Consider the following 110,064-nt stretch of genomic DNA (forward strand, 5'->3'; position numbering starts at 1 on the left):
CGCGACCTGCTCGACGCCGGTGCCGAGATCGACGCGGTGAACGCGGTGCGCAAGCACTGCTCGGCGCTGAAAGGCGGGCGGCTCGCCGCCCAGGCCGCGCCGGCGACCGTCGTCGGCCTGCTGTTCAGCGACGTGGTCGGCGACGACCCCGCCGTCGTCGGCAGCGGCCCGACGGCGCCGGACGACACGACGTTCGCGGACGCCGTCGCCGTCCTCGACCGGTACGACCTCGACTCGCCGGTCCGCGACCACCTCGAGCGGGGCGTCGACGGGGACCTCTCGGAGACGCCCGGTTCCGGCGCGGCCGTCTTCGACCGCGTAGAGAACCACGTGCTGGCGAACGCCTGGACGGCGCTCGATGCCGCGCGCGAACGGGCCGAAGAGCGCGGCTACGAGGCGCTCGTCCTCTCCTCGCGCGTCCGTGGCGAGGCGCGCGAGTCGGCGACGACGCACGTCGCCGTCGCCGAGGAGGTGGCGACGACCGGGACGCCCGTCGAACCGCCAGCCGTCCTGCTCTCCGGCGGCGAGACGACGGTCACGGTGCGAGGGGACGGCGAGGGCGGCCCGAACCAGGAGTTCGCCCTGAGCGCGGCGCTCGACCTCGACGCGGACGTCGCCGTCGCCAGCGTCGACACCGACGGTCGCGACGGGAGCACCGACGCGGCGGGCGGCCTGGTCGACGCCTCGACGGTGAGCGACGACGCCGCTGCCCGGGACGCGCTCGCTGACAACGACGCCTACTCGTTCCTCGACGCGGCGGGCGCGCTGGTCAGGACGGGCCGGACGGGGACGAACGTGAACGACCTGCGGGTGTTCGTGGTCGAGTAACGAGGGGGAGAAGCGGGTCAGTTCGTCGCGCGGTACTCGCCGTGTTTCACGCCGATCGCGAGCACGACGACGCCGAAGACGGTCAGCCCGACGCTCACCATCATGGATATCTGCTGGGGCATGCCGCTGGTCAGCGTCCCGCCGAGGATGACCGCCAGCAGGACGGCGAAGGCGATTCCAGTGGTCGTCTGGTCGAACTTCATACCGGACGGTTGGACGGGGACGGATTAAGGATTATCCCGACGACGGCCGGACGACGTTCGCCAGCGTGACGAAGACGCCGACGACCCACCCGACCGGCACCGCGATGCCGAACCACATGCCGACGTACGCCAGCCCTTCCAGGTCGTAGCGCGTCCGCAGGTAGGCGTCGAGGTCGCGGTACGTGAGGACGTTGTCGAGCAGCCACACCGCGATGGACTCGCTGTTCGGGAAGACGACCGCCGAGACAGTGGGCGAGTACAGCGCCGCCACGACCGGGGGGAGGAAGAGGGCGGTCATGCCGAACGGGTAGGCGAAGAGCACGGTCGTGAACCGTCCGCCGACCCGGCGCGCGAGGTACGCGAGCACCGACGCGAGGGTGGCGACGCCGCCGGCGGCGCCGACCGCGTAGAACCCGGCGGTCGAGAACCGTCTCCACGCCACCACCGTCAGCCCGCCCCAGACCAGCAGCGAGAGGACGAGGACGCCGAGGACGCCCAGGCTCGCCGCGGTGCGGTCGATGCGCTTCGTCTGGTAGCGCGCCGCGAAACCGAACAGGACGAACGGGTAGAGGAGTCCGACGAGCGGGACGCCGACGCCACCGAGGATGCGATAGAAGACGCGACCGGCGGTGCTCTGGGGCCGCCACTTGCCCAGCACCGAGTGCTCCTTGCGTCGCTGCCGGGGGAAGAACAGCGCCATCCAGCCGTCGTGGAGCTCCCGGAGGTCGTACCGGACCGCGCTCACGAGGCCACCCTGTCTCGTTCCGCGTGCCATACTGTATCTCGATTCGAGGCCAGGTCAAGAAGGTTCCCCTTGTGCGCCGCGGCGGCGCGCCAGAACCGTCGGACGAGACGGTGACGGGGCGGGGTCGCCGTCAGTCCGCCCCGTCGCCGGCGAGCACCTCGCTGGCGTCGTCACGCGGCCGGTATCCGAGCGCCTGTTCGGTCCACGACAGCGAGAGGAAGCGGTCGTGGTTGCGCGAGATGGCGTGGGCGGTGACGCTCGTCGCCGGCAGGTCGACGGTCGCGGCGGCCCGGAGGACGTTCCGGCAGTCGCGCGGACTGAGCCACATCGCCCGGGCGAACCGGGCGTGCTCGGGGTTGCCGTCCTGGGTGTCGGCGAGGTCGTCGCGGGAGAGCAGCCAGCCGATGCGGAGGTTGACCACCTCGATGCCGTGTCGGTCGGCGTACAGGTTGCCGACGGCCTCGCCCGTCACCTTGCTCACGCCGTAGAAGGAGTCGGGGCGCGGCGGGTCGTCGTGGTCGACCGGCGCAGCCACCTCCGTCGTCATGGTCTCGGTCTCCATCGGGTCGGCGGCGTTGTACATCCCCATGGCGTGATTCGAGGAGGCGTAGACGACGCGGTCGACGTCGCGCTCGCGGGCCGCCTCGTAGACGTTGTGGGTGCCCTCGACGTTCACGTCGACGATGCTTCGCCAGTCGGCGTCCGGCGACGGGTTCGCCGCCAGGTGGACGACGACGTCGTGGCCGGCGAGGAGGTCTGCGAGCGCGTCGGCCTCGGTCACGTCGCCGACCTCGCCGTCGATGTCGTCGTGTTCGTGGTGCGTGACGGGCGTCACGTCGTGGCCGTCCAGCGCGTCGAGGGCCTGCCTGCCGACGTTCCCCGCGGCACCGGTGACCGCGATCCGGGTCATGGCCGTGGAGTCGACACCTGTGCCCGTATAGCTCGTGGCCGCAGCATCGCCGGGGACGACCGCGGACGGCGGGGCCGGGACCACGTCTGGCGGGAGTTTGATGGTCGTCGGACACCAAAGCGGGCACATGGCTGACTGGTTGGTCCTCGGCCTCCTGCTGTCGGTCGTGATGGCGTTCGTCATCGTCGGCATCTTCGTCGTCGGCGCGCGCCTGTTCCCGACCCAGGAGGCGACCAACGCGAACTACGTCCTCGGCGAGAACAGGCGCCGCGTCGAGATACGCGACTACCTGGGGAGCATCGGCGAGGAGTTCGCCGAGGACCACTTCGTCGAGGGCCAGCACGTCGCCTTCTACCTCCCCGAGCGCGACGTGGCCATCACGTTCGACGCGCGGGCGTACTTCCGCATCGACAAGTCGCCGACGTACGCCGTCCTCGTCGAACACGAGATGCCCGGCATCCACCTCGGCGACCGCCTCCCGTTCGAGACGCCGGACCTGGCCGACGACGAGGAGGCCGTCGACACCACGAAGGCGGCGTTCGCCGTCCTCGGCCTGTCGCCCGGCGCGACGCTGGCAGACGTGAAGTCGGCGTACCGCACCCGGGTCAAGGACGTCCACCCCGACCACGGCGGCAGCCAGGAGGAGTTCCAGCGCGTTCGCGAGGCGTACACGACCGCGAAGCAACACGCCAGCTAGGTCAGCGGGCGTCGGCGACCTCGTAGGCGACGCCCTCGTTCCGGAGCGCGTCCGTCACCCGGCCCACGCTGTCGGCGGTGGCGACGACGACGACGTCGAGGCCGCGCGCCGCGGCGGCGGCCGCGACCTCGCCCGCCGCGAAGGTGGTGTCCGGTTCGACGTCGGCCGTCCTGAGCGCGACGACCGCCTCGACGCCCGCGGCCGCGAGCACGCCGGCGTCGTCGCAGGCCGCGGCGAGTTCGTCGGCGTCGACGGTGCGACTACCGCCGGAGCGGACCGGCGGGACCTGGTAGACGGCCACCGACCCGGGGTCGAGGTCGATGATTCCCTCGAACCCGGTGACGCCGACGTCCTCGCCCTCGTCGGCGTCGGTGGTCGCGACGCCAGTGGCCGGCCCTTCGCCGCCCGGGGTGGCGTGCAGTAGTCCCTCGCGGATGGAGAGGGTGACCCGCTCGCCCTCCGCGACGACCGTCGTCGCGATGGCGGCGTCCTCGCCGACGCTGCCGAGGATGTCCTCCGTGACGCGGTCGGCGAACCGCCGGACGTCGGTGGCCTCCCGGAGTAGCCAGTCGACGCCCTCCTTGGTGACGCTGTACCGGGAGCGACCCTCCTTGTCGACGAGGCCGTCGTCGACGAGGCCGCGGATGTACTCGCTGACGGCCTGGCTCGTGACGCCGACGGCCTCCGCGATCTCGCCCTGGCTCACCGCCGGCTGTCGGTCGGCTATCTCGGCGAGGATGCGGAAGCGGGTCGCGACGCGTTTGTCCTCCAGCACGTCGGTCATGGGCGAATCCTCGGGCGGTGAGTTGAAAGTTCCAGCGGTGCGCGGCGGCCGGGCCTTTTTCAGCGCGTGAAAGAGAGCGTCAGGTCTATATTTCACGCCGGAACAGTATCGGACGTGACTGCAGTCGTTCCCCTCGCCCTCCCGGCCGCCCCCGCGGAGGTCCTCGACGTCCTTCCGGACGTGCTCGCCTGGGTCGTCGTCGCGGCGTTCCTCGCCACGGCCGTCCTGGAGCGGTACGACCGCCGGCGCGCGCGGAGCGTCGGCGCGGTATCGTGGGTGCTGTTCGGCGCGTTCTGGGCCGTCCTCTTCCCGAAGTTCGCCTTCGGCATGAAGAGCTTCGTCGAAGGGGCGCTCAGCCTGCTCGCCGTGCCGCTGTCCGTCTACGCCGGCTACCTGCTGTACTCCGGCCGGGACTCGCTGTTCCTCCTCTCGCGGGCCGTCGGCGCGATGGGGCTCATCTACCTCCCATTCACGACGATCGACCCGGCCCGGCAGTTCCTCGTCGAGGCGGTCAGCTACCAGACCCACCTCGTCATCGAGGCGCTCGGCTACGACCCCGAGTTCACCGTCGCCGACGAGAACGGCTACAAGAGCGCGTTCATCTTCACGAACGAGGCGGGCCACTCCTTCTACACCTACCTCGTGCTCGCCTGCACCGGCATCGGCAGCATGAGCATCTTCGGCGGCCTCATCGCGGCCGTCGACGCGCCGCTCCGGCGGAAGCTGCGGGCGTTCGGCGTGGCCGTCGCCGTCATCTGGGTGCTCAACGTCGTCCGGAACGTGTTCATCGCCGTCGCCTTCGGCCACCAGTGGTTCCAGTTCTACGTCGACCCCATCATGTCCGTCGTGGGCTACACCCAGCCCGGGATGGTCTCGTTCTTCATCGCCGACCGCGTGCTGAGCCAGGTGCTCGCCGTCGTCGCGCTCGTAGGCATCCTCTGGCTGGTCGTCCGCGACGTGCCGGAGGTGCTGACCGTCGTCGAGGACGTCGCCTACATCGTCACCGGCAACGAGTACGACCTCCGCCGGACGGTGAGAGCCGATGGCGGCCGCTGACGACGCGTTCGCCGACGCCGCCTTCCGCGACCGCGCGGTCTATCTCCCCGACGCCGACGCGCTCGTCCTCTCGGACCTCCACGTCGGCCGAGACGCCGTCGCGAACGTCGAACTCCCGCTCGGCGAGCGCGCCGACCTGACCGGACGCCTCGGCGCGCTCCTCGACGCCTTCTCGCCCGGCGAGGTCGTGTTCGCCGGCGACGTCCTGCAGGCGTTCGACCACGTGCCGGACGGCGTCGAGGAGACGCTGGCCGCGCTCCACCGGCAGGTGACCGACGCCGGCGCCGACCTGGTCGTCGTCCGGGGGAACCACGACTCGCAACTCGGGACGCTCGTCGACCACCGCGACGAGCACCGCCTCGCCGACGACACGCTCGTCTGTCACGGCCACGAGCGACCCGCCGGGACCGCCCCGCGCTACGTCGTCGGCCACGACCACCCGGCCATCGAGATCGAGGGGAAGAGACGCCCCTGCTACCTCTGGGGCCGGGACGCCTACGGCGGCGGCGACGTTCTCGTCCTGCCGGCGTTCACCCGCTTCGCTCGCGGCGTGGTGGTGAACCGCATGTCGGGGCGCGACTTCGCCACCCCGCTCGTCACCCGCTCGGACGACCTCCGGCCGGTGGTCCGCGACGAGGACGGAGACGAGACGTTCCGGTTCCCGCCGCTTGGCGAGTTCCGCGAGCTACTGTAGGGCCGACCGCTCCTCCGGGTCGGGTTCGTACGCCTCGCCGACGTGGAACGCCATCGCGCCGGGGAGACAGTCCACCTGGAGGCGAGCCCGCCGGACCATCTCTCCGTCGAGGCTGAACTGGACCGGGTCGCCGTCGTGGGTGACCGACAGCGACGGCACGCGCAGGCGCGTCAGGTAATCGACGTCGCGACGCAGGAGGCGGTCGGCCGCGCCCCGGGTCAGGTAGTCGATCGAGGGAACCCGCTCGATGACGACCACGTCCAGCAGTCCGTCCTCGACGTTCGACTGGGCCAGGCCGCCGCCGGGGAGGGTCCGTCCGTTGGCGATGACCAGCATCACTGCTTCGCCGGTCCAGACGGGGTCGTCCTCCTCGGGTCCGGCCCGGATGTCGAGGCGGAGCGCGTCGAACGTCCTGACGTGCTGGAGCGTGCTCAGCACGTAGGCCAGCGACCCGATGCGGCGTTTCATCGTCGACGACGTCTGCGCGCTCGCCTCCGCGAGCAGGCCGCCGAGACAGGAGTTGACGAACGGACGCCCGTCGGCCCTGCCCAGGTCGAGCCGTCGGACCTCGCCGTCGTCGAGCACGTCGAAGGCGTGTTCGACGCCCTGGATGCCGACGTTCCCCGCGAAGTCGTTGCCGGTGCCGGTGGGGACGACGCCCAGGCGGACGTCGTCGAGGGCGTCGCGCTCCGCGACGCCGCGGACCACCTCGTTCAGCGTCCCGTCGCCACCGCAGGCGGCGACGAGGTCCGCGCCCTCCGTTGCCGCCGCTGCAGCGAGTGCCACCGTCTCGCCGGGTTCGTCGCTGTCGCGGACGTCGTACCCCCGTTCGACCGCCAGTTCGCGAGCCCGTTCGCTCGTCTGCCCGTCACCGCTGGTGGGATTCCGGACGAGGATCCGTGTGCTCCGAGTCACCGACGCCTCGTAGGCGAGCCAGCGGCAAAGCGGTGCTGGTCACAGGTCCTCGTACGCCGCACGGGCCGCCTTGCGTCCGCTCTCCATCGCCGCGTTGAGCGACGACGCTTCCGTGTAGTCGCCGGCGAGGTAGACGCCCCGGTCGTGGGGGTCGCGCGTGTCCGGCAGTTCGTCGAAGACGCCCGGCGGCTGTGCGAACTGTGCGAACGGGACCCAGGCGGTGTGTCGCAGTTCCAGGTCGGGGAAGGTGCGCTCGGGGTACCAGTCGGCGAGCGTCCGGCGGACGTCCCCGGCGAGGTCGGCGTCCGAGCGGTCGGGAACGCCGAGGAAGGTCGCGCTGAGCAGTTCGCGGTCGTCGGGCGCGTACTCCGGCGCGACGGTCGAGAGCGGTACCACCTCGTTCGGCGCGTCGTCGGCCGCGTTCAGCAGGATGCGCTTGCCCGCGGAGAGGGGTTCGCCCAGCGAGAAGTACTGGGTGACACAGCCCCGGGCCTCCGTCGGTATCGACCGTACGCCCGTCAGCTCGCGGGCCGACTTCGGGTCGGTGGCGACGACGACCGCATCCGCCGTCACCGTCTCCTCGCCGAGCGACAGCGTCGGCTCCGCGTCGTCGGACGCCGACCCGGCGTCGCCGGTCGTCGCAGCCGGCTCCGCGCCGCCGTCGACCGCCGTCACAGTCGCGTCGGTGTGGATTTCCGCGCCTGCCTCGCGCGCACTGGCGGCGAGTTGCTCTGAGATCGCCCCCATCCCCTCCGCGGGGACGGCGATTCGCCCCTCGGTCAGCATCTTGAACGTGAACTCGAACACCTTCTTCGACGTCCCGAGGTCGCGGTCGAGCGTGATGCCGCCGTAGAACGGCCCGGCGAAGTTGTCGAGGAACTTCCGCGAGAAGCCGCGGTCGCGGAGGTACGCGGCGATGGAGCGGTCGCCGCCGGCGAAGATGTCGCGCGCCGGCTTGCGGGCGAGTTCGCGCCGCAGGCGTAGCGTCCGCACCTTGTCCCCCAGCGTCACGTCGCGGTTGGCCGCCGACTCCAGCAGCGCGGCAGGGTCCCGAAGCGGGTCGGCGAGCACCGCGCGGTGGTTCGGCCGGGCGACGATCGCGCCGGGCGAGAGGTACCGCAGGTCGAGGGCGTCGTAGTCGAGTTCGCGCCTGGCCGCCGGGTAGGCGGTGAACAGCACCTGGAACCCGCGGTCGAAGACGAAGCCCTCCTCGCGGGTCGAGCGCACCCGGCCGCCGACCTCGGACTCGCGCTCGAACACCTGCACGTCGACGCCCAGGTCGGCCAGTCGGCGGGCGGCGACGAGGCCGGCGAGTCCGCCCCCGACGACGGCGACGCCGGTCATCGGCGGGCCTCCGGCGAACCGTCGCCGTCCGGTTCCGCGCGGTGCCGGAGGTCGGCGAGGTCGCCCCGGAACTGGGCGCTGTCCGGCAGGTCGTCGAGCGGGAACCAGTCGGCCGCCTCGATGCGGTCCTCGTTCCCCCGCGCTCGGCCGCCGGTCCGGCGCGCGACGAAGCCAGCCTGGAGGACGGGCGCGGTCACGGACGCGCCGTAGTCGAACGGCAGGGTCTCGGTGAACAGCAGGTCGGTCACGGTGGCGTCGACGCCCGCTTCCTCGCGCGCCTCGCGCTCGGCCGTCTCCGCGGGCGACTCGCCGGCCTCGCCCTTCCCGCCCGGTGGCTCCCACTCGTGGTCGTGGCCCGCGTCGCGGACGAGCAGCACGTCGTCGTCCTCGACGACGAAGGCGACCGCGACCCAGGGGAAGATGCCGTCGGGGCCGTCGGGGAACTCGTGGTCTGTGACGACCAGCGGGTCGCGCCGCCGGTGGCGGACCTCGCCCCAGCGGTCGACGAGGTCCGCCCGCACCGCGTCCGCGCGGTCGACGAGCGTCGACCTGACTTCCTGTGGGTCCATGTCGAGTAGTTGGGAGGCCTTGCCCATGAAAGGAGGGTAGGCGGGCGTCCCGTCCGTGGCGAGCGCGACTCCCCGGTCAGGGTCGCTCGTCGGCGACCGCCAGCACGGACTCCGAGAGCACGTCGACGGCGATGGGGAGCGTCTCCTCGTCGACGTCGAACGTCGCGGTGTGGTGGCCGCCGGGGTGGTCGGTGCCGACGCCGACGTACGCCGCCAGGCCGCCGTTGCGCTGGACCTCGCGCATCAGGAAGGTCGCGTCCTCGCTCCCGCCGAGTTCGTCGCGGCGGATCGGGTTTTCGACGCCCGGCGTCTCGGTGGCGACGCCCTGGACGACGTCGACGAGCGCCTCGTCGCTCTCGGCGCTCGGAGCCTCGCCCACGGCCGTGCGATCGACCTCGCAGCCGTGCGTCGCCGCCGCGCCCTCGACGACCTCGCCGGCGCGCTCTTTCATGTAGTCTTTGAGCTCGGTCGTCTCGCCGCGCACCTCGCCCTCGATGAACGCCTGCTCGGGGATGATGTTGGTCGCCGTGCCGCCGCCGACCTTGCCGGCGTTGACGCGCGTCGCGCCGTCCTCGTGGCGGGGGATGCCGTAGAGTTCGTTCACCGCGGTCGCCATCGCCTGGACCGCGTTGCGGCCGTCGTTGGGCTTGCCGCCCGCGTGGGCGGGTTCGCCGGCGAACTCGGCGCGGAAGTGGCTCACCGCGAGGAACCCGTCGACGCCGGCGACCACCTCGCCCGTGGGGTGGTCGAGGCCGACGTGGGTGGCGAACAGGTAGTCGACGTCGTCGAGGTGGCCGCTCTTCGCCATCGGCTTCCCGCCAGCGATCATCTCCTCCCCGGGCTGGAAGAACACCTTCAGCGTCCCCCGGAAGTCGCTCGCCTTCACGGCTTCGAGGACGCCCAGGCCGATGGTCGCGTGGGCGTCGTGGCCGCAGGCGTGCATCGCGCCCGTCTCCGAGCGGAACCCCTCGGCCGCGGGGACGTGGTCGTCGTCGGTCGACTCCTCGCGCTGGAGGCCGTCGATGTCCACGCGCAGGGCGACCGTCGGGCCCTCACCGCGCTCGACGACGGCTACCGCGCCGGTGTAGCCGCCCTCCAGTCGCTCGAGGACGTCCTCGCGGGCACCCGCCTCCCGCGCGCGGTCGAACCAGCGTGCGAGTTCCTCGTCGTCGGGAACCGCCATGCGCTCGCCCTCGGCGAGTGCCTCGGGGCCGACGTACAGTTCGTCGACGCCGATGGCTTCGAGTTCGTCCACGATGCGGGCGGTGGTCCAGAACTCGCGCCACGCCGGTTCCGGGTGGCGGTGGAGTTCGCGTCGGAGTTCGACGAGTCGGTCGCGGTCGGGCCTGTTTCCCATGGCAGGAGCCGACGGAGGGGACCGTCTTAAGTGCTGGAGAACCGGCTAGCTCGACGGTGACCGCTCCCGTCGACCGGATTCTGGCGAGGTGGAGCCACGCGTGACGGCTTCGAGCCGGATATGTCTGTAATCGCTGCCGGATATGTCTGTAACCTCTGGTAAAGTGTAGTATATTTGTTAGTCAGTATCCATCACGAAGGAAGGTGATTTATACCTTGTCTGTCCATCACTGACCATGCCAGAGGTGAACGATGAGTTCGTCAGGAAGTGACGATACCGAACCGGGCGACGAAGTAGCGGATGAACTCGCGGAGGCGCAGCAGGCCCGCAGCGAGGACCGCATCGAGTTCTACGGGGGCAAGTGGATGAGCACGCTCCCGATACTGTTCTTCATCGTCTGGGCCATCGTCCAGAGCGCGCTGCTGCGGATCAGCGACACGACCGGCCTCGCCATCGGAATGTTGCTGGCGCTCATCGTCGGGATGTTCTTCGCGAAGGGCGACTGGAAGACGTACGCCAACACCATCTTCGAGGGGATGACCCAGCGCGTGGCGGCGACGGCCATCGTCGCGTGGCTGTGGGCCGGCATGTTCGCGCAGGTGCTGCAGGACGGCGGGTTCGTCAGCGGCCTCGTCTGGGCCGCCGACGCCCTGAGCGTCGGGGCGGCGCTGTTCCCGGCCGCGACGTTCATCCTCGCCGCGCTGCTGGCGACCGGCATCGGCACCGGATACGGCACGACCGTCGCGTTCGCCGGCCTGTTCTTCCCGGCGGGCGTCCTCGTCGGCGCGAGTCCCGTGCTGATGTTCGGTGCCATCCTCTCGGGGGCAGTCTTCGGCGACAACCTCGCGCCGGTGAGCGACACGACCATCGTGAGTGCGGTGACCCAGGATTCGGACATCGGCGGCGTCGTCTCCTCGCGGTTCAAGTACGCCATCACCGCGGCCATCCCCGCGTTCGCCGTCTACGTTATCGCGGGCGGGATGATGGGCGGCGACCCCATCCAGGCCGAAAGCGTCCTGGAGGGCGACGCGCTCGGACTGGTCCACCTCGTCTCGATGGGCATCGTCATCGTGACGGCGGTGCAGGGCCGCCACATCATCGAGGCCATCTCGTGGGGGCTGGTCGCGGCCGTCGCGTTCAACCTAGTCTTCGGCCTGGCGTCCGCGAGCACGATGCTGGTGTTCTACGCGCCCCAGGACGCGCCGCTCGGCGAGGCCCTCTCCGGCCTCCCCATCGTCGAGGTCACGTCCGACCCCGAACTGGTCGGGAGCGTCAGCGGGAGCTTCTACAGCGGCGCGCTGGGCTTCTTCCCGCTCATCGTGCTGACGCTGCTCATCGTCTCGGGCGCACGCATCATGATCCGCGGCGGCGGCTTCGAGGCGCTCCAGGAGTTCCTCCTGAACAGCGTCGCCACGTCCGTCCGGCGCGCCGAGACGACGATGGTGCTCGGGACGGCGATGGTCAACGCGATGATCACGATCAACACGGCGGCGGAGATCGCCATCGCACCGTACATCGCCCGCATCGGCCAGCGGTTCAACGTCAACGGCTACCGGCGCGCGAACATCCTCGACGCCAACACCTCCGCCATGGGGTACATCTTCCCGTGGGGTGGCGGCGTCCTCGTCGGGTTCGCACAGATCTCCCAGATGCCACAGGACTTCGAGTGGTTCACCCAGTCGATGATCGTCGACCCCATCCAGGTGTGGCCGTTCGTCTTCCACGGCTGGTTCCTGTTCGGCGTGTTCGTCATCTCGGCGCTGACCGGGTTCGGTCTGGAGTACACCTCCGACCGTAGCTCTGGGGAGGTGGCGCGCGTATGATCGACCACTTCTTCGAAGGGTTCGGCTTCCGGACGAACCGCCCCGAGTTCGATGTGGGCGACGAGATCGAGGTGTACGTCACCGGCGTGAACGGCACGACCCCGGTCGCCCGTATCGGCGACACCGTACTTCGCATTCCCGACGCACCGAGCGACGCAGTCGACAAGCGAGTGCGTCTGCGCGTCGAGGAGTTCGACGACAACGACCACGAAGGGGAGGCGGCGTTCCTCGACGTGGTCGGTGCCGGAACGTTCTGAGGTCGGGCGTCTGCGCGTCCAGGTGCGACCGGACGTCTCGACACGACCCGATGCCCTCCGATGGGGTCACGTTTCGCGTGAGGGTGGGCGACGGGAAAGGAAGGTAACCGGCGATTTCTCCACACAGCGTCGTTAATGGCCTGGTTTCCAGGTCACCGCTGGGTAACCTGGTAACTTATTGAATAGGTTACACTTATGCCCGGTCCGCTCCTCCCTGTAGCTGTATCCCATGGGTGGGGATCCACCTTGGGGGGTATAAACATGGACGAGAAACTGACACACGCAGTATCAGACGAGACGACCGACGACTCCCGCCGCGACTTCCTTCGGAAGGCGGCGCTCGCGTCGGGTGCCGTGGCGCTCGGCGTCGGGAGTGTCGGGACGGCCGCCGCCCAGGACGACGAGACCGTGCTCGTGTTCGCGGACGACTACAGTCCGCGGTCGAGCTTCCGTGTCATCTCCCAGTTGCCGGCCAGCATCACGGTGCGGATGCTCCGGCGACCGGGCGGGAACACGGTGCCGGAGATCAGCCAGCCCGACGACTACATCGGGTACGCCATCCGGTACGGCACCGGCGGCCAGGTCGTGACAGGCGGCGCGTTCATCTTCACGCGAAGGGTACTCCAGGAGCGCACGAACTACCGGTTCACCGACGAAGCGAACGTGTTCGCCAGCGACCTCAGCCTGCTCAGCACCCGGATCGTCCGGACGAACGACTGACCGCCGCTTTTTCACGGCGCGAGTACCGCACGAAGAAGAGACGTTACGCCAGACCCATTCCCTCGATCTGCTCGAGTTCGACCTCGACGCGGATGCCCGGCGGGAACTCCAGGTCGGCGACGCGTCGTGCGACCTCGTTGTGACCGACGATTTCCAGTTTGCGCGTGTAGACGGTGTACTCCCAGCTCTTGAACTGGCGGCTCTCGTCGCCCGAGACGGTCTTGTACTGGGGGACTCGCTTGCGGTCCGGCGGCTCCGAGTGTGGTCCCTTGAGTTCGGCTCCCTTTCGCTCGGCGATCGACCGGATGTCGGAGACGACGCCGTCGAGCGCGGGACGGTCGCCGCTCTGAAGCAGTATCTTCGTGACGAAGGTCATGGCTGGCTCTGGTGATGGTATTCCGTCCTGGTACGTAAAATTCCTGTTTCGCCGGAGCGCCGTGTGCGATTCTTCCGCGGTTCTGCCGTTTCATCCTACCATCTCTCGCAGGGGTAAAATTCTGCGGCCGGAACGCGCCGAATAGAACCTATACGCCTCCGACACCCCTTTAATGGCCGACCGCATACCTGAACGCAATGGCAGTTCAAGCTACGAGCGCGGGTGCGATCCTCTACAGGGATACCCGCGGTCGCAAGGAATATCTCCTCCTCAAGAGCCGCCCGGGCGACTGGGAGTTCCCGAAAGGCGGCGTGGAGGGGAGCGAAGAGCTACAGCAGACCGCTATCAGAGAGGTGAAAGAGGAGGCGGGGATCGACGACTTCCGCCTCCTCGACGGCTTCCGCGACGACTACAGCTACGTCTTCGAGGCGAACGGCAAGACCATCCACAAGACGGTCCACCTGTTCATCGCGAAGTCGTTCGAGGCGAACGCGGAACTGTCCCACGAGCACCGCGACCTCCAGTGGCGCGACTACGAGCAGGCCATCAACACGATAACCCAGGACGGCCCCCGCGACATCCTCAAGGACGCCCACGAGTTCCTGGAGGAACGCGAGGAGGAGTGACCGACCGCCGACGTCGCCCGGTCGCTGCTGACGCGGGGTCCGGCTGACTGCGGTGCTCACGGTCTCGTCAGCCACAGCGCCGACCGGCCGTCAGCTGGCGACCACCGTGTCGACGTGCCCCCTCGTCCAGTTGTCCGTCGAAACGCTCCTGTCCGGGTTCACGACGCCGGAGGCGGACCCGTCGCTGTCGGCTCTGCGAACTGCCTCGGCAAAAAAGTCCCGTGGACGTCAGCGTCGGTTCGCGAGCATCGCGGCAGCCGCGAGCGCGACCAGCGCGACGCCGAGCCCGAAGCCGGGCATGCCGTCGTCGTTCGTCGTCGTGTCGGTCGTGGTCGACGTCGAGGACGTCATCGGGGTGGTCGTCGAGGACGTGGTCGACGTCGAGGACGTCGATTCGCCCCTGACGTTCAGACCGCCCACGTCGTACTCGTTCCACGCCGACCCGTTGTGAGCGTAGAGGGTGACGCCGTACATGCCGGGCGCGAGTGCCTCGTCGAGGGATGTCTCGTTCTGCACGGTCAGGTTGTCGGCGTCGGCGGCCGTGGCGACGGCCGCGCCGTCACTGCCTCCGGCCTTCGACGTGTCGAACTGGAACGAGACGGTGCCGTCACCGTTGCCGTCCGTGGCGGTCGCGTTCAGCATGTAACTCTTCGAGTCGCCACCGATGCGGAGGGCCACCTCGTCGGTCGTCTGGAGGCTGACGTTGATGGTCGCCGTCTCACCGCGGTCCACGTTCACGATGGAGTCCTGGAGGGAGGCGCCGGTCTCTGCGTCCTGTGCCAGTGCGGGGGACTGTACGTCGTTCGTCGAGTCGACGGCTGCGACGCTACCGGACACCGCGAGTGCGGTGCCGACGAGCAGCGTCACGAGCAGCGCCGACGTGCGGGAGAGTCGTCCGTTCATTGGTATCAGAGTATCAGGCGGTAGAACCGCTCTCGCTCGCCGGACGGCGAGCTGGCCGAGATTTCATCACTGTTCTGTAAATATTTTCTGTTGACAGACCGCCGTTCGAATAGTTTACACACCCCGAGCGAGAGCTACCACCATGGACCCCGAGTTCGTCTTCGAGCTACGGACGTGCCGGTGGGCCGAGCGGTCCTGGCCCCCGGAGGGGACGCAGGACGTCGTGGTGGCCCGGCAACTCGGGACGAAGCGCCGTCGCTGGGACACCGTCGTCGTCGAGGTGGACGCGGACGCGCTCGCGCGACGCGGCCGGTTCGGTCGGCGACGGCTCGACTCCGACCTGCTCCACGTCGTGCGGAACGCACCCGCCGAGTGGGCGTGGTACCGGGACGCGCTGCCGGACCCCGGCTACCCGTGGCGGTACGTCCGCGAGACGATCCACCGCGCGGACGACCGCGGCGTCCTCGACGTGCGAAAGCAGGGCAACCGCCTCCAGATCCGCCGCCGCTACCGCTATCCCGACTGGGTCGAACGGATCGTCGCCATCGAGAACAAGCCCGACCTGGACGCGAGCGCCGCCCGGGCCCTGCGGGGCCAACTCGAACGCGACGTGGCGCTGTCGCTCGCCGACGAGGTGTGGGTCGCGACGCGCTCGACCGGCGACCGGATCGAGCCCGCGCTGCTGGAGGAGATGCCGGTGGAGGCCGGCATCCTCACGATCGACGGCGGCGACGCCGAGGTGGCGTGGTACCCCCGGTCGCTCGACGTGGACGCGCCTGGGACGGACATTCTGGAACGCCCCGACGGCGGCAAGTACGACCAGTCGGCGGCGCGCTTCGAGTACGTCCCCGGCGAGGAGAAACGGGCGAAGCGGCTCGAAATCGCCGAGCGCGCCTACGAGCGCGGCTGGCGGTCGTACACGAAGACGATGCGCCCCGACTGCCGGCACTTCCAGCTCCGCCACGAGGACGCGACGATGCTACCCTACTGCGGGGCGAAGGGACGCTGCCAGACCGCCGCGGAGTGCTCGCAGTCCTGTTCGCGATTCGAGCCCGAACCGCCGGCGTGGCGCCAGTACGGGTGGCCCATCGACGGCGGGCCGGGGAAGGGCATCCAGCGGCTGCTGGAGCAGCGGCGCGAGCGCGAACGGCCGTCCTAGACGGTTACTCCGAGGTCTCGACGTCGATCTCCTCGCGCGGTGCGGCGAGTCTGAACGTCGGGACGGTGCGGTAGACGACCTCGACGACCCCCTTCCGCTTGAGTCCCTGGAGCGCCGAGCGCACGTCGTCGGCGCTCGGGTCGACGCCGAACTCCTCGCGGAGGTCGTGCAGCACGGAGACGACGCTCTGGGAACGCTCGTCCGGGCCGGCGACGACCGCGAACACCTGCTGCTGGAGCTCCGGCACCCGGATGACGCTCGGCACGTCCTCGCCCTCGTCGGCCTCCATGCCGGGTTCGACGTCGACGAGGTCGTTCGCCTCCGTCGTCGCCCGGATGTAACTGTCCTCGTCGCGGTAGTAGTAGTCCTTCAGTTCGTTCTCGAGGTACTGGTGCACCTCGCTGCCGCTCTCTAGCTCCCACCGCTCCTGGAGTTCGCTGTTCTTCGTCGGTTGCAGTTCGACCAGGTCGGCGAGTCGCTCGCGCGCCTCCTCGGACAGCGTCATCGTTCGGCCCTTTGGTGTCGGGTTATTTGCCTGTTCCGAAGGCGTCCATGGTCGCCGGAGGTAGCGCTTCCGTCGGGAGAGTGGGTCGCAATCCGTCGAATCCGCCAACTCGCGCCGTCGAACTCCTCCAGGTGGTGCGTTGCCACGCCACATCCTTCCGGGAGCACCGAGCCGAAAAACACTTTAGTCCCATAATTATATCTAATTACGACTCATGCCGCAAGACTTCCCCGACTACCTCGACGTCGACTACGAAGCAGGCGAAGGCGAGGACCCTGCCGACTACCCCGCACTCGAGGACAAGATCGAGAAGGCTATCGAGGTCACCCGCGAGGGACTCGAACAGTACGAGAACCCCGTCGTCATGTGGACCGGCGGCAAGGACTCGACGCTCACGCTCTACTTCATCAAGGAGGTCGCCGAGCGGTTCGACCTCGACGTTCCCCCGGCGGTGTTCATCGACCACTTCCAGCACTTCGACGCCATCCACGACTTCGTCGACCGCTGGGCAGACGAGTGGGGTCTGGAGGTCATCTACGCGCGCAACGAGGACGTCGGCGCGTACGCCGACGAGCACGACCTCGAACCGGGCGACGACATCCCCGTCGACGCGCTCGACGAGCAGAACCAGCACCACATCCGGAACCTGCTGGAGTACGAGGACGACGAGTTCCCGTTCCTGCTGGACACCTACGTCGGCAACCACCTGCTGAAGACGGTCGCCCTGAACAACGCGCTGGAGGAGTACGACGTCGACGGCGTCATCTCCGGCGTCCGCTGGGACGAACAGGAGGCCCGCGCCGACGAGACGTTCTTCAGCCCGCGCCACGACCCCGACATCTACCCGCCCCACGACCGCATCCAGCCGATTCTCCAGTTCGACGAGGCCGCGGTCTGGGACGCCTTCTGGAACTTCGTCGTCCCCGACACGGTCGCCGGCTACCCGGACGAGGGCTACGTGCCGGAGTCCGACGACGACCTGCCGAACGACCTCACCCAGGACGACATCCCCGTCTCCCCGAAGTACTTCGCCGGCTTCCGCTCGCTCGGTAGCGAGGTCTCGACCGAGAAGAGCGCCCAGGAACCGGCGTGGCTGCAGGACATCGAGAACACGACCGAGCGCGCGGGCCGCGCCCAGGACAAGGAGGACCTGATGGAGCGCCTGCGCGACCTCGGCTACATGTAACCGTCGGCTGCTTCGCTCACTGATTCTTTCGTCGCAGTCCGTCGCTTCGCCAGGCGCACCGCCGCCCGATGCCGTTCACACCGCGGTACCTGTCGCTGCGATGTCTGTTCGTCGTGGACGTGCGTGAAGCCTCGTTGGCACCGGCGAACGGGGTAGCCGAACGTGGTGGCCGACGACGCACCTAAAATAATCACGAACAAGACCTTTATTCCTCGTCGTTGTAGCCGGTTGTCATGATGGACGACGATGCCGCTAGCGTGATTGACGACACAGTTGCACGGGTCGACTCATCGGACGGCGCACCGTCGCGTACCTCCAGCTCCCTCCGCCCGACGCTTACCGTCGAGAACGCGACCAGTTGCCCCGGTCTGTCGCCTCGTGGACCTCCCGTCGCGGACCGACCGAACCGCGTCGAAACGTCGGGACAGGACTTCGCCTCCGGTCCGTCGTCTTCGGGTCGTTTCGCCGGGGACCTGCCGTCACGGCGGCGCTCCGACGAAGGCAGGCCCGAACGCTGCTTTCCTGGAATATTTGGCACGGAGGTGATGATAAACTTAATGCGAGCGTACAGTGACGTCTCCCATATCGCAGAGACCTCAACTACGGCACAGCCATGACACTGACTGATCCGGAGCGTGACCGCCCGTCGGACCTCGACGAGAGTCAGATTCACAACGTCCTCCGCAACGAGCGTCGGCGTCGGACCATCGAAGCGCTCCGGGAGAACGACGGGACGTTTACGGTGGACGAACTCGCCGAACACATCGCAACGCTGGAGAGCGACGAGTCGCCCGCCCCGCGGAAGGTGCGCAAGAGCGTCTACGTCTCCCTCCACCAGACCCATCTACCGAAACTGGACGACCTCGGCATCGTCGAGTACGACCAGCAGTCGAAGGAGCTACGGCTCACCGAACGCGCACAGGAGGTGGAGGTGTACATGGAGGTGGTCCCCGAGAACGACGTGTCGTGGCCGGTCTACTACCTCGGACTCGGCCTGCTGGAACTGCTGGCGCTGGCCGCCAGTTCGCTCGACCTGTTCGCGGTCGAGGCCGTGTCGTTCCGCCTGTTCGCGTGGGGTTTCCTCGTGCTGTTCATCTGCTCGGCGGCCTACCACACCTACGTCGGTCGCGACGACAAATTGTGGCCCTAGCCGATGTACCGGAGGTCGTCGTCGGCGCCGAGACCGCCGGCCTGCTGGGTCTCCATCTCCTCGATCTTGTTGACGACGTCCTCCATCTCGTCGGCGCGCTCCTCCAGCGACTCGAAGTCGACCTCGAACCCGACGACGTCCTGGAGCACCTCCAGCACCGCCTGCGCGCTCTTGGGGTCGACGAGGTAGCCGCTCGTCTCCCCCATCAGGCAGGTCGCCTCGACCCCGCGGCGGTCGCCGAGACCGAGCAGGAGGCCGCTCGTGCCGACGATGCCGCCTGCCGGTTCGTCCTCGCGGAACTCGACGCCGACGTCCTCCAGTTCCGAGACGAACTCCCCGGTCGTCGCAGCGCCGAGGACGGCGTACTCGTCGATGAGTTCGCCCGTCGGGACGCCGCCGAGCGCGAACACGCGCTCGACGCCGAAGTCCGCGGCGACGTCGAGGAAGGCGTTCGTCAGCCGGTAGTGGCCGACGTTGTCCTGGGCCTGGTGGTCGCCGGTCAGCACGAGCACGTCCTGCTCGCCCAGCGTCAGCGCGTAGAACTCGGCACAGACGAGTTCGGCCGTGCCGTCCTCCTCGATGCCCACCTGCGGCGGCAGGTGTTCGGAGTACACCCGACGGACGAGCTCGTTCTCCCGCTCCTCGAGGAGATGCTCGACGACCAGTTTGCCGACGTGGCCCACGCCCGGCAGACCCTCGATGAGCACCGGATCCTGCAGCTCCGGGTCCGCGACGATATCGATGTCAACTTGGTCCATGGGGTTACTCGTGGGTGCCCCGCTTAAGAGCGCGTCGGTACTCTCCGTACGGATCGGCGGGGTCGAACGGAGCGGGGGCGCTGTTGACGGCGTCCGCTCCGCAGTCGGGACAGGTGTCAGAAAGGGTGTACACCGGGCGGTCATGTTCCGTCTCCCACGCGGAACACACCCGGATGTCGGATTTCATTCCTCTTCGGTGCGTCGGTCGCGGTGGTACTCGGCGGTGCCACCCTGCTCGGCGATGACCGACTCGGCGCGGGCCGCGCTCGCCTCGAGCTGCGACTCGGCGGTCTTGTAGTTCGGCGCTTTCACCCGGATGCGGTACTCGGGCGCGCCGACGTACGTCACGTCGAGTTCGACCTCGTCGGGAACGTCGCCGTTCCCCTCGGCCGCCTTGAGGGCGTCCTTGATGGCGTCGACGCCGTCCGTCGCGGGGTTCTCGAGGTCGACGTACCCCGTCACGGTGACGTACGGGACGGAGACGTTCTCGCGGGCGGTCTCGACGAGCGAGTCGACCTCGTCGTCGTCGAGGTCGGTCGGCGAGAGCGCTTCGGGGCCGTGGATGGCCGCCTGCTCGAAGCCGTCGTAGATGCTGCCGAACTCCGAGAGGAGTTCGTTGGCGACGCGCGAGTACTGCTCGTCGCTCATCTCCTCGCCGAACGCGAGGGTCATCCACTTGTCGGCCTTCTGCTCGTTCTTCCAGTCCTGAATCTTGTCGCTGCGCTGGTGTTCGTTGACGTCCTTCAGCGAGAGGTCGATCTGCTGGGACGACTTGTCGACGTCGAGCACCTTGCAGACGACCGTCTGACCCTCGCTGACGTGGTCGCGGACGTTCTTGATCCAGCCGCTGGCGACCTCGCTGACGTGGATGAGCCCGCGCTTGTCCTCGTACTCCTCGAGGTCGACGAAGACGCCGAAGTCCTCGATCTCGTCGACCTTGCCGACGACGAGTTCACCGGTGTCGGGCCAGCCACTGTACTTCATCGGGATTCCACGGTCTCCAGGATGTCGCCGTCGATGTCGGCCTTGCCGCCGGTCGGCGAGACGAGGCGGTGGCCGCAGACGACGCAGTTGACCTCCTCGGCGGCCTTGCCGAAGACGGTCTGTTCGTTCTCACAGTCCGGGCACTGGACCTTGTAGAAGCTTCCTGCCATGATTTACTCCTGGAACTCCAGGCGGCCGGCGCGCCATCCCTCGCGCATGTGGGCGCCCCCACATTCGCTGCAGCGGTACTTCAGGTGGGTCTTCTTCGTGGGCTTGTTCCCACTCGGAACCTTCGAGAAGCCACCGGCGTTCCCGATGACGCTCGTGCCGCGCTTCTGCTGGCGGGCGTTCCACTTCATGCCCGTCTGGCGGCCACTCCGGACCTTCTCGACCTCGTGTTCGTGGTGTTCGTGACAGTGCGGACAGTACGTGTTGAAGCGGCGTGGCATCTGCATAGAGTATCGACCTTACGGTGAGATTGCGCGTCGGGGCTTAAAACCCGTTTGGTTTCGCACGTCGGGCGACCCCCGGCTGACGGCCGGACGGGAGTCGCCTGGGTCGTTCCCGCTCCCTCTGCCTACGCCGGTGCGTCGACGTGCGCCGTCTCGACCTCCGGGCAACCTGCTCCTCGAGCGACGGCCTCGTGTCACCCGCCCGCGTGGGACCCTTCGAAGCGCTTAATTGACCGCCTTCCGAACCGGCGGGTATGAAGCGGCTCATCATCCACGGTGACCCCGGAATCCGCAAGAACGCGGTCATCGACTACGACGGCGGCGAGCGCGTCTGCTTCTCGATCAGCCGCCAGGGCGACTGGCACGGCCCGGACGAACCGCAGCTCTGGTGCGTCATCGGCACCGAGGACGAGCGCGAGGACTTCGAGCGCCGGAACTACGTCCCCCACTGGCTCGATACCGAGTCCATCGACGCCGAGGACGTCGAGGTCGTGCGCCGCGCCGACGAACTCGCCGTCTCGTAATTCGCCGCCACATTTTCTCGCCGCTCGATTTTCACCGGTCAGAACGCTGAGCGCTGCTGACGACGAACGTTTGCGCCGAGAAACCAATCCGGAAGCGCGGGCTACTGCGGGATGTACCAGCTGTAGATGTGGTTGAGCATCAGGTACGTGACGACGCCGAGCGTGAGCGAGAGGATCCACGACCCGGCGGCGATGCGGCCGACCCGCCTGTGGGCGGTGTCCCGGAGTTCGCTCGGGGAGTGGGTGAGCCCCAGCACGAGCGCGTACAGGACCACCGGCACCGCGACGACCGAGAGCAGGATGTGGACCGCGAGCATCAGGAGGTAGGCGTAGTAGACGACGCCGTCGACCGTGATGTGCTTCTCGCCGCCGCTCCCGCCGACCTTGACGAGGTACAGCGCCAGGAAGACGAGGATGAGCGCGAACGAGGTGAGCATCGCCGCGCGGTGCTTGCCAACCTCGCCCTTGCGGATCCAGTACCAGCCGAGGACGAGCGAGACGGTCGCGACGCTGTTGACGACCGCGATGGCGTCGGAGAGCAGGTTCACCGTCTCGATGCCGATGGAGGGGTAGATGGGCAGGACGCCAGCGAACGTCCCCAGCACGAGGACGTACCCGACCACCGACAGGAGCGCGGTGACCTTCAGCGGGTTCTCGCGAGCGCGCTGTCGTGCGTTCGCTGTGGCCATGTCGCCCGCTTGGGACCGACGGCCCAAGTGCGTTCGCTTTCTCGATTCCGGGCGCTTATTGGCACGGGGGCACTGGATTCGGCCATGGACGCGGCGCTGGGGCCACCGGAGAAGATGGCCGAGCAGAGCGACGAACTGACACCGATGATGTCCCAGTACTTCGAACTCTGCGAGCGATACGACGACTCGCTCGTGCTCTTTCAGGTGGGCGACTTCTACGAGACGTTCTGCGAAGCGGCCGAAATCTCCGCACGCCTGCTCGAGATAACGCTCACGCAGCGCGAGGACAGCACTGGCGAGTACCCGATGGCGGGCATCCCCATCGACAACGCCGAGTCGTACATCGAGACGCTGCTCGACGCGGGCTACCGCGTCGCCGTCGCGGACCAGGTCCAGGACCCCGAGGAGACCACCGGCGTCGTCGACCGGGCGGTCACCCGCGTCGTCACGCCCGGGACGCTCACCGAGGACGAACTGCTCGACACCGACGACAACAACTTCGTCGCCAGCCTCGCCCGCGGTGACGGCTACGGCATCGCCGTGCTCGACGTCTCGACGGGCGACTTCTACGCCACCACGGTCGAGACCGGGGACGCGGCGGCCGACGAACTGAGCCGGTTCGGTCCCGCCGAAGCCATCGTCGGCCCCGACGCCCCGACTGACCCCTTCGCCCCCGACTGCACGGTGTCGGCGTACGACGAGACGGCGTTCGAGCGCGACGCCGCGAGCGACCTCGTCGCCGACTACTTCGGCCCGCCGGAGCGACTGCTCGCGACCGACGCCGAGGTACAGGCCTGCGGCGCGCTCCTCGCATACGCCGAGTACGCCCGCGGCGGCGCGACCGACGACGAGGACGCCCGCCTCGACTACCTCAACCACCTCACCCGCTACGACCCCCGGTCGTACGTGCTGCTCGACGCTGTCGCCCTCCAGAGCCTCGAACTGTTCGAACCGCGCGCGGTCCACGGCCACGAGGACGCCACCCTCGTCGGCGTCCTCGACGAGACGGCGTGCGCGCTCGGCAGTCGGACGCTCAAGGACTGGCTCCGGCGGCCGCTGCTCGACCGCGACCGCATCGAGGCCCGCCTCGACGCCGTCGAGGAGTGGACGGAACTCGTCCGCGCCCGCGAGACGGTCCACGACCTGCTCCGGGACGTCTACGACGTCGAACGGCTCATCTCGCGCGTCGCCCGCGGCCGGGCGAACGCGCGGGACCTCCGGTCGCTGAAGGCGACGCTGGACGTCGTCCCCGACGTCGCCGACGCGATGGCCGACGTCGAGTCGGCCAAACTCCGGTCGCTGCGCGCCGACCTCGACGAGATGGCCGACGTCCGCGACCTGATCGGCCGCGCGATCCAGACGGAACCCCCGATCGAGGTGACCGAGGGCGGCGTCATCCGCGAGGGGTACGACGACGAGCTCGACGCCCTCCGCGAGACCGAGCGCTCGGGCAAGCAGTGGATCGACGCCCTCGAACAGCGGGAGCGCGAGCGCACCGGCATCGACTCGCTGAAGGTCGGCTACAACCAGGTCCACGGCTACTACATCGAGGTCACCGACCCCAACCTCGACCGCGTGCCCGACGACTACACCCGCCGGCAGACGCTGAAGAACTCCGAGCGATACGTCACGCCCGAACTCAAAGAGCGCGAGGACGAGATCGTCCGCGCCGAGCAGCGCGCCGACGACCTGGAGTACGACCTGTTCCGGGAGGTCCGGGAGGCGGTCGCCGCCGAGTCCGAGCGCGTGCAGGCGCTCGCGGACGCGCTCGCCGAACTCGACGTCCTCGTCGCGCTCGCCGAGGTGGCCGCGAAGCACGGCTATTCGCGCCCGGAGGTCGGTGGCGACGGCATCCACGTCCGCAACGGCCGCCACCCCGTCGTCGAGCGCACCGAGTCGTCGTTCGTGCCGAACGACACCCACCTCGACGACGACGCGCTCGCGGTCATCACCGGGCCGAACATGAGCGGGAAGTCGACGTACATGCGCCAGACGGCGCTCATCGTGCTGCTGGCGCAGGTTGGCAGCTTCGTCCCCGCCGACGAGGCGGAGGTGAGCCTGGTCGACCGCGTGTTCACCCGCGTCGGCGCGAGCGACGACATCGCCGGCGGCCGCTCGACGTTCATGGTCGAGATGACGGAACTCGCCGACATCCTCCGCAGTGCTACCGAGGATTCCCTCATCCTGCTCGACGAGGTCGGCCGCGGCACCAGCACCGCCGACGGGTTCGCCATCGCGCGCGCCGTCACCGAGCACGTCCACGACGAGATCGGCGCGAAGACACTCTTCGCGACCCACCACCACGACCTCACGGAGGTCGCGGCCGACCTGCCGAACGCCGTCAACCTCCACTTCTCGGCCGACCAGCGGGACGGCGACGTCGTCTTCGATCACAACGTCGCGCCCGGCGCGACCACCGCGTCCTACGGCGTCCAGGTCGCCCGCGAGGCCGGTGTCCCGGAGCGCGTCGTCGAGCGCTCGACCGCGCTGCTCGACGCGGTCGAGGACGACGACGCTGATGCGGGTGGCGAGGAGGACGTTGAGGTGCCGACCAGACGCGACTCGCCCGCTGACGACGGATCGTCATGGGAGACTTCCGACGCTCTCGACGCCGACATCGCCGCCCGCCTCCGCGAGGTGGACGTGGCGACGATGACGCCGCTGGAGGCGATGAACGAACTCGCCGAACTGAAACGCGAGGTCGAGTAGTCTACGGCTCCAGCGAGACGAACTCCAGGCCGTTCTCCGCGAGCAGGCGGCGAGCGCGCTCGGTCACGGAGGGCGCGACGAGGATGCCGCGGACCGCCGCCGCCGCGTGCAGTTCGCGTTCGAGCGCGTCGACGTACCGCGAGAGCTGTCCGACGGCGTCCGGGCCGACGCGCCGCCGCTTCAGTTCGACGACGGTCGTCGTCCCGTCGGCGTCCGTCCCGTAGATGTCGACCGCTCCGGCCGGCGTCTCCCGCTCCGTCGCGAGCGGGCGGAACCCGGGTTCCACGAGCGCGGGGTCGTCGAGGATGCGCTGCCGGAGGTCCTCTTCGGTGCCCGACAGCGACAGGTCGTTCGCGTCGGTCACGTCGAACGCCGACGCCTGCGCGACGCGCTCGAACGCCACCACGAGCGCCTCGTCGGGCGTCGTGCGTTCACTGCGGACCAGTAGCTCGTCGTCCCGCATCGCGGTGGTGAGCGTCGCGCCCGGCGGCTGCCAGTTGACCGGCTGGTGGCCCTCCTCGGTGTGGACGAGTGCGGTTCCGTCGGGCTTGAGCACGACGAGTCGGTCGCCCGGACCCAGGTGGCTGCTCGCCCGGCCGTCGTACTCGACGGTGCAGCGGCCGAACACGGTCACGAGGTCGCCGCGCTCGACGGCGGCGGCGACGTGGTCCTGCGTCTCCGCGAGCGTGGGCGACAGGAGCGTGGCGGGGGCGTCCGAACCCTCGATGGACGTCACTGCCGGCGGTAGGTGGCCCGGCGTAATAAGCCGCCCGTCAGCAGACTGGGCGACGCTGTCGTCGGACTGCTCGTCCCAGCGGGCGTCGTCCGTTCACCCGACGGGTATCACCTCCCGACGGTCGCCGGTCCACTCGGTCACGCGGGCGGCGAGGCACACGACTGCCTCGCGTTCGGAGAGCGCTCCGCGCGCGACCACGTCGTGGACGACGGCGCGGGTCGCACGGAACCACCGGCGGACCCGGCGCGCGTCCGCCGGCGAGTCGACGGCGACGAGCGCGCCGGCGTCGACGTCGCTGTCGAGCGTCGGGCCGAACCACAGCGGCAGGTACGCCGTCACGACCCACGCCAGCGTGACGACGTACAGCGCCTCGAACTCGCGGACGTCGACGTGGTCGGGCAGGTCGTCGAACGCCACGGCGCGCGCCCTCGGCGTGGGGTCGACGCGGGGCGTCCACCCGTTCCGCTGCCGGTCGGCGAACGGCGTCGCGGGGGTTATCTCCCGCTGGAGCGCGAGCCCCGCCGCGCCCCAGTGCGCGTAGTGGACGTCGTAGCGGCCATCGGGTCGCTCGTAGGCGACGAGTGCTCGGTGTCCCACGGCGGCGACGCATGGTCCCGCGATGGTACAAAAAGGTCCGGACGGTCACTCCGGTCTGCGGTGAGCGTGACCGGGGTAGTCCCGCTCGAAGCGCTCCTCGATCTCGCGCTCGCCGAACTCGATGACGACCGGCCGCCCGTGCGGGCAGGCGTATGGGTTCTCGCAGTCGTCGAGCGCCGCGAGCAGGTCCACGACGTCGCCCTCCCGGAGCGAGGTGTTGCCGGTGACCGAGGGATAGCAGGCCAGGTCAGAAAGCAGGGCGTCGGCGGTCGCCGACACGGTGGACTCCCCGCGCTCGTCGGGGTCCGTCGAGACGAACTCGCTCAACACGTCGCGGAGCAGTTCGGGGTCGAGCGTCTCGCCGAGGACCGCCGGCACCGTCGTCACCTCGACGAGTCGGCCACCGGTCGCGTCGTGCGAACCGTCGCCGTCCGTCGCGTCCTCCTCGGGTACGAGGCCCGCGTGGAACCCAAGCTGCGCCAGCGCGTCGCGGTACTCGTCGAACAGCGCGGCCTCGCGAGCGGTGAGTTCGAGTTCGACCGGGTCGGCGAGCACCTGCGTCGTCGTCTCGCCGGCGAACTGCTCGCAGAGGCGCTCGTAGTTCACCCGCTCGTCGGCGGCGTGCTGGTCGACGAGCACGAGGCCGTCCGGCGTCTCCGCGACGACGTACGTGTCGTGGAGCTGTCCGAGCACCCGCATCGGTGGCAGTCGGTCGAACTCGGTCGTCGCCCCGCCGGGCGCGTCGCCGAGCGTCGCCGTCTCCGTCGCCGGCTGGAACTTCCGCGAGGGGTCTCCGGCGGTGCGGGCGTCGGTTGAGGTGGCCGCCATCGCCGGTCTCTCGTCGGCCGCCGCTTCCGCGGTGGCCGGCTCCGATTCGCCGTCGGTCGATGCCGCCGTTCCGTCGGCGGTCGATCCGTTCGGCCTCGCGTCCGTCGCGTGACCGTCGGTGGACCGACCAGTCCCGGATCCGGCCGACGGCGGTCCGTCGAGCGTCCGGTCGTCGGAGGCGGCGGCGTCCGACGTGGTCGGCGTCGGATCTCGCCCCGCCTGCGTCGACTCGTTCGCAGACGGCCCGTCCGACCCGGTCGCGGACGACACCTCGTCCATGCCCGGACGGGTGCTCGCGGTCGTCGAGTCCTCTGGCGCGTCGGCGGCGTCACCGGTCGACTCGACGGGAGCGTCGGTCGCAGCGTCGCCGTCTGCACCGAGTTTGGACTGTTCGTGGGTCGGTGCGTCGGCATTTGTGTCGCGCTCGGGGGCGACGTCGGCCTCGTCGGGCGCCGACCGTCCGCGCGGCGCGGACGAGCGGACGAGGCCGTGGTCGAGCAGGGCCGCTTCGACGGCGTCGTGCACGGCGTCGCGGACGGCGCCCTCCTCCTCGAACCTGACCTCCATCTTCCTGGGGTGAGCGTTGACGTCCACCTGGTCGCCCGGGAGGTCGACGAACAGCACCGCGAAGGGGTAGCGGTCGGGTGCGAGCTGGTTGCCGTACGCTTCGAGGACGGCCTCGCGGACTGCCGCGGAACGAACGTAGCGGCCGTTGACGTAGGTGGAGACGTACTCTCGGCTGCTGCGGGTCGTCTCGGGGTGGCTGACGTGGCCGGAGACGGTGACGGTTCCGTCGTCCGTGCCGCCCTCCACGGGAATCATCGCCTCGGCGACCTCGCGGCCGTAGACCGACAGGACGGTCGACTGGCGGTCGCCGCGGCCGGTCGTCGCGAACACCTCCCGGCCGTCGTGGGACAGCGAGACGGCGACGTCGGGGTTCGCCAGCGCGTAGCGCGTCACGACCCGGTTGACCCGCGAGAACTCCGTCGATTCGGTCTTCAGGTACTTCTGGCGGGCGGGCGTGTTGAAGAAGAGGTCCTCGACCTCGACCGTCGTCCCCTCGGGACAGCCGGTCGGCCCGACCGCCTCCAGGTCGCCGCCGACCAGCCGGAGCTCCGTCCCGCGGTCGCCGCCGCGAGGTTTGGTCCGGATGGTCGTCCGGGACACCGCGCCGATGGTGTACAGCGCCTCGCCGCGGAACCCCAGCGTCGCCACGCCGGACTCCAGGTCGTCCACGTCGCGTATCTTGCTCGTCGTGTGCTCTCTGACCGCGGCGCGGGCGTCGGCCTCGGTCATCCCGACGCCGTCGTCGCGGACGACGATGCGCTCCGTACCGCCGGCCTCGACTGCGACGTCGACCCGGGAGGCGTCGGCGTCCAGGCTGTTCTCTATCAGTTCCTTCACGACGCTGGCGGGACGTTCGACGACCTCGCCCGCCGCTATCTGCTGGACGGTCCGCTCGTCCAGCTCGCGGATGTCGGTCTCCGCCCGCTGTGCGTCCGCCGGGTCGTGGTCCCCCTCGCTCATCCCTCGAAACGTGTCCCCGTGCCGTCTTCAAGCTTGGCACACCGACCGATTGCACGGGTCGAACGACGCGCAGTGGGGCGATTTTCTCCTCCATCGAGGCCACCACGTTTACACTGGTCCACGCCGTCGAACACGTGACGATGACATCGCTTACTGACACGCTCGACGAACTCATCCCGGGCAACCACGTCGAGGTTACCCTGCACGACGGGACCACGATGGAAGGGCCGGTCAGCCCCGTCGACTACCTGCCCGACGACCGGTTCCGGATCGAGATCAGCCCCGGTGAGAACTCGATTCGGCGCTGCGAGATCAGTGCCCGGTACGTCGACGGGGAGTGGGAGACGCCGGAGGTGCGCCACTACAGCCTCGGCGACGACGACTGGACCGTCGCCGGCGCGCTCGACGACATGCGCATCAGCCGGTAGGTATCCGCACGACGCCGGGGTCGTTTTACGCGTCGGACCCTAACTCCTCTCGTGGAGAACGACAGTACAGACCGTGGCGTCCGTCCGCTCGTGAAACATATCCTGACCGGTTTTGCCATGCTCGCGATAGCGTGGGCGATAAGCAGGATTCGATAACCGCCGGGCCACCGTAGCGGACGACGACGTCTTCGCACCGGGGACGCCGTCTTCGCGACGGGAGGCAACGTTTCCGAACAGCGAGTGACGACACCCATTCGACGACAGCGAGTGACGACCCTCCTTCGAGGTGCCGTCGGGAGAGTCGGGGGAAACTGCGCTGTGATAGCACAGAAGACATTTAGCACAGAAGACAGTACCGGCGAGCGATGCCCTCCAGCAACCGCCGCCGATTCCTCGGCGTTGCCGGCACCGCTCTCACCGGTCTCGCTGGGTGCGCCGGCGACCTCACGACAGACTCCGACGGAACGACGACCGAAACGTCGACCACGGACACGACCACGCCGACCGATACGTCGACGACCAGCGACGGAACGTCGACCACTTCGGAACCCGAATCCTCCGAACGGACGATCGGCGACGTGGTCGTCGACGTGACGGACGCGACCGTCCGGAAGGCGGTCGCGTACGAATCGGCGATGGGTTCAGGTGGCGTCATCGCGCCGGACGGCCAGCAGTTCGTCGTCGCCGCCGTTCGAAGTGGAACGACGTCCGAGACGAACGCCACGGGCGCGCCGTCGTACGACAGTTTCGACCTCGTCGTCGACGGCGAGACGTACTCACCCATCTACGTCGAGGACCGGACGACGGGCGGGAACACCACGTCGCTCGCCGGCCGCGGCGAGATTCCCTACGATAGTCCCTACGCGAACAGTTACGAGGTCGGCTGGGTCGCCTTCGAACTGCCGTCGCCGGTCGACGCGAGCGCCGTCGCCGTCCGCTGCCGGTACGGCGGCGAGACGGCCGAGTGGACGCTCTCGGACGACCAGGTCGACGCGCTCGGTCGCCCCGCGCCCGAGTTCGAACTCCGGTCGTTCGAGGCGACCCCGAACGAGTCGTCGGTCGACATCTCGCTCGTCGTCGAGAACGTCTCCGAGACGGACGGCCGGTTCCTCGCCGCCGTCTACTGGCCCACCGCTCGCATCGCCGACGACGACGAGTCGACCATCGTCGACCGCTCCGTCGACGCCGGCGGTCGCGTCGAGTGGACGCAGACGTTCGACACGGAGTACGCTGGCGGCGGGGACTCCGAAGGCGATACCGACGCGGTGACCGCGAGCGTCGACGGCCCCGTCACCGCCGAGCGGACGGTCGAACTCGACTCCGGGACGACCACCAGCAACTGATCGCCGGAACGTTTCCTCACTTCCTCACTTCTTCACCCGGAACGCGTCGTCCCGCCGTCACGGCACGCCCAGACCCCGACGGACTGCGACTGCGCCCGGTCCTCCGTCGCGTAGAACCGCTCACCCTTCTCGAAATCGCTGTCGTAGACCCGGGCGTAGCCCTCCTCGACGAGTCGGTGGTTGAACAGCCGCCCGTCGTGGTGGACGTACACCAGCAGGCGGCCGTAGCCGCCGCGGCGTCCCTCGTTCTCGTCGAAGGTGATCCGGACCTGCTCGCCGGCGAGGCGGTCACGGGCGAACGAACTCGCCCTGTCGCCCCACGTCCGCAGACACTGCACGCCGTCGCTCGTCTCCGGGACGCCCTCGAACTCCGCCGGAGTGGACTCGGCGTGGACCTCGGGGGTGTCGACACCGAGCAGGCGCGCCGTCTCGCGGGTGTCGTTCGCGTACGCTATCTCGACCGTGTCGCCGTCGACCACCTCGACGACGGTGGCGACGGTTCCGTTGGTCGCTCCGTCTGCGTCGTTCGTCCCGGTCGCAAGCGTCGACTCGGTGGTTCCCTTCGTCGGCCAGGGGTCCGCCCCGTCGAAGTTCGCGCACCCGGCGAGCACGACGAGGGCGGCGAGTCCGACGGCGAGCGCAGCGGCACGACCATTCATCGCGTTCGGTCTCGGATGCGCGGGAGAAAAGGATTGGGTGTCGGTCGAGGGACCCGCCGACCGTTACGCGTCGTCACCGTCGTACCACTCGCTGCGGAGCAGTCCGTACTGGATACCGTCGACGTACTCGCCGTCGACGAACCGGTCCTTGCGCGTGCGGCCCTCCTCGGTGAACCCGAGCGACTCCAGCAGGCCGCGCGAGGCGTCGTTGAATGCGTAGGCGCCGGCGCCCACTGCGGGGTGTTCGTACGTCCGGAAGACGTAGTCCACGACGAGGGAGACGGCCTCCTTCCCGTAGCCCTCGCCGTGGACCTCGGGAACGAGCCAGTAGGCGAGGTCCGGCCGCCGCCACGCGGCGTCCTCGACGGTCGCTGCCCCGATGGGCCGCACGTCGTCCCCGTCGGGCTGGCCGGGCCCGGCGTCATCGTCTTCGAGGCAGACCAGGAAGTGGTCCTTTCCCTCGTCCTCGTTCCACGATTCGATCTCGTCCTGGTTCTTCAGTTGCGTCCCGAGCGGGTAGCGGATCTCCGGGTTGGCGAACGCCCGCTGGAGGAACGGGACGTCTTCGCTCTCGACCGTCCGCAATGCGACGCGCTTGCCGCTCGCGACTCGTGCACCTGGCATAGCTACTGCGATTCCGTTACCCGGCAAATGCTTTCTGTATCACCGCGAACAGGTCCGGCCGGGGTCATCTGATGTCGCGGTCAGCCAAACTGGTCAGACCGAACGGTCTGGACCGTGCACTACGCTTTCCGAACGCAGTGGTCGACGGCCCGAACGACGAGACGCGTAATCAGGACCTTCCCGTTCTCGGTCGGAACGTGGTGGCTTCGCGCAGTCGCCCGGTGGTCGTTACCGGGTTTCTACCTTGCCGTCGGGAGCGTCCGACGCGGGGTCGCTGCGCCGTTCCGCCAGCATCCCGCCGACGGCACCGAACGCGACGGGGTAGCCGAATCCGAAGAAGATCGTCGAGAGTCCCGCGGGCGTGGCGGTGACCGATGCGGTCGCCGCGCTCGCGTCGAAGACGAACGCGCCGAGGACGAACGCCGGGACGTATCCGACGGCGACGCTCGCCCCGGCGTTCCGTACGCCGTTCGCACCGAACGTCGACCCGCTGCGGACGACGAGGTAGCCGGAACCGAGCAGGAGCAGCGGCGGCAGGAGGTACAGTGCGAGGAGCGGGCCGCCGAGCGAGGAAAGGAGGTTGCGGTTCGTGAGATGCGCCATCCCGTTCACCGCGTCGGCAGTCGGGAGACTCGTCGGGACGAAGTGCGCGTTGTAGAACAACCAGCCGTTGACGACCCACGACGGCGACTGGGAGCCGAGTATCTGCGCGAGCGGGGCGGGGTCAGCGTACTCGCCGGCGATTTCGATGCGCATCACCTCGTCCACGCGACCGCCCGTCACTGCGACGGCCAGGAGGTACCCGAGGACGTACGCGCCGACGCCGAGAGGCGCGGACCGCTTCAGGGGAAGGTCGGTGAACGCCATCGCTACGGATTTCGCCCTGTCCTGACATAAATTCCCTGCTGGGCGAAGTGGAGATTATCCCTGGCCCGCCGCAAGTGACGCTTTGCCAAGCAGCATCCGGGGGATGCCCGAGCGGCCGTGGCTTCTCGTGACGATGAGGTCGACGTCGTGTTCGTCGCCGAAGTCGGCGACGCCCGTGCGTGGCTGGCCCCCGCAGAAGTGTTCCTCGATGTCGTCTGGTAGCGATGCGAGCGTCGAAAGGAAGAACTCGCTCAGTCGTCGCGTACCTTCGCCTCGATGTCCTCGACCACGTCCGGATTCCGCAGCGTAGAAGTGTCGCCGAGGTCCTCCTCGTTGGCGATGTCCTCGAGGAGGCGACGCATGATCTTCCCGGAGCGCGTCTTCGGCAGTTCCGGCGTGAAGACGACCGCCTCGGGGCGGGCGATGGGACCGATGGCGTCCTCGACGGCCGCGACGATCTCCTCCTCGAACGCCGCGTCGCCTTCCTGGCCGTCCTCGGTGATGACGTAGGCGTAGACCGCCTCGCCCTTCATCTCGTGGTCGCCGCCGACCACGGCGGCCTCGGCGACCCCCTCGACGCCGACGATGGCCGACTCGATCTCCATCGTCCCGAGGCGGTGGCCGGAGACGTTGATGACGTCGTCGACGCGGCCCAGCACCGTGATGTAGCCGTCTTCGTCGACCTTCGCGCCGTCCTCCGGGAAGTACACCCAGTCGTCCGGGTCGTCGGAGTCGGTGTCGGAGTACTCCTCCCAGTACTCGCTGATGTACCGTTCGTCGTTGTTGTAGAGCGTCCGCAGCATGCCCGGCCACGGCTTCTGGGCCGTCAGGTAGCCGGCCTCGCCCGGTTCGACCTCGTCGCCGTTCGTGTCGACGACCTGGACGTCGAGGCCGGGGAGCGGCGGCCCGGCGCTGCCGGGCTTCATGTCCTTCACGCCCGGCAGGGTGGTGACCATCATGCCGCCGGTCTCGGTCTGCCACCAGGTGTCGACGACGGGGCAGTCCTCCCCGCCGATGTGCTTGTAGTACCACTTCCAGGCGCGCGGGTTGATGGGTTCACCCACGGTGCCGAGCAGGCGCAGGCTCGACAGGTCGTGGCTGTCGGGGTACTCCGTGCCCCACTTCATGAACGCGCGGATGGCCGTCGGCGCGGTGTACAGCTGGTCGGCCTCGTACTCCTCGACGATGTCCCAGAGGCGGTCCTTCTCGGGGTAGTCCGGCGTCCCCTCGTACATCATCGTCGTCGTGCCGAGCGCGAGCGGGCCGTAGACGATGTAGGAGTGGCCCGTGATCCAGCCGATGTCGGCCGAGCAGAAGTACGTGTCCTCGGGCTTGATGTCCAGCACGGACTGGGAGGTCCACGCGGCCCACGAGAGGTAGCCGCCGGTGGTGTGTTTGACGCCCTTCGGCTGACCGGTGGTGCCGGAGGTGTACATGAGAAAGAGCATGTCCTCGGCATCCCGCGACACCGGCTCGACCGCCGCGCCGGCCTGCTCAGCGACGAGGTCGCCGTACGCGTGGTGGTTGTCGGCCATCGGGTGGTCGTAGGCGTCGCCGAGGCGGTCGACCACGACCACGTCGGACACTTCGTGGTCCACGCCGGCGAGCCCCTCGTCGGCCTTGGCCTTGTGTTCGAGGTGGTCGCCGCGGCGGTAGTAGCCGTCGGTGGTGACGAGATGCTCGGAGTCGGCCGCGTTCATCCGGGTGGCGAGCGCGTCGGCGGAGAAGCCGGCGAACACCACCGAGTGGGGCGCGCCGATGCGCGCACACGCCAGCATCGCGATGGGCAGTTCCGGCACCATCGGCATGTACATCGTGACGACGTCGTCCTCGCCGACGCCCAGCTCGCGCAGCGCCGCCGCGAACTCGTTGACCTCGCGGTGCAGTTCCTCGTACGTGAAGGTGCGGTTGTCCTCGTCGGTGGGTTCCCCCACCCACTCGATGGCGGCCTCGTCGCCGCGCTCGTCGAGGTGGCGGTCGAGACAGTTCGCCGAGGCGTTCAGCGACCCGCCGGTGAACCACTCGTAGAACGGTGGGTTCGAGTCGTCCAGTACCGTGTCGTACTCCTCGTCCCAGTCGAGGAGGTCGGCGGCCTGCGTCCAGCACCCTGGCCACTCCTCCTCGAACTCCTCGTAGACCGACCCGTCGGCGACGTTCGCCTGTTCGACGAACGATTCCGGCGGTTCGAACCGCTCCTGGTCCGCGAGTCGGGCTTCGAGTTCCACGTCTTGTTCTTCCTGCATGAGCTACGTTCACAGACCGAAGACTGCCATATAAGTGGGGGGACTAACTATCCCAACCGCCGATATTCCAGGAGAAGGAGCGTCGTCGCGTAGGTTGGCGAATCTTTCCGGCGTTCTCGGGTCGTGTTACCACTTCGCTCCGGTCCGCGACGCTAGACAGTTAGTGTCTCTCGGCGTCCAGAAGTACCACCTGGCGTCGGGAAGTACTACTCGGCGTCCGGAACGCCGCGGTCCGGGCCGTCGAGCACGGCGTCGAACACCGTCTGCTGTGCCTTCCGGAGGTGGTTGTGGAGCGTCGGCGACGAGACGTCCATCGAGGCCGCCAGCTCCTCGGCGGTGCTGCCGCGCGGCCACTCGAAGTATCCGGCGAGGTAGGCGGCACGGAGGACGGTCCGCTGGCGGTCGGTGATGCGGTCGAGCACCGTCTGCTGGACGGTGGCCGCGCTCCGCACCGGCTCCTCGACCTCGTGCTTCGAGACCAGGTCCGTCCGCGGGAACGCGTCCTCGACCGCTTCGACGACCCGCCGGACGTCCACTCGCCGCGAGAAGACGCCGGACACGTCGGCGACGCCGCTTTCGACGGAGAGTTCGCGAACGGTGCCGCCGCGCTCGACGAGTATCGACGCCAGCGACTCGCTCGAGACGGCGAACTCGAAGAGCGCCCCGTCGCGGTAGTCGCGGATGAGCCGGGCCTCGTCGACGGCGTCGGTGCCCGACACCCGCTCGAGCACGTCCTCGACCGCGGCCCCGCTGGCCGTGACGAAGTAGAGCAGCGAGTGGTCCTCGACCGGGACGACGCCCTCGAGTTCGAACCGGCAGTCGAGGTCGGCCGAGGCGGCGACGAGGAACACGCCGCGGTCGGTCGTCTGCAGCGAGAGCGCGACGCCGGTGTCGGCCAGCAGCAACTGCTTGCGCGCGATGGCCGTGAGCGTCCGGCCCACGCGGCGGCCGACGTCCGCGAGGAACGTCCGGTCGGCCGCTGCGAACGAGTCGGCGGCGACGCAGAGCAGTCCGTGGACGGTCTCGCTCGACCGCAGCGGTGCGACGGCGTACGAACACCGCGACAGCACGCCTTCGGTCACCGCCTCGACCACGGTCGCGTCGTCCCCGTCGTCGCCCAGATCTACCGCGTCGAACACCGCTTCTGGAACCCCGTCCGCCTGGTCCGGTGCCGCGCTCGTCCGGACGCTGCCGCGCTCGTCGCACACCCAGACGGCGCGATACGGGTCGGCGAGGCGGTCGCAGACGACCCGTTCCGCGTCCTCGCTCGTGGACACCTCGGCGAGCGCCGCGCCCAGTTCGCCGGCGCACGCGAGGAGGTCGTCGCTCCGCGTATCGGTCGTTCCCGCGGCGGTCGCTCCCGCGGCGGTCGCTCCCGCGGCGGCCGGTCCTCGACCGCCGTTGCGTCGCGGTGGCGGGTCGCGTCGCGGCAGGTCACGACGGGTCGGGGCGCGGGCGGCCGCACGACGCCCAGACCCGCCGCCAAGGGCGTCGACGACCTCGTCCGTGGTCGGGTCGTCGAGGTACGGCGCGAGGCTCTGGAGGCTTCCCCACCCGCCGACGGCCTGGACGACCCGCGGGGGGACGCCCTCCTCGACGAGGAGTCGCCGCGCGAAGTGCTGGCGCAGGTCCCGGCAGGTGACGTCCTCCAGGCCGTCGGTCCGGTCGGTAACGTCGTTGACGAGCATCTGGACGCGCCGGGCCGAGACGTCGACGACCGGGTCGTGCCGCCCCACGTCGTTGACGTTCGCGAACTTCCGGAGGTCGTGGGCGACCGCCGGCGGGACGTACGCCTCGCGGGCGTCGCCGTCGCCGTCGGGGACCGCGAGAAGGGTGTGGACCTCGCCGCCGCGTTCGTGCTCGCGGAGGTCCGCCGGACGGACCCGCGGGATCTCGGACGCCCGGAGCCCGACGCGACCCGCGAGCGCCACCACGAGGTCCTCGCGATAGGTCTCGGTCCGGCGCCTGAGCCGCTCGAACTCCGCGGTCGTCAGGTACTCGTCGGCCGTGTCGGCGCCCATATCGTTTCGGATTCTCCCGGGAAAGCGAATAAAAAGTTCGGTACCGTGCCGCCGCTTGCGCCGCTGCGCCGTTCTGGCGGCCCCCTCAACGACGGGGACGGACCGTCCAGTTGCGCCTCCAGGCCCGTCACCGCCACCACCGCCGCTGTCGCTGTCCGGACGGAGCTACCGCCCGACGAATTTCTCCTTCTCCTCGAAAAGCGAAACGATGCTCACCTGTCGACGAGCGATTCGAGTTCGCCGACGACGTCCGGGTTCCGGAGCGCGCTCGTGTCGCCGAGGTCCTCCCCGCTGGCGATGGCGGCGAGGTACCGGCGAACGACCTTGCCGGAGCGGGTCTTCGGGAGCGACGGCGCGAACGTCACCACGTCCGGGACCGCGATGGGGCCGATGGCCTCCTGCACCGCGTCGCGAACGCGCTCGCGGAGCGTCTGGTCCCCCGCGACGTTCGATTCCGGGCTGACGAACGCGTGGATCTCGGACGTCTGCACGGCGGTTTCGTCGGCGCCGACGACGACCGCGGCCTCCGCGACCCCCTCGACGCCGACGATGGCCGACTCGATCTCCGTCGTGCTCAGCCGCCGGTCGGAGACCTTCACCACGTCGTCGGCCCGTCCGAGCAGGTGGAGGTAGCCGTCGTCGTCCCGTACGGCGTTGTCGCCCGTCTCGTAGTGCCACTCGCCGTCGGCGGTCCTGGTGCGGCGCGCGCCCCAGCCGGCGCCCTCACAGAGCGACCGGGCCATCCCCGGCCAGGGGCGGGTGACGACGAGCTGACCCGCCTCGCCGGCGGCGACGCGCTCGCCGAGTTCGTCGACGACGGCCGTCTCGACGCCCGGCAGGCTCTTGCCGACCGCGCCGGGGCGCATCCGGTCGACGCCGGGGAGCGTCGAGAGGACGATGCCGCCCGTCTCGGTCTGCCACCACGTGTCGACGACGGGACAGTCGCCGTCGCCGACGTGGTCGCGGTACCAGTGCCACGCCGTCTCGTCGATGGGTTCGCCGACGCTGCCGAGCAGGCGCAGGCTCGACAGGTCGTGGCCCTCGGGGTGTTCCTCGCCCCACTTCATGAACGCGCGGATGGACGTCGGTGCCGTGTAGAACACGTCGACGCCGTTGCGCTCGATGATCTCCCAGAGGCGGTCGGTCTCGGGATGGTCCGGCGTCCCCTCGTAGAGGACGGTCGTCGCGCCGAGCGCGAGCGGCCCGTAGACGGCGTAGGAGTGGCCCGTGATCCACCCGACGTCGGCCGAACACCAGTGGGTGTCGTCGGGACCGAGGTCGAGCACCGCGTGGCTGGTCCACGCCACGTGAGTGAGGTAGCCGCCGGTCGTGTGCCGGACCAGCGTCGGCTCGCCGGTCGTGCCGGAGGTGTAGATGTAGAAGAGCAGGTCGTCGGCCCCCCGCGAGACGGGGTCGACCGTCGCGCCCTCGTGCTCGGCCACGAGGTCGGCGTACGCGTGGTGGTCGCCCACCGGCCGGTCGTCCTCCAGACGGTTCACCACCACCTGCTCGACGTCGTGGTCCGCAGACACGCAGGCGTTGTCCGCGCGGCGCTTCAGGTCGATGGCGGTCCCGCGGCGGTAGTAGCCGTCGCAGGTGACGAGGTACTCCGAGTCGGCACCCGACAGCCGCGTCGCCAGCGCGTCGGCGGAGAAGCCGGCGAACACCACCGAGTGCGGCGCCCCGATGCGGGCGCAGGCCAGCATGGCGACCGGCAACTCGGGGATCATCGGCAGGTAGAGCGTGACGACGTCGCCCTCGCCGACGCCCAGCTCGCGCAGCGCCGCCGCGAAGGCGTTCACCTCCCCGGCGAGTTCCCGGTAACTGTACGCCCGCGTCTCGCCGAGTTTTCCTTCCCAGGTGATGGCCGTCTCGTCGCCGCGTCCGGCCTCGACGTGGCGGTCGACGCAGTTGTACGAGGCGTTCAGCCGCCCGCCGGGGAACCAGCGGGTCGCCCCCTCGTCGTCGAGCACCGCGTCGAACGGGCGGTCCCAGTCCAGCAGGTCGGCGGCCACAGACCAGCACCCGGGCCATCCTCTCTCCTCGAACGCGTCGCGGTCGGCCGCCGCGACGTTCGCCTGCTCGACGAACGAATCCGGCGGCGTCTCCCACTCGCGCTCGGGGCACGTCTCGTCCGAACTGCTGTCGGCCATTCGTCTCCGATTTCGCGTAAATAGGGAAAAACGTTCGCCTCTCGTGGGGGTCGCGCCTGCCCGAACTACTCCGCGTCCTCCAGCTCCGACTGCCACTCCTGTATCCTCGACAGCGCCTCGACGGGCGTGAGCTCGTTCACCGACGCGTCGAGCACGTCCGACAGCACCGCCTCCTGCTCGGGCGTGAGTGTCGTTCCGTTCGCGTCGTCCGTCGAATCCTCGTCGTCCGTCGACCCTGAGTTGTCCGTCGCGTCCACCGATTTCTCGTCGCCGCGCCGGTCGAACTGCCCCGATTCGAGGTCGAAGACGACCTGCTGGGTTCCGCCGTCGCTCCCGCCGCGCACGTCGATGGCCTCGTCCTCGCGGAGCCGCCGGAGGACGTCCTCGGAGCGCTCGACCACCGGTTCCGGGACGCCGGCGAGGTCCGCGACGTGGATGCCGTACGAGCGGTTCGTCGGCCCCTCCTCGACCGTCCGGAGGAAGGTGACGTCGTCGCCGGAGTCGTCCGCCGCCACGTGGACGTTCCGGACGCCCGGGAGGCTGTCGGCGAGGTCCGTCAGCTCGTGATAGTGGGTGGCGAACAGCGTTTTCGCGCCGATTTCGTTGACGATGTACTCGGTCGCGGCCCACGCGATGGAGATGCCGTCGTAGGTCGCAGTCCCCCGTCCCACTTCGTCGAGGACGACCAGCGAGTCCTCGGTGGCGGAGTGGAGGATGTTCGAGAGCTCCTGCATCTCGACCATGAACGTCGAGCGGCCCTGCGCGAGTTCGTCGAGCGCGCCGACGCGGGTGTAGATGCCGTCGACGAGGCCGACCGTGGCTTCGTCGGCGGGGACGAAGCTGCCAACCTGCGCCAGCAGGACGATGAGCGCCGTCTGGCGCATGTACGTCGACTTCCCGCTCATGTTCGGCCCGGTGACGACGAGGAAGTCGCGGTCCCCGCCGGGCGGCGACCCCGCGTCGCCCATCCGGACGTCGTTGGGGACGAACTCGGTCGTCTGCTCGACGACGGGGTGGCGGCCCTGCCGGACGTCGAGGCCGTCGTCGACGAGGTCCGGGGGCACCCAGCCGTTCTCGACGGCGTGGACGGCGAAGCTGGCGAGCGCGTCGAGTTCGGCGAGCGCGCGGCCGACGTCCTGCAGCAGTTCGGCGCGCTCGGCAACACGTTCGCGCAGTTGCTGGAACAGTTCGTACTCCAGGTCGCCGCGGCGCTCCTCCAGGCGGAAGATCTCGCGCTCGCGCTCCCGGAGTTCGTCGGTGACGTACCGCTCGGAGTTCTTCAGCGTCTTGACGGCCTCGTACTCGTCGGGCACCTGGTCGGTCTCCGACTGGCCGACCTGGAGGTAGTAGCCGTCGGTCTTGTTGCGGTCGACCTGGAGGTGGGTGATGCCGGTCCGCCGCTTCTCGCGGTCGGCGAGGGTGTCCATCCACTCGCGGTGTTCCTCGTACTGGGCGACGACCTCGTCGAGTTCGTCGTCGTACCCCCGGCGGAGGAGGCCGCCCTGCGTGACGGTGTTCGGCGGGCCCTCCGCGAGCGCCGCCGCCAGTTCGTCGTGCAGCGCGGCCGCGGCGTCGCGGTCCGGACGGTCGACCACGTCGGCGAGCGGGGAGTCGCCGAGCGTCGGGTCGGCCGCGACGGCGTCGGCGAGGTCGGGAAGGACGGCGAGCGTGTCCCGTACGCGCAGCAGGTCCTGGGCGTCGGCGCTGCCGTGGACCGCCCGGCTCGCCAGCCGTTCGGGGTCGTAGACGTCGTCGAGCGTCTCGCGGACGCGTTCGCGGGCGAGCGCCGCGTCGGCGAACGCGGCGACGCTCGCCTGCCGCCGTTCGAGGAGGTCGAGCGAGCGCCGGGGGCGCTGGAGCCACTCCTTCAGCAGGCGCTTTCCCGGACTCGTCACCGTGTGGTCGACCGTGGCGAACAGCGACCCCTCGCTGTCGCCCTGCATCGTTTCGGTGAGTTCGAGGTTGCGCTGGGTCGTCGCGTCGAGTTCGACGTGGTCGTCCGGCCGGTACTGCTGCAGGCGCGTCATCGACTCCCTGACGCCCGTGCCGGTCGTCTCGACGTAGTCCAGCACTGCGCCGGCCGCCTGGACCTCGGGGACGTCCTGGCCGCGGTCGGCGTCGAGACCGAGGCTGGCCAGCGTCTCGGCGCCGAACTGCTCGCGTGTGACGTGGGTCGCCTTCCCCGGCGCGAACGCGTCGGGGTCGTGGACCGACAGCGAGGCGTCGACGCGCTCGCGCAGGCGACCGACGAACTCGTCGTCGTTCCGGACGTCGGGCCCCGGCAGCACCTCGGCGGGGTCGAAGCGGTACAGTTCCGTCAGCGCCCGTGCCGTCGCGTCGTCGCCCGCGACGCCGGTGACCATGAACCGGCCGGTCGTCACGTCGGCGAACGCCAGCCCGTACGCGTGCTCGCTTTCGGCGCGCACGACGGCGGCGAGGTACTGGGCGTCGGTCGCGGTCGTCTCCAGCAGCGTTCCCGGCGTGACGACGCGCGTCACCTCGCGGGCGTGGCCGTCGGCCGTCTCGTGCTGGTCGGCGACGGCGACGCGGTAGCCCCGCTCGACGAGGCCCTTGAGGTACGGCGTCAGGTCGTCGACGGGGACGCCGGCCATCGGGTAGCTGCTGCCGTGGCTCGACTTCTGGGAGACCTTCAGATCGAGCGCGTCGGCGACGAGTTCGGCGTCCTCCCCGAAGAACTCGTAGAAGTCGCCGACCTGCATCGTCAGGACGTCGGCGTCCGTCTCCTCCTTGAGCGAGAGGAACTCCCCGACGATGCCGCCCTCGCTCACGGCGACACCTCCTCGCTGCGCGTGCGCGGTTGCATGTACGGAGCCAGTTCCGGGGCGACCAAAACGGTGTGGATTCGACGGCGGCGACGGTGAATCGAACAGGTGCACGCCAGACACCGTTCAACCAGCCGACGTAGCTCGACCGACCAACCGCAGAGGTGGGACTGAAAGGGGCTGGCGGGTCCGGGAAGACGGGCGAAGCAAGCACGCGACCGCAGGGAGCGCGCGCAGCGAGCGCATCGACCGGAGCCGCCAGGGGCTTTCGGGGTCGTCATCTGAGAAGCAGTTGCGGCACGACTGTCCGCACAGAACCTGAAGGTCCTCGAAGAACTCGCTTTCACCGGCACCGTTTAGTCGCCGCCCGGCGTCCCACGGTGAGTATGTCCCCGCGTTTCGACGACTCCCGGCGACGCCTCGGCGCGGCGCTGGTGGCTGGCGCCGTCCTCGTCGTCGCGCTCTCGCTCGCCGTCAGCGCCGCGCTCGCCCCGCCGATATCGACCGCGCCGGCGGGCAACGCCTCCGACCGGACCGTCGTCGGCGTCCAGTCCACGACGACCCAGGGTCGCCTCGTCGCGCTCGGCCCCGACGGGAGCGAGCTGTGGTCGTACGGCAACGCCGCCAGCTACCACGACGTGACGCCGCTGGCCAACGGGTCCGTGCTGACCACGTTCGTCGAACACGGCTACAGCCGCTGTGGTCCCTACGACGCGCCCTGCTCGCGGACGGGCGTCCGCATCGTCGATCCGGAACCGGAACCCCAGGTCGTCTACGAGTGGACGTTCCCCGTCCGGACGAGCAAGAACAGCGAGGTCCACGACGCCGAGTTCCTGCCCTCGGGCGAACTGCTCGTCGCGGACATGGACCGCGAGCGGGTGTTCACCCTCGCACCGAACGGCAGCGTCACGTGGCAGTGGAACGCGAGCGCCCGCTACGACGCGCCCGCCGACCCCACGACGACCGACTGGCTGCACGTCAACGACGTCGACCGCATCGGCGAAGACCGTTTCCTGGTCAGCGTGCGCAACGCCAACGAGCTGGTCGTCCTCGAACGCGGGCGGGGGGTCGTCGACGTCGTCAACGAGGGCGGCGACCCGACGGTGCTGAACCGCCAGCACAACCCGCAGTGGCTCGGACCGGACGCCGTCCTGGTCGCGGACAGCGAGAACGACCGCGTCGTCGAACTCCACGAGCGCGGGGGCAAGTGGCGGGTTGCGTGGGCGGCCGACCACGCCGGCGGCATCGGCTTCGACTGGCCGCGGGACGCCGACCGCCTGGCGAACGGGCACACGCTCGTCACTGACAGCCGGAACAACCGCGTCGTCGAACTGAACGCCTCGGGCGGGCTCGTGTGGAGTGCGCGCGTCCCGACCGTCCCCTACGAGGCCGACCGCCCGCCGGGCGAGTACCCTGCGGGAGCAGCGTACGACGGCGCGAACGCGAGCGTCGACGGTGGCGACCTGCAACTGCCCCTGTTCGCCTACCTGCTCGCGAGCGCCCGCCACGTCGTCGCGCTCCCCTACTGGCTCGCGGACTGGCACCTCGCGCTCGCCACCGCCGCGCTGGTGCCGTTCCTCGCCGGCTGCTGGCTGTTCGTCCGGGGGTAGGTTGCGAACGCAGGCACAACTGGAAAAGGGGGAACCGTTCTTCGCCCAGTGATGGCACTCACCCAGATCGACCACCTCGACGACCAGATGGACGACTGCATCGACGACTGCTTCGAGGCAGTGCAGGCCTGCGAGTGGTGCGCCGACGAGTGCGCCGAGGAGGGCGAGGAGATGGCCGAGTGCATCCGGCTCTGTCGGGACGTCGCCGACGTCGCCAGCATGCACGCTCGATTCATGGGGCGCGACTCCAACTACAGCACCCAGCTCGCGGAGACCTGCGCGGGCGTCTGCGAGCAGTGCGCCGAGGAGTGTCGACGCCACGACCACGAGCACTGCCAGGTCTGTGCCGACGTCGTCGAGCAGTGCGCCGAGTCCTGTCGCGCGATGATGGCGTAATTCGCCGGGAGCGTCACCGATACCATCCATTCTTCGTGGAGTCGAGCAACCGGTCCGATAGGCTAACGTACCCCGGAGTTCGTGTCCGGTGTATGTCAGACGACTCGGCCGACGACGGTCACGACGACCACGGTTCGCCCGAGGACATGGAGTACCCCGAGTTCGTCTTCGAGTCGGGCTCCGTGGACGAGGACGGCGGTTTCGACCTCGCGACCGAACTCGACCGCGAGGCGATGGCCGGGTGGCTCGAAGACCTCGCCGGCGGCCTGCGCAGCCACGACGTCGCCGTCGAATCGCCGGACGGCTACGTCACCTTCGGCGTCGGCGCGTCGGACGTCGAGATGTCGTTCGACCCCGGCGAGGACGGGGTGGGCGTGCTCTCGGTCACGTTCGAGCTCCCGGCGAAACCGATGTTCGTCGCCGACGACCCCGACCAGCCGAAGGTCGGCGCGCGCGGCGGCCGGGGGTTCGTCCCCGTCGAGATGCTCACGACCGACCGCGAGACGTTCCGCTGTTACAACTGGGTCGACGACGAGTGACGACGGGGCGGCCCCGGGTCACCCCGGTCGTCACTCGGGTCACCCCGTCGCCAGTTCGTCGAGCACCTTGAACGTGCGCTCGCGGAGCGTCGACTCGTCGGCGGCCAGCAGTTTCACGATGGCCTCCTTGCCGACCTCGCCGCGGTCGACGACCGCCGCGGGCGTCCCGTCGGCGGCCTCGAACGCCTGCCGTGCGCCCCACTGCATCGTGCTCCCCTCGCGCTCCTTGACGTCGTCCGGTTCGGCGGCGCGGTCGAACGCCGCGACGGGGCTGTCGAGCGCCGCGAGGGCGGCCTCCACGTCGGCGTCGAACCGGCAGTTCACCGCGAACCGCAGGTCGGGGTCGAACTCGCGGGCGGCGAGCAGGAACCGCGCGACGTGGCTCGACGCGCCGAAGCGGACGCCGCGGTTCGGCGCGACGCCCGACAGGGTCCGCGTGATGCGTCCCTCCACGGCGGCCGTCTCGTCGACGCGCTCGGCGTAGGAGGTCGCGCCGACGACGTTCATGCCCACCTCGGGGACGAGCGCGCTCACGTCCCGGTCGACGAACGACCGCACGACGGCCTCGACGGCCTCCGCCGTCGGCTGGCGGTCGGCCCGCTCCCGCAGCGCGACGAGATGGTGGACCGAGCCTGGCCCCTTCCCGACGTCCAGCGGGTAGCGGACCGCCCGCTCCAGGAACGCCGTCCCCGCCGCCACGGCGTCCCGCACGTCGTCGCCGTGCGCGAGGCGGGCGGCGACGGCGCTCGCCAGGGTACAGCCCGAGCCGTGGGTGGCGTCGGTGTCGACGCGGGGGTGCTCGAAGGTCTCTGCGCCGTCGGTCGTCACGAGCACGTCCCGCACGACGTCGCCGGGGACGTGGCCGCCCTTCACGAGCGCGGCGTCGGCGCCCGCGTCGACGATGGCCTCGCCGGCCTCGCGCGCGCTCTCCTCGTCGGTCGGCTCGACGTCCGTCAGCACCGCGGCCTCGTCGGCGTTCGGCGTGACGAGCGCGGCCCCGTCGACCAGGTCGTCGTACGCCTCGACGCCGGCGGAGCTGAGCAGGCGGTCGCCCGAGGTCGCCACCATGACGGGGTCGACGACGACCGGCGCGTCCAGCCCGTCGACACGCTCGGCGACGGCCTCGACGACCGGCGCCTCCGCGAGCATCCCGGTCTTGGCGGCTCGCACGTCGAAGTCCGAGGCGACGGCGTCGAACTGCGCCTCGACCTCGTCGACGGGGAGCGTGAACGCGCCCTCGACGCCGCGGGTGTTCTGGGCGGTGACGCTCGTGACGACGCTGGTGGCGAACGCGCCGTGGGCCTCCATCGTCTTCAGGTCCGCCTGGACGCCCGCGCCGCCGCCGGAGTCGCTCCCGGCGACGGTGAGTGCGACCGGCTTCTCGACGGGCGCTGGCGTGCGCGTCATCCCTCGAGCCTCCCCATGAACTCCTCGAAGGTGCTCCAGAACGGGTCGCGCTCGGGGTGTTCGACGCGCTCGCCGTCGACGTAGACGCCGTCGCCCTCGCGCACCGCGCCGACGTCGGCGGCCGGAACGTCGGCGTCGTCGAGCGCCGACAGCACGTCGCCGGCGTCCTCCGGCGGGACGGTGACGAGCAGCGTCCCCTCGCTGATGGCCGACCAGGGGTCGACGTCGAAGAACTCGCACGCTGCTTCGACGCCGGGCATGACCGGGACGGCGTCGCGCTCCAGGTCGAAGCGGACGCCGCCGGCGCGGGCCATCTCGACGAGCGCGCCGTGGACGCCGCCCTCGGTCGCGTCGTGCATCGCCGAGACGTCGCCCGCCGCCGCCGCGACCAGCGCGTCCTCGACCGGGCTCATGTCGTAGAACCGTTCCTGGGCCTGCTCGGCCGTCTCGTCGGGCAGGTCCATGAGTTCCTCGAACTGGATGGACAGCAACCCCGTCGTCTCGATGGCCGGTCCCTTGGTGACGACGATGCGGTCGCCGGGTCGGGCACCGTCCGGGCGGACGAGGTCCGCGCTGTCCCCGACCGCCAGCGCGGTCGCCCCGCCGACCATGGGGTAGTTACAGCCCGCGTACCGCGCCGTGTGGCCGGTGGCGACGGCGACGCCGAGGTCGCGCGCCTCGCGGTCGAACGTCTCCCAGACGGTGGCGAACTCCTCGTCGGTGATCTCGGGCGGGAGGTTGAAGTCGACGGCGAGGTGGGTGGGCGGGAGGCCACTCACCGCCACGTCGCTCAACAGGATGTGGACGGCGAACCACGCGGCCCGCTCGAAGCCCAGCGACGGCATGACGAACACGGGGTCCGAGGCCAGCACGAGCGCCCGGCCGCTCCCGAGGTCGACGACGCCGAAGTCGACGCCGTGCCGGGGGCCGAGGGCGACGTCGTCGCGGTCCGCGCCGAGGTTGGGGTAGATGTACTGCTCGAAGAACTCCCGGTCCACCTTGCCGAGGTCGCTCATGGTCTGCGATACCATCGACCAGTATTTGGCGATGGTGGCTGTGCTGTTCCGTCAGTCGCGGCGGTCCGCGAACTCGGCGAACACGGCCCAGGAGGGGTCGACCTCGGGGTGTTCGACGCGCTCGCCGTCGACGTAGACGCCGTCGCCCTCGCGCACCGCGCCGACGTCGGCGGCCGGAACGTCGGCGTCGTCGAGCGCCGACAACACGTCGCCGGCGTCCTCCGGCGACACGGTCAGCAGGAGCGTCCCCTCGCTCGTCGACGCCCAGGGGTCGATGCCGAAGAACTCGCACGCTGCTTCGACGCCGGGGAGCATCGGGAACGCGTCGCGCTCGACGTCGAAGCGGACGCCGCCGGCGCGGGCCATCTCGACGAGCGCACCGTGGACGCCGCCCTCGGTCGCGTCGTGCATCGCCGAGACGTCGCCCGCCGCACTGGCGACCAGCGCGTCCTCGACCGGGCTCATGTCGTAGAAGCGCTCCTTCGCGGTGGCGATGGTCTTGTCGGGCAGGTCGACCTGGTCCTCGAACAGCGTGACCATGAACCCGGCCGCCTCCACCGCCGGCCCCTTGGTGGCGAGGACGCGGTCGCCGGGTCGGGCGCCGTCCGGTCGCACGAGATCGGCGCGGTCGCCGACGGCGAGCGTCGTCGCGCCGCCGACCCAGGGGTACTGGCACCCCGAGTAGCGGGCTGTGTGACCCGTGACGACGCTGACGTCGAACCGCCGCGCCTCGCGGTCGAACGTCTCCCAGACGGTGGCGAACTCCTCGTCGGTGATCTCGGGCGGGAGGTTGAAGTCGACTGCGAGGTGGGTGGGCGGGAGGCCGCTCACCGCCACGTCGCTCAGCACGACGTGGACGGCGAACCACGCGGCCCGCTCGAAGCCCAGTTCCGGCGTGAGCGAGAGGGGGTCGGTCGCCAGCGCGACGACCGTGTCGCTTCCGTCGCCGCCAGTTCCCAGGTCGACGACGCCGAAGTCGACGCCGTGCCGGGGGCCGAGGGCGACGTCGTCGCGGTCCGCGCCGAGGTTGGGGTAGATGTACTGCTCGAAGAACGCCCGGTCCACCTTGCCGAGGTCGGCCATACTCGGGCTATCTCCGGGTCGTACTAAGCGGTGATGGTCTCGGGCGACTGTCGACGGCCGGTCGGTTCGGCGTGAGAACACCGCGCGCGCTCGTTTTCACGAGACGAGAATCGCCAGGGCGGCTTTTCCTTCCGGCCGCCAATCCTCGTACATGAGTTCGGACGCCGTCGTCGACGACGAGTCGGCCGAGAAGCGACAGGTCTGGATGGTCGAGCGGACGTTCTCCCAGGACTCTCCGCACATCCTCGTCATCCGGTACGCGACGCCGGACGGCGAGTCCTATCTCCAGAAGGAGCGCGCCGTCCCCAGCTTCAGCCGCGCCGCCGTCCCCGAGGTAACCGCCGCCATCGAGGTCGACCCCGAACGACTGACCGTCGTCGACGACACGGAAACGCGCGAGCGCTACCGCACCGAGGCCGAGCGCATGCGGGAGCGCCACGACCCCGACGACGTGGTGTAGGGCGGTGCGGCTCGCCGACCGCAGGGCGTCTGTCGTGCAGGGCTGGCGGACGTCGCTCCAGAAACGACGTCCTAACACGTGTATGTCGTCGATACCACCGCCCACCGTATCACGTTGGAAATCCAACCAGTGGTATGCGACTCGTCCAGGTGATGGTCCCGGAGGGGGAACGGGACTCCGTCCTCGCCGTGCTCGACGGCGAAGGCATCGACTACGCGCTCGTCGAGGAGACGGGACGCGGCGAGTTCGAGGCGCTCGTGTCGTTCCCCGTCCCCCCGAGCGGCGTCGAACCGATCATGGACAACCTGCGCGCTGCCGGGGTCGAGAAGGACACCTACGCCATCGTGTTGCCGACCGAGACGGTCGTCTCCCGGCGCATCGAACGACTGGAGGAGCGATACTCCGGCCTGCGAATCTCCCGGGACGAACTGCTCGCGCGAGCCGAGGAGCTCGCACCGGCCACCTCGACGTACGTTGCGTTCCTCGTCCTGAGCACCGTCATCGCGACGACCGGCCTGCTGCTCGACTCCGCGGCGACCATCATCGGCGCGATGGTCGTCGCCCCGCTGATGGGGCCGGCCATCTCCGCGAGCGTCGGCACCGTCGTCGACGATGCGCGCCTCTACCGCCGCGGCGTCATCTTCCAGGTGGGCGGCCTGCTGCTGGCCATCGCGGTCGCCGCCCTGCTCGCCGCGCTCATCCGGGGGACGGTCCTCGTCCCGCCGGACCTCGCCATCCGGCAGGTCTCCCAGATCGCAGAGCGGACTAGCCCGAACTTCCTGTCGCTGTTCCTCGCGCTCGGGTCGGGCGTCGCCGCCGCCGTCAGTATCTTCCGCGGCGCCGGGTCGGCGCTCGTCGGCGTCGCCATCGCCGTCGCGCTCGTCCCGCCCGCCGCGACCGCGGGCATCGGCCTCGCGTGGCTCGACTTCGCCGTCGCCAGCACCGCGACCGTGCTCGTGGTCGTGAACCTGCTCGGCATCAACCTCTCGGCGCTGCTGGTGTTCTGGCTCGCCGGGTACCGGCCGCCGGAGGCCGAGGCCGCCGACCGGGCATGGGCAGCGGTCCGCTCGCGCGCCGTCGGCATCGTCGTCGCCATCCTCGTCCTCTCGGTCGTCCTCGCCGCCGTCACGTTCGCCTCCTTCCAGGTGGCGGACTTCGACGCGCGCGCCACCGACGAGGTCGAGGCGACGATCATGGGGCCAGAGTACGCGCGACTGGACTTCGTGAGCGCGTCGGTCGAGTACACGCCCGGCGACGTGCTGCTCGACCGGCCGCCGTCGGTCGACGTCGTCGTCGGGCGGCCGGCGGGCTACGAACAACCGCCCGACGTCGCGACGACGCTCGAACGACGGATCGCGGTAACGACCGGCGAGGACGCCGTCGTCAGGGTCGTATTCGTCGAGGAACAGCGGTCAGACCAGTAGCGACGCCGGTCGCCGCGGCACTACAGTCCGGTGACGCCGCTAGCGGGGAAGGGACATCGTCAGCAGAACCCCGCGAAAGCGGGGGTTCGGGACGTGACGGCCGGCGACGCGAGCGCGCGCCTGACCGCCGTCCCGGAGATGGCGCGTCGGAGGGTGGTCGGCCGGAGTCTCAGCGCATCACCTCCTGCGGGGGCTGGTCGGCGACACAGGCGTCCACGTCAACGACCCGCTTCATCTCGAAGACGTAGTAGGACGCGTCGGTCCCCGTGACCACCTCGCGGTAGGCGGGCATCGGGTCGTGGTCATCCGCCTCGCCGTCGTTGTCGTGCAGGTGGACGACCTCGACGCGGTCGCCGAACCGGTCGGCGAACTCGCGCCAGTCGTGGCCGTTCACCCGGGCGTGGCCGACGTCGAGGGTGACCCGGAGCCACTCCGGGCCGGCGTCGACCGCGTCGAGCGTGGCGGCGAGGTCGTCCGGCGTCGTCGTGTGCCGGACCGTCGTCGCCGACCGGGGCTGGTTCTCCAGGCAGAGCGGGACGCCGACGCGCGCGGCGTGGTCGGCGCACTCGCCGAGCGACCGGACGGCGTTGCGCCGCGCCGTCTCGCGGACGCGCTCGGGGTAGCGGCGCGGCACCGACCCGCCGTGGACGACGACGGCACCGGCGCCGGCCGCGGCCGCGTCGTCCAGCGTCCGCTTCACCTGTTCGACCGACGCCCGGCGCGAGGCGTCGTTGAAGCTCCCGAGGTTCCAGTCGCGGAACGGCGCGTGCAGCGTGACCGAGACGTCGTACTCGCGCCGAAGTTCGCGGAGTTCCTGCGGCGTCGGCGCGTCAGGATGGGCGTGCAGGTACTCGCGCTTGAGTTCGACGTGGTCCAGTCCGCGGTCGGTGACGTAGTCGGCGAACGCCGCGACGGTCTCGTCGAATCGGAGGTCCATCGCCGCGCCGAGACGCGAACCCGCCGCAGTCATCGCGGTGCCTCCGCGCGGTAGGCCGGCGCACCCGCGACGAACGCGCGCTCGACGACCGGCGTCGGCTCCGGTTCGACCAGGACGAGGTCGGCCCGCGCGCCCGGTTCGATGCGGCCGCGGTCGGTCAGTCCGACCGCCGCTGCGGGGGCCGCGGTCACCCGGGCGACGCGCGTCGGCAGCGGTTCGCCGGTGTCGACGAACGGCGCGGCGAGCAGCGACGGCGGGTGGTAGTCGGCCAGCAGCGCGTCGGCCGCGCCGGCGTCGATGGCGTCCGCCGTCGAGAGGTTGCCCCACTGGCTCCCGCCGCGGACGAGGTTCGGCGCACCCATCGCGGTCGTCATGCCCAGGTCGCGGGCGCGCTCGGCGGCCTCGATGGTGATGGGGTACTCGCTGATGGCGACGCCGCGGTCGGCGAGCCGTTCGACCTCGACCGGCGTCTCGTCGTCGTGCGAGGCGACGACGACGCCGGCGTCATCGGCGGCGTCGACGATGCGGTCGACGCGCGCCGAGAGCGTCTCCTCCGAGAGGCTCGTGCGCTCCTCGATGAGCCGCTCGGCCTCCTCGATGGAGTGATCGCCGTCGTTCTCGTAATACTCCCGGAAGCGCTCGACGTCGCGGAACTGCCCCTTGCCGGGAACGTGGCTCATCACCGAGACGAGCGTCGCAGCGCCGCGGTCGAGCACCGCTTCGACGGCGTCGACGCAGGGGGCGTCAGTTATCTCGCAGCGGGCGTGGATGCGATGGTCCGCGATGAGGGAATCGTTCGCGCGGACGGCGTCGACGAGCTCCGTGGCGAGTTCCGGCGAGCGGTTCTCCTCGGGCGAGTCCTCGAACGCGATGGCGTGGAACTTCGTCGTGATGCCGGCGGCGACGTTCGCGCGATCCGCGGCGGCCAGCGCCATCGGCGTCGCCACGTCGGCGTTGCTCCGCGGGTGGAGTTGCCTCTCGATGTCGTCGCCGTGGAGGTCGACGATGCCGGGCATCAGCACCCGGCCGTCGGCGTCGACGCGCGTGTCGGCGTCCGCGTCGACGTCGCCCGCCTCGACGGCGGCGATGTCGCCGTCGCGCACCGCGACGCTCCCGCGGACCTCCTCGTCGGGAGTCACGACGCGAGCGTCTTCGATGACCGCGTCGTAGGTCGACGCCGACTGGCCGGCGCGCTCGGCCGACTCGCTCATGCGCGCACCTCCCGGTCGTCTATCTCGTCGACGTCGTCCGCGTCGTCATCGTCCGCCCCGTCTCCTCCCTCGTCCGCCCTATCTCCTCCCTTCTCCGCGCCGTCTGCGTCCTCCGGAGCGGTCTCGGCGGCGTACGTCTCCACGTCGACGACGCGCTGGAGTTCGGCGTCGTCGAGGACGGCGACGCGGTCGGCGACGCGCGCCACCACGTCCCGGTTGTGGAACACGCCGACGACGGTGGTCTCGTCCGTGAGGTACCGGTCGAGCAGGTCGATGGCGGCCGTCTTCGTCTCCGGGTCGAGCGCGCTCGTCGGTTCGTCGAGCAGGAGGAGTCGCGGCCGCGGTGCGACGGCGCGCGCGAGGTTCACCCGCTGGCGCTCCCCGCCGCTGAACGTCGCCGGGTAGGCGTCGTGGAGCTCCTCTGGGAGGCTCAGCTCGGTCAGGAGGTCGCGAGCGGTCGCCCGCGCTTCCTCTCGGTCGACGCCGTCCTCGACGAGTGGGCGCGCCACCACGTCGACCGCGGGGACGCGCGGGATCTCGTCGAGGAACTGCGACGCGTAGCCGATCTCGTCGTCGCGGAGCGCGAGCAGGCGGCGCTCCGGGCAGGCCGCGAGGTCGACGGTGCCGTCGCGACTCTCGAACCGCACCGCGCCGCCGGACGGCAGGTAGGTCCGGTACAGGCACTTCAGCAGCGACGACTTGCCGCTGCCGGATTCGCCGACGACGGCGAGGAACTCGCCGTCCGCGACGTCGAGGGAGACGCCGTCGAGGCCGACGACGCGCTTCCCGCCGACGACGTGCATCTGGAACGTCTTCCGCAGGTCGTCTATCTCGAGGATGGTCATATGACGGAGTTGATGAGTTTCTGCGTGTATTCGCGCTGCGGGTCCTCCATGACGCGGTCGGTGAGGCCCGTCTCGATGATGCGCCCGTGGCGCATCACGACGGTGCGGTCGGCGAGCAGGCGGACGACGCCGAGGTCGTGGGAGACGACGATGGTCGCCACCCCCTGCTCGCGCTGGATGCGCCGGAACATGTCGAGGACGCGCGCCTGTACGCTCACGTCCAGGCCGGTCGTCGGTTCGTCGAGGATGACGAGTTCCGGGTCGTTGGCGATGGCCTTCGCGATCTGGACCCGGCGCTGCATCCCGCCGCTGTAGGTGTTGGTGAGGTCGTCCATCCGGTCGACCGGAACCTCGGTCTCCTCGAACAGGTCGCGCACGCGAGAACGAACGTCCTCGAAGTTCCGGTGGCCGGCCGCCAGCAGCGTCTCGGCGACGTTGCCGCCGCCAGTGAACGCCAGGTTCAGGCCGTCGCGGACGTGCTGGTGGACCATGCCGACGTGCTCGTTGCGGAGGTCGACCCGCTCCTCGTAGTTCGCGGCCAGCAGGTCGCCGTCGTGCGGGTCGAACTCGACGCGGCCGTCGGTGGCCGCAAGGTCGAGCGCCAGCATCTCCGCGAGGCTGGACTTGCCGGACCCGGACTCGCCGACGACGCCGAGCACCTCGCCCGGTTCGACGGAGAGGTCGACGTCGGCGCAGGCGACGACCGTGCCGCACTCCGGACAGCGGTTCCGGCCGTGCTCCGGCCCGGTCAGGTCGACGCACCGGCCGCACGGCGGCGCGTCGCCGTAGAACCGCGTGACGTTCTCGGCGTCGAGCAGGGTCACGCGTCCTCACCTCCGTCGACCGCCGCGCCACCGTCGTCGGTCGCGGTCGCATCGCCGTCCGTCGCGTCGTCGTCGCGGTTCGGCGTTCCCGCGTTCCCGTCGGTCACCGCTCCTCTGTCCCCGTCCGACAGGAGCGGGTCGGGCGTCCCGGGCCCCCACGCGACGTCGTCCGCGTCGCAGTGGTGGTCCTTCGGCAGGACCGGGTCGTCGACCCGCTTCTCGCAGAACGAGGCGTCGTTGCAGGCGTATCGCGTGGCGCCGTCGTCGTCGGTCACCTCCGTCAGGTAGGTGTCGGTCGAGCCACAGCGGTGGCACGCCTCGCCGTCGAAGCGCTCGACCTGGAACGAACGGTCCTCGAACGCGAGCGGTTCGACGTCGGTGTGTGGCGGGACGGCGTAGATGCGCGCTTCGCGGCCCGCCGCGAAGAGGAACAGCGAGTCGGCGTCGTTCAGCTTCGTCGTGTCCCAGCGCGGGATGGGCGAGGGGTCCATCAGGTACCGGTCGTTCACCATCACGGGGTAGCGCGCGGAGATCTGGATCTCGCCCCACTCGACGACGTTCTCGTACAGTGCGACCCACATCTTCGAGTAGTTCTTGTGCGCGTGTCGTCGTCGATTCGCGTCGTCGCTGCCGTCGACGCGTCGCAGCGGGTCGGTCGTCGGCACCTGCAGGACGAGTATCTGGTCCCCGGTGAGGACCTCCTCGGGGATGCGGTGGCGCGTCTGTACGACGGACGCCTCGGTCGTGTCCGTCGTCGTCGCCACGTCGGCCGTCGTCGCGGCCAGTCGGCGGATGTTCGCGGCGTTGACGCTCTCGTCGCTCCCCTGGTCGATGACCTTGAACGTGTCCTCGGGGCCGAGCAGCGACAGCGACACCTGGATGCCGCCGGTCCCCCAGCCGCGAGCGAGCGGCATCTCGCGGGAGGCGAACGGGACCTGGTGGCCCGGCAGCGCGACGGCCTTCAGGACGCCCCGGCGGACCTCGCGCTTGGTGTGCTCGTCGAGGTAGGCGTAGTTGTATCCCGCCAGTCCGGCGTCGGCGTCGGGCAGGAGGTCGTCGACCGCATCCGGTTCGGTCACGGCGGCCGCCCTGTCGGTGGCGTCGACGTCTGTCGTCCCGCCGTCGGTGGCCGGGCCGGCGTCGCGTTCCGGGGTCGTTTCGCCGTCCGTGTCGGTGGGCGTCGATTCGTCGTCGGTCGGAGTGATCGTCTCGTCAGTCATCGTCGCTCACCGCCGGTTCCGCGTCCGCCGTCTCGGTCGCGCCGTCGTCCGACGCGTGGTCGCCGAGCCCCCGTCGCTCGCGGAGCGCGCGGACGCGGTCGAGGATGCTCTGGAACGTGACGTAGTGGGGGAGTTTGAGGTGTTCGATGAAGCCGAAGGAGTCGATGCCGTCGACGGTGTCGAGGACGAACTCGGCGTCCTCCGCCGGCTCGTCGCCGTCGAGCTGGATGGAGGCGTCGAGGATGGTCATGCCGACGGCCTTGCGCTCGTTGCGGCCGAAGACGAGGCCGTAGCCGAACGCGAACTGCGGGTCGTCGCGCTTCTCGTACACGGGGACGACGCTCTCGGACTCCGTCACCTCGACGCTCGTCACTTCGACGTCGTCGCCCGTGTAGGGGTGTTCGATGGCGACCGGGAGCTCCCCGACCCGGACCTCGCCGAGCGTCGGGTGGACCTGGCCGTACCCCCGGAGCGCGCTGTACGCGAGCGCGGTCATCGCGCCCGTCTCGCCGCGCGCGAGTTCCTGTAGCACCGCGTCGCGCGCCGCCGGGAACATCACCGGGTCGCGCGTCGCGTCGTGTGGCGCTCCGTCGTCGACCGGTTCGGGGTCGGCGACGAGGCCCTCCTCGCGGAGCACCTCCATCACGTTGCGCAGCGACTCGGGCTCCTCGTCGCCGAGGTCCCACCCTTCGGTGGGGTCGGCCTCGTCGAAGTCGAAGTCGACGAGCCGCTGGGTGTAGTCCTTCGTCGCGCCGAGCATCTGGCCGCCCGGGACGTCCTTGTACGCGGGCGAGACGCGCCGGGTGGCGAACATCTCGTCGGGGTCCGCCGGCGTCGTCTCGTCGAAGCGTTCGAGCGTCGACCGGTAGGCGCGCAGGAGGAAGGCGGCCTCGGCGGCGTCGCCCTGCGCCTGCTTGACGGCCCGCGCCGCCAGCTTCGGGGCGTACAGTCCACCCTCGCTCATCACCTGCCCGACGAGGCGGCCGAACTGCTCCTCGACCTGCTCGACGCTCACCGGCTCGGCGTCGCCCTCGACGCGGCGCTTCTCGAACAGTTCCTCGGCCCGGCGCACGACCTCCTCGCCCGCTTTGACGGCGACGTAGCCCATCTACGCCACCTCCACGTCGACGTCGACCGACCGCGGCAGCGAGACGAGGCGATCGGCGGCGGTGAGGTAGACGTCGACGCCGCGCGGGTAGGTCGACTGCGCCTCGGCGATGGCGTCCACCTCGGCCGCGGGGAGGCCGCGGACGCCGACCCGGCGGCTGCCGGGGACGCCTGGACCGGAGAGCGAGAGCACGAGGACGTCGGTCGACTCGTCGGTGGTGTCGACGCAGTCGGTCGGTTCGTCGGATGCAGAGAGGTCGTCGGGCGCGACGAGGTCGTCGACCCGGTAGACGACGGTCGCGCCGTCGCTTGGCTCCTTGAGACTGCCGCGCTTCGCGTCGACGACGCGACCGTCGGTGTCGCCGTCGACGAAGACGACGTCTGCCTCCTCGAAAGCCGCATCGCTGCGCCGGCTCTCCCGGTCGAGCGCCGCCCGGAGACGCTCGTCGCCGCCGCGTATCGTCACCTCGTGGTCGACGAGCGTCGCGGCGACGGCGTGGTGGGCGGGGGCGACCGGCGTCCGCTCGACGGCGCCCGGGCGACTCGTCGCGTCCACGAGCGCGCGGAAGGTTTCCCGGGTGTCGGCGACGGGGTCGACCGAAAGCGCCCTCATTCCTCGTCCTCCATCGTCTCGAACTCGACCGTCGTCGCCCGACTTTCGTTCCACTGCCGCCGTCGGGCGTCCGCGCGACTCGCCGCCGCCGAGGAGAGCGTCTCGCAGATGCGGCCGGACGCGTCGTGGTCGGCCGCGACTGCGGCGTCGACGATGGCGCCGGAGACGGCCTTCGACTCCGCCTTCCCGGCGACCATCGCGAACCCGCGCTCGTCGTCGAACTCCACCTCGGCGGCGGTGACGAGCACCTCGCCCTGGTTGAACGGTCGCCGCTCGACGGGCTCGCGGACCTGCTGCATCAGGAGCTGCGGTTTCGGCTCCTGGAGGATGCGGACGGGCGTCTCCCCGTCCAGCAGGTCCTCCGCGAGTCCGACGAGCGTGTGCCCGTCGCACGCCGCTATCAACTCGAACCTGTCTGACCTGTCGTGTGGGTCGGCCATGCTTTCGGGCGATTTTGTCAGAAGCGTCCGCATAATGGTTCGCTGGGTACTCTCCTTTCCCTGCGAAGGCGCGGGGTCGAACGAATGCCCGACCTGCGAGCGTCCGGACGGGTACGGACGCCGTGGATCGGTGGCGAGCCCAGCCCCGGTGGTCGGTGGACCGCCCGGACAACATGTAGCCCGCGAAGTAGGACGGTGGGTGAGGCGGCCCTTCCGGGGCTGACCGTAGTATACCCAGATAACGGTTATCCGGGGACCACGGCTTTCCCCTCGCGTATGTCGAACCAGGGTCGAACCCCGGACGAACGGAACGACAAATCCACGACGCAGACGAACGGAGTCAGTCGACGGCGCTACCTCCTCGGTGCCGGCGCGGCAACGGCGGGCGTCACCGGCCTCTCGGGCTGTGCGGGCGTCCTCGGGGGCACCAGTAGCGGGTCCAAGGAGAAGATCACGATGCTGCTGACGCCCGGGACGCCGGGGGATCTCCGACCGCGCTACAGGCCGGTGGTCAAGATGCTCAACGACAAGGTCGACGGCGTCGAGGTCGAGATGAAGGTCCCGCAGAACTACTCGGCTATCAAGCCGGCCCTGGAGAGTGAACAGGCCGAGATCGGGATGGACGACGTGACGCTCATCTCCAACCCCGACCTCATGGACGTCTACGGCACGAACGTCACCGACGGGTCGGCGTTCTACTTCTCGTTGATGCTCGTCCCGCCCGAGTCGGACATCCAGAAGCGAACGGACGTGGAGGGCAAGACGTGGGCGTTTGCGGACCGCCTCAGCACCAGCGGGTCCATCTTCGCGCTGTACACGCTCCAGCAGGCCGGGCTCGACATCGGCGATGCGCCGAAGGGCGACCCCGGGGACTTCGAGGGGAGCTGGACCGACCACAACCAGGCTATCGAGCGCGTCGCCAACGGCAAGGCCGACGGCGCGACGACCTGGGGTGGCAACGGCATCCCCCACGTCGCGGAGAAGTACGAGTCGGACTTCCCCGAGCGGGTCAAAGAGAAGAGTTCCTTCCTCGGCAACATCGGCACGGAGAAGCCGAATCTCCGCCCGATCTGGTGGTCGTTCCCGATCCCGAAGCAGCCGTGGTACGCCCGCAAGAGCTGGGACTCGTCGAAGAAAGAGGAGATCGGCGAGGTGCTGGTCAACTCCAGCGAGGAGAAACTCGAACAGTACTATCCCGAGGACTACAACGAGGACAACCTCGCGTTCACCACGCTGCGTGACACCTCGATGGAGACCTACCAGCCCGTCATCAAGCGGATGAACGAAGTCGGCATCGACCCCGCAGCCTGACCGGGCGACCCCTACGACTTTTCATCATGAGCACACTCAAAGTCGAAAATCTGACCAAAGAGTACGGAGACGTCACCGCCCTGGACGAGGTCTCGTTCGAGATCGAAGACGAGTTCGCGGTGTTGCTCGGCGAGTCCGGTGCGGGCAAGTCGACGCTGTTGCGGTGCGCGAACGGGCTGACCGAACCGACCGAGGGCGGCATCCACCTCGACGGAGGGGAGATCGCGGGCTCGCGGACGGACGTCGGGATGATCTTCCAGCAGCACAATCTCGTCGACGGGGTCTCGGCGTACCTCAACGCCCTGACCGGTTCGCTCGACCGCGTCTCGATGCTCGAGAGCCTCATGCAGTGGCAATCTCGTGAGGACAAGCTTCGCGCGCTAGAGGCGCTCGAAACCGTCGGACTGCTGGACGAAGCCCACCAGCGGGTCAGCCAGATGTCCGGCGGCCAGCAACAGCGCGTCGGCATCGCACGCGCGCTCGTGCAGGAGCCGCGGCTCCTGCTGGCCGACGAACCGGTCGCGAGTCTCGACCCCGCCAGCGCCGAGACCGTGATGGGTTACCTCCGGAAGGCCGCGATCGAACACGACGTGACGGCACTCGTGAGTCTCCACCAGGTCAACATCGCCGCCCACTTCGGCGACCGGTTCATCGGACTTCGAGACGGTGAACTGCTCTTCGACGTCGGCCGGGACGAGCTGACGCCCGAACTGATCGACGAACTGTACGGCAACGTCGAGACGGTCGGCCTGGCCGAGATGGACGACCAGGCGGCGATCGGGCTCGAGGACGACGGTGCGGACGACTCGACTGCCGAGGATCGACAGCGGAGGGTCCAGGCGTGAGCACCGACTCTGCCGGCGGCTCGCGGCTCCGCGAGTACTTCGGGTACGAAGAGATCGGCTACAGTCCTGCCGAGCAGAAGCTCCAGGACATGAAGCGCCGCAAGACCAGGCGGCGTCTCTGGACGCTTGCAGGCGTGGTCGGCACCGGACTGCTGTTCTACTTCAGCCTGGTCGTCATCGAGTTCAACCTGGTGATGCTCTACAACCAGGTTCCGCAGTTCACCGACGCCCTGTACGGAAAGAACGACTACTTCCCGCCAGGGGAGCTCCTGGGGATCCCCTTCGTCGACCTCGGAGCGTACTGGTCGTTCATACTGGAGGAGAACCTCATCCTCAGGATCGAGGGGGGCCGGATCATCTGGGGCGCGATGTTCGTCACGCTGGCGGTCGCGTTCGCGGGCTCGGTGCTGGGCATGCCCGCTGCGCTGTTGTTCGGCGTGATGGCCAGCGAGCGGGTCGTCCCCTACCCGTTCAACTTCGTCTTCCGTGGGACGATGAGCCTCATCCGGGCCATCCCCGGCCTGGTGTGGTTCCTCATCCTGATCCCGCTAGGCGGCGTCGGGCCGTTCACCGCAGCGCTGGCGATCATGATCGACACGACGGGCTACCTCGGGCGGCTGTTCACCGACGAACTCGAGGAGATCGCCGACGGCCCCATCGAGGGGATCCGCTCGACGGGCGCGAGCCGCTCGCAGGTGGTCTCGTTCGGGATGCTCAGCCAGGTGTTCCGGCAGTTCATCGCCTGGATCGCCTTCGACCTCGAACACAACGTCCGCGCGGCGATCGGGCTGGGTATCATCGGCGGTGGCGGCCTGGGGCTGGAACTGTACATCCAGCGCCAGACGTTCCACTACACCAACATGATGGCCTGTATCATCGTGATATTCCTGCTGGCGGGGTCGGTCGAACTCGCCAGCCAGCGCATCCGGTCGTCCCTCCGCGAGGGGGACACCGTCGAGCAGTCCGGCGTCCTGAGCGCGTTCGTCGACGCCCCGAAGAAGATCATCGCGTCGACGCTCGGTCGGCGGAGTCGATAGATGTACGTCGAATCGCACGGACCGGATCGGGTGACCGACCTGGGCCCCGAACCCACGCTCCACGACCCGGTGTCCATCACCGAGAGCGAACTCGGGGCGTGGACGGAGGTCCACCGCGAGACGCGGATGCACGAGTCCGCAATCGGCGACTACACGTACCTGATGGAGCGCGTCCAGCTCGACTACGCGACCGTCGGGAAGTTCGGCAACGTCGCCTCCCACGCCCGCCTCGGCCCGACGAACCACCCCATCGAGCGTCCGACGGCCCACCACTTCACGTACCGTGCGGCGCGGTACGGGATGGGCGAGGCCGACGAGTCGGTGTTCGAGTGGCGCGCCGACCAGCCGGTCGAACTCGGCCACGACGTCTGGGTCGGGCACGGCGCGACGGTCCTCCCCGGCGTCACCGTCGGCGACGGCGCCGTCGTCGCAGCGGGCGCGGTCGTCACGCGCGACGTCGACCCCTACGCCATCGTCGCCGGCGTCCCGGCCGAACCCATCGGCCGGCGCTTCGACGAGGAGACGGCCCGCCGCGTGCGGGCGACCGCGTGGTGGGACTGGGACCACGAGACGCTGGCCGACCGCATCGAGGCGTTCCGCGACATGGAGACGTTCCTCGACGAGTACGCGCCGGCGTAAGCATCCGCCTCCCTCTCGATGACGACCGTCACACGTCGCCGGAACGTCCGGATGCTGGCCGTCGCCAGCGCGACGCTGCTGCTCTCGACGCTCATCTGGTTCAACTACTCGGCCGTGCTCCCGGCCGTCGTCGACGCGTGGGGGTTGACCGGCGTCCGGGCGGGCCTGCTCTTCGGCGCGTTCCAGGCGGGCTACCTCGTCGGCGTCGTCCCGCTGGGGATGGTCGCCGACAGGCACTCGTCGCGCGTCGTCGTCGCCGTCGGCGCGGCGGTCGCCGCGACCGCGAGCGTGGCCTTCGGGGCGCTCGCCGACGGCTTCCTCGCCGGCGGCCTGCTGCGGTTCGTCGCCGGCGTGGGGATGGCTGGCGTCTACGTCCCCGGGATGCGGTTCGTCAGCGAGTGGTTCGACGCGGCGATCCGGGGCCGGGCGATGGGCGTATACGTTGGGACCTTCTCGCTCGGCAGCGGGCTCTCGTTCGTCCTCACGTCGGTCGTCGCGACGGAGTTCGGCTGGCGCGCCGGCCTGCTCGTGACGAGCGCGCTCGCGCTGCTCGCGGCGCCGACGATGTACCTGTTCGGCCGGGACGCGACGCGGACGACCAACCGTCGGCGGGGCTTCGACCTCTCCGTGCTGCGGAACGGGTCCTTCCTCGCTGGCGTCGGCGTCTACGGCGCGCACAACTGGGAGCTGTACGGTGTCCGGAACTGGCTACCGGCGTTCCTCGTCTCGACTGTCGCGATCGGGTCGACGGCGACGCCGGCGGCGACCGCCGGCCTCCTCGCCGGCGCTGTCACCGCGGCGGGCGGCGTCGGCAACCTCTCCGGCGGCTGGTTGAGCGACCGCGTCGGTCGCCGGCGCGTCATCGGCCTCGGCCTCGCGCTCAGCGGTGCGGGAGCGGTCGTCCTCGGCGTCCGGTCGTGGCGGTCGGCGGCCGTGCTCGCCGCGGTCGTCGTCGGGTACGGCGTCGTCCTCACGATGGACAGCGCCCCGACGTCGACGGCCATCACCGTCGTCGTCGACGACGACCGACTCGGTACGGCCCTCTCGCTGCAGGCTCTCCTCGGGACGCTCCCGGGCGTCGTCTCCCCCGTCCTGTTCGGCGTCGTGCTCGACGCTGGCGGATACGGCCTCGCGATGCCGACGCTCGGCGTCGGAGCGCTCCTCGGTCTCGGCGGCGTCTACTACCTCGGGAAGGACGGCGGGTGATCCGGGGTGGCGTCGGGGTCTGACAGCCAGCCGTCGCCACGGAGGCGTGGTGGGTCGAGGCGTGGTCGTTCTTCGACGCAGTCAGTCGAGGAGGCGGGTCGGTTCGGGAGACGCTGTCAGTCCGGGATGTGCTCGGGCGTGAGACCGGTGTGGAGGCGGGCGGTGAGTTCCGCGATGTTGACCCAGTAGTAGATGGTCCGTTCGAGCGCACGGGTCATCGTCGCGAGGTGACCGTACATCTCCGGTTCGTAGGCGGTGACGAGTTCGAACAGTTCGTCGAGCATCCGGTGGACCTCGTCCTCCTCGGCGTACAGGCGGTCCATCCGGTCGACGTCGGCGTCGAAGAGCACGGCGACGACGTGGTCGTTGATGGCGAGTCCGCCGTCGAAGATGTCGAGGACGTGGTCGTGGACGATACCGACGCCGTCCGTCTCCATCTTCGCCGCGACGTCGGCGATGTAGCAGGTGCGGTCGCCGACTATCTCGAAGTTCTTCGCCACGATGCCGAGGTCCGAAGCGACCCGGTTCCCCGGCCAGTCCGTCGTCAGCGTCATCGACTTCAGCTCCTGGAGGACGACGAGACACCGCTCGTTCGCCAGCGGTTCGAGTTCGTCCGCCGCCTGGTCCGGTTCCTCGCCGGCGAAGCGGGCACGAGCGGCGCGGTACTGGTCCGTCGTCACCGATTCGAGGCGGCGGAGCTGGTCGAGGAGGCGTTCGATGGCGTCGTCGTCCGCGTCGTCGCGGTGCAGTTCCGAGACGGTCGGCGCGCGCTCGAACACGGCCGCCTCGTCGACGACGTACCCCTTCCGGATGACGCCCTCGCCCTTCAGTTCCTGGAGGAGCTCCGAGAGGTAGTGTTCCGAGAGCCCGAGGTCGTCGGCCAGTTCCGCCTTGGTCTCCGGCGCTCGCCGGTCGATCGTCTCGATGACGCGGGCGAGCGTCGCCTCGCGTCCCGTCTCCGGCACCGTGTGGGGTTGACTCCAGCGCATTCGTCGAGACGCCCCGGCGGGACGACCAAAGCGGTTCCCACCGTACAGTCCGGACCGGTCCGGACTCCGCTCTCGGGATGGGGACGTATCACTCGATAGCGCTCAATATCGGGCGTAAGGCCTCATATCAACGGCTAAGGTTCGACACCAGAGTCGTCGAACCGACTATGGAGACGCGCAAGGTGCAGCTGTCCGGCGGCACCACGTTCACGGTCTCGTTACCGAAGGGGTGGGCGACGGAGCAGGACATCTCCAGCGGCTCGGTCCTGTACCTCCATCCCGACGACGACGGCACGCTGCTCATCGAGGCGGGGCCCCGCGAAGGGAGCGACGACCGGACGGCGCGAATCGACGTGTCGACCTACGACACCGAGATGGTGATCGAGGTCGCACGGTCGATGTACCTCGTCGGCGTCGACGAAATCGTTCTGGAGGACCGCAACGGGCACGCTGACGAACGCGTCGAGGCCGCGATGGACCTGACGACGAAGCTGAGCGGACTGGAGATACTGGAGACGACCGACAGGAAACTCGTCTTCCGGAACATCATGGACCCCGCGAGCGTCTCCATCCGCAAGAGCGTCCTGCGCCTGAAGCTCGTCGTGCTCTCGATGCACCGCGACGCGGTCCGCGCAGTCACGGGGAACGACCCCGCCCTGGCCCGGCAAGTCGTCGCCCGCGACGACGAGGCCGACAAGCTGTTCCACCTCGTCACCCGACAGTTCCAGCGCGCCCTGGCGGACCTCCAGACCGTCGAACAGCTCGACACCACCCGGTCGAAGCTGTTCGAGCAGTACCACGCCGCCCGGCAGTTCGAGCGCGTCGGCGACCACGCCGCGAAGGTCGCCCGCCTCGTCGTCCAGCGCACCGACGACCTCGCGGACATCGACACCGAGGAGTTCGACCGCCTCGCGGACCGGTCGCGGCGCATCGTCGAACGCGCCGGCGACGTCGTGCTCTCGGACGTCGACGCACGGACGGGATACGACATCCTGGAGGACGCGACCGAACTCCAAGCGACTGTCGAGGAACTCGACCGGGAACTCTACGACCGCGAGGACGCTGCCGGCGCCTACGTCGTCGGCCTCCTGCTCGACAGCGTGCGCCGGACGGCCGCCTACGGCCGCAACATCGCGGATATTGGCTTCCAGCGAGCCGTTCAGACCGAAGAGGAGTCCGTCGCCGCGCAGTGAACGCGACGGCGGGGGACGTCCACCTTCCTCCAGCGACGTCTGCAGATTCGCTCTCCGGCGATGTTACTCCGAGATGGCACGGAGGCGGCCGTCGGACGCGCCGACGAAGAGGCGGCCATCCGCCACGGCGGGCGACGACTTGACGTACGGGCCGTCCTCGCGGTCGCCCTCGAAGTCGACCCGCCAGGCGGACTCCCCGTCGGTCGTCACCGCGGAGACGCCGTCGTTACAGCCGACGTAGACGCGGTCGCCGACGACCGCCGGCGACGAGCGGGTGTCCGTCTCTATCGGTGCCATCCACTGGCGCTCGCCGGTCGCTGCGTCGACGGCGTACACCCGGCCGCGGGTCGTTCCAGAACAGTCGTCGGATTCGAGGATGCAGGTGCGCGTCGACGACGCGGCGACGTAGACGGTGCCGTCCGCGATGGCCGGCGAGGTCCGCAGGCTGACGTCGTCGATCCCGGTCGTCCAGCGGGTGTCGCCCGTCGCCGCGTCGAACGCGTACAGGTTCGCGGGCGGTCCGTCGTCCGCCGTGTTCGGCGCGCCGTAGTAGACCACGCCGTCGACGACGGCCGGCGACACGTCCGCGTTCGTCTGGACGTCGGTTCGCTGCCACGCGACGTCGCCGGTGGCGGCGTCGAGCGCGCACAGTTCGCTCTCGCTGCCGACGTAGACGCGGCTATCGGCGAGCGCCGGCGAGGCTTCGACGTTCTCCTTCTCGCCGAAGTCGTCGTAGCGCCACCGTTCATCGCCGGATGCCGCGTCCAGCGCGAGCACCGCGCAGGACTCGAACTGCTCGTCGTCGTCGCCGCTCGCCACCAGCGGCCCGTCGCCGACGGTGCCGACGTAGACGACGCCGTCGTCGACGACCGGCGACGACGAGCCGAACCGGTGGCCGACGTCGGTCGTCCAGACCGGGTCGCCCGTTGCTGCGTCCAGGGCGTAGAACTTCCTGCCCCACGTCCCGAAGTAGACGGTGCCGTCGACCACCGCAGGGGCCGACGACGCGTACCCGTCCGGTTCGAAGCGCCACTTTGCTTCGCCGGTCTCGGCGTCGACGGCGTGGACGTACCCGGGGTCGCCGCTCCCCGGCACGTAGACGGTGCCGTCGACGACCGCCGGCGAACTGTTCATCGTCGGCGTCTCCCCGTCGAACCGCCACTCGACCGCCGCGTCCGACGCCGGGCCGGTCGCGTCGGGGGCGTGTCCGGAGTTCCGGGCGTCGTGTCCGAACAGCGGCCACGCGGTCGCGGAACCGGCGTCCCGTTCGGTCGTCGTCCCCGCGCCGTCGTCGGTCGTCGTGGTCTCGTCCTCGTCGCCAGGTGCTTGCGAGAGGCATCCCGCGAGCACGCTCGTCGCGGTGCCGACGCCGGCCGCGACGAGGAATCGTCGGCGACCGCACTCGCGAGCGGACGCTCCACGTCCGTTCGTTCCGCGTCCGTTCGCTCCGTCGTCGACCGCTCGTTCGTTCCGTCCTCGGGAATCCCGCGATCCGTGCAGCGGGGAGTCGGAGGGCTCCGTCATGCTGCGTCGATTGCACCTGGCCTGACTAATACCTCCCCCAGACTCAAACGGACGCTGTACCCTTGCGATGCGTCGTCCCTCCGCCGGGACTGCGTCGGCGTCTGCGGAGGGCCGTCGCCCGTGACCGGAAGCTACAGGAGGCACGGCGGACACGTTCGACGCGTGATATCTCGCGAACTGCAGATCACGGTCCTGTTCGCGTTCCTCGGCGCAGTGCTCTGGCTGGTTTCCGGCCGGTTCACCGACGCTGCGTGGGTCCGGTGGGCGATCCTCATCGGTGTCGGCGTCATCGTTCCGACGGTCATCACGGAACGGATGGAGTCGTAGCCCACGGCGGCCGACCCATCACCACCCGAACATTTATCACTCCTCCCGCCGAATTATTAGGTTGGACGTAATGCGGAATAAAATCGGTGGTTTCTTCTTTCAGTTCCCGTAACGATAGTATCGGCGTTCGCACCGCCGGACTCCGACGGTTCATACCCGCGACCTGCGCGCGCCCGAACCGACGTTCGACGAACGGCTCTTCGACCATCCACGACAGCATCCATCCCCGAACCATGACAACACAGCAGTCAGACGAGACGACCCAGACCGCTTCCGTGGAACCGATCACCGACGCCGAAACGCTGCGCGAACGCGACGACGTTCCGGTTCACGACGACGAGGACGTCGTCGACGAGGGAACGCTCGACGTCGTGGACGACCTCGACGACCTGGCGGTGGTGGGCGTCACGAACGACGACGGTGCGGTCCTGTTGCGCCGACTGACCGAGGACTGCGAGTGGAAACTACCCGTCGAGGAAGTCGCCCGCGACGAGGACTACGCCGACGCCGCGCGACGGGCGGTCGAGGAGGTGGTCGGCCTCCCCGTCGCCCTCCACGCGGTCGAAGCGGCGTGGCACTTCGAGGCTCGACTGGCGGACGGTGACCGGACGGCGACCCGCGACTTCGTGGTCTTCAGTGCGTCACCCGCGAGCGACGCCCCGGACCTGGACGACCTGCCCGTCGACGCCGCGGAGGACGCCCCGGCGGCGGTCGGATGGTTCGACGAGCTACCGGCCGACGCGGAGGAAGCGCCCGGAACCCGCCTGTTCTTCGACTGACAGGCGGTCTCGTCGGCGGCGGAGTGACTGCGCCCGGTCCCGCGTCGTCGCCGACCGCTGCCGCGCCCGTCTCGGCGTCGCCACACCGAGCGTGCCGCCGCCGGACCGCGAGGGTGGACCGCGAGCGTCGCCTGCTGGACGCTACCGACGCGACCCGGGCCGGCAAGAACATTGACTACTGTGAACACGGTACGTCGTGCTGGGGAGGTCACGGGGCCGATGAAACACCTACTCAACGAACGGACCGGAACGGTTCACAAGACCAGACCGGACACGACCGGTACCGAAGCAGCCTGTGGAGCCCTGCGGCACGTCGCTCCACGGCACGTCACGTCCGTCGCGACGACCGAGACGCCTGGCGGAACCGACGAGGACCGCTGCGGCCGGTGCTTCGACGACGCGGGAGGCTACTAGACCGTTCTCCAGCGCGACGAGCGCCTCCCGGACACCGTTGTGAACCCCGCCGACACGTCCGTCACGCATACTATCCTGCACCACCCAGCTACGGGAGATGACAGTCGCCGACCTCGATCTGGCGTACAGCGCCGAGGAGATACGGGCGTTCGTCGAAGACGCAGTGGCCCGGGAGGGAACGCGCCGCCAGCCGCGGTTCTACGCCGTCACGGGAAGTCACGTCTACGGGTTCGACAGTCCCGGCAGCGACATCGACGTCCGCGGCGTCCACCTCGTCCCGGCGGAGGAGTACGCCTACCTGCGGACGCCGGCCGAGGAGGTGACGGTCAACATGGACGGGACGACGGCGGGCTTCGAGCAGTACGCCGACGTCGACCTCCGCAGCTACGAACTCCGGAAGTTCGGGTCGCTGCTGGCCAAGGCCAACTACAACGTCGTCGAACTGGTCTTCGAGGCCCCGACCGTGATGAACGGGATCCCGCTGGAGATGGACGCCCTGCAGGAACTCGTCCGCGACCACCTCCCGATGAACGTCCCCCACGCCTACCTCGGGATGGCGAAGTCGAACTACTACAAACATCTCGACCCGGAGAAGGCGCAGGGGTACGACCCGGCGCCCAAGACCTTCCTCTACGTCTACCGCGGCCTCCTCGGCGCACAGTACGTCCTCCACGAGGAGGACGTCGCGGCGGATGTCCGCGAACTCGCCGCGGCCGTCGACGGTGGCGACCCGGCCCTCGTCGACGACCTCATCACGCACAAGCGCGAGGTCGACGAGTCGTCGGTCCCCGACGCGCTCGAACAACGGGTGCGGGAGGCCATCCTCCAGCAGTTCAACGCGATCGACCCGCTGCCGGAACCGGACAAGTCCGGCTACCGCGAGGCCATCGACGACTGGATGCGCAAGGTGCGGAACTGAGGGCTGGCCGACGCCGTGGGCAATCGCCGGTCGGGCGGCGGTTCGCGTCCCGGCGGTGGTCCCCTCCCGTCGGCGGTACAGACTGGGACTCCGACGAACGGGTGGTCAACGGCAAGCGATTCGCCCCTCGCTCCGTACGCGCGGAACTCCGTTCTGCGACCAAAGCGTGACCTCAACGCTCCGAATACCACGCCCGGGCTCGCCGTTCGTCCGTCTCGGTGGCGTCCTCCAGTTCTGCAACGCGCTGCTGGAGGTCGTCGATCTCTTCGCTGTAGGCGACGATGGTCTCGCTGAGGATCCCGATCAGGTTCCGTGTCTCGGCGTCGATTCCCTCGACCGCCTGCATCTCGTTCAGTTGCTGTAACAGTTCGTCTCGCGGGTCCGCGTGTGGCATGGGCCCCAAATCGGTTTCGTCCCACACAAATTTATGGGCCGATCCCCGCGCAACCAGGTCGCAGTCGCTCCGTATGCCCCGTCCGACACACCCCTGACCGGCGCTCGACGGTCCCACCTCGTATCGGTATCCCCCGCGCCCGTCGGTGGCGCCGTCTGACGACTCGTCGTCCACCGGGCGGGGCGCTGGACGCGCTACAGCTCGAATCGCTTCGTCGGGTCGGACTGGCCTCACGTTCGCTACGTGGAGAACGCTTCGGAGACGATTCCGGGCACGATGACCGCATCCCGTGCCAGCGCGCTCGTCGATTGCTTTCCAGAACCGTCGGACGGCTCCTTGCGATAGGAGTCGTCCCACCGACGGCATCGACGATGGCCTATCGGGACGCGTCCGAACCTGCGCAGTCACTCGCTCCAGGCCTGTGTACTCGGACCGAGCCTTCCCCGTCGGCACCCTCGCCTGACGCTCCCGGTGTGATGGGCGGTTCACCGGGCGGGTCGTCGGTGTACGCGCCGTGCTCTCGCGGAAGGTCGTCGTGCAGATCGTCGTCGTAGCAATGCACCATGGAACCCCAGTCCGCCCGGGCCATGGCCTGACTTGCGGGCGGAGTGGTCTCGCCCGGCATGTCGTGACCCTCGGGCTCACGGAACCCGACGCAATCGCGGATCTCTGCCTCGACCGCTTCGGTGAGGCGCATGCCGAGTTGCAGACTGTCCAGCAGCCGGTGCTCGACGTTGTCAGTGATCAGGTCGCGGGCGGCCTGGTCGTCGCCGGCCTCGAAGCGTTCTCGCGCCTGCTGTTCGATCGCTTCGCGCTCGGCGAGCAGTTCCTGTTCGAAGCCCTCGATCGCGCCAGTCACTTCCGGGTAGAACTCGCGCGGTCGCTCGCCGGTGAAGTACAGCAGCCGCTTGAACTCTCGAGTCGCGTAGCGCGTGGCTTCCTGGAACGCCCAGCCGCGGTCCAGGAAGTTGGACGCGGAGTCTTTCGTCATGTAGCGATGCTGGCGGAACTCCGGGGGGACCTCCTCAGCGGCGATCGGGATCGGCACGAATGGAGTGGTGACCGCGCTCGTCACCGCGGTCCACAGCGTCTGCAGTTCCGCGTGCGTGTCCGGGCGGACGTGAGCGACCTGGCCGTAGCCGGCAAAGTCGGTCGACCAGCGAGGGTCCCGGACCAGCGCGAGCATGTCCTCGAGGCTCACGGGGGCCAGGTTCTCGACCTCCCGTTCGAGCTTCAACGGGTTACGAGCGCCCTGGAAGAACTCGGGGTAGAAGTACTCCTCGACCGGTTTCTCGGCGGGGAACTCGCCGACACCGTACACGTCGAGCAGGTTGAGGGTGTCGCCGTTGCCGTCCCACCACCCCTGCTTCTCGGCGAAGCTCACCAGCTCGTCGGAGGCCATGAAGTCGGGGTCGTCCTCGTGGTCGACCGGGAAGTCGAGGATGTAACCGAAATACGACACCCGTACCTCGTCCGAGCCGAGACGCTCTGCGGCCCACAGGTCCCCCTCGGGATGGGCGAAATTGATGAACACCCAGCCCTCGTCCTCGTCGGCGAACAGGTGCGAGTTACCACCGTAGGTCGAGTACCCGTGTCGGTCCATCAGCCCGCCGACAACCTCGACGGCCTCCCTGGCGGACGAAGCGCGCTCCATCGCCGCTTGCGCCAGATCCGAATACTGCGGGCCGCGCAGGGGAGCCGCCTCCCTGGCCATCGTCACGAGTTCCTCGCGCGAGGGCGACCAGATGTCCCGCGCGGCCAGACCGTGCTCGTTCAGCCCGCCGTTGGTCAGCGGCGGCGGGAAGCCGGCCCACTCCGAGTAGAACGAGGAGATGTACTTGTTGGTCTCCTCGACCTGTGGAATCTCGATCGGTTCGCCGGGAATGTCGGCGTTCTCTGTGATGCCGACAGTGGTCGTGGCGTCCTCGGGGAACTGCTGGCGCGGGACGATGTCGATCCAGTGGCTCGATTGTTCGTGTCCGAACCCGCCCAGCATGGTCGATCCGTCGTCGGTCAGGTCGCTGCCGACGTAGATGCCGATGCTCTTGGTGGGCGGGTTCTCTGATCTGGTCGCGGTCGCGTCGGCGTCCAGCTCGGGGTCGGTTTCGCCTCCTTCGTCGAACGCATCGTCCCCGCTCGCGTATCCTGGGAGTAGTGCGGCGGCAGCCGCGAACGCGCTGAACTCACGCCGCGTCAGGTATTGCTCTAAACCCATGCAGTATTTAATGCAGGTCCTATCTGTTAAGTATTATTTAGTCTAATACATCGATAAATGTCGACACTTTCGGTTCGACGCGATGGCCTGCGTGACCTGTTCCCATCCTTGATGTGGCTCCCGGACGAACTCGCTACTACCTGCCGATGTTCGACGACATCCTCGTCCCGACTGACGGAAGCGACTGTGCACAGGCGGCTGTCGGTTATGCCGAAGATCTGGCGACGCGGTACGACGCACGCGTACACGCCCTGTGCGTGGCCGATTCCAGGACGATCGAAAACGCCCCACAGCACGACCAGATCAAGCAAGAACGCGCGGAACTCGCGGAGAGAACCTGCAACGACCTCTCCGTGAGTGACATCCCGGTGGAACAGGCCGTCCGCACTGACGTCCCACACAGAGCGATTCTGCAGTACGCGACCGAACAGGACATCGATCTCGTCGTCATGGGGACGCACGGCCGCACCGGCGTCGAGCGGTACCTGCTCGGGAGCGTCACCGAAAAGGTCGTCCGGCTGTCGGACGTCCCGGTGTTGACGGTGAAAGCAGAAGACGACGGTGACGTCAGGTACCCCTACACCGACGTCCTGGTGCCGACCGACGGAAGTGCGGGAGCCGAGGCCGCTATCGGCCCTGCCGTCGACGTTGCGAGCACTTACGACGCTCGCCTCCACGCCCTCTCGGTCATCGATACGATGGCGATGGGAGTCGACGTCCGTTCCCGTACACTCCTCGACGCACTCGAAGAATCGGCCCGATCGGCGGTCGACACCGTCGAGGAGCGAGCGACCGATGCGTCCGTTTCCGCGGTCGACACCGCGGTCGAACACGGGGACCCCTATCGCGGGATCCGTTCCTACGTCGAAGAGCACGACGTCGACCTCGTCGTGATGGGCACCAGGGGCAGCAGTGGCATCGAGCGATACCTCCTGGGGAGCGTCGCCGAGAAGAGCGTGCGCACGTCACCCGTCCCCGTGATGACAGTTCGACGGTCGGAGTGAACCGGTAGCTACGGAAGCGTATCTTTCCTCGGGGCGAGTCCACCGCCTTCGGGCGGGGGAGGACGCCATCACGGGCGCTTCCGGAACGGCTCGAAACGTCGCCGTCGCGTCCGGGTCGGGCAAGAAGCGCAGCATCTCCGAGCGGTAGCCCCTGATGTACGTCAACGTTCCCGGAATCTTCGCTGGCGAGCAACTGGTGGAACACATCGAGGCACTCGCGGCGGGCGACCTCACGGCTGCGGAACTACGGGAGCGACCGCTGACGGAACTCGAACACCGAACGGAATCGGACTACTACACGCTAGCTGACGATATCAAGGCACTCCGATGAGACGTTGCCTTCGATTGCTACCGGACTCTATGGACGTCGCGAAAGGGACTGAATGACTGACCGATCGAAACCGCTCTAGCTACGCACCGTGACAGTAGACGACTTTCATCCGGCGTCCTGTCGCACGGTGAGTACGGGCGCATCGCTCGTGCGCAAGACCCTCCCCGCGACGCTTCCGAGTAGATGCCGGCGTAACCCCGAGCGGCCGTGCGTCCCCATGGTCACGAGGTCGATCCCGTAAGCACTGACGAAATCGTTGATCACTGCGTGGGGATTCCCCGGTTGCACGTGGGTGGTCAGGGCGACTTCGCGTTCCGATGCCCGCTCTGCGACTGCGTCGACCACCTCGACCGCGTCGTCACGCAGCGAATCGCCGAGCGGTGGAAGTCTCGTCTCACCTTCGATCACGTTGAGCACGCGCACCGAGGCACCCGACCGTTCCGCGATGGCTAGCCCGTGATCGACCGCGGCAGTTGCAGCAGGACTCCCGTCCGTCGGAACGAGGATTCTGTCGTATCCCCCACTCTCACGGCCGATTGCCTGCGGTGGGACTGCTACCACAGGCTCGTTGCTCAACCGAACCACGCGTTGGGTGACACTTCCGAGGAGGACACGACCGAGCCCGCGTCGCCCGTGAGTCCCCAGTACGATGAGATCCGTATCGTTCTCTGACGCATAGGAAAGGACCGCTTCGTGCGGACTCCCGTACTCGACGACTGTCTGGCAGGAAAGGTCTGACTCCTGCTCGACGAGTTCTTCGAGCGTGGAGACGGCGTCTCGAGCCTGTTCTTCCGCAAGTCGTTCACCGCGTTCTCGATCGGCAACGACGCTGATGAGGTGGACGGACGCGTCGAACGCCGCTGCGATCACGATCCCGTGGCGAGCGGCGCCTTCTGCAGATCGACTACCGTCGGTCGGGATGAGAACACGTTCGTACATACCGGGTTCTTGGCGGCCCTCGTACTACGTTCTTGTGTGCCATGGGTTGGGAACACGTGACCGCACGGGATGTGTGTCACTGGGACTCCGACGAGGACGCAACCCACGGCTCCCACTGGTGGGATGCCGGCGAGTGGTCCCAGTCCGGAGGAGCAACCGTCACTTCGTGGTCGGGCGACGCCCGTACTAGCGGGTAGTCGTCCTGCCAACGGGCGAGCGTGACACGGTGCACACTGGAACCGGGTGCTGCACGCTGGACCCGGGCGCGGACTCACAGTGTCGGAGGATTCGTGAAGACAGCAGTGCACACCGTTCCTCACGTTCGGACACCGTCGGGGCGGAGTATCGATCACAGTCGCGAGGCGGAGAACGGCGACGAGAGCGGGAGCGGGTTTGATGGCCGACGCTGCCCTAGCAGTTCCACTGGAAGACGTATGACACGCTGGAACACACCCGGACGGGCACTCCCCTGGCCGCCAGTGGTCGTGGGATTTCTCCTCCTGGCGGTGGCACCGCTCGTTCTCTTCGGCCTCGGCGTGCTGGGGGCCTTCCTCCCGGCGGGGCTCGCGTCACTCAGTCCGGTTCTACTCGCTGGCACCCTCGCTATCGGGGTGGGGATCCGATACGAATGGGGGGAACTGCGTCGCGTTATCGACGAAGGGAAAGTCGCTATCGGCGAGGGCCATCGGAACCTGTTGGCTGTCGTTGGCGGGACGGTGCTCACCTTCGCTGGCGTCGCGGAGCTTGTGGTCTCCCCGATCGTAGCGGCCAGCGTGGTCGGCGTCATCGCAGCCGTCGTCGTCCGGAGCCTGGCCGTCCCGGCGTACTGCGGAGCGTTCGTCGGGATGACGTCTCTGGAGCTGTTCGGGTCGTACTGGTACGCCACGCTCGCCGCAGTGCTGGCAGGCCTGCTGTTCACAGTCGCTCATCCGGTGTTCCGCGGCCTGGGCGGAAAGCTGGGAACGACCGCGTTCGTCGGGGTGTTGCTGGTCGTGGTGCCGACCGCCAGCCCCTTCCAGAGCGGTCCCATCCCCGGCCAGGCGGTGCTCCTCCCCGTGGTCGGGTTCGCAGCCGTGGGTGCCATCGCCACCTTCACGGTCCACACTCGCTCGGCCGCTAGCCCGGTCCTGGCCTCCGGACTCGTGGGTGTAGCCGGCGGGCTCCTGCTTCCGGTGTACTTCGACGCCTCGGGGGAACTCCTCGCCGCGGCCGTTTACTCCGCTTCGTTCGCCGGGATGACGACCCCCATACGAATCCCGAACGAGTGGTGGATCGGAACGACCGGGATCGGCGTCGGGCTGGTCGTCGTGTACACGACGCCGTTCGTCGGCGGGTCGGGCGGGAAGCTGGGGACGATCGCCTTCGGATCGTGTCTCGGTGTCCACGGGACCCTCCGGATGGTCAACGTCTTTCAGCTCGCACGCCACGGCTATCAGCCCCCGGAGGAGGAGACGACCTGAGTGGCGCGCTCCGATGTAGTGCGACTCCGTCGCTAGCCCCCGAGAGCGGGATTCGAGACGGTCGTTCACCCCTTCGCCAGCGATGTTCGTCCGACGACCGCCACTTCGACGTGCGCCGACCCGTGCTGAATGGGACCTGGCGAAGTCTGTCGTCCAGCGCCCCGACACGACGAGGAAGACGATACGACGGCGTCAGATTGCGGTGGTTCCCTGGATTCGTGTCCGCCACGTTCCGTGATCCGATCACTCGTCGCCGTGGCGGATGAGATTCCCGAGAAGGGTATCGCCGAATGCGAGGACGAGGACTGCGCCGACGATGTTGAAGACGAGGTCGAGAGCGGTGTCCATCTTGCCGTAGGATACGAGCACCGGTTCGAGCCCGACCTGGCGCGAGGCGGCGTGAGCGACGTACTCCACGAGTTCCCAGAGGACGCCCATGGTAGCGACGCCGACGAGCACGCGCGGTCGCGGGTCGACGTCCAGCCGTCGTGAGATCACGTGGATCAGTCCACCGAGGAGCGTCGCCGAGTGCACGTGTGTGAGATGGTCCCACCACCAGACGTCGTCGTACGGTCCGAGCATCCCGACGGCGTGCGTCACCATCGCCGTCTGCACGTAGATGCGCTGCCACGGCCGGAACTCGACGGTGCACTGCCGCTCCAGGATGGCCGGCAGGTACGTTGCACCGAGGGCGACGACAGCATTCACGATCGCACCTGGGTCCCGTCGCCGTATCCCCTCGACGAAGACTGCAGCGATGCCGACGCGAAGCCCGCTCTCTGCCCCCTCTACGACGTCTGGCGGAACGGTCCTGCCCGTGGAGTCGGTCGTACTGCTCACGATACCGTCTGGGGCCTCGTGCCTGACAAAGGCAGTGAACTGGTCGTGACCTCGCCGCATCGGTCCCGTTGTCTGAGCACGAGGCGACCATCCGTATCCGGGATGGACCGGGAGGTTCACGACACGTCTCGGAGGTCGGGGACGATGCTCCCGTTTGCCCGTAGCTTCCTCCGGTCGCTGGTCCCACCCTCACGTCGACGGACAGCGTCTTTCTCGCGGACGCTTGGAGGGCGGTGAGGAACTCGATATCGGATGCCGGACCGTCGCCGTGGCCGCAGCTACTCCGACGTCCGCGATTCGAAGATCCGGCTATTCAGCGCGGATACGACCACGTTGAGCAGAAGAAACACGACGAACCCGACGGCGATCCATCCCCACTCGAGGAGGGTGAGGGGAACGACCTGGAAGAAGTCGTGAAGCGGTGAATACAGGACTGCGAGGTGAACGAGAAGCGACACACCGATGGCACCGACGAGCCACGGATTCGAGCGAAGCGGCTGGTCGTACCGCGAGCGGATGACCTGGATTCGGATCAACTCGACGACCACGACGAACGTGAACAGCAGCGACTGCGCGCGGAGGAGCGACCCCGTGCGGTCGAGGGCGTAAAAGAAGACACCCAGGCCGGTCGCTGCTAACAGGATAGCGATCGTCAGTATCGAAACGAGCACGCGGGTGTCGATGACTCCTTCGTCCGGAGGTCGCGGGGGTCGGTCCATGAGCCCCGCTGCGTGTGGGTCGGCTCCCAGCGCGAGCGCGGGAAGCGTATCCGCGACGAGATTGATCCAGAGGATCAGGATCGGCGTCAAGATCAACGCCTGCGACGTCTCCGAGAACTGTGCTGGGAAGAGCAGACTCCCGAGCAACACGCCGAGAAACACCACTAACACCTCGCCGGTGTTGGTCGAGACGAGGTAGTTGACGAACTTGCGTACGTTCTCGAAGATTCCCCGCCCCTCCTGAACAGCGTCGCGAATCGTGGCGAAGTTGTCGTCCCGTAGAATCATATCGGACGCCTGCCGAGCGACGTCGGTGCCGCGCTGTCCCATCGCCACCCCGACGTCGGCCTGCGTGAGTGCCGGTGCGTCGTTGACGCCATCGCCAGTCATCACGACGGTGTGTCCCTCGTCCTGGAGCGCGTTCAGGATGTGGACCTTGTGCTCCGGCGTCACTCGAGCGAACACGTCGACGTCTTCGATAGTTCGACCCAGCTCGTCGGCGGACTGGTCGGTGACGTCACTACCGGTGAGTGCACCATCGGGGTCGATCCCGATCTGTTCGCCGACGGCCGTGGCCGTGTCGAGGTTGTCACCCGTCGTCAGCACAGTCCGGATGCCAGCCGACCGGCAGTCAGCGATCGCCTCCTCGACTTCCGCTCTGGGTGGATCGAGCATCCCTTGCAGGCCGAGAAACACCATCTCCTCCTCGATCCGATCCGCGTCAGCCGAGGGGTCGTCGACGACCTTCGACGCGAATCCCAGCACCCGGAGCGCGTCCGCTGCGAACGTCCTCGTCTGGTCGAGGATCTCCTCGCGCTTCTCGTCGGTGAGTTCGCGCACGTCGCCGTCTTCGAGGAGCGAGTCACACCGATCCAGAACGGTTTCGGGTGCCCCCTTCATATAGGCCGTCGGCTCCTCGTCGTCGACGATCACGGTCATCCGCTTTCGCTCCGAGGAGAACTGGATCTCCCAGAGCCGTTCCGCGGCCGGGTCGATCCCCGCTTCGTCCGCCACCCGCCGAAGCGCGATCTCGGTCGGCTCACCCAGATACTCGTCGTCCGTCCGGTCGACGTTGTTGCAGAGGGAACCACATCGCAACAGCGGAGCGAGGTCTGGCCCATCCGTTCGGTCGCCGTCAGCAACGACCTGCTCGCCACCACCGCCGCCGTTCGCCGCGTTCGAGGGCGGCTCGGACAGGTCGACGACGGACCCCGGAGCGTAGAGCCTCGTCACCGTCATCCGGTTTTCCGTGACCGTGCCCGTCTTGTCGGTGACGATAACGTCGACCGAGCCGAGGCTCTCGACGACCGGAAGCCGCCTGACCAGCGCGTTCCGCTCGACCATCTCCCGTGCGCCCAGCGCCAGCGTGAACGTCACGACTGCGGGGAGCCCCTCCGGTACGCCTGCGACGGCGAGGGTGATACCGACGAGGAGAATCGAAACCGGCTCCGTCGCCGTGAACAGGAACTGGACAGCGACGACCAGAACGATCAGCGAAACGACGAGCCCCCCGATCTGCTTTCCGAGGTGTTCGACTTCCGTCTGGAACGGCGTCTGTCGGTGGTCAGCCTCGTCCAGCTGGGTGGCGATCCCACCGACCTCCGTCTCCATGCCGGTCTCGACGACGATTGCTCTGCCCCGGCCTTTCACGACGGTCGTGTTCTTGTACACCACGTTGCGGCGCTCGGCCAGTGGCGTATCTTCGTCTACGGTCCCGGGCACCTTCCTGACGGGCGCGCTCTCCCCGGTGAGTGGGGACTCGTTCGTCCGCAACTCGTCGGCGTCCAGGACTCGGGCGTCGGCCGGAACCGCGTCCCCCTGTTCGAGGTACACGACGTCTCCGGGGACGACCTGTTCGGCATCGACGACCTGTCTCTGTCCGTCGCGTAGCACGGCCGTGTCCGGGCTCGCGAGCTCACGAAGCGCCTCGATAGACCGGGTGGCCTGGTAATCCTGGACGAATCCGAACAACCCGTTGGCACCGATGATGAGGGCGATGAACGCTGCCTCGGTGTAGTTTGGGTGGCCGCCAGGGATGACCCCGACACCGAGTGACAGGAGCGCCGCCACGACGAGGAGATAGATGAGCGGGTCACGGAACTGCGAGACGAGCAGATCGAGTATCGACGTTCGTTCAGCTTCGTGGATGTCATTCGCACCGCACTTCGAAAGCCGACGCTCTGCTTCGTCGGACGATAGTCCACTCTCGTCGGCCGCTAATGCCGAGAAGACTTCGTCAGTCGGCGTCGCGTGCCAGGGTTCCGAGCGAGTCGCGTCCAGATCGGGGTGAGTCATGCTGTCGAAAGGCTTCTGTTGGGAGACACTGCAGACGGTTCCGTTCTTTCTCCGACCCTGTGCAACTCCGACCTGTCGCGGGCTACAGTCTGACGACGAGGCACCGGTGGAACTGAACACGCTCCCGAGAGACGCCCCATCCTCCGTGGTCTGTGTCGTTACTGACTATCAGACCGCCAAACGGGAAAAGTCTGCAGGCAACCTGCTGCGGCAGATCCAACCAAACGTCGGATGGATTCAGCGGTTCGACCGAGGAACGATCCGCAACCACTCGGTCTCCAGTGGGAATCCCGGAACGCAGTATCTCCGGAACCTCATCGGATCCAGCACAGCGGTCCGGTTTCAGGGCGAGACGTTGTCCGACGTCTCGTCCGGACGGTCTCTGTCGGCTTCCGAGCAAACCGCTACCGATCTTCTAACAGTAGACCCGTTCGGCTGGACGCGAATCCCGGTGGAACCACTCCGCCGTTCGGCCATCGAACGCAAGCAATGGTACTGCGTTCGGGCTGGGATCGGCCCGGTGAGCTCCTGCGATTACGCCCCTCGAAAAGACGGGCGCTGCAGGATCGTGAACCGCGACGAGACGGTCGCCTCGCTCCGCTCGGCGCTGCGACTCGTCGCGTTCAAATCCTTCGCGGACGTGATTTGCTCGTCACGTCCGTTCCTCGCAAAATCATGGGCGCTGCAGGATTTGAACCCGCGACAGCTTGGTCCGAAGCCAAGTACTCTGTCCAGACTGAGCTAAGCGCCCTCGCTACAACGTACTTCGCGGGCCGTTTTAAACACCATGATTTCTCCCGGGACGCGACACATCCAGTTCATTTATACGGAGTCCCCCGAGAACCGGGGATATGAACGACGGACGCGTCACGGGGCTGTGGGAACTCACGCGGCCCGGGAACGCGTTCGCGGCCGGCGTGCTCACCTTCATCGGCGCGTTCGTCGCCGGCATCGGCGACGCCACCGTGGCCGACCCGGTGGTCAACGTCGCGGCCGCCATCGTCGCGACGTGGTTCGCGACCGCCGCCGGGAACGCCATCAACGACTACTTCGACCGCGAGATCGACGCCATCAACGACCCGGACCGGCCGATCCCGCGCGGTGCCGTGTCGCCGCGAGGTGCGCTCTTGTTCAGTGCGGCGCTGTTCGCCGGGGCGATGGCGGCGACGCTGACCCTGCCGCCGCTGGCTATCGCGATCGCCGCCGTCAACCTCCTCGCGCTGATCGCGTACACGGAGTGGTTCAAGGGTCTCCCGGGAGTGGGTAACGCCGTCGTCGCCTGCCTCGGCGGGAGCACGTTCCTGTTCGGCGGCGCGGCGGTCGGCAGCGTCGCGGAGTCGGGCGTCCTGTTCGCGCTGGCGGCGCTGTCGACGCTCACCCGCGAGATCATCAAGGACGTCGAGGACATGGAGGGCGACCGCGAGGAAGGGCTGAACACGCTGCCGCTCGCCGTCGGGGCGCGCCCGGCGCTCGTCGCGGGTGCGGTCCTGCTCGTCGCGGCCGTGCTGGCCAGTCCGTTGCCGTACCTCTGGACGACGTTCGGCGTGGCGTACCTCGCGGCGGTGGCGCCCGCCGACGCGGTGATGCTGTACGCGGCCTACGAGAGCTTCGACGACCCGTCGGCGGGTCAGTCCCACCTGAAGTACGGGATGTTCCTCGCGGCGGTCGCGTTCGTCGTCGGTCGCGCGGTGACGCTGCTATGATTCGGCGACCTCACACAATCAAAAAGAATATAAGCTGAACGACGTATTTTTATCACAGATGACACGGGCGAGACCCGCGGTCGAACGTGACCGCGGACTCTCGCTCGCCACCTTCCTGTGAGGAATGGCAATGTATGAACTCGGCACCGCGTTTTCGGGTTCGGAGGTCGACCCGGGGACGAACCTGCTCGTCGCGGGCCCGCCAATGACCGGCAAGCGCGACGTCGCCTTCGACGTCCTCGCGCACGGCCGTCGCCAGGGCGACGGTTCGGTCGTCGTCACGACCAAGGACAACGGCGAGGACGTCCTTTCCGAGTTCGACGACCGGGCCGACGGACCGGTCTCGGCCGTCGGCGTCGTCGACTGCGTCTCCAAGCAGCAGGGGATGAACCCGCGGGACCGCGACCACGTCACCTACGCCTCCTCGCCGGTGGACATGACCGGCATCGGTATCCAGCTCTCGGAGTTCCTCGAGTCGTTCTACGAGCAGGACGTTCGCAGGAACCGCGTCCTCTTCGACTCGCTGTCGACGCTGCTGATGTACTCCGACCTCCAGACTGTGTTCCGGTTCCTCCACGTGTTCACCGGGCGCGTCCAGAGCGCGGACGCCCTGGGCCTGTACGTCATCGACTCGACGGCCCACGACGACCAGACGATGAGCACGCTCCGCCAGCTGTTCGACGGCGAGGTCGCGGTCCGGGAGACCGACGACGGGTCCGAGCTCCGACTGAAGGGGGTCGACGGGTCGACCGACTGGCAGCCGATCTGACTCGCGACGGGCAGCACGGCCTGCGACAGGCAGCACGCTTTTGCTCGCACGCGGCCTGCGTTCGACCATGCCAGTGGAGAGCGACGCCGAACTCCGGGCGATACTCGGTCTCGACACCGTCGCGGTCGTCGGCTGTTCGTCGACGCCGGGGAAGGACGCCCACGAGGTTCCCAGGTACCTGCTCCGGAACGGATACGACGTCGTGCCCGTGAACCCCAACGCCGACGCCGTCTTCGACCGGCCGGCGTACGACTCGCTCGCCGACGTCGACGAGTCGGTCGACATCGTGGACGTGTTCCGTCCGAGCGACGAGGTGGCCGGCATCGTCGACGTGGCCGTCGAGCGCGACGACGTCGAGGTCGTCTGGACGCAACTGGGCATCCGCGACGACGACGCCGCGGCGCGGGCCGAGGCCGCCGGGAAACGGGTCGTCCAGGACCGCTGTATCAAGGTCGAACACGGCCGCCTGGTGGACTGACGCAGACCGAGCGGCTCGCTCACCCGTTATCGTTGCTGGCTGTCGCCGTCGTTGCTGACTCTCGCCGTCGTTGCTGACTCTCGCCGTCGTTACTGGCTATCGCCGTCGTTGCCGGCCAGTTCGATGTCGAACGACGCGATGCTGTCGGAGTCGGGCGCGTACTCGTCGCCCTCCGGTCGCGAGCGCATCGTCTCGAAGAAGCGTTCGGTGACGAGGTCGCCGACGATGTCGCTCAGCGACTCCTCGGCCTCCTCCTCGACCTCGCCGAGCAGTCCGAGCGGAATCTGTGCCCCGGCCATGTCGGCATGCCCGCCCGCGCTGCCGATGCGACCGAACGCGGCCCGCACCGTCTCCCCGAGGTCCACGTCGGTGCCACGAGCGCGCGCGGAGACGTAGACGGTGCTGTCGATGAAGCCGAACACGAGCGTCGTGGTGACGTCCTCCATGTCGAGCAGCCGGTCAGCGGCCTGCGCCAGCGCGTCGCGGTCGGAGAGCGCGCCGACGCAACTGGCGAGCACGGTCCGGTCGAGTCGTCGGTTCCGGATGGCGCGGGCGATGGTCTCGAGCGTGTCCGGACTGATGGAGGGGTCCTCGACGCGGTCGAGGACCTCGGTGTCGGCGTGAGGGAGGATGAACGCGGCGGCCTCGAAGTCCGACACCGACACCTCGCGACTGAAGTCCTTCGTGTCCACGCGGATGCCGTACAGCAGTCCGGTCGCCACGGACTCGGACGGTTCGATGCCGAGGTGTTCGAAGTGGTCGGCCATGAGCGTGCTCGTCGCGCCGACGGCGCTGCGGAGGTCGATGAACTCCGCTTCGACCGGGAGCTTCGGCGGGTGGTGGTCGACGACGATGTCGACGGGCGTGTCCTCGGGAAGCTGGTCGTTGACGCCCGGCACGGAGTGGTCGACCAGGGCGAGACCGTCGAACTCCGAGAGGTCGGCGTCCGGTTCGAGGTTGCGGAGTTCGAGGTCGAGCAGATTGACGAACGCCCGGTTCTCCTGGTGGGAGATGTCGCCGTAGTAGCAGACCTCGGCCTCCGTGCCGACGGCGTCGGCGATGCGCTGGAGCGCGATGCCGCTGGCGATGGCGTCCGGGTCGGGGTTGTCGTGCGTGAAGATGCCGAGCTTCCCGTCGATGCGACGCAGGACGCGCTGGAGCTGGCGGGTCCGGAGCGCGGATTCGCTGTCGGTCGTCTCCACCAACTGGTCGGCGACCGCCTCGCCCGGCGCGACCACGTCGTCCGCCACGTCGGCGAAGGAGGTCCGGTGGGCGCTGGACGCGTGCTCGCCGACGTAGGTCACGAGGTAGGAGTCGGGGTGGACCAGGCGCAGCGCACGCGCCGCTGCGAGGTTGTCGTCGGGGTCGTCGCCGCCGACGAACGCCACGTCGGGCGAGAGGTTCTCGAGGAGGTCCGTGTCCGTCGGGTCCCCCTTCCGCGCCGAGACGTTCTCGGCGCGCAGGGTCTCCACCCGACTGTCGTTGTCGTCGACGACGACCAGCCGTCCCGGTCGCTCGACGAGCGTCTCCACGATGGCGTGCCCGACCGAGCCACAGCCGAGCACGAGCCGCGAAACCATTCTACCCGGGTTTGCCGGTGGGCCCCCTAAAACCTACCGGGTGCGTCCGTACGGGGGTCACCGGGCGGATTCCGCCGTCCGCATCCGGCTCGTCCCGAACCGCATTCCAGCAATATTAAGGTCCGTTCCCGTTCCCGTTTCGGTATGAAGGCGACCGCGAAGGCCCACCCCATCCAGGGACTCGTCAAGTACCACGGGATGCGCGACCACGAGAAGCGCTACCCCTATCACGACAGCATCAGCGTCTGCACCGCCCCGAGCCACACGAAGACGACCGTCGAGTTCGACGCCAGCCTCGACGGCGACGTCTACGTCGTGGACGGCGAGGAGCTGTCCGGCCACGGCGCCGACCGCGTCGCGAACGTCGTCTCCCGCGTCCGGGAGCTCGCGGACGCCGACCACGCCGCCGACCCCGTTCGACTGGAGAGCGAGAACAGCTTCCCCTCGAACGTCGGACTCGGCTCGTCGTCGTCCGGCTTCGCCGCCGCGGCGATGGCGCTCGTCGCGGCTGCCGACCTCGACCTCTCGCTGCCGGAGATCTCGACCGTCGCGCGCCGGGGGTCGTCGTCCGCTGCTCGCGCCGTGACCGGCGGGTTCTCCGACCTGCACATGGGGCTGAACGACCACGACTGCCGCTCCGAGCGCATCGAGTCGTCCCTGGAGGACGACGTCCGCATCGTCGCCGGCCTGGTCCCGGCCTACAAGGAGACCGAGCAGGCCCACCGCGAGGCGGCGGACAGCCACATGTTCGACGCCCGGATGGCGCACGTCCAGGACCAGCTCGTCGAGATGCGCGACGCGCTCCGCGAGGGGGACTTCGACCGCACCTTCGAGACTGCCGAGCACGACTCGCTGTCGCTGGCGGCGACGACGATGACCGGGCCGGCGGGCTGGGTGTACTGGCAGCCGGACACGCTGGAAGTGTTCAACGCGGTCCGCCGTCTCCGCAACGAGGAGGACGTTCCGGTCTACTTCTCGACGGACACCGGCGCGAGCGTCTACGTCAACACGACCGCGGAGTACGTCGACCGCGTCGAGAACGTCGTCGCCGACTGCGGCGTCGAGACGATGGCCTGGGAGGTCGGCGGTCCTGCAGAGGTGCTGCCGGAAAGCGAAGCGCTGTTCTAGCTACTCGAGACACGCCGCGACGACGCGCAGCATCGTCTCGCCGCGCACCTCGTCGGCGAACAGCGGGACGCGCTTGATGTCGTGGCCGCGGAACACGTCCTGTGCCTCGTGCAACGCCGACTGCTGGACCTCCCAGCGCTGCTGGCAGAACTCGCAGGTGTCCAGGTTGGGCGTGACGAACTGGTCGGTGTCGACCGCCGGCGTCACGTCCGCGAGGTCCTCCATCACCTTGTTGACGACGACGGTGCCGACGGGGATGTCGAACTCCGTGAGCTGGGTGAGCAGGCGCTGGGACTCGAAGACGCTCATCTCCTCGGGGACCATGACGACCCGGAAGTCGGTCTTGCCGGGGTCGCGGAGGGTCGCGCGCAGGCGCTCGATGCGCTCGCGGAGCACGTCGAGGTCGTCGACGCCCTCCTCGTCGTCGCCGCGCTCGCCGAACATCCCGGAGATGCCGTCCATCAGCCCCTGGAACCGCTGGCGGAGCGCCGCGATGCGTCCGACCATCGTGTCCATTATCTCGGGGAGTTCGAGTAACCGCAGCGTGTGTCCGGTCGGTGCGGTGTCGACGACGACGCGGTCGAAGCGGTCGTCGTCCAGGAACTCGACGAGTTTCTGCATCGCCGCGGCCTCGTCCGCGCCGGGCATCGCCCCGCCGAGCAGGGAGTTCATCGGCCCGTCGTCCTCGTCGCCGAACAGGCCGCCGAAGTTGCCGAGGGGGTTCTCGCCGCCCTCGCCGAACACGCCAGCGCCCTCCTCCAGTGCAGCTTCGGGGTCGATCTCGGCCGCGTAGAGCGGGACGTCCTCGCGGATGCGCGTCGCCTCCGCCGGCACGTCGGTCTCGAAGGTGTCCGACAGGGAGTGGGCGGGGTCGGTGGAGACGACCAGCGTCGCCGTGCCGTCGCGGGCGCTCGCCAGCCCCGTCGCCGCCGCCATCGTCGTCTTGCCCACGCCTCCTTTGCCGCCGTAGAGGACGTACTCCGGTGCGTCGACGCCCGTCGGAACGGCCTCGTCGTCGATGCTCTCGACAGCCTCCACGTCCAGTTCGGCCATGCCCGTGGGTTTCGGGGCGGGACTTGTGTACCCGTCGGTCCCGAACCGCCGATGCCGGACGCTGGCGACGGTCCCGGACGCGGACGCGGCGACTGAGCGGGTGTGCAGGCGCTCTGCACACCCGGGCGACCGTTATGCGCGCCGGCGGTCTACCGTGGTCCATGCGAGTATCACGGCGCGCGTTCCTGGCGGCCGCGACTGCCGGCGGCGTGACGGCGCTGTCGGGGTGTCTCGGCGCTGTCACCGGCGGCGGCCAGGGCACGACCGCGACGACTGCGGACGCCACGGCTACCACCGCAACGTCGACGGCATCGAACGCGTCGGGAGCGGGACCGCCGCTCGCGGACGCTCGACTGACGGTCCAGTACCCCGTCGAGAAGCTCCGGTCGGAGGTCGTCTCCGGCGGCCCGCCGAAGGACGGCATCCCCGCCATCGACGAGCCGTCGTTCACGACCGCGACGGCGGCGAACGACCGCCTCGACGACGCGGACGTGGTGTTCGGGTTCGCGGGCGACAGCGACGTGAAGGCCTACCCCCAGAACGTGCTCGTCTGGCACGAGGTCTGCAACGACGCGCTCGACGGGACGCCGGTCAGCGTCACCTACTGTCCGCTGACCGGGACGGCGATGGGGTTCGAGCGCGGGGGGACGACGTTCGGCGTCTCGGGCGACCTGCTCAACGACAACCTGATCATGTACGACCGCGCGACGGACACCCGCTGGCCGCAGATGCTCGGGACGGCCCTCACGGGCGACCTCGCCGGGAACTCGCTCCGGGAGTTCCGCCTCGTCTGGGCGACGTGGGGCCGCTGGCGCGACGCCCACCCCGACACCCGCGTCCTCTCGACGGACACCGGCTCCGTCCGCGACTACGACGAGGACCCCTACGGCTCCTACGACCCGCTCGATGGCTACTACGCGGGTGGAACGCCGCTGTTTCCGCCGCTCCGGACCGACGACCGGTTCAGAACCAAGGAGACCGTCGTCGGCACGCGCTCGCCCGAGGATGCGGCGGCCTTCCGCGAGTCGTCCCTCCGGAAACAGACGCTCCTCGACGGCGACCTCGCCGGCACCCCGCTCCTGGCCGCCTTCGACGCGGGCCTCGACGCGGCGTCCGTCTACCGCAACCCCGAGGAGCGGTCGTTCGAGGTCCGCGACGGCGAGATAGTCGGTCCGGACGGGAACGCCCACCAGCCGGCCGACCTGCCGCTCCCACGCCAGTACGCCTTCGACGCGATGTGGTTCGCGTGGGCGGGCTACTACCCCGAGACGAGCGTCCATGACTGAGACTGTACGGCGCGGTCGCGTCGGCCGCACGGTCGCGCAGACCGGATTCGCGATTCGGGCTGCCCTCACGCGGTGGGACGGCCGACTGGTGTTCGTCGGCGTGACGCTCGGCTACCTCCTCGCCTACCTCGCCGCCGTCGGTCACCTGAACCCCGGCGACGGCGAGGTCGGGTGGCTCGTCGTCGACGACCCGCTCGCGCGGGCCCTCCAGCCGACGGGCGCGCTCTCGTGGGAACCGGTCGCGCGCGTCGAGGCCGAGGTCGTGACCCTGCTCGTCTCGCCGCTGGACGCCCTGCTCGGCCTCGGCCTGGCGACGCTGGTGGGTCTGAACCTCGCCGTCACGTACCTCGCGTGGCGCCAGCCGGCGGCGTGCGGGCTGGCGCGCTCGTCCACGGGCGTGCTGGCCGCGGTCCCGGCGCTGCTCTCCGGCGCGGCCTGCTGCGGTCCCGTCCTGCTCGTCGTCCTGGGCGTCCAGGCGTCGGGCGTCCTGCTGACCGCGTTCTCGGCTCTCGTCCCGGTCGCGGCGGTCCTGCTCGTCGCGAGCCTGCTCTGGGTCGGCCGGCAGGTCGACCCGTCGGCGGCGTAGGCAGGTACATTCCGGCTCGTCCTCGCCGTCGCCTTCGTGCACCGGTTCCCGACGCTCGACGTCGACGCTGTCTGGCACTTCGGGCTGCTCGTCTTCGCGCCCGCGGTCGCGTTACGGTTCCGCGAGCGAGTCCAGGCGGAGTTGCGAGAAGAAGCCGCGTGAGTGCTTTGGCTACGCCTCGTCGAACAGAACGACGCGAGGCGTCGCTTGCACGACGAAGCTACGCTTCGTCGAACGCCGTGTATCGGGGACTCACGTGCTCGATGAAGCTACGCTTCATCGAACAACTCCTCGCCGTCGACCATGTGCTCCTCGACGACGTCCATGTCGAGGGTGACGCCGAGTCCGGGGTCCTCCGGGATCTCGATGTAGCCGTCCTCGATGACGTCCTCCTCGACCAGGTCCTCCCACCAGCCGAGCTGGTAGGAGTGGTACTCGACGGCGAGGCTGTTCGGGATGGCGGTGCCGACGTGCGCGCTGGCCATCGTCGCGACGGGTGAGGCCACGTTGTGCATCGCTACCGGCGTGTAGTAGGTGTCCGCCATGTCGGCAATCTTGCGCGTCTCGCGCATGCCGCCGACCTTCGGCATGTCGGGCGCGATGATGTCGACCGCCTGCTCTTCGAGGAGGCGGCGGTGACCGTGCTTGCGGTAGACGTTCTCGCCGGCGGCGATGGGCACCGAGGTGCTCTGGGTGACCTCCCGCTGCACGTCGTGGTTCTCCGGCGGTACGGGGTCCTCGAGCCACCAGACGTCGTACCCTTCGAGTTGATTCGCCAGGCGCTTGGCGCTGCCACCGGAGAACGTCCAGTGGCAGTCGAAGGCGACGTCCGCGCGGTCGCCGACGCGCTCGGTGACGGCCTCGACGATGTCGACCTTGTGCTCTACCTCGGGGTTCCGGAGGTGGCGGTTCGCGCGGTCCTTCTCGTGGCCCGAGGGCACGTCGAGGTCGAACTTCAGGGCGTCGTACCCCAGTTCCTCGACGACGCGCTCGGCCTCGTCGGCGTTCGACTCGGGGTCGGCCTCCTCGCCGGCGTGGCAGTCGCAGTACACGCGGACGCGGTCGCGGTACTTCCCGCCGAGCAACTGGTAGGCCGGCGCGTCGAGCACCTTGCCCGCGAGGTCGTGGAGCGCGACGTCGACGCCCGAGATGGCGGTGACGGTGACGCCGCCGATGGAGCCCTCGCCGGACATCTTCTGGACGAGGTGCTCGAACAGGCGGTCGACGTCGAGCGGGTTCTCGCCGACGAGGAACGGTCGCATCCGGTCGATGAGCTCCGGCACGCCCGCGCCCCAGTAGGCCTCGCCCGTCCCGACGACGCCCGCGTCGGTGTAGACGCGGACGAGCGTCCAGGGGAAGTTGCCGTCCACCATCGTCGTCTGGACGTCGGTGATCTCCAGGTCGCGCGGGCCGCCGCGGTCGGCCGTCACGCCCATCGTCTCCCCGGACAGGTCGCGCATCGTGTACTCCGCGTTCGGGTCGTGAAGCGTCGAGTAGTCACGCACCATACGCCCAGGTACTCTCCCTGTAGTAAAAGATTCGAGGGTTCGGGAAGAGATGGTCCGGCGGAGTGGCCCCGGACGGTGCAGCGGCCTCCGTCGGTGCCAGACCACCAGACGGAGTCGACATGGCAGACGCTACAGTGGTTGGTCGGCTGGAACTGCGGGAAAGGGGTCTCGCGGTGCGGTCAGAACAGCGCGAGCGGGATGCCGAAGGCCAGGACGGCCCCGACGACGAAGATGACGAGACCCACGCCCACGTCGCGCATCGAGTACTCCTGCTGCGGTGCCGTCACGCGCTCACGTTCCTCCGCGTCGTATTCGTGGCCGCTCATACCCGGTGGTCGTTCGTCCCGGTACTTCGGTGTGTCGGTCCGACGCGTCGACAGCTCCCGACGCGTTCTGCTGGCGTGCGCTCGTTGGTCGGCGAACGTTCGCCCCAATCCGACCGCTTTTGGCGTCACGCTCCCAACCTGCGCCCACCGAATGACCCTCACGAAGCGCATCATCCCGTGCATCGACGTGGACGTCGACGACGACGGCAACGCGGCGGTGTACACGGGCGTCAACTTCGAGGACCTGAAGTACACCGGCGACCCGGTGGCGATGGCTCGCGCGTACAACGACGCCGGGGCGGACGAGTTCGTCTTCCTCGACATCACCGCCAGCGCCGAGGGGCGCGAGACCATGCTCGACACCGTCTCGGCCGTCGCGGACGAGGTGTTCATCCCGCTGACGGTCGGCGGCGGCATCCGGACCCGCGAGGACATCAAGGAGACGCTGCGGGCGGGCGCGGACAAGGTGTCCATCAACACCGGCGCGCTCGACCGCCCCGAACTGATAACCGAGGGCGCGGCGGCGTTCGGCAACCAGTGCATCGTCATCAGCGTCGACGCCCGCCGCCGGTTCGACGAGGAGGGCGAGCACTACGCCCAGGTGGACGGCGAGTCCTGCTGGTTCGAGTGCACCGTCAAGGGCGGCCGCGAGGGTACCGGCATCGACGTCGTCGAGTGGGCCACGGAGGCCGAGGAACGCGGGGCCGGCGAACTGTTCGTCAACTCCATCGACGCCGACGGGACGAAGGAGGGGTACGACGTCCCGCTGACCGGCGCCGTCTGCGACGCCGTCTCGACGCCGGTCATCGCCTCCTCGGGCTGCGGCGGCCCGGAGGACATGCACGAGGTGTTCGCCGACGCTGGCGCGGACGCCGCCCTCGCCGCCTCGATCTTCCACTTCGACGAGTACTCCATCCGAGAGGTCAAGGAGTATCTCGACGACCACGACGTGCCGGTTCGGCTGTAGCCGCTCGCCGACAGCTGTCGCACGGGCATAAGTTTCAACTTCTTTCAATTTAATCGTGTGGCTGATGCACGACGTGTCAGCCAACACGGACGAGAACCGCCTCTCCATCACGCTCGCGGGCAAGTTCGACGACGACGAGGCCACGGCGAGCGCCGAAGCGACGATGGCGGCCGTCGAGGAACTGGAACCGGGGTTCGACGTGCTCACCGACCTCCGGGAGTTCGAGCCGAGCACCGACGCGGCGAAGGAGCAACTGGAACGTTCGAAGCTGTTCCTGGCCGCCCACGACGTCGGCACCGTCGTCAGGGTCGTCGGCGACTCGCCGCTGGCGAACATGCAGTTCGACCGGACCGGCGACGAGGACTACGAGGTCCACACGGTCGACAGCGTCTCGGAGGCGGAGTCGATACTGGACGGCCAGTAACGAGCGCGGCGCCTGTGCCGGGGCGAGGGCGCTCTCACGCGCGGTACGTCTCGTACAGCGCCGCCGCGCCGCCGAGAGCGAGGACGAACCAGTAGCTCGCCACGCGGTAGAACAGCGCGATGACGCCCGCCGTCTCCAGCGAGACTGCGCCGGCCGTCAGACCGACGAGCAGGGCGACGATGGCCACCTCGACGCCGCCGAGACCGCCGGGGGTGGGCGTCACGCCGGCGACGGTGCTCGCGGGCACGACGAACAGGACGACGAACGGGTCCAGGTGGACGCCGACCGTCAGCCCCGCGAAGTACAGCGGCAGCGCGAAGAAGAGCCAGCCCAGGCTGGCGTAGGGAAGCGTCCGCTTGACGGCGTCGGGGTGGTCGGCTATCTCCTGGATGCCCCGGAAGAACTCCCGGGTGCGGCCGCGGATCGAGTCCGCGTCGACGCGGTCGGTCCGCGCCGCGATTGGCCGGACGACCCGGACGACGACCGACTCGACGACCGACTGGTGCCGCCAGCCGGCGTAGACGACGACCGGGACGAGGACCGCCATCGCGACCAGCGCCCCGACGAGGTAGCGAACCTGCGGGGGAAGGTCGGCCCGGACCGCGAGCGCGAACCCGCCGAGCGCGGCGAACCCGAAGAACGGAACCAGGTTCAGCAGTTCCGCCGAGAGGACGCCCGCGAGGCTCTCCTGGTAGGAGGCGCGGTCGTCCGTCGAGAGCACGAACGCGACGAACGGGCTCCCGCCCGCCTTGCCGAACGGCGTCACGTAGTCGCCGAACGTCGCCGCGAAGTACGTGACGACGAGCGACGGCAGGGGGATGTCGACGTCGAACACCGCGAGGACGACGGCCCACACCTGCGACCAGAGGACGAGTCCGACGGCCGTCGACGCACAGGCGGCGAGGACCCACACCGGGTTCGCGTCCGCGAGCGCGCGCTGCAGTTCGTTCCAGCCGATGACGCGGCCGAACAGGTAGAACACGACCGCGGCCACCGCGAACCCGACCACCGCCTTCGCGGCGGTGGCACGGGTACTGCTCCCCGTCTCGTCACCGACTGACATCTACTCCCCCCGTGACCCTGACGTACATCTGCTCCCCCGTGGACCGCCGGCCGCGGTCGGCGAGACTGACCGTCGACCGCACTCACGTGTGATACGAATCGCCGCGCCGACGGTTGTGTCTACTGGCGGACCGTGCGGGGTCGACGCTCGGTGAGCGGAGGCTCGGCTATCGGGCGGACGAACGAAGAGAAATCGGGGGTCGGGACTCAGGCCGCGGCCTGGAAGGCCTCGCGGAAGCTGGTCGTCTTCTCCTTGATGCGGCCGACGGCGTCCTCGAGCGCGTCGAGGGGGTCGTCGCCCTCGGTCTTGATGGTGAGGAGGGGGTCGGTCTGGCCGCCCGACTGTTCGGGGTTCATGTCGTAGGTGGCCGCCGCGACGCCCTCGGTCTCGAGGAGCGCGCCCTTCAGCACGTTCATGAAGGTGTGGTCCTCGCCCCCGATCTCTATCTCGAGTTCCGTGTCGGTCTTCTCGATGACCCGCAGTTCCATGGGTCCGGATTCGCCACTCTCGCGTTTCAATCTTGCGAAACACCCGTTCTGGGGCGGTCGACGCCCTATCGTCGAGGTCGGTGTGGTTCGCCTACGGCAGCGCGAGGAAGACGACGTAGGCGATCGATACGAGCACCGTGGCGTGCTTCGCGCCGTCCCTGACCGTCCCCTCGCCCATCTTCCCGGCGACGAGACCGGAGAACAGCCCCTGCACCAGGGCGGTGTGGAAGAACACGAGCGTGTAGGCGTCGATGTTCACCGACCCGACGTCGCCGACGCCGGCGATGCCCGCCGTCGCGCCGGTCGCGGTGCCCGTCGACCCCTCGGTCGGCACCTCCGTCGCCGGGAGCGTCTCCAGTTCCGGGATGAGGATGGCGTCCAGCGCGCCGACGATGACGAGGAAGACGAAGAAGGAGAGGTAGATGATGACGATGTAGGTCGCCATCTCCTGGCGGCGCTGGCGGCGCAGTCGCCGCGTCGCCTGCGCGTCGTCGGCGGCGATGCGGAGCACGCGCCCGATGTCGCCGCTCGCGTGCATCGCGTTCGTGACGAGCGTCACGACCCGCGTGATGGTGGGGCTGTCGACCCGGTTCTCGAACCGGTACAGCGCCGTGCTGGCGTCCGTCCCCCACTCGACGTCGCGCCAGAGGCGTCGCACCTCCTCGTCGAGCACGCCGAGGTCGCTGTCGACGACGCGTTCGAGGCTCTCGACGACGGTCATCCCGGCCTCGTTGACGCTGGCGAGGCGGTCGAGCAGGTCCGGCGCCGTCGCCTCGATGGCGACCAGTCGCCGCCGCCGCAGCTCCTGGACGACGGCGAACGTCCCCAGCACGAACAGGGCGGCCAGCACGACGGCGTCGTCGACGGTGCGCGCGGTCGCGGTGCCGGCAGCGACCTCGGGGCCGACGGCGCCCAGGAGCCCGAGGACCGCGAGCGGGACGGTCGCGTACAGGACGACGACCGGGTCGGCCAGCGCGGTGCGGATCGGGTTCGCCAGCACCGACCGGACGTCGCGGAACCGGTCGTACAGCGCCAGGCGCTCGAAGTTGGCCGTCCATCTGTCGCGGAGCGAGGCGGCGTCGGTGCCGCCGTCGCCGAGCGCGGTCCGCCGGGCGTCGGCGTCGCTCGTGCGGCGCACGTCCGGCAGCGACTGGTCGACGTCGCGCTCCTGGCGCGTCGCGGTGAGCGACTCCGTGATGCTGTCGAGGTAGACGACGAATCCGACGTTGCCCAGCGGGACGAGCAGGTAGGTCAGCAGGGTGAGGAACTGCAGCGTGTCGGCGACGTCCATCAGGCCGACGATGACCAGCAGCGTGATGAGCAACAGCGGCCCGACGACGAGCAGGGAGACGTACCCCTCAGCGAGCGTCGCCAGCAGTTCGAGGAACGCCTCCTGTTGGGCCTTGGCGTCCTCCTGGTACCGCTCGTACTGGTCGTGGAGGAACGAGGGGAGGCTCTGTCCACTCCGGAGCACGCTGGTCAGGTTCTCCGCGAACTCCTCGAACTTCTGGCTGGGCGACTGGTGGGCCATCCGCTGGATGGCCGACAGCATGTCGAGGCCGAACAGGTCCATCGCCTTCACCGCGACGCCGACCTCCTCGGCGGCCTCGCCGTAGACGCCGTGGTTGTGCGCCAGCGTGCGCAGTATCTCGGGGAACGCCATCCCGCTCCGCGAGAGGGCGTACATGAACGCCACCGTCCGCCCGAGGCTCTCGTCGATCTGGCGTTCGCGGGCGTCGGCGCGGTGGGAGAGGTTCGCCCACCGCAGCCAGTAGGTGAGCGCGCCGCCGACGATGCCGACGGTGGCGCTGGAGAACAGGAGGACGACGAACAGTTCGGACGCCGACAGCGTCGGCACGGAGTGGAGGGTGGCGAGGAACTCGAACTGCGCCGGGAGCGTCGCCCGCATCTCCTCCGGGGAGACGGACAGCACCGCGAGCACGGCCCCGACGAGGTAGACGCCGAGGACGCTGCCGGTGACGGCGGCCAGCGTGGCGTACACCCACGTCTTCGAGGCGTACAGCCGGTGGGTCTCGCCGACGTGAGCGGCCCGGAGGAGGCGCTTCCGCCTGGCCTGCCGGCGCCCGCTCTTGCGGACGTACCTGCCGAACACGGCCAGCGCGAAGCGCGTGACCACCCGGTTCGCCCGCCGACTGACCGGCGACAGCGCGACCGGCGCGAGCAGCGACAGCGCCAGCACCAGCGGCAGGTAGTTCAGCAGCGTCATCACTCGAATCCCGAGACGTTCGTCTCCATGTCGTCGACGACGCGCTCGACGACGGCGTCCGGGTCGGCGTAGTACTCGTTGACCATCGCGGTGAACCGCCGGTAGTCAGTGACGTCGTTCTCGCGGAGGTACTGGAGCACGCGCTTGCGGTCGCGCAGTTCCGAGAGCAGGTCGGACCGCGACCAGCCGTGGCTCTCCCGGATGTCGTCGAGGACGTCGCTGTCGCGCTTCTCGAAGGTGTCGCTGTCGGCCTGCCACGAGAAGGTCGTCGAGTAGTCGAGGTCGCCGGTCCGCTGGTCGATGCCGTCGATCTCGGCGATCGTCCTGGTACGCCGGACCCGCTCCTTCCCGACGTAGGTGAGCGCCTGGATGGAGAGGACGTCCAGCGACTGGATCATCGCCCGTGGGACGTTGATAGGGTCGTTCTCCAGGCGGTTGATTACCGTCTGCACCGAGTCGGCGTGCATCGTCGAGTACGTCGTGTGTCCGGTGTTCATCGCCTGGAACAGCGTCATCGCCTCCTCGCCGCGCACCTCGCCGACCGCGATGTACTCGGGGCGGTGGCGCAGCGCCGACCGCAACAGGTCGTACATCGTGATGTCCGCGCCCTCGTCGAGTCGCTCGCGGGTGACGCTCGACAGCCAGTTGTCGTGGTACAGCGTCAGCTCCCGGGTGTCCTCGATGGTGAGCACCTTCGACCGCGGCGGGATGAACATCGAGATGGCGTTCATCGACGTGGTCTTGCCGGAGGCGGTGCCGCCGGCGAAGATGAGCGACTTGTTGTTCTCGATGGCGAGCCAGAGGTACGCCATCTGGTCGAGCGAGAAGGTGCCGTAGTTCACGAGGTCGACCGGCGTGAACGGCTCCTCGGCGTACTTCCGGATGGTGAACGCCGAGCCGCGCGGCGTTACCTCCTCGCCCAGCGCCAGTTCGGCGCGCGAGCCGTCCGGCAGCGTCGCCTCGGAGACCGGCTCCCCGACGCTGACGTGCTGGCCGGCCTGCTGTGCGAGGCGCACGACCAGGCTGTCGAGTTCCTCCTCGTCGTAGACGACGTTCGTCTCCACGTCGGTGTACTCCTCGTGGTAGACGAAGATGGGGAGGTCGTAGCCGTCGCAGGAGACGTCCTCGATGTTCGGGTCGGCCATCAGCGGGTCGAGCTTGCCGAAGCCGCGGAACGACCGGTAGAGGTAGTAGAAGAGTCGGTAGTAGGTCGCCATGTCGACCTCGACGCCGTACACCTCCAGCAGTTCGTGCAGTTCGTCTTTCAGCACTCCCTCTGCGGGTTCGTCGCCCATCTCGCGCCGGTAGATGAGCGACTGGCGGATGTCGGAGAACAGCTTTTCCAGCAGTTCGGTCTCCAGGTCGTCCAGCTCCGGTTCGACGACGTGGTAGCGGTGTTCGTTCGCCTCGGGGTCGTAGTTGATGCTGACGAAGGCGAAGGGAGCGTTCACCCAGTACCGGTCCACCTCGCGGTAGCCCGAGACGCCGGTGAACGAGACGAGCGAGCCGTGCTCGCGGGGGTCGTAGTCCTCGACCGGGATGGTCGACCCGCGAAGCATCTCGGCCGTTCGTCTGAGCGTCCGCCGGAAATCCCGGATGCGGACCGTGAGGTCGTGGGTGAACTCCTCCAGCGACAGGCTCGACATTGGTTGTGTCCTCGGTTACTCGCCCGGACGCCGTCACGTCCGAACGGTGATAGGTGGTTATCGTGCGGTTGATTGGAGCCGGGGTACTTAAATCAATGGCTGGCCGTCCCGATCCGGATACGTCCGTTCGGCCGACAGATTCTTGCGCTCGACGTCCCGGCGGAAAAGCCCCACGGCTCGTATCGTGGCGTTACGTTCATCACAGGGGAGAACGTAGACGGCACCACGGAATGAGGCGCGACTACTTCACCCTGGACGTCGAAAACATCGACTGGGTCGACGAAGACGGTTCTCCCAGCAAGCCGACGGTAACGATCCACTTTGAGGGGCCGTCGTCGACCCTTCGAGAGCGCCTCACGGGTCCGGACGGCGACCTGCTCGACGCCGACGAGACGGACGTGACGTTCCGTCTCCAGGAGAGCGTGGACGAGCCCGGTGCGACCGGCGTCGTCAGCGTCACGAACCGCACCACCGGGGACTTCATCCTCGAACTGAACGAGGAGGCTGAGGACGTCCTCCGGTTCATCCGCGCCGCACGGACCTACGGGCAGGAGACCAGCGACACGACCGGCCGCTACCACGTCGAGATCGCGATCAACGGCGACGACGAGGTCGAGTACGAGAAGACCACGTTCCTCGTCTACAACCGCGAGGGCAACCTCCTCCGTCAGCACAGTCTCATCCCCAGCGGCGTCGAACTCTGACGCTTCGGTAGTCTCCCCACCGCTGGCGATTCGACAGCGTCCCCTCGTTTCTCGCGCCGACGATGCGCCAGCCGTGCGGCCGTGGCGAGCGGCCGCGGTGACCTGCCCAGACCGCGATGCTACAGCGCGATGACGCCGGTCGCGGCGGCGGCGAGAACGAGTGCACCGATCGCGGCCATGAGGACGATGAGCCCGATGAGCCAGTCGAACACGCCGTCCGGGGTCGTCAGCTTGGGCAGGTTCATAGTAGCTGATAGGACGCGACGAGGCTTATTTTTTATGCGGATAGCGGCTGGGAATCGAGTGAACCTAAGTGCCCGTGGGGGAACTGTCGCGTATGGACCTGTTCGGAACCGCGGGTATCCGTGGAGACGTGGTGGAGCGGGTGACGCCGGAGCTCGCGCTCGCCGTCGGGCGGGCCGCCGGCCGACCGGGCGAGGAGTTCGTGGTCGCCCGCGACGGACGCGAGACGGGGACGGCCCTCGCCGCGGCGGTCGAGGCCGGACTGGAGAGCGCGGGGGCGGACGTCCACCGCGTCGGGCAACTGCCGACGCCTGCGCTGGCGTTCGCCTCCCAGGGGCGGCGCGGCGTGATGGTGACCGCGAGCCACAACCCGCCGACCGACAACGGCATCAAGCTGTTCGTCGACGGCGAGGAGTACGACCGCGAGGCCGAGCGCGCGGTCGAGCGTCGCGTCGCGGACGACCCCGCGCCGGTGGCCTGGGACGAGTGGGGCGACGGCGGTCGCGAGGACGTGCTCGATACGTACCGCGAAGCGGTCGTCGAGTACGCCCGCCGGTACGGTGCACCCCTGGACGGCGTCCACGTCGCCGTCGACTGCGGCAACGGGATGGCGAGCCTGGCCACGCCGCAGGTGCTCCGGGCGCTCGGGGCGACGGTCGTCACGCTCAACGCCAACGTGGACGGTCACTTCCCCGGCCGCGAGAGCAAGCCGACGCCCGAGACGCTGACCGACCTGCGGGCGTTCGTCGGCGACGCCGACCGGTTCGCGTTCGGCATCGGTCACGACGGCGACGCCGACAGAATCGTCCTCGTCGACGCAGACGGCGAGGTCGTCCACGAGGACACCGTCGTCGCGGTGCTCGCCGAGCAGTACGTCGAGTCGAGCGACGTCGGCGACCCGGTCGTCGTGACGACGCCCAACGCCTCGGCGCGCATCGACGAGCGCGTGCGTGCGGCCGGCGGTCGCGTCGAACGCGTTCGCCTGGGGGCGCTCCACGAGGGCATCGCCGCGGCGCTGGCCGACGGCGGCCGGGACACCGAGGTCGTCTTCGCGGCCGAACCCTGGAAGCACGTCCACACGCAGTTCGGCGGCTGGATCGACGGCGTCGCGAGCGCGGCGGTGCTCGCCCGCCTCGTCGCTGCGGCCGACGGCGTCGACGCCCTCCGCGCGGACGTGACCGAGCGTCCGTACCGCAAGGTGAGCGTGCCGTGCCGCGACGACGCGAAGACGGGGGCGATGGACCGCCTGCGGACGGCGGTTCCGGACTCGTTCCCGGACGCGACGGTGGACACGGAGTACGGCGTGCGCGCAGAACTGCCGGACGGCTCGTGGGTGCTCGTCCGGCCGAGCGGGACCGAGCCGTACGTGCGCGTCTACGCCGAGAGCGAGGACGTCGACGCGCTCGTCGACGACGCGACGGACGTCGTCCAGTCGGCCGTGTCGGAGGCGGAACGGTAGCCACGCATTACCGCGAATCTGCTTTTTTCCGGAGTTATGGCGCCGAAGCGGTGGGTTTATCAGGAACAATCGGCCTCAGTAACGAACAGATGACGAATATTGACAAACAACGACGACGCTTGATGAAAACTGGCGGCGCGCTCGGCATCGGCGGGCTCGCCGGCTGTCTCGGCAGTCTTCCTGGAAGCGGCGGCGAGAAGACGAACGTGGGCATGGTGTACGCTCTCGGCGGCAAGGGCGACGACTCCTTCAACGAGATGGCGTTCAACGGCATCAAGGAGGCCAAGGAGGACATGAACGTCGCCTACGACGAGGTCGAACCGGAGGGTGCGAGCGAGTTCAAGACGCTCCAGCGGAAGTACGCCTCCTCGACGAATCCCGACTACGACCTCGTCAGTTGCATCGGGTTCGTCCAGACGGACGCGCTGAAGAAGAACGCGGAGAACTTCCCCGACCAGAACTTCATGCTGGTCGACAGCGCGGTGGAGAAGGACAACGTCGCCAACTACGTGTTCAAGGAGGAGGAGGGCTCCTTCCAGGTCGGTCACCTCGCCGGCCTCATGACGACCAGTGACTTCAGCAAGGGCGGCGGGTCGACGAACGACGACAAGGTCGTCGGCTTCGTCGGCGGCAAGAAGAACCCGCTCATCCAGAAGTTCGAGGCTGGCTTCAAGGCCGGCGCGAAGCACGCCGACGGCGACATCGAGGTCAAGTCGGTGTACGTCGGTTCCTGGAGCGACGTCCAGGGCGGCAAGGAGACCGCCCTCACGATGTACAACCAGGGCGCGGACGTCGTCTACCACGCCGCGGGCGGCACGGGCAACGGCGTGTTCAAGGCGGCCAAGGAGGAGGGCCGCTACGCCATCGGCGTCGACTCAGACCAGTCGGTGAGCGCAGACTCCTACGCCGACTGGATCGTCGCCAGCATGGTCAAGCACGTCGACACGGCCGTCTACAACGCGGTCGAGTCGGTCTCCAACGGCAACTTCGAGGCTGGCACCAACGCTCTCGGCCTGGAGAAGGGCGGCGTCGAGGCGGTCATCGGCCAGAACTACACCGACGCAATCCCGGACTCGATGACTTCGAAGCTGGAGACGTCGAAGCAGAAGATCGTCGACGGGGACATCTCGATCCCGACCGACCCGAAGAACGTCTGAGGTTACCGACGCGGACCCGCGGACGGTGCTGCCGGTCGTGGCCGGCACGCCCCGCCGTCACTGACTCGCCGGAGGGAGGGGGCGGCGGCCGAGTCGGGCCTGGTTCCCCGACGCGCGAGGGCCGCGTCAACTGAGTTCAATGAGTGCTCCTACCGTACATCTAGACGGAATCACGAAGCGGTTCCCCGGTGTCGTCGCCAACGACGACGTCGACCTCACCGTCGAGCGAGGCACCGTCCACGCCCTGCTCGGCGAGAACGGTGCCGGGAAGACCACCCTGATGAACGTCCTCTACGGGCTCTACCAGCCCACCGAGGGGACCGTCAGGGTGGCCGGCGAACCGCGAACGTTCGAATCGCCACGGGACGCCATCGACGCCGGCATCGGCATGATCCACCAGCACTTCATGCTCGTCGACACGATGACCGTCGCGGAGAACATCGTCCTCGGCAACGAGCCCCGGAAGTGGGGCGGCCTGGTCGTCGACCACGAGCGCGCACGCGAGGAGGTCGTCGAACTGAGCGAGCGCTACGGGTTCGACGTGGACCCCGACGCCCGGGTCGAGGACGTCAGCGTCGGCGTCCAGCAGCGCGTCGAGATCCTGAAGGCGCTGTACCGCGGTGCCGACGTGCTCATCCTCGACGAGCCGACGGCGGTGCTGACGCCCCAGGAGGTCGAGGACCTGTTCGACGTCCTCGACGAACTGACCGACCAGGGGAAGACGATCATCTTCATCACCCACAAGCTCGGCGAGGCGATGCACGCGGCCGACGACGTCACCGTCCTCCGGGACGGCGAGAACGTCGGCAGCGTCGACACCGACGACGCGACCCGCGAGGGACTCGCCGAACTGATGGTCGGTCGCGAGGTCATCCTCGAGACCGACAAGGACGAGCGCCCGCCGGGCGACGTCGTCCTCTCCGTCGACGACCTCTCGGTCACCGACGACGCCGGCTACGAGACCGCCGCGGACATGAACTTCGACGTGCGCGAGGGCGAGGTGTTCGGCATCGCGGGCGTCGACGGGAACGGCCAGACCGAACTGACCGAGGCCGTCACCGGGATGCGGACGCCCGACGGCGGACGCGTCGTCTTCGACGGTGAGGACGTGACCGACCGGTCCCGGCGCGAGCACATCGAGCGCGGGATGGCCTACATCCCCGAGGACCGCCAGGAGGAGGGGCTGGTCATGGAGTTCGACCTCGTCGAGAACAGCCTGCTCGGCAACCAGCACACCGAGCCGTACGCCGACACGGGTGGCATCGACTGGGAGTCCACCCGCGGTCACGCGGACGACGTCGTCTCGGAGTACGACGTCCGCCCGCCGGACGTGGAGGCCGAGGCGCACTCGCTCTCCGGCGGTAACCAGCAGAAGTTCGTCGTCGGTCGCGAGTTCAGCCGCGACCCCTCGCTGGTCGTCGCGTCCCACCCGACTCGCGGCGTCGACATCGGAAGCATCGAGTTCATCCACGACCGCCTGCTGGAGCTGCGCCAGGAGGGCAAGGCCGTGCTGCTCGTCTCCTCAAAGCTCGACGAGGTCCGGCAGCTCTCCGACCGCCTGGGCGTCGTCCACGACGGCGAGATCGTCGACGTGGTCGACCCCGATTCGGTCACCGAGGAGCAGCTCGGCATGCTGATGGCCGGCGAGGAACCCGCCTCGGTGCCGCAGATGGCGGCCCGCGTCGGCGGCGGCGCACCTGCGGGCGGTGGTGGCCGATGAGCGACGGACTGCGCGCGAAGGCGACGGCAGGCCTCCAGCGGCTGGTCGACGCGTCCACCCTGGAACGGCTCGGACTGAGCGTGGCCGCGCTGTTCGCCGCGCTGCTGGTCGGCGCGGGCCTGCTCCTGGCGTCCGGCTACAACCCCATCGTCGTGTACTACTGGCTGTTCTACGGCGCAATCGGCAGCTCGTTCAACGTCGCGCTCACGCTCCAGCAGATGACGCTGCTGCTGCTCACCGGTCTGGCGGTCGCGGTGTCGTTCCGCGCCGGGCTGTTCAACATCGGGACGCAGGGCCAGCTCGTGCTCGGGGCGCTGGCGACGGCGCTGACCGTGCTCGCGGTCGCGCCGGTCGTCCCCGGCGGCCTCGTCGGCACCCTCGTCCTCGTCCCGCTCGGCCTGCTGGCCGGCGCCGTCGTCGGCGGTGCGTACGGAGCCATCCCCGGCGCGCTGAAGGCGTACGCCGACGCCAACGAGGTCATCACCACCATCATGCTCAACTTCATCGCGAGCGGGGTGGCGTTCTACCTCGTCAACAACTACTTCCGGGTGAGTTCGACGGTCGCGACCGAGAACGTCCCCGGGAACGCGAAGCTACAGCCCGTCGTCTTCCACCCGAGCTCGAGCTTCTCGATACTCGTGTTCATCGGCGCGCTGGCGCTCGTCGCCGGTATCTATCATCTCTTCAGGAACACTGCCTTCGGCTACGAGTTACGGACGAGCGGCCTCCAGCCGGCGGCGGCGTCCTACGCGGGCGTCGACGCCGAGCGCATGACGGTAGCGAGCATGACGCTCTCGGGCGCCGTCGGCGGGCTGGCAGGCGCCATCTTCGTGCTGATGGTCGAGGGGCGGTACATCGCCCCGCCCTCGCTCGGATTCGACGGCATCACCGTCTCCATCCTCGCCGGCAACAACCCGCTCGGGGTCGTTCCGGCGGCACTGCTGTTCGGCGTCCTCAAGAGCGGCGGGCTCACGGTCGGCTTCCAGACGGACGTCCCGCCCGAGCTCATCGGGGTGCTGCGCGGCCTCATCATTCTCTTCGTCGCCATGCCGGAGTTCTTCCGCATGCTCGGTGGCCACGTCGGCGTCGGGAACCGCGACGCGGTCGCGACGGACGGCGGGCAACCGGGCGAGACCGACGCCGACGAGGGAGGTGACGACGATGCGTAGGAAGCACGCCCTGCTCGCCGCGGTCGCCGCGCTGGCCGTGGTCGCCGGTCTCGTCGTCGAGGTGTTCTTCCCGGCGAGCCCGGCGGCGGCGGTCGTCGGCGTCCTCAACGTGGACTACTTCCAGGCGTCGCTCCGGGTCGCCGTCCCCATCGCGTTCGCGGCGCTCGGTGGCATCTTCGCCGAGCGCAGCGGCGTCATCAACATCGGCCTGGAGGGACTGCTCATCATCTCCGCGTTCACCGGCATCGCCGTCAGCGGCTGGGCGAACGGAAGCGTCTCGCCCGGGATGGCCGCCTGGCTCGGCTTCTTCGCGGCCGTCGCCGCGAGCGCGCTGTTCGCGCTGCTGTTCGCGGTCGTCACCATCGACCTGAAGGCCGACCAGGTCATCGCGGGGCTGGCCGTCTGGCTCATCGCGCTCGGCCTGGCGCCCTACGCCACCCGCGTCATCTGGGGCAGCACCACCAGCGGCACGGTGCCGACGCTGGGCAACTGGGTCGTCCCCGGCCTCGCCGAGATACCGGTCGTCGGCCCCGTCTTCTTCGACGCCAACCCGACGGTGTACATGCTGCTCGTCGCCGTGCCGCTCTCGTGGTACGTGCTGCAGAGCACGCCGTTCGGCCGGTGGGTCCGCGCCAGCGGCGAGAACCCGCGCGCGCTCGACACCGCCGGCGTCAACGTGCGGAAGGTGCGCTACGCCAGCGTCCTGCTGTCGGGCGTCCTGTCCGGCGTCGGCGGCGCTGGCCTGTCGCTGTCGCTCGGCCAGTTCATCGGCAGCGGTGCGACGATGGTCGACGGTCGTGGCTGGATCGGCATCACCGCGTTCCTGTTCGGGAACTACAACCCGGTCGGCGCGTTCGGCGCGTCGCTGCTGTTCGCGGCGCTCTCGGCGCTGGAGATCCGCCTCCAGACGCTCGGGTTCTCCGTCTCCCAGACGCTGATCCGACTCGTGCCGTACGTCGTCGTCATCGTCGTCCTGGCGTTCGTCGGGCGCACCCGGACGCCGGACGCCGCCGGCGACCACTACGAGTCCGGCGAGGAGTAGTCCAGGTAGCGGTCGAGCGTCGCCCGCACCTCGTCCTCGTTCTCGACGTCCTCGCGGTCGAACGCCTGTTTCCCCTGGAACCACTCCGACCGGTGGAGGACGAGCGCCCTGTCGGTAAACTCCGCGCCGTCGAACGACGACCAGTCCAGCACTCGTCCCTGCAGGACGACGCCCTCGTCGCCGAGCGCGACCTCGCGTTCGGCCTGCGCGGGGAGGATGGCCGACAGCGCTCCCGAGACGGTGACGAACACGGTCGTCGACCCCGGGACAGAGTCGGCCCAGAGGTACAGCGCGCCGAACACGACCATCGCGACCGACAGCGGGAGGAGCGAGGCGACGACCAGTATCTTGCGACGCCGGGGCGACGGCCGCGCGGCGAACTCGACGAGGACGGTCACGTCCTCGCGCTCGCGCCGCCGCAGGTGCTCGTAGGCGACCACCACGGCGAGGAACCCGACCAGCACCGCCAGCAGGCCGGCGCCCGCGGGGTGGACGAAGAACGCCAGCGGGTCGAGGCCGGGCGGTCGCGTCACGAGCGGCCAGACGTACGCCACCGGAACGGCGACGAGCAGCAGGCCGGCCTGGAGGTTCCCCAGACTCGCCGCGAGGTCCGACGTGGCGTCCGCGGCGACGAATCCCACCGTTGCGCCCAGAAGAATCCCCACGGCGAACAGCGGCCAGGTCGGCCCCTCAACCGCGAGGGGGACCAGCGGGCCGACCAGGAGAGCGACGTAGGCGACGACCAGCGCGTCGAGATGACGCTCGCGGGACATGTACGACGATGATACCTTGCAGGCCAAAAAATCTGTGTGGCCCACGGGTCGCGCCAGTCCGGTTCCTCGTCCGAACGTTTATACGCGATACCGGGACCAGACGGAGTGATGGGCGACGGAGAACGGGCGAGGGCGGAGAAACGACCTGCAGCGTCGGCAGCGTCGGCGAGGAAGGAGGTGGTCGACTAGTCGGTGCGGGGGATGGCGTACGCGCCGGCGGCGAAGAACGCCACCGCGAGGACGCCGAGCACGAGCAGGTCCGCACCAGCACCCGTCCCGGCGTACGTGACGTCCCGGACGCCGCGCGCGAAGTAGGTGAGCGGCGAGAGGTTCATCGCCGGCCGGAACCACGCCGGGAGCATCTCCGGCGGGACGAACGTCTCCGAGAGGAACAGGAGCGGGAGCGCGACGCCGTTGCTCGCGGCGACGACGCCGTCCTGCGAACTCGCGAGGCTGCCGAGTAGCGCGCCGAACCCACAGAACAGCGCGACGCCGATCGCGACGAAGACGGCGACGACGGGCAGCGACGCCAGCGCCACGCCCGCGCCGGTGAGTAATGCGACCAGCACCAGGATGATGCTGCTCGCCAGGCCGATGATGGCGACGTTGACGAGCGTGTGCGCCAGCAGCCACTCGGAGCGGGTCAGCGGCGTGGTCGTCAGCTTCTCGAACTGGTTGGATTCCCGGTGACGGGCGACGGTGTGTCCGATGCGCGACAGCGGCGTGAAGAGGACGACGACCGCGAGGTACCCGGGCACGTAGTAGCCCGGCGGCTCTGCGAACAGGCCGCCACCGCCGCCGGTCTGGACCAGCACGCCGAAGATGAGGATGAGGATGACCGGGAAGAAGAACGTGAAGAAGACGGCGGTCTTGCGGCGGGCGAACGACCGCCACGCCGCCCCGCTCTCCGCGGCGATGCGCCCGACGGCCGTCATCGCTCACCTCCGACGGGGACCGGTTGCCCCACCGACGCTGTCGCGGCCCCGACCTCGTCGCCGGTGAGCCGGAGGTAGACGTCCTCCAGGTCCGGCTCCGTCCACGCTAGCGACTCGTACGCCACGTCGCGGTCCTCCAGCGCCGCGACGACGTCGCCGATGTCAGCGGGGTCGATGCCGTCGAACACCAGGCCGGCGTCCGTCTCCTCGACGGCGAACCCGTCCGCGACGGCGTCTGCCGGCGCGTCCGTCTCGACGACGAGGCGACTCCGCCCGCCGTGTTCGGCGACGAGCGCCCGCGGGCCGCCGACGGCCACGAGGTCGCCGTCCGCGAGCAGACCGACCCGGTCGGCGAGGTGTTCGGCCTCGGCCATGTAGTGGGTCGTCAGGAACACCGTCGTCCCGCCGGCCGCGAGGTCCTCGACGAGCGACCAGAGCGCCCGTCGGCCCGCGGGGTCGATGCCGGTCGTCGGCTCGTCGAGGAAGAGGACGTCGGGGTCGTTGACCAGCGTCGCGCCGACGCAGACGCGGCGCTGCTGGCCGCCGGAGAGGTTCTCGTACCAGGTGTCGTCGGCGTCGGCGAGTCCCACCTCGTCCAGCACGTCGTCGACGGCGCGCGTCTCGTCGTACAGTCCCGCGTAGTAGCGCAGTAGTTCACGCGCCGTGAGCCGGGACGGCGGATCGAACGACTGCGGGAGCAGTCCGATGCGCGACCGGTCGACGGCCGCGGGGTCGTCGCCGTGCACCCGCACGCGTCCCTCGTCCGGCGTCGTCGTCCCGGTCAGGGCCCGGACGAGCGTCGTCTTGCCCGCCCCGTTCGGCCCGATGAGCGCGAACACCTCGCCCGCGTCGACCGAGAGGGAGACGCCGTCCAGTGCGGTGGTGTCGCCGTAGCGCTTGCGTACCTGCTCGGCGACGAGTGCGTCTGCCATGGTCGCCCGTAGCTCTCGTCGGCAGGTAAGGGGTTCGGTTCCGGGACTGCGAGAGCGTCGGCCGACCGAAGCGACGGGCGCGTTCGCCGCGTCGGTCCTCAACGAACCCGGAGTCTCTCGTCAGCGAAGGCGGACTCCGACGTCGGGTCGACCGCTCGCCCGGAACCGCTCGCACGGGGTCGGACTTCGGCGACGCGGCGTCCGGAACCGTCCGCGTCCAGCACCGTCTTGAGGCCGGCTTCGAGTTCGCGCTCGGTGAGTTCGCCGTCGACGTAACGGCCCCGGAGTTCGTCGAGTGCGTCTGTCGTCCGCTCCTCGTGCGTCCGCGGGTCGAGCACGGCGACGCGGTCGGCGAGACGCACCCATCGCGCCGGTGGATTCGACGCCTCGAAGGCGGTGGCCCGCCGGACCATATCGATCCGGCACGCCGTCGACAGCGACCGCGCAGTCGAGACGATCGTTCGAGCGAGCAGCCACCCCGTAACGACCGCGGCCAGGACGACGAAGACGGACGCGGCGAGGACGCTCGCGAGGAGCAGACCGAGTGCCTGCTGGCCGGTCGCCCCGCCGAGCACGACCACCAGCCCGGCGGTCGCGAGCGCCCCGATCCCGACGAGGACGACGAGGCTGGCGAGCAACGCGCGGACTCCCGTTCGGGCCGACCCGACTGCGTTCACCATCGGCGGATCAGCACTCGCGGAACCGGTCGTCTGACTGTGACATCGGTGACATCCCCCTGAATCTCACCCCTATGGACGCCGATCCGCGACATAAAGCCACGTTCGTTCCGTCAGCCACGTTCGCCGGCTGTCGTATCCGACGTTGCATCGGAATCGACCCGTCGGAAACGAACTCGGAGGAGGAGACGTTACCGGTGGCGCATGGACGTTCCGGGACGGCACCGGGACGTTTGTCGCGACCGCCAGCGTGAAGACGGGGCCACGCGAACCGCGAGGCATGCACGGCCGCGCCGAAGCCCCTGCCGCGGGGACGGTCCTGAACGCGCTCGCGACCGGCGTCGGATCTGCGTTCGCCATCGACGCCACCACCACGGCCGAGGTCGACCTCGACGGGTCGGGCACGGTCGACGGGACGGTCGCGGACGCGCCGGACGCCGACACGGCGCTGGTCGAGCGCTGCGTGGAGTTCGCAGTCGAGGAGTACGGCGACGACGCGGCGTCAGTGCCGGAGAACGTCGGCGGGACGGTCCGCACGGAGAGCGAGGTGCCGATGGCGGCGGGGCTGAAGAGTTCGAGTGCTGCTGCGAACGCGACGGTGCTGGCGACGCTGGACGCGCTCGGCGTCGCCGAGGACGTGCCGCGGATCGACGCCTGCCGACTCGGCGTGCGCGCGGCCCGCGACGCCGGCGTCACGGTGACCGGCGCGTTCGACGACGCGAGCGCCAGCATGCTCGGCGGCGTCACGGTGACCGACAACGGCGAGGACGAACTGCTCGCCCGCGAGGCGTTCGACCGCGACGTGCTGGTGTGGACGCCGCCGGAGCGCGCCTACAGCGCCGACGCGGACGTCGACCGCTGCCGGCGCGTCGCGCCGATGGCCGACCTCGTCGCCGACCTCGCGCTCGACGGCGCGTTCGAGCGCGCGATGACGGTCAACGGTTTCGCGTTCTGCGCGGCGCTCGGCTTCCCGAGCGACCCGCTGGTCGAGGCGCTGCCCGACGCGGGCGGCGTCTCGCTGTCGGGAACCGGGCCGAGCTTCGTCGCGGTGGGCGAACGAGCGGCGTTACAGGAGGTACGTGAACAATGGAACACCAGGGAGGGAACGACGTGGCTGACGACGACACGGAACGACGGGACCCGAACGACATGAGCCTCGCGGAGCTCCGTGAGGAGATCGAGAGCATCGACCGCGAGATAGTCGAACTCATCGCCCGACGGACGTACGTCGCGGAGACAGTAGCGCACGTGAAGGAGGCCCAGGACAAGCCGACGACCGACGAGTCCCAGGAACAGCGCGTGATGGACCGGGCGGGCGAGAACGCCGAGCGCTTCGACGTGGACTCCAACCTCGTCAAGGCCGTCTTCCGCCTGCTCATCGAACTGAACAAGGTCGAGCAGCGTGATAAGAGGTAGCACTCGACACAATTATTTGGTCGCGAGCTGATAGCTGTGTATGGCCCTCCCAACCGGACTCGTCCCCGTCTTGGTCTTTGTCCTCACTGTTGGAATTGCGGTACCCGTGACCCTCGGGTCACACTTGATTTATCGCAACGGCAACGGAGCGTTTGGTTCGGCGCTACGAATTGCTCTACTTGAGGCGAGTGTACTGTACCTCGTCGGTATTCTCGTCATTTGGGCAATCGCAGGAGGACTCGAACTCTGGGAAATTCCGATTACGCTCCTCGTTACTGGAGTCCTCACCCTGATTATCTTGGTGATGCTCCCACTGATAGTCGGACGGCGTTTTATTCAACATTTCCGACCCGTCGATAGAGAGACTGCGTTACGGTTTGCGACGTACGGATGGCCAATTACGATGCTCATGGTGTTCGGGACATTCATCGCTCCTGGCGGACTCGTCCACGGTGACCTCCTTTTGCTCGGAGGGAAGCGAATCTGCGTCGCAGGATTCTGTGGAATTGGCGTCTCGTTTGTGATGGCTATGGTTCTCGAAATAGTCGTGGCCGTGCTCGGCCCCGGTATCGTTGGATTGGTACTCTACTCTTCAGCAGTGAGAACATACGAGAGAGGTGCGAGCACATAGCTGGAAACGATACTACAGAGAAAGAAAGCGGCAAAGTAGACGGAATCTGTAACGTCAGTTTGAGACCTGAACAAAGTTGAACAACGAGAAAGCAGGTAATTTACTCGCGTTTCACAGAGAGCGACTGCTAATAGCTGAACTCGTGGATGAGTAGCTCACCGTCACCAGCTTGTTCACAGAGGATAGCAATAGCGTCGATTATGCGGAGTTGGCAGGCGTCCGGGTGAGAGCCAACGTCCCGTGCGATTTCCGCGTAGAAGGCGTCCGTCTCGGGGAGGATCGGTCGTAGTTCCTCGGCAAGTTCTGAGAGTTCGCTCCCGTAGAGAAACCCTGTTAGGTCGGTTTCGAACAGGTAATCAGTTTCACGGACTTCGATACGATAGGACGCGTCGTCCGCTCTTCCGACGAGTTTACGCCAGAGTTCGGCCCCATGCTCAGAATGTTCCGCTAGAAATTCGGGAATCCATTCGTAGAGAACACGTCCGTCTTTACCGGTGAGAAGCGATAATGCACACCCCTGATGCGGAGCAGTCAGGCCGTATAATGTCGGCGTCCATCCGAGTACATCTGCGAACTCGTCGAAGGAATTGCGCGTGGGCGGCGGCGTAAACCCATCGACCAACGCGAGTGCATCACCTAATCTCTCCCGAGCCTCTCGTACCGTCGGAGGCGTCTCCTCCCCCATAGCTTGCACGATGGAACTCAGTTCTTCGTAATCCCGCTCAAAATGCCCATAGAGTTCGTGGTGGTCAATTAGCCTAAACGTGCCGTCATATCCCATGAGTCATGTTTGTGCGAGGCGCCTGATAACGATTGAGTTCAATGTCTGCATTCGTCGTTCGTTTACATATGAAAGCTCCTGAACGTCTGTTCCGCTTGCTTTCAGCGGTATTGGAGAGTTCCTGCGGTCTATTTTCACAAGAACACATTATGGATTTCAGTTACCTGAACAAGGTCGAGCAGCGAGAGAGCAGGTAACACCGATAGAGACTGCCTCAGAGTTCGACGTCGGCGAGCCCTGTGCCGACCGCGTCCCGTAACTCCGCGGTGCCCTCGAACTCCTCGACTGGCGTCGGCGGGTCGGGGTCGTCGTCGTGCGGTCGGAGGGTGCGCTGCCACCACTGCACGTCGCGCCACTCGCCGTGCTTGTAGCCGGCGTTCCGGTACACGCCGACCGGCTCGAACCCCATCTCCCGATGGAACGCCACGCTCGCCGGATTCGGCAGCGTCGTCCCCGCGTAGACGTTGTAGAACCCCTGCAGTCGCAGGACCGCGAACAGGGACCTGTAGAGGCCGCTCGCGACGCCGGCCCGGTGATGCTGGTCGTCCACGTAGACCGACGACTCCACGTCCCACTGGTACGCGCCGCGACCCCGGTGCTGACTGGCGTACGAGAAGCCGACCACGTCACCGTCGTGTTCGCAGACGAGCCACGGATACGAACCGCGTTTCTTCGCGAGTCGCTGCTCGAACTCCTCGTCGCTCGGTGGCGAGAGTTCGAAGGAGACGGTCGTGTCGCGGACGTACGGCGCGTAGATTCTCCTGCATTCGGTCGCGTCGTCGGGCGTCACGAGGCGAATCGTCACCATACTGCGGTGATGACCGACGAGACGTACTTAACAGGAAGTGATAGGGGTCGACCGTTCGCCGTCGACGCCTCGAAGTGCGGCAGTGCCGCGACGTCCGTCTCGACGGCCGAAACGAGGTCGCAGAACGCCGGGTTCGACGGG

Annotated in this window: 111 protein-coding genes and 1 tRNA gene (1 of these 112 cut by a window edge); 50 read left to right on the top strand and 62 right to left on the bottom strand. The window is 68.8% G+C overall.

Going from position 1 to position 110,064, the window contains the following annotated elements:
* A protein-coding gene (locus NKT36_RS13400) for a glycerate kinase type-2 family protein (protein ID WP_327051556.1) crosses the window boundary here: on the top strand, positions 1–828 show its 3' portion. The gene continues 486 nt to the left of window position 1, outside the view; 828 of the gene's 1,314 nt are visible here — the last part of the coding sequence; its start codon lies off the left edge, out of view; it ends in the stop codon at positions 826–828.
* Between the two features lie 17 nt (positions 829–845).
* On the opposite strand, the gene NKT36_RS13405 is transcribed toward NKT36_RS13400, so the two are convergent.
* From NKT36_RS13405 to NKT36_RS13415, 3 genes are all read right to left on the bottom strand, one after another.
* Complete coding sequence (locus tag NKT36_RS13405; RefSeq protein WP_327051557.1) at positions 846–1,031, bottom strand: DUF7333 family protein; 186 nt, start codon at positions 1,029–1,031, stop codon at positions 846–848.
* A 31-nt stretch (positions 1,032–1,062) separates the two neighbouring features.
* Positions 1,063–1,806 (bottom strand): hypothetical protein, encoded by a 744-nt coding sequence (locus tag NKT36_RS13410; RefSeq protein WP_327051558.1) that lies wholly within the window; start codon positions 1,804–1,806, stop codon positions 1,063–1,065.
* A 100-nt stretch (positions 1,807–1,906) separates the two neighbouring features.
* Entirely contained in the window at positions 1,907–2,686 is a 780-nt protein-coding gene (locus NKT36_RS13415) for an NAD-dependent epimerase/dehydratase family protein (protein WP_327051559.1), read from the bottom strand.
* Between the two features lie 127 nt (positions 2,687–2,813).
* Here NKT36_RS13415 and NKT36_RS13420 point away from each other — a divergent pair, with 127 nt between their 5' ends.
* A complete protein-coding gene (locus NKT36_RS13420) occupies positions 2,814–3,383 on the top strand; it encodes a J domain-containing protein (RefSeq protein ID WP_327051560.1) in 570 nt (189 codons plus the stop codon).
* A gap of 1 nt (position 3,384) precedes the next feature.
* On the opposite strand, the gene NKT36_RS13425 is transcribed toward NKT36_RS13420, so the two are convergent.
* Positions 3,385–4,167 (bottom strand): DUF7839 domain-containing protein, encoded by a 783-nt coding sequence (locus NKT36_RS13425; RefSeq protein ID WP_327051561.1) that lies wholly within the window; start codon positions 4,165–4,167, stop codon positions 3,385–3,387.
* 114 nt (positions 4,168–4,281) lie between these two features.
* On the opposite strand from NKT36_RS13425, the gene artA reads away from it, so the two are divergent.
* On the top strand, positions 4,282–5,223 hold the full coding sequence (gene artA / locus NKT36_RS13430; RefSeq protein WP_327051562.1) for an archaeosortase A: 942 nt from the start codon (positions 4,282–4,284) through the stop codon (positions 5,221–5,223).
* Positions 5,210–5,917, top strand: a complete 708-nt coding sequence (locus tag NKT36_RS13435) for a metallophosphoesterase (RefSeq protein WP_327051563.1) — start codon at positions 5,210–5,212, stop codon at positions 5,915–5,917. Before artA ends, NKT36_RS13435 begins: the two co-directional genes overlap by 14 nt.
* Here NKT36_RS13435 and NKT36_RS13440 read toward each other — a convergent pair.
* The 4 genes from NKT36_RS13440 to NKT36_RS13455 form a co-directional block, all read right to left on the bottom strand.
* Positions 5,909–6,832 (bottom strand): diacylglycerol/lipid kinase family protein, encoded by a 924-nt coding sequence (locus NKT36_RS13440; protein ID WP_327051564.1) that lies wholly within the window; start codon positions 6,830–6,832, stop codon positions 5,909–5,911. The two genes, NKT36_RS13435 and NKT36_RS13440, sit on opposite strands and share 9 nt — an antisense overlap.
* 39 nt (positions 6,833–6,871) lie before the next feature.
* The gene (locus NKT36_RS13445; RefSeq protein ID WP_327051565.1) at positions 6,872–8,176 is read right to left on the bottom strand and encodes an NAD(P)/FAD-dependent oxidoreductase; all 1,305 of its coding nucleotides are present in this window, start codon (positions 8,174–8,176) and stop codon (positions 6,872–6,874) included.
* Positions 8,173–8,745: an NUDIX hydrolase gene (locus NKT36_RS13450; protein ID WP_327051566.1), complete on the bottom strand. Its 573-nt coding sequence runs from the start codon at positions 8,743–8,745 to the stop codon at positions 8,173–8,175. Before NKT36_RS13450 ends, NKT36_RS13445 begins: the two co-directional genes overlap by 4 nt.
* A 76-nt stretch (positions 8,746–8,821) precedes the next feature.
* Positions 8,822–10,102: an amidohydrolase gene (locus NKT36_RS13455; RefSeq protein ID WP_327051567.1), complete on the bottom strand. Its 1,281-nt coding sequence runs from the start codon at positions 10,100–10,102 to the stop codon at positions 8,822–8,824.
* Between the two features lie 251 nt (positions 10,103–10,353).
* Between NKT36_RS13455 and NKT36_RS13460 the strand changes: the two genes are divergently transcribed.
* The 3 genes from NKT36_RS13460 (at position 10,354) to NKT36_RS13470 (ending at position 12,902) form a co-directional block, all read left to right on the top strand.
* Positions 10,354–11,925, top strand: a complete 1,572-nt coding sequence (locus tag NKT36_RS13460; RefSeq protein ID WP_327051568.1) for a Na+/H+ antiporter NhaC family protein — start codon at positions 10,354–10,356, stop codon at positions 11,923–11,925.
* Positions 11,922–12,182 carry a DUF7513 family protein gene (locus tag NKT36_RS13465; RefSeq protein WP_327051569.1) on the top strand — a complete coding sequence of 87 codons (261 nt, stop codon included), beginning with the start codon at positions 11,922–11,924 and terminating at the stop codon, positions 12,180–12,182. Before NKT36_RS13460 ends, NKT36_RS13465 begins: the two co-directional genes overlap by 4 nt.
* Positions 12,183–12,443: 261 nt before the next feature.
* Positions 12,444–12,902 carry a twin-arginine translocation signal domain-containing protein gene (locus NKT36_RS13470; RefSeq protein WP_327051570.1) on the top strand — a complete coding sequence of 153 codons (459 nt, stop codon included), beginning with the start codon at positions 12,444–12,446 and terminating at the stop codon, positions 12,900–12,902.
* Between the two features lie 43 nt (positions 12,903–12,945).
* Here NKT36_RS13470 and NKT36_RS13475 read toward each other — a convergent pair whose 3' ends face one another.
* Positions 12,946–13,278, bottom strand: coding sequence for an uS10/mL48 family ribosomal protein (locus NKT36_RS13475; protein ID WP_327051571.1), 333 nt, complete (start codon positions 13,276–13,278; stop codon positions 12,946–12,948).
* A 197-nt stretch (positions 13,279–13,475) separates the two neighbouring features.
* On the opposite strand from NKT36_RS13475, the gene NKT36_RS13480 reads away from it, so the two are divergent.
* The gene (locus NKT36_RS13480; protein ID WP_327051572.1) at positions 13,476–13,904 is read left to right on the top strand and encodes a bis(5'-nucleosyl)-tetraphosphatase; all 429 of its coding nucleotides are present in this window, start codon (positions 13,476–13,478) and stop codon (positions 13,902–13,904) included.
* A 228-nt stretch (positions 13,905–14,132) separates the two neighbouring features.
* On the opposite strand, the gene NKT36_RS13485 is transcribed toward NKT36_RS13480, so the two are convergent.
* Positions 14,133–14,807, bottom strand: coding sequence for a DUF7827 domain-containing protein (locus NKT36_RS13485; protein WP_327051573.1), 675 nt, complete (start codon positions 14,805–14,807; stop codon positions 14,133–14,135).
* Between the two features lie 142 nt (positions 14,808–14,949).
* Between NKT36_RS13485 and NKT36_RS13490 the strand changes: the two genes are divergently transcribed.
* Entirely contained in the window at positions 14,950–15,966 is a 1,017-nt protein-coding gene (locus NKT36_RS13490; protein WP_327051574.1) for a DUF5787 family protein, read from the top strand.
* Between the two features lie 4 nt (positions 15,967–15,970).
* On the opposite strand, the gene NKT36_RS13495 is transcribed toward NKT36_RS13490, so the two are convergent.
* A complete protein-coding gene (locus tag NKT36_RS13495) occupies positions 15,971–16,471 on the bottom strand; it encodes a DUF5797 family protein (protein ID WP_327051575.1) in 501 nt (166 codons plus the stop codon).
* A gap of 214 nt (positions 16,472–16,685) precedes the next feature.
* Here NKT36_RS13495 and NKT36_RS13500 point away from each other — a divergent pair, with 214 nt between their 5' ends.
* Together NKT36_RS13500 and NKT36_RS13505 are read left to right on the top strand one after the other, a co-directional pair.
* Positions 16,686–17,657 (top strand): phosphoadenosine phosphosulfate reductase family protein, encoded by a 972-nt coding sequence (locus NKT36_RS13500; protein ID WP_327051576.1) that lies wholly within the window; start codon positions 16,686–16,688, stop codon positions 17,655–17,657.
* A gap of 613 nt (positions 17,658–18,270) precedes the next feature.
* Entirely contained in the window at positions 18,271–18,807 is a 537-nt protein-coding gene (locus NKT36_RS13505; RefSeq protein ID WP_327051577.1) for a DUF7344 domain-containing protein, read from the top strand.
* Here NKT36_RS13505 and NKT36_RS13510 read toward each other — a convergent pair.
* From NKT36_RS13510 to NKT36_RS13530, 5 genes are read right to left on the bottom strand one after another with little or no spacing between them, the layout of a single operon-like run.
* Complete coding sequence (locus tag NKT36_RS13510) at positions 18,804–19,565, bottom strand: proteasome assembly chaperone family protein (protein WP_327051578.1); 762 nt, start codon at positions 19,563–19,565, stop codon at positions 18,804–18,806. The genes NKT36_RS13505 and NKT36_RS13510 overlap by 4 nt on opposite strands.
* 4 nt (positions 19,566–19,569) lie before the next feature.
* Positions 19,570–19,752 (bottom strand): RNA-protein complex protein Nop10, encoded by a 183-nt coding sequence (locus NKT36_RS13515; protein WP_327051579.1) that lies wholly within the window; start codon positions 19,750–19,752, stop codon positions 19,570–19,572.
* The gene (locus NKT36_RS13520) at positions 19,749–20,549 is read right to left on the bottom strand and encodes a translation initiation factor IF-2 subunit alpha (RefSeq protein WP_327051580.1); all 801 of its coding nucleotides are present in this window, start codon (positions 20,547–20,549) and stop codon (positions 19,749–19,751) included. Before NKT36_RS13520 ends, NKT36_RS13515 begins: the two co-directional genes overlap by 4 nt.
* On the bottom strand, positions 20,546–20,719 hold the full coding sequence (locus tag NKT36_RS13525) for a 30S ribosomal protein S27e (protein WP_327051581.1): 174 nt from the start codon (positions 20,717–20,719) through the stop codon (positions 20,546–20,548). Before NKT36_RS13525 ends, NKT36_RS13520 begins: the two co-directional genes overlap by 4 nt.
* Positions 20,720–20,722: 3 nt before the next feature.
* Positions 20,723–21,004: a 50S ribosomal protein L44e gene (locus tag NKT36_RS13530; RefSeq protein WP_327051582.1), complete on the bottom strand. Its 282-nt coding sequence runs from the start codon at positions 21,002–21,004 to the stop codon at positions 20,723–20,725.
* Between the two features lie 251 nt (positions 21,005–21,255).
* On the opposite strand from NKT36_RS13530, the gene NKT36_RS13535 reads away from it, so the two are divergent.
* Positions 21,256–21,525: an HAH_0734 family protein gene (locus NKT36_RS13535; protein ID WP_327051583.1), complete on the top strand. Its 270-nt coding sequence runs from the start codon at positions 21,256–21,258 to the stop codon at positions 21,523–21,525.
* 101 nt (positions 21,526–21,626) lie between these two features.
* Here the strand turns inward: NKT36_RS13535 and NKT36_RS13540 are convergent, their stop codons facing one another.
* Positions 21,627–22,214 carry a DUF420 domain-containing protein gene (locus NKT36_RS13540; RefSeq protein WP_327051584.1) on the bottom strand — a complete coding sequence of 196 codons (588 nt, stop codon included), beginning with the start codon at positions 22,212–22,214 and terminating at the stop codon, positions 21,627–21,629.
* 84 nt (positions 22,215–22,298) lie between these two features.
* Here NKT36_RS13540 and mutS (NKT36_RS13545) point away from each other — a divergent pair, with 84 nt between their 5' ends.
* Complete coding sequence (gene mutS, locus NKT36_RS13545) at positions 22,299–24,923, top strand: DNA mismatch repair protein MutS (protein WP_327051585.1); 2,625 nt, start codon at positions 22,299–22,301, stop codon at positions 24,921–24,923.
* Position 24,924: 1 nt separating this feature from the next.
* On the opposite strand, the gene nucS is transcribed toward mutS (NKT36_RS13545), so the two are convergent.
* From nucS to mutL, 3 genes are all read right to left on the bottom strand, one after another.
* A complete protein-coding gene (gene nucS, locus NKT36_RS13550; RefSeq protein WP_407652180.1) occupies positions 24,925–25,659 on the bottom strand; it encodes an endonuclease NucS in 735 nt (244 codons plus the stop codon).
* A gap of 93 nt (positions 25,660–25,752) precedes the next feature.
* Complete coding sequence (locus tag NKT36_RS13555) at positions 25,753–26,256, bottom strand: DUF6735 family protein (RefSeq protein ID WP_327051586.1); 504 nt, start codon at positions 26,254–26,256, stop codon at positions 25,753–25,755.
* A 45-nt stretch (positions 26,257–26,301) separates the two neighbouring features.
* Positions 26,302–28,611: a DNA mismatch repair endonuclease MutL gene (mutL, locus tag NKT36_RS13560; RefSeq protein WP_327051587.1), complete on the bottom strand. Its 2,310-nt coding sequence runs from the start codon at positions 28,609–28,611 to the stop codon at positions 26,302–26,304.
* A 140-nt stretch (positions 28,612–28,751) separates the two neighbouring features.
* Here mutL and NKT36_RS13565 point away from each other — a divergent pair, with 140 nt between their 5' ends.
* A complete protein-coding gene (locus NKT36_RS13565; protein WP_327051588.1) occupies positions 28,752–29,039 on the top strand; it encodes a hypothetical protein in 288 nt (95 codons plus the stop codon).
* Positions 29,040–29,404: 365 nt separating this feature from the next.
* Positions 29,405–30,382 (top strand): hypothetical protein, encoded by a 978-nt coding sequence (locus tag NKT36_RS13570; RefSeq protein WP_327051589.1) that lies wholly within the window; start codon positions 29,405–29,407, stop codon positions 30,380–30,382.
* Between the two features lie 32 nt (positions 30,383–30,414).
* On the opposite strand, the gene NKT36_RS13575 is transcribed toward NKT36_RS13570, so the two are convergent.
* The 8 genes from NKT36_RS13575 to mutS (NKT36_RS13610) all read right to left on the bottom strand — a co-directional run bounded on the left by NKT36_RS13575 (position 30,415) and on the right by mutS (NKT36_RS13610) (position 41,738).
* Positions 30,415–31,041, bottom strand: coding sequence for a thermonuclease family protein (locus NKT36_RS13575; RefSeq protein ID WP_327051590.1), 627 nt, complete (start codon positions 31,039–31,041; stop codon positions 30,415–30,417).
* 63 nt (positions 31,042–31,104) lie between these two features.
* On the bottom strand, positions 31,105–31,665 hold the full coding sequence (locus NKT36_RS13580) for a GNAT family N-acetyltransferase (RefSeq protein WP_327051591.1): 561 nt from the start codon (positions 31,663–31,665) through the stop codon (positions 31,105–31,107).
* Between the two features lie 228 nt (positions 31,666–31,893).
* Positions 31,894–32,532, bottom strand: coding sequence for a hypothetical protein (locus NKT36_RS13585; RefSeq protein WP_327051592.1), 639 nt, complete (start codon positions 32,530–32,532; stop codon positions 31,894–31,896).
* A gap of 54 nt (positions 32,533–32,586) precedes the next feature.
* Positions 32,587–32,787 (bottom strand): universal stress protein, encoded by a 201-nt coding sequence (locus tag NKT36_RS13590; protein ID WP_327053397.1) that lies wholly within the window; start codon positions 32,785–32,787, stop codon positions 32,587–32,589.
* A complete protein-coding gene (gene acs, locus NKT36_RS13595; RefSeq protein ID WP_327051593.1) occupies positions 32,784–34,775 on the bottom strand; it encodes an acetate--CoA ligase in 1,992 nt (663 codons plus the stop codon). Before acs ends, NKT36_RS13590 begins: the two co-directional genes overlap by 4 nt.
* Before the next feature lie 206 nt (positions 34,776–34,981).
* Positions 34,982–36,796 carry a bacterio-opsin activator domain-containing protein gene (locus tag NKT36_RS13600; RefSeq protein ID WP_327051594.1) on the bottom strand — a complete coding sequence of 605 codons (1,815 nt, stop codon included), beginning with the start codon at positions 36,794–36,796 and terminating at the stop codon, positions 34,982–34,984.
* Positions 36,797–37,008: 212 nt separating this feature from the next.
* Positions 37,009–38,949 (bottom strand): acetate--CoA ligase, encoded by a 1,941-nt coding sequence (locus NKT36_RS13605; protein WP_327051595.1) that lies wholly within the window; start codon positions 38,947–38,949, stop codon positions 37,009–37,011.
* Between the two features lie 65 nt (positions 38,950–39,014).
* Positions 39,015–41,738, bottom strand: a complete 2,724-nt coding sequence (gene mutS, locus NKT36_RS13610; RefSeq protein ID WP_327051596.1) for a DNA mismatch repair protein MutS — start codon at positions 41,736–41,738, stop codon at positions 39,015–39,017.
* 380 nt (positions 41,739–42,118) lie between these two features.
* On the opposite strand from mutS (NKT36_RS13610), the gene NKT36_RS13615 reads away from it, so the two are divergent.
* The 3 genes from NKT36_RS13615 (at position 42,119) to NKT36_RS13625 (ending at position 44,277) form a co-directional block, all read left to right on the top strand.
* The gene (locus tag NKT36_RS13615; protein ID WP_327051597.1) at positions 42,119–43,342 is read left to right on the top strand and encodes an NHL repeat-containing protein; all 1,224 of its coding nucleotides are present in this window, start codon (positions 42,119–42,121) and stop codon (positions 43,340–43,342) included.
* 51 nt (positions 43,343–43,393) lie between these two features.
* Positions 43,394–43,738, top strand: coding sequence for a four-helix bundle copper-binding protein (locus NKT36_RS13620; protein ID WP_327051598.1), 345 nt, complete (start codon positions 43,394–43,396; stop codon positions 43,736–43,738).
* A 92-nt stretch (positions 43,739–43,830) separates the two neighbouring features.
* On the top strand, positions 43,831–44,277 hold the full coding sequence (locus NKT36_RS13625; RefSeq protein WP_327051599.1) for a hypothetical protein: 447 nt from the start codon (positions 43,831–43,833) through the stop codon (positions 44,275–44,277).
* A 39-nt stretch (positions 44,278–44,316) separates the two neighbouring features.
* Here NKT36_RS13625 and thiD read toward each other — a convergent pair whose 3' ends face one another.
* The 3 genes from thiD to NKT36_RS13640 are packed head-to-tail and all read right to left on the bottom strand — an operon-like array spanning position 44,317 to position 47,783.
* Complete coding sequence (gene thiD / locus NKT36_RS13630) at positions 44,317–45,684, bottom strand: bifunctional hydroxymethylpyrimidine kinase/phosphomethylpyrimidine kinase (RefSeq protein ID WP_327051600.1); 1,368 nt, start codon at positions 45,682–45,684, stop codon at positions 44,317–44,319.
* Positions 45,681–46,700 (bottom strand): AIR synthase family protein, encoded by a 1,020-nt coding sequence (locus tag NKT36_RS13635; protein WP_327051601.1) that lies wholly within the window; start codon positions 46,698–46,700, stop codon positions 45,681–45,683. The genes thiD and NKT36_RS13635 overlap by 4 nt, the downstream gene beginning before the upstream one ends.
* Before the next feature lie 51 nt (positions 46,701–46,751).
* Entirely contained in the window at positions 46,752–47,783 is a 1,032-nt protein-coding gene (locus NKT36_RS13640) for an AIR synthase family protein (protein ID WP_327051602.1), read from the bottom strand.
* A gap of 151 nt (positions 47,784–47,934) precedes the next feature.
* Here NKT36_RS13640 and NKT36_RS13645 point away from each other — a divergent pair, with 151 nt between their 5' ends.
* Both NKT36_RS13645 and NKT36_RS13650 read left to right on the top strand, forming a co-directional pair.
* Positions 47,935–48,243 carry a hypothetical protein gene (locus tag NKT36_RS13645; protein ID WP_327051603.1) on the top strand — a complete coding sequence of 103 codons (309 nt, stop codon included), beginning with the start codon at positions 47,935–47,937 and terminating at the stop codon, positions 48,241–48,243.
* Between the two features lie 134 nt (positions 48,244–48,377).
* Complete coding sequence (locus NKT36_RS13650) at positions 48,378–49,667, top strand: TIGR00341 family protein (protein ID WP_327051604.1); 1,290 nt, start codon at positions 48,378–48,380, stop codon at positions 49,665–49,667.
* A 169-nt stretch (positions 49,668–49,836) separates the two neighbouring features.
* On the opposite strand, the gene NKT36_RS13655 is transcribed toward NKT36_RS13650, so the two are convergent.
* The 8 genes from NKT36_RS13655 to phnG are packed head-to-tail and all read right to left on the bottom strand — an operon-like array spanning position 49,837 to position 56,864.
* On the bottom strand, positions 49,837–50,637 hold the full coding sequence (locus NKT36_RS13655; protein ID WP_327051605.1) for a sugar phosphate isomerase/epimerase family protein: 801 nt from the start codon (positions 50,635–50,637) through the stop codon (positions 49,837–49,839).
* Positions 50,634–51,815, bottom strand: coding sequence for an alpha-D-ribose 1-methylphosphonate 5-triphosphate diphosphatase (locus NKT36_RS13660; protein WP_327051606.1), 1,182 nt, complete (start codon positions 51,813–51,815; stop codon positions 50,634–50,636). The genes NKT36_RS13655 and NKT36_RS13660 overlap by 4 nt, the downstream gene beginning before the upstream one ends.
* The gene (locus NKT36_RS13665) at positions 51,812–52,660 is read right to left on the bottom strand and encodes a phosphonate C-P lyase system protein PhnL (protein WP_327051607.1); all 849 of its coding nucleotides are present in this window, start codon (positions 52,658–52,660) and stop codon (positions 51,812–51,814) included. Before NKT36_RS13665 ends, NKT36_RS13660 begins: the two co-directional genes overlap by 4 nt.
* Entirely contained in the window at positions 52,657–53,484 is an 828-nt protein-coding gene (locus NKT36_RS13670; RefSeq protein ID WP_327051608.1) for an ATP-binding cassette domain-containing protein, read from the bottom strand. Before NKT36_RS13670 ends, NKT36_RS13665 begins: the two co-directional genes overlap by 4 nt.
* The gene (locus NKT36_RS13675; protein ID WP_327051609.1) at positions 53,481–54,704 is read right to left on the bottom strand and encodes an alpha-D-ribose 1-methylphosphonate 5-phosphate C-P-lyase PhnJ; all 1,224 of its coding nucleotides are present in this window, start codon (positions 54,702–54,704) and stop codon (positions 53,481–53,483) included. Before NKT36_RS13675 ends, NKT36_RS13670 begins: the two co-directional genes overlap by 4 nt.
* A complete protein-coding gene (locus NKT36_RS13680; protein ID WP_327051610.1) occupies positions 54,697–55,812 on the bottom strand; it encodes a carbon-phosphorus lyase complex subunit PhnI in 1,116 nt (371 codons plus the stop codon). The genes NKT36_RS13675 and NKT36_RS13680 overlap by 8 nt, the downstream gene beginning before the upstream one ends.
* Complete coding sequence (gene phnH, locus NKT36_RS13685) at positions 55,813–56,424, bottom strand: phosphonate C-P lyase system protein PhnH (RefSeq protein WP_327051611.1); 612 nt, start codon at positions 56,422–56,424, stop codon at positions 55,813–55,815. It lies immediately after the preceding gene.
* Positions 56,421–56,864 carry a phosphonate C-P lyase system protein PhnG gene (gene phnG / locus NKT36_RS13690; protein WP_327051612.1) on the bottom strand — a complete coding sequence of 148 codons (444 nt, stop codon included), beginning with the start codon at positions 56,862–56,864 and terminating at the stop codon, positions 56,421–56,423. The genes phnH and phnG overlap by 4 nt, the downstream gene beginning before the upstream one ends.
* A gap of 276 nt (positions 56,865–57,140) precedes the next feature.
* Here phnG and NKT36_RS13695 point away from each other — a divergent pair, with 276 nt between their 5' ends.
* Genes NKT36_RS13695 through NKT36_RS13715 form a run of 5 tightly spaced genes read left to right on the top strand, consistent with a single transcriptional unit; the run spans position 57,141 to position 61,902 of the window.
* A complete protein-coding gene (locus NKT36_RS13695; RefSeq protein WP_327051613.1) occupies positions 57,141–58,175 on the top strand; it encodes a PhnD/SsuA/transferrin family substrate-binding protein in 1,035 nt (344 codons plus the stop codon).
* A 26-nt stretch (positions 58,176–58,201) separates the two neighbouring features.
* Positions 58,202–59,020, top strand: coding sequence for a phosphonate ABC transporter ATP-binding protein (locus tag NKT36_RS13700; RefSeq protein WP_327051614.1), 819 nt, complete (start codon positions 58,202–58,204; stop codon positions 59,018–59,020).
* Positions 59,017–60,057 (top strand): phosphonate ABC transporter, permease protein PhnE, encoded by a 1,041-nt coding sequence (gene phnE / locus NKT36_RS13705; RefSeq protein ID WP_327051615.1) that lies wholly within the window; start codon positions 59,017–59,019, stop codon positions 60,055–60,057. Before NKT36_RS13700 ends, phnE begins: the two co-directional genes overlap by 4 nt.
* Positions 60,058–60,696, top strand: coding sequence for a DapH/DapD/GlmU-related protein (locus NKT36_RS13710; protein ID WP_327051616.1), 639 nt, complete (start codon positions 60,058–60,060; stop codon positions 60,694–60,696). It abuts the gene before it with no gap.
* An 18-nt stretch (positions 60,697–60,714) separates the two neighbouring features.
* Complete coding sequence (locus tag NKT36_RS13715) at positions 60,715–61,902, top strand: MFS transporter (protein WP_327051617.1); 1,188 nt, start codon at positions 60,715–60,717, stop codon at positions 61,900–61,902.
* A 116-nt stretch (positions 61,903–62,018) separates the two neighbouring features.
* Here NKT36_RS13715 and NKT36_RS13720 read toward each other — a convergent pair whose 3' ends face one another.
* The gene (locus NKT36_RS13720) at positions 62,019–62,891 is read right to left on the bottom strand and encodes a helix-turn-helix domain-containing protein (RefSeq protein ID WP_327051618.1); all 873 of its coding nucleotides are present in this window, start codon (positions 62,889–62,891) and stop codon (positions 62,019–62,021) included.
* A gap of 167 nt (positions 62,892–63,058) precedes the next feature.
* On the opposite strand from NKT36_RS13720, the gene NKT36_RS13725 reads away from it, so the two are divergent.
* A complete protein-coding gene (locus NKT36_RS13725; protein WP_327051619.1) occupies positions 63,059–64,084 on the top strand; it encodes a phosphate uptake regulator PhoU in 1,026 nt (341 codons plus the stop codon).
* Between the two features lie 63 nt (positions 64,085–64,147).
* Here NKT36_RS13725 and NKT36_RS13730 read toward each other — a convergent pair whose 3' ends face one another.
* Positions 64,148–65,608 carry a PQQ-binding-like beta-propeller repeat protein gene (locus tag NKT36_RS13730; RefSeq protein WP_327051620.1) on the bottom strand — a complete coding sequence of 487 codons (1,461 nt, stop codon included), beginning with the start codon at positions 65,606–65,608 and terminating at the stop codon, positions 64,148–64,150.
* A 162-nt stretch (positions 65,609–65,770) separates the two neighbouring features.
* Between NKT36_RS13730 and NKT36_RS13735 the strand changes: the two genes are divergently transcribed.
* From NKT36_RS13735 to NKT36_RS13745, 3 genes are all read left to right on the top strand, one after another.
* Positions 65,771–65,935 carry a hypothetical protein gene (locus NKT36_RS13735; protein WP_327051621.1) on the top strand — a complete coding sequence of 55 codons (165 nt, stop codon included), beginning with the start codon at positions 65,771–65,773 and terminating at the stop codon, positions 65,933–65,935.
* Positions 65,936–66,168: 233 nt separating this feature from the next.
* Positions 66,169–66,714: an NUDIX domain-containing protein gene (locus NKT36_RS13740; protein ID WP_327051622.1), complete on the top strand. Its 546-nt coding sequence runs from the start codon at positions 66,169–66,171 to the stop codon at positions 66,712–66,714.
* Positions 66,715–67,225: 511 nt separating this feature from the next.
* Positions 67,226–68,047 carry a nucleotidyltransferase domain-containing protein gene (locus NKT36_RS13745; protein WP_327051623.1) on the top strand — a complete coding sequence of 274 codons (822 nt, stop codon included), beginning with the start codon at positions 67,226–67,228 and terminating at the stop codon, positions 68,045–68,047.
* A gap of 172 nt (positions 68,048–68,219) precedes the next feature.
* Here the strand turns inward: NKT36_RS13745 and NKT36_RS13750 are convergent, their stop codons facing one another.
* On the bottom strand, positions 68,220–68,441 hold the full coding sequence (locus NKT36_RS13750) for a hypothetical protein (protein WP_327051624.1): 222 nt from the start codon (positions 68,439–68,441) through the stop codon (positions 68,220–68,222).
* Positions 68,442–68,817: 376 nt separating this feature from the next.
* Positions 68,818–70,656: a C69 family dipeptidase gene (locus tag NKT36_RS13755; RefSeq protein ID WP_327051625.1), complete on the bottom strand. Its 1,839-nt coding sequence runs from the start codon at positions 70,654–70,656 to the stop codon at positions 68,818–68,820.
* A 146-nt stretch (positions 70,657–70,802) separates the two neighbouring features.
* Between NKT36_RS13755 and NKT36_RS13760 the strand changes: the two genes are divergently transcribed.
* The gene (locus tag NKT36_RS13760; protein ID WP_327051626.1) at positions 70,803–71,660 is read left to right on the top strand and encodes a universal stress protein; all 858 of its coding nucleotides are present in this window, start codon (positions 70,803–70,805) and stop codon (positions 71,658–71,660) included.
* A gap of 154 nt (positions 71,661–71,814) precedes the next feature.
* Entirely contained in the window at positions 71,815–71,991 is a 177-nt protein-coding gene (locus tag NKT36_RS13765; protein ID WP_327051627.1) for a hypothetical protein, read from the top strand.
* A 105-nt stretch (positions 71,992–72,096) separates the two neighbouring features.
* Here NKT36_RS13765 and NKT36_RS13770 read toward each other — a convergent pair whose 3' ends face one another.
* Positions 72,097–72,930 (bottom strand): universal stress protein, encoded by an 834-nt coding sequence (locus NKT36_RS13770; protein WP_327051628.1) that lies wholly within the window; start codon positions 72,928–72,930, stop codon positions 72,097–72,099.
* 434 nt (positions 72,931–73,364) lie between these two features.
* On the opposite strand from NKT36_RS13770, the gene NKT36_RS13775 reads away from it, so the two are divergent.
* The gene (locus NKT36_RS13775; RefSeq protein ID WP_327051629.1) at positions 73,365–74,390 is read left to right on the top strand and encodes a hypothetical protein; all 1,026 of its coding nucleotides are present in this window, start codon (positions 73,365–73,367) and stop codon (positions 74,388–74,390) included.
* Between the two features lie 243 nt (positions 74,391–74,633).
* Here the strand turns inward: NKT36_RS13775 and NKT36_RS13780 are convergent, their stop codons facing one another.
* The 3 genes from NKT36_RS13780 to NKT36_RS13790 form a co-directional block, all read right to left on the bottom strand.
* Positions 74,634–75,290 carry a hypothetical protein gene (locus tag NKT36_RS13780; RefSeq protein WP_407652216.1) on the bottom strand — a complete coding sequence of 219 codons (657 nt, stop codon included), beginning with the start codon at positions 75,288–75,290 and terminating at the stop codon, positions 74,634–74,636.
* 218 nt (positions 75,291–75,508) lie between these two features.
* Positions 75,509–78,244, bottom strand: a complete 2,736-nt coding sequence (locus NKT36_RS13785) for a cation-translocating P-type ATPase (protein ID WP_327051631.1) — start codon at positions 78,242–78,244, stop codon at positions 75,509–75,511.
* A gap of 676 nt (positions 78,245–78,920) precedes the next feature.
* Positions 78,921–78,995, bottom strand: a tRNA-Arg gene (locus tag NKT36_RS13790).
* 100 nt (positions 78,996–79,095) lie between these two features.
* On the opposite strand from NKT36_RS13790, the gene NKT36_RS13795 reads away from it, so the two are divergent.
* The 3 genes from NKT36_RS13795 (at position 79,096) to NKT36_RS13805 (ending at position 81,194) form a co-directional block, all read left to right on the top strand.
* Positions 79,096–79,947, top strand: a complete 852-nt coding sequence (locus NKT36_RS13795; protein ID WP_327051632.1) for a geranylgeranylglycerol-phosphate geranylgeranyltransferase — start codon at positions 79,096–79,098, stop codon at positions 79,945–79,947.
* 130 nt (positions 79,948–80,077) lie between these two features.
* Positions 80,078–80,716 (top strand): RAD55 family ATPase, encoded by a 639-nt coding sequence (locus tag NKT36_RS13800; RefSeq protein ID WP_327051633.1) that lies wholly within the window; start codon positions 80,078–80,080, stop codon positions 80,714–80,716.
* Positions 80,717–80,783: 67 nt separating this feature from the next.
* Positions 80,784–81,194 (top strand): CoA-binding protein, encoded by a 411-nt coding sequence (locus NKT36_RS13805; RefSeq protein WP_327051634.1) that lies wholly within the window; start codon positions 80,784–80,786, stop codon positions 81,192–81,194.
* Between the two features lie 89 nt (positions 81,195–81,283).
* Here the strand turns inward: NKT36_RS13805 and NKT36_RS13810 are convergent, their stop codons facing one another.
* Positions 81,284–82,774 (bottom strand): DHH family phosphoesterase, encoded by a 1,491-nt coding sequence (locus NKT36_RS13810; protein WP_327051635.1) that lies wholly within the window; start codon positions 82,772–82,774, stop codon positions 81,284–81,286.
* A 144-nt stretch (positions 82,775–82,918) separates the two neighbouring features.
* Between NKT36_RS13810 and mvaD the strand changes: the two genes are divergently transcribed.
* Positions 82,919–83,902: a phosphomevalonate decarboxylase MvaD gene (mvaD, locus tag NKT36_RS13815; protein ID WP_327051636.1), complete on the top strand. Its 984-nt coding sequence runs from the start codon at positions 82,919–82,921 to the stop codon at positions 83,900–83,902.
* Here the strand turns inward: mvaD and NKT36_RS13820 are convergent, their stop codons facing one another.
* Positions 83,903–84,955 carry an ArsA family ATPase gene (locus tag NKT36_RS13820; RefSeq protein ID WP_327051637.1) on the bottom strand — a complete coding sequence of 351 codons (1,053 nt, stop codon included), beginning with the start codon at positions 84,953–84,955 and terminating at the stop codon, positions 83,903–83,905.
* Positions 84,956–85,116: 161 nt separating this feature from the next.
* Here NKT36_RS13820 and NKT36_RS13825 point away from each other — a divergent pair, with 161 nt between their 5' ends.
* From NKT36_RS13825 to NKT36_RS13835, 3 genes are read left to right on the top strand one after another with little or no spacing between them, the layout of a single operon-like run.
* Positions 85,117–86,241 (top strand): DUF3179 domain-containing protein, encoded by a 1,125-nt coding sequence (locus NKT36_RS13825; protein ID WP_327051638.1) that lies wholly within the window; start codon positions 85,117–85,119, stop codon positions 86,239–86,241.
* Complete coding sequence (locus NKT36_RS13830) at positions 86,234–86,827, top strand: hypothetical protein (protein ID WP_327051639.1); 594 nt, start codon at positions 86,234–86,236, stop codon at positions 86,825–86,827. Before NKT36_RS13825 ends, NKT36_RS13830 begins: the two co-directional genes overlap by 8 nt.
* A gap of 36 nt (positions 86,828–86,863) precedes the next feature.
* Entirely contained in the window at positions 86,864–86,989 is a 126-nt protein-coding gene (locus NKT36_RS13835) for a hypothetical protein (protein WP_327051640.1), read from the top strand.
* A gap of 107 nt (positions 86,990–87,096) precedes the next feature.
* Here the strand turns inward: NKT36_RS13835 and NKT36_RS13840 are convergent, their stop codons facing one another.
* Positions 87,097–88,335 (bottom strand): mandelate racemase/muconate lactonizing enzyme family protein, encoded by a 1,239-nt coding sequence (locus NKT36_RS13840; RefSeq protein WP_327051641.1) that lies wholly within the window; start codon positions 88,333–88,335, stop codon positions 87,097–87,099.
* 179 nt (positions 88,336–88,514) lie between these two features.
* Complete coding sequence (locus tag NKT36_RS13845) at positions 88,515–88,661, bottom strand: DUF7550 family protein (RefSeq protein ID WP_327051642.1); 147 nt, start codon at positions 88,659–88,661, stop codon at positions 88,515–88,517.
* Positions 88,662–88,812: 151 nt separating this feature from the next.
* On the opposite strand from NKT36_RS13845, the gene hisF reads away from it, so the two are divergent.
* Positions 88,813–89,628: an imidazole glycerol phosphate synthase subunit HisF gene (gene hisF, locus NKT36_RS13850; RefSeq protein ID WP_327051643.1), complete on the top strand. Its 816-nt coding sequence runs from the start codon at positions 88,813–88,815 to the stop codon at positions 89,626–89,628.
* A 64-nt stretch (positions 89,629–89,692) separates the two neighbouring features.
* The gene (locus tag NKT36_RS13855) at positions 89,693–90,052 is read left to right on the top strand and encodes a hypothetical protein (RefSeq protein WP_327051644.1); all 360 of its coding nucleotides are present in this window, start codon (positions 89,693–89,695) and stop codon (positions 90,050–90,052) included.
* Between the two features lie 34 nt (positions 90,053–90,086).
* Here NKT36_RS13855 and NKT36_RS13860 read toward each other — a convergent pair whose 3' ends face one another.
* The 4 genes from NKT36_RS13860 to NKT36_RS13875 all read right to left on the bottom strand — a co-directional run bounded on the left by NKT36_RS13860 (position 90,087) and on the right by NKT36_RS13875 (position 95,476).
* Positions 90,087–91,115 carry a lysylphosphatidylglycerol synthase transmembrane domain-containing protein gene (locus tag NKT36_RS13860; protein WP_327051645.1) on the bottom strand — a complete coding sequence of 343 codons (1,029 nt, stop codon included), beginning with the start codon at positions 91,113–91,115 and terminating at the stop codon, positions 90,087–90,089.
* Between the two features lie 206 nt (positions 91,116–91,321).
* Complete coding sequence (locus NKT36_RS13865; RefSeq protein ID WP_327051646.1) at positions 91,322–91,603, bottom strand: DNA-directed RNA polymerase subunit L; 282 nt, start codon at positions 91,601–91,603, stop codon at positions 91,322–91,324.
* Positions 91,604–91,694: 91 nt separating this feature from the next.
* Positions 91,695–93,830: a type II secretion system F family protein gene (locus NKT36_RS13870; RefSeq protein ID WP_327051647.1), complete on the bottom strand. Its 2,136-nt coding sequence runs from the start codon at positions 93,828–93,830 to the stop codon at positions 91,695–91,697.
* Positions 93,830–95,476 carry a type II/IV secretion system ATPase subunit gene (locus NKT36_RS13875; protein ID WP_327051648.1) on the bottom strand — a complete coding sequence of 549 codons (1,647 nt, stop codon included), beginning with the start codon at positions 95,474–95,476 and terminating at the stop codon, positions 93,830–93,832. The genes NKT36_RS13870 and NKT36_RS13875 overlap by 1 nt, the downstream gene beginning before the upstream one ends.
* A gap of 230 nt (positions 95,477–95,706) precedes the next feature.
* On the opposite strand from NKT36_RS13875, the gene NKT36_RS13880 reads away from it, so the two are divergent.
* The gene (locus tag NKT36_RS13880) at positions 95,707–96,180 is read left to right on the top strand and encodes a DUF5793 family protein (protein WP_327051649.1); all 474 of its coding nucleotides are present in this window, start codon (positions 95,707–95,709) and stop codon (positions 96,178–96,180) included.
* A gap of 119 nt (positions 96,181–96,299) precedes the next feature.
* On the opposite strand, the gene NKT36_RS13885 is transcribed toward NKT36_RS13880, so the two are convergent.
* Positions 96,300–96,425 carry a hypothetical protein gene (locus tag NKT36_RS13885; RefSeq protein WP_327051650.1) on the bottom strand — a complete coding sequence of 42 codons (126 nt, stop codon included), beginning with the start codon at positions 96,423–96,425 and terminating at the stop codon, positions 96,300–96,302.
* Between the two features lie 92 nt (positions 96,426–96,517).
* On the opposite strand from NKT36_RS13885, the gene NKT36_RS13890 reads away from it, so the two are divergent.
* From NKT36_RS13890 to NKT36_RS13910, 5 genes are all read left to right on the top strand, one after another.
* The gene (locus NKT36_RS13890) at positions 96,518–97,882 is read left to right on the top strand and encodes a phosphohexomutase domain-containing protein (protein ID WP_327051651.1); all 1,365 of its coding nucleotides are present in this window, start codon (positions 96,518–96,520) and stop codon (positions 97,880–97,882) included.
* A gap of 122 nt (positions 97,883–98,004) precedes the next feature.
* On the top strand, positions 98,005–99,039 hold the full coding sequence (locus tag NKT36_RS13895) for a BMP family lipoprotein (RefSeq protein ID WP_327051652.1): 1,035 nt from the start codon (positions 98,005–98,007) through the stop codon (positions 99,037–99,039).
* Between the two features lie 139 nt (positions 99,040–99,178).
* The gene (locus tag NKT36_RS13900) at positions 99,179–100,759 is read left to right on the top strand and encodes an ABC transporter ATP-binding protein (protein ID WP_327051653.1); all 1,581 of its coding nucleotides are present in this window, start codon (positions 99,179–99,181) and stop codon (positions 100,757–100,759) included.
* Entirely contained in the window at positions 100,756–101,928 is a 1,173-nt protein-coding gene (locus NKT36_RS13905) for an ABC transporter permease (RefSeq protein WP_327051654.1), read from the top strand. The genes NKT36_RS13900 and NKT36_RS13905 overlap by 4 nt, the downstream gene beginning before the upstream one ends.
* Complete coding sequence (locus NKT36_RS13910) at positions 101,921–102,970, top strand: ABC transporter permease (RefSeq protein ID WP_327051655.1); 1,050 nt, start codon at positions 101,921–101,923, stop codon at positions 102,968–102,970. Before NKT36_RS13905 ends, NKT36_RS13910 begins: the two co-directional genes overlap by 8 nt.
* Here NKT36_RS13910 and NKT36_RS13915 read toward each other — a convergent pair.
* The 4 genes from NKT36_RS13915 to NKT36_RS13930 all read right to left on the bottom strand — a co-directional run bounded on the left by NKT36_RS13915 (position 102,949) and on the right by NKT36_RS13930 (position 106,290).
* Positions 102,949–103,743, bottom strand: coding sequence for a hypothetical protein (locus tag NKT36_RS13915; protein ID WP_327051656.1), 795 nt, complete (start codon positions 103,741–103,743; stop codon positions 102,949–102,951). The two genes, NKT36_RS13910 and NKT36_RS13915, sit on opposite strands and share 22 nt — an antisense overlap.
* 185 nt (positions 103,744–103,928) lie before the next feature.
* Positions 103,929–104,678 carry an ABC transporter permease gene (locus NKT36_RS13920; RefSeq protein ID WP_327051657.1) on the bottom strand — a complete coding sequence of 250 codons (750 nt, stop codon included), beginning with the start codon at positions 104,676–104,678 and terminating at the stop codon, positions 103,929–103,931.
* Positions 104,675–105,610: an ABC transporter ATP-binding protein gene (locus tag NKT36_RS13925; RefSeq protein ID WP_327051658.1), complete on the bottom strand. Its 936-nt coding sequence runs from the start codon at positions 105,608–105,610 to the stop codon at positions 104,675–104,677. The genes NKT36_RS13920 and NKT36_RS13925 overlap by 4 nt, the downstream gene beginning before the upstream one ends.
* 98 nt (positions 105,611–105,708) lie before the next feature.
* On the bottom strand, positions 105,709–106,290 hold the full coding sequence (locus NKT36_RS13930; RefSeq protein ID WP_327051659.1) for a hypothetical protein: 582 nt from the start codon (positions 106,288–106,290) through the stop codon (positions 105,709–105,711).
* 277 nt (positions 106,291–106,567) lie between these two features.
* On the opposite strand from NKT36_RS13930, the gene NKT36_RS13935 reads away from it, so the two are divergent.
* Genes NKT36_RS13935 through NKT36_RS13945 form a run of 3 tightly spaced genes read left to right on the top strand, consistent with a single transcriptional unit; the run spans position 106,568 to position 108,334 of the window.
* Positions 106,568–107,440 carry a shikimate kinase gene (locus NKT36_RS13935; RefSeq protein ID WP_327051660.1) on the top strand — a complete coding sequence of 291 codons (873 nt, stop codon included), beginning with the start codon at positions 106,568–106,570 and terminating at the stop codon, positions 107,438–107,440.
* Positions 107,374–107,703 (top strand): chorismate mutase, encoded by a 330-nt coding sequence (locus tag NKT36_RS13940; protein ID WP_407652181.1) that lies wholly within the window; start codon positions 107,374–107,376, stop codon positions 107,701–107,703. Before NKT36_RS13935 ends, NKT36_RS13940 begins: the two co-directional genes overlap by 67 nt.
* Before the next feature lie 40 nt (positions 107,704–107,743).
* Positions 107,744–108,334 (top strand): hypothetical protein, encoded by a 591-nt coding sequence (locus tag NKT36_RS13945; RefSeq protein WP_327051661.1) that lies wholly within the window; start codon positions 107,744–107,746, stop codon positions 108,332–108,334.
* A gap of 127 nt (positions 108,335–108,461) precedes the next feature.
* On the opposite strand, the gene NKT36_RS13950 is transcribed toward NKT36_RS13945, so the two are convergent.
* The gene (locus NKT36_RS13950) at positions 108,462–109,115 is read right to left on the bottom strand and encodes a hypothetical protein (RefSeq protein ID WP_327051662.1); all 654 of its coding nucleotides are present in this window, start codon (positions 109,113–109,115) and stop codon (positions 108,462–108,464) included.
* Between the two features lie 214 nt (positions 109,116–109,329).
* Positions 109,330–109,923 carry a GNAT family N-acetyltransferase gene (locus NKT36_RS13955; protein ID WP_327051663.1) on the bottom strand — a complete coding sequence of 198 codons (594 nt, stop codon included), beginning with the start codon at positions 109,921–109,923 and terminating at the stop codon, positions 109,330–109,332.
* Positions 109,924–110,064: the final 141 nt, after the last annotated feature.

Source organism: Halomicrococcus gelatinilyticus (assembly GCA_024227995.1).
GTDB lineage: Archaea > Halobacteriota > Halobacteria > Halobacteriales > Haladaptataceae > Halomicrococcus > Halomicrococcus gelatinilyticus.

Bases quoted from the DNA above. Each gene is read 5' to 3' on its own strand.
- NKT36_RS13405 (WP_327051557.1), bottom strand. From the start codon at position 1,031: ATGAAGTTCGACCAGACGACCACTGGAATCGCCTTCGCCGTCCTGCTG.
- NKT36_RS13410 (WP_327051558.1), bottom strand. From the start codon at position 1,806: ATGGCACGCGGAACGAGACAGGGTGGCCTCGTGAGCGCGGTCCGGTAC.
- NKT36_RS13415 (WP_327051559.1), bottom strand. From the start codon at position 2,686: ATGACCCGGATCGCGGTCACCGGTGCCGCGGGGAACGTCGGCAGGCAG.
- NKT36_RS13420 (WP_327051560.1), top strand. From the start codon at position 2,814: ATGGCTGACTGGTTGGTCCTCGGCCTCCTGCTGTCGGTCGTGATGGCG.
- NKT36_RS13425 (WP_327051561.1), bottom strand. From the start codon at position 4,167: ATGACCGACGTGCTGGAGGACAAACGCGTCGCGACCCGCTTCCGCATC.
- NKT36_RS13435 (WP_327051563.1), top strand. From the start codon at position 5,210: ATGGCGGCCGCTGACGACGCGTTCGCCGACGCCGCCTTCCGCGACCGC.
- NKT36_RS13445 (WP_327051565.1), bottom strand. From the start codon at position 8,176: ATGACCGGCGTCGCCGTCGTCGGGGGCGGACTCGCCGGCCTCGTCGCC.
- NKT36_RS13450 (WP_327051566.1), bottom strand. From the start codon at position 8,745: ATGGACCCACAGGAAGTCAGGTCGACGCTCGTCGACCGCGCGGACGCG.
- NKT36_RS13455 (WP_327051567.1), bottom strand. From the start codon at position 10,102: ATGGGAAACAGGCCCGACCGCGACCGACTCGTCGAACTCCGACGCGAA.
- NKT36_RS13460 (WP_327051568.1), top strand. From the start codon at position 10,354: ATGAGTTCGTCAGGAAGTGACGATACCGAACCGGGCGACGAAGTAGCG.
- NKT36_RS13465 (WP_327051569.1), top strand. From the start codon at position 11,922: ATGATCGACCACTTCTTCGAAGGGTTCGGCTTCCGGACGAACCGCCCC.
- NKT36_RS13470 (WP_327051570.1), top strand. From the start codon at position 12,444: ATGGACGAGAAACTGACACACGCAGTATCAGACGAGACGACCGACGAC.
- NKT36_RS13475 (WP_327051571.1), bottom strand. From the start codon at position 13,278: ATGACCTTCGTCACGAAGATACTGCTTCAGAGCGGCGACCGTCCCGCG.
- NKT36_RS13480 (WP_327051572.1), top strand. From the start codon at position 13,476: ATGGCAGTTCAAGCTACGAGCGCGGGTGCGATCCTCTACAGGGATACC.
- NKT36_RS13485 (WP_327051573.1), bottom strand. From the start codon at position 14,807: ATGAACGGACGACTCTCCCGCACGTCGGCGCTGCTCGTGACGCTGCTC.
- NKT36_RS13490 (WP_327051574.1), top strand. From the start codon at position 14,950: ATGGACCCCGAGTTCGTCTTCGAGCTACGGACGTGCCGGTGGGCCGAG.
- NKT36_RS13495 (WP_327051575.1), bottom strand. From the start codon at position 16,471: ATGACGCTGTCCGAGGAGGCGCGCGAGCGACTCGCCGACCTGGTCGAA.
- NKT36_RS13500 (WP_327051576.1), top strand. From the start codon at position 16,686: ATGCCGCAAGACTTCCCCGACTACCTCGACGTCGACTACGAAGCAGGC.
- NKT36_RS13505 (WP_327051577.1), top strand. From the start codon at position 18,271: ATGACACTGACTGATCCGGAGCGTGACCGCCCGTCGGACCTCGACGAG.
- NKT36_RS13510 (WP_327051578.1), bottom strand. From the start codon at position 19,565: ATGGACCAAGTTGACATCGATATCGTCGCGGACCCGGAGCTGCAGGAT.
- NKT36_RS13515 (WP_327051579.1), bottom strand. From the start codon at position 19,752: ATGAAATCCGACATCCGGGTGTGTTCCGCGTGGGAGACGGAACATGAC.
- NKT36_RS13520 (WP_327051580.1), bottom strand. From the start codon at position 20,549: ATGAAGTACAGTGGCTGGCCCGACACCGGTGAACTCGTCGTCGGCAAG.
- NKT36_RS13525 (WP_327051581.1), bottom strand. From the start codon at position 20,719: ATGGCAGGAAGCTTCTACAAGGTCCAGTGCCCGGACTGTGAGAACGAA.
- NKT36_RS13530 (WP_327051582.1), bottom strand. From the start codon at position 21,004: ATGCAGATGCCACGCCGCTTCAACACGTACTGTCCGCACTGTCACGAA.
- NKT36_RS13535 (WP_327051583.1), top strand. From the start codon at position 21,256: ATGAAGCGGCTCATCATCCACGGTGACCCCGGAATCCGCAAGAACGCG.
- NKT36_RS13540 (WP_327051584.1), bottom strand. From the start codon at position 22,214: ATGGCCACAGCGAACGCACGACAGCGCGCTCGCGAGAACCCGCTGAAG.
- mutS (WP_327051585.1), top strand. From the start codon at position 22,299: ATGGACGCGGCGCTGGGGCCACCGGAGAAGATGGCCGAGCAGAGCGAC.
- mutL (WP_327051587.1), bottom strand. From the start codon at position 28,611: ATGAGCGAGGGGGACCACGACCCGGCGGACGCACAGCGGGCGGAGACC.
- NKT36_RS13565 (WP_327051588.1), top strand. From the start codon at position 28,752: ATGACATCGCTTACTGACACGCTCGACGAACTCATCCCGGGCAACCAC.
- NKT36_RS13570 (WP_327051589.1), top strand. From the start codon at position 29,405: ATGCCCTCCAGCAACCGCCGCCGATTCCTCGGCGTTGCCGGCACCGCT.
- NKT36_RS13575 (WP_327051590.1), bottom strand. From the start codon at position 31,041: ATGAATGGTCGTGCCGCTGCGCTCGCCGTCGGACTCGCCGCCCTCGTC.
- NKT36_RS13580 (WP_327051591.1), bottom strand. From the start codon at position 31,665: ATGCCAGGTGCACGAGTCGCGAGCGGCAAGCGCGTCGCATTGCGGACG.
- NKT36_RS13585 (WP_327051592.1), bottom strand. From the start codon at position 32,532: ATGGCGTTCACCGACCTTCCCCTGAAGCGGTCCGCGCCTCTCGGCGTC.
- acs (WP_327051593.1), bottom strand. From the start codon at position 34,775: ATGCAGGAAGAACAAGACGTGGAACTCGAAGCCCGACTCGCGGACCAG.
- NKT36_RS13600 (WP_327051594.1), bottom strand. From the start codon at position 36,796: ATGGGCGCCGACACGGCCGACGAGTACCTGACGACCGCGGAGTTCGAG.
- NKT36_RS13605 (WP_327051595.1), bottom strand. From the start codon at position 38,949: ATGGCCGACAGCAGTTCGGACGAGACGTGCCCCGAGCGCGAGTGGGAG.
- NKT36_RS13615 (WP_327051597.1), top strand. From the start codon at position 42,119: ATGTCCCCGCGTTTCGACGACTCCCGGCGACGCCTCGGCGCGGCGCTG.
- NKT36_RS13620 (WP_327051598.1), top strand. From the start codon at position 43,394: ATGGCACTCACCCAGATCGACCACCTCGACGACCAGATGGACGACTGC.
- NKT36_RS13625 (WP_327051599.1), top strand. From the start codon at position 43,831: ATGTCAGACGACTCGGCCGACGACGGTCACGACGACCACGGTTCGCCC.
- thiD (WP_327051600.1), bottom strand. From the start codon at position 45,684: ATGACGCGCACGCCAGCGCCCGTCGAGAAGCCGGTCGCACTCACCGTC.
- NKT36_RS13635 (WP_327051601.1), bottom strand. From the start codon at position 46,700: ATGAGCGACCTCGGCAAGGTGGACCGGGAGTTCTTCGAGCAGTACATC.
- NKT36_RS13640 (WP_327051602.1), bottom strand. From the start codon at position 47,783: ATGGCCGACCTCGGCAAGGTGGACCGGGCGTTCTTCGAGCAGTACATC.
- NKT36_RS13645 (WP_327051603.1), top strand. From the start codon at position 47,935: ATGAGTTCGGACGCCGTCGTCGACGACGAGTCGGCCGAGAAGCGACAG.
- NKT36_RS13650 (WP_327051604.1), top strand. From the start codon at position 48,378: ATGCGACTCGTCCAGGTGATGGTCCCGGAGGGGGAACGGGACTCCGTC.
- NKT36_RS13655 (WP_327051605.1), bottom strand. From the start codon at position 50,637: ATGACTGCGGCGGGTTCGCGTCTCGGCGCGGCGATGGACCTCCGATTC.
- NKT36_RS13660 (WP_327051606.1), bottom strand. From the start codon at position 51,815: ATGAGCGAGTCGGCCGAGCGCGCCGGCCAGTCGGCGTCGACCTACGAC.
- NKT36_RS13665 (WP_327051607.1), bottom strand. From the start codon at position 52,660: ATGACCATCCTCGAGATAGACGACCTGCGGAAGACGTTCCAGATGCAC.
- NKT36_RS13675 (WP_327051609.1), bottom strand. From the start codon at position 54,704: ATGACTGACGAGACGATCACTCCGACCGACGACGAATCGACGCCCACC.
- NKT36_RS13680 (WP_327051610.1), bottom strand. From the start codon at position 55,812: ATGGGCTACGTCGCCGTCAAAGCGGGCGAGGAGGTCGTGCGCCGGGCC.
- phnH (WP_327051611.1), bottom strand. From the start codon at position 56,424: ATGAGGGCGCTTTCGGTCGACCCCGTCGCCGACACCCGGGAAACCTTC.
- phnG (WP_327051612.1), bottom strand. From the start codon at position 56,864: ATGGCCGACCCACACGACAGGTCAGACAGGTTCGAGTTGATAGCGGCG.
- NKT36_RS13695 (WP_327051613.1), top strand. From the start codon at position 57,141: ATGTCGAACCAGGGTCGAACCCCGGACGAACGGAACGACAAATCCACG.
- NKT36_RS13700 (WP_327051614.1), top strand. From the start codon at position 58,202: ATGAGCACACTCAAAGTCGAAAATCTGACCAAAGAGTACGGAGACGTC.
- NKT36_RS13710 (WP_327051616.1), top strand. From the start codon at position 60,058: ATGTACGTCGAATCGCACGGACCGGATCGGGTGACCGACCTGGGCCCC.
- NKT36_RS13715 (WP_327051617.1), top strand. From the start codon at position 60,715: ATGACGACCGTCACACGTCGCCGGAACGTCCGGATGCTGGCCGTCGCC.
- NKT36_RS13720 (WP_327051618.1), bottom strand. From the start codon at position 62,891: ATGCGCTGGAGTCAACCCCACACGGTGCCGGAGACGGGACGCGAGGCG.
- NKT36_RS13725 (WP_327051619.1), top strand. From the start codon at position 63,059: ATGGAGACGCGCAAGGTGCAGCTGTCCGGCGGCACCACGTTCACGGTC.
- NKT36_RS13730 (WP_327051620.1), bottom strand. From the start codon at position 65,608: ATGACGGAGCCCTCCGACTCCCCGCTGCACGGATCGCGGGATTCCCGA.
- NKT36_RS13740 (WP_327051622.1), top strand. From the start codon at position 66,169: ATGACAACACAGCAGTCAGACGAGACGACCCAGACCGCTTCCGTGGAA.
- NKT36_RS13745 (WP_327051623.1), top strand. From the start codon at position 67,226: ATGACAGTCGCCGACCTCGATCTGGCGTACAGCGCCGAGGAGATACGG.
- NKT36_RS13750 (WP_327051624.1), bottom strand. From the start codon at position 68,441: ATGCCACACGCGGACCCGCGAGACGAACTGTTACAGCAACTGAACGAG.
- NKT36_RS13755 (WP_327051625.1), bottom strand. From the start codon at position 70,656: ATGGGTTTAGAGCAATACCTGACGCGGCGTGAGTTCAGCGCGTTCGCG.
- NKT36_RS13760 (WP_327051626.1), top strand. From the start codon at position 70,803: ATGTTCGACGACATCCTCGTCCCGACTGACGGAAGCGACTGTGCACAG.
- NKT36_RS13765 (WP_327051627.1), top strand. From the start codon at position 71,815: ATGTACGTCAACGTTCCCGGAATCTTCGCTGGCGAGCAACTGGTGGAA.
- NKT36_RS13770 (WP_327051628.1), bottom strand. From the start codon at position 72,930: ATGTACGAACGTGTTCTCATCCCGACCGACGGTAGTCGATCTGCAGAA.
- NKT36_RS13775 (WP_327051629.1), top strand. From the start codon at position 73,365: ATGACACGCTGGAACACACCCGGACGGGCACTCCCCTGGCCGCCAGTG.
- NKT36_RS13780 (WP_407652216.1), bottom strand. From the start codon at position 75,290: ATGCGGCGAGGTCACGACCAGTTCACTGCCTTTGTCAGGCACGAGGCC.
- NKT36_RS13785 (WP_327051631.1), bottom strand. From the start codon at position 78,244: ATGACTCACCCCGATCTGGACGCGACTCGCTCGGAACCCTGGCACGCG.
- NKT36_RS13795 (WP_327051632.1), top strand. From the start codon at position 79,096: ATGAACGACGGACGCGTCACGGGGCTGTGGGAACTCACGCGGCCCGGG.
- NKT36_RS13800 (WP_327051633.1), top strand. From the start codon at position 80,078: ATGTATGAACTCGGCACCGCGTTTTCGGGTTCGGAGGTCGACCCGGGG.
- NKT36_RS13805 (WP_327051634.1), top strand. From the start codon at position 80,784: ATGCCAGTGGAGAGCGACGCCGAACTCCGGGCGATACTCGGTCTCGAC.
- NKT36_RS13810 (WP_327051635.1), bottom strand. From the start codon at position 82,774: ATGGTTTCGCGGCTCGTGCTCGGCTGTGGCTCGGTCGGGCACGCCATC.
- mvaD (WP_327051636.1), top strand. From the start codon at position 82,919: ATGAAGGCGACCGCGAAGGCCCACCCCATCCAGGGACTCGTCAAGTAC.
- NKT36_RS13820 (WP_327051637.1), bottom strand. From the start codon at position 84,955: ATGGCCGAACTGGACGTGGAGGCTGTCGAGAGCATCGACGACGAGGCC.
- NKT36_RS13825 (WP_327051638.1), top strand. From the start codon at position 85,117: ATGCGAGTATCACGGCGCGCGTTCCTGGCGGCCGCGACTGCCGGCGGC.
- NKT36_RS13830 (WP_327051639.1), top strand. From the start codon at position 86,234: ATGACTGAGACTGTACGGCGCGGTCGCGTCGGCCGCACGGTCGCGCAG.
- NKT36_RS13840 (WP_327051641.1), bottom strand. From the start codon at position 88,335: ATGGTGCGTGACTACTCGACGCTTCACGACCCGAACGCGGAGTACACG.
- NKT36_RS13845 (WP_327051642.1), bottom strand. From the start codon at position 88,661: ATGAGCGGCCACGAATACGACGCGGAGGAACGTGAGCGCGTGACGGCA.
- hisF (WP_327051643.1), top strand. From the start codon at position 88,813: ATGACCCTCACGAAGCGCATCATCCCGTGCATCGACGTGGACGTCGAC.
- NKT36_RS13855 (WP_327051644.1), top strand. From the start codon at position 89,693: ATGCACGACGTGTCAGCCAACACGGACGAGAACCGCCTCTCCATCACG.
- NKT36_RS13860 (WP_327051645.1), bottom strand. From the start codon at position 91,115: ATGTCAGTCGGTGACGAGACGGGGAGCAGTACCCGTGCCACCGCCGCG.
- NKT36_RS13865 (WP_327051646.1), bottom strand. From the start codon at position 91,603: ATGGAACTGCGGGTCATCGAGAAGACCGACACGGAACTCGAGATAGAG.
- NKT36_RS13870 (WP_327051647.1), bottom strand. From the start codon at position 93,830: ATGACGCTGCTGAACTACCTGCCGCTGGTGCTGGCGCTGTCGCTGCTC.
- NKT36_RS13875 (WP_327051648.1), bottom strand. From the start codon at position 95,476: ATGTCGAGCCTGTCGCTGGAGGAGTTCACCCACGACCTCACGGTCCGC.
- NKT36_RS13880 (WP_327051649.1), top strand. From the start codon at position 95,707: ATGAGGCGCGACTACTTCACCCTGGACGTCGAAAACATCGACTGGGTC.
- NKT36_RS13885 (WP_327051650.1), bottom strand. From the start codon at position 96,425: ATGAACCTGCCCAAGCTGACGACCCCGGACGGCGTGTTCGACTGGCTC.
- NKT36_RS13890 (WP_327051651.1), top strand. From the start codon at position 96,518: ATGGACCTGTTCGGAACCGCGGGTATCCGTGGAGACGTGGTGGAGCGG.
- NKT36_RS13895 (WP_327051652.1), top strand. From the start codon at position 98,005: ATGAAAACTGGCGGCGCGCTCGGCATCGGCGGGCTCGCCGGCTGTCTC.
- NKT36_RS13900 (WP_327051653.1), top strand. From the start codon at position 99,179: ATGAGTGCTCCTACCGTACATCTAGACGGAATCACGAAGCGGTTCCCC.
- NKT36_RS13905 (WP_327051654.1), top strand. From the start codon at position 100,756: ATGAGCGACGGACTGCGCGCGAAGGCGACGGCAGGCCTCCAGCGGCTG.
- NKT36_RS13910 (WP_327051655.1), top strand. From the start codon at position 101,921: ATGCGTAGGAAGCACGCCCTGCTCGCCGCGGTCGCCGCGCTGGCCGTG.
- NKT36_RS13915 (WP_327051656.1), bottom strand. From the start codon at position 103,743: ATGTCCCGCGAGCGTCATCTCGACGCGCTGGTCGTCGCCTACGTCGCT.
- NKT36_RS13920 (WP_327051657.1), bottom strand. From the start codon at position 104,678: ATGACGGCCGTCGGGCGCATCGCCGCGGAGAGCGGGGCGGCGTGGCGG.
- NKT36_RS13925 (WP_327051658.1), bottom strand. From the start codon at position 105,610: ATGGCAGACGCACTCGTCGCCGAGCAGGTACGCAAGCGCTACGGCGAC.
- NKT36_RS13930 (WP_327051659.1), bottom strand. From the start codon at position 106,290: ATGGTGAACGCAGTCGGGTCGGCCCGAACGGGAGTCCGCGCGTTGCTC.
- NKT36_RS13935 (WP_327051660.1), top strand. From the start codon at position 106,568: ATGCACGGCCGCGCCGAAGCCCCTGCCGCGGGGACGGTCCTGAACGCG.
- NKT36_RS13940 (WP_407652181.1), top strand. From the start codon at position 107,374: ATGGAACACCAGGGAGGGAACGACGTGGCTGACGACGACACGGAACGA.
- NKT36_RS13945 (WP_327051661.1), top strand. From the start codon at position 107,744: ATGGCCCTCCCAACCGGACTCGTCCCCGTCTTGGTCTTTGTCCTCACT.
- NKT36_RS13950 (WP_327051662.1), bottom strand. From the start codon at position 109,115: ATGGGATATGACGGCACGTTTAGGCTAATTGACCACCACGAACTCTAT.
- NKT36_RS13955 (WP_327051663.1), bottom strand. From the start codon at position 109,923: ATGGTGACGATTCGCCTCGTGACGCCCGACGACGCGACCGAATGCAGG.